This window comes from Brevundimonas sp. CEF1 (assembly GCF_051353055.1).
Classification (GTDB): domain Bacteria; phylum Pseudomonadota; class Alphaproteobacteria; order Caulobacterales; family Caulobacteraceae; genus Brevundimonas.
In genome coordinates, this window is sequence record NZ_CP195593.1 from 291257 (window position 1) to 403940 (window position 112684).

Below are 112684 nucleotides of genomic sequence, written 5' to 3' on the forward strand. Positions count from 1 at the left end.
TGGCGATCAAGTATGTGAAGCCGGCGCGGATCGACGACGCCCTGGTGGTGCGGACCCGCTATGAGGCGATCAAGGGGCCGCGCCTGATCATTCGTCAGACGGTCGAGCGCGACGGCGAGGTGCTGTGCCGGGCCGATGTGGTCGCGGTCTGCATCCATCTGGACGGACGGCCGAGGCGGCCGACGAAGCGGCTGGTGGAGTTGGTGACGTCCTGGTTGTCGGGGGAATGATCGAGGTTTCCTTCTCCCCTTGCGGGAGAAGGTGGCCCGCAAGGGCCGGATGAGGGGTCTCGCCGCATCTGATCCCGTCCGCGAGTTGAAGGTCGCGCAACCCCTCATCCGACCTCGCTTCGCTCGCCCACCTTCTCCCGCAAGGGGAGAAGGAAAGAATGCTTAAGCTTCGCAATAACGCGCTTGTCAGATCGGCCCCCCGTGACGCGGATCGCGGCGACGGCTAGACCCGCCGCCATGAAACCGCCACGTCCGCCCGCTCGATAAGGGCTGACGACACCGGACCCATCCAAGGACGCCGCATGACCCCGCCCGCCGACGCCTCGCTGCTGAATCCCATCGAGCTGTTCATGACCGCCGACTGGGTGGTGAAGACGGTCATGATCGGCCTGGCCGCGGCCTCGGTCTGGTCCTGGACCATCATCATCGACAAGGCCGTGCGCTTCGCCCGCATGAACGCCCGCGCCACCGAGTTCGAGAAACAGGTCGAGAGCGGCCGCTCGCTGGAAGACGTCGCCGCCCAGGCTGGGCCGCAGCCGGTCGATCCCTTGCCGCGCATGCTGGTGTCGACCCTGCAGGACTGGCGCGAGGCGCGTTCGCGCGGGGCCATGACGGACACTCAGGGCAACATGCTGATCGCCCGCATCGACCGGGCCCTGGACTCGGTCATCGCCCGCGAGAGCCAGAAGATCGAGAACGGCCTGGGCGTACTGTCGGTGGTGGCCACGGCCTCGCCCTTCATCGGCCTGTTCGGCACGGTCTGGGGCATCATGAACGCCTTCGACCGCATCGCCGCGGCCGGCAACACCAATCTGACGACCGTGGCCCCGGCCATCGCCGAGGCCCTGTTCGCCACGGCCATCGGTCTGGCGGCGGCCATTCCGGCCTATATCGCCTTCAACGCCTTTTCGGTGTCGGCGGGCAAGTTCACGGGCCGCCTGGAAGCCTTCGCCGACGACCTGCAGTCGGCCATCGCCCGTCGTCTGGGCGCGCCCTCGGCCCCCCCGCCGCCGCCGCCGCCTTCCGCTGACCTGAACCTGCGTCGGGGCGCCTGATCCATGGCCATGGGTGGAGGAGGCGGAAGCTCGGGCGGGCGCGGTCGTCGTCGCGCGCGCAAGCGCCCGCTGAGCGAGATCAACGTCACGCCGCTGGTCGACGTCATGCTGGTGCTGTTGATCATCTTCATGATTTCGGCGCCCCTGCTGACCGTCGGCGTGCCGGTGGAGCTGCCCAAGACCGAGGCCAGCGCCGTCGAGACGAGCGACAAGCCGATCGCGGTCTCGATCGACAAGGATGGAGCCATCTTCATCGGCGACAGCGAGGTCCGTTGGGAGCAGCTGGCGATCCGGGTAGCTGAAGAGGGCGGCGACAAGGCGCGCGACAAGGCCGTCTTCATCCGCGCTGACGGGCGCGCCCCCTATCAGGCCGTGGCGCGGGTGATGGCGCGCCTGTCGGCCTCGGGCTTCACCAAGCTGAACCTGATCACCGACACCGCCGCTGACGAGACGACGGAGGGCTGACGGCTTTGCGTCGACCCAGTCCCGCCATTGTCGGATCGCTCGCGCTGCACGCCGGCGTGGTCGCGCTCGCGCTTGTCTCGTGGTCGTCGAAGGACGAGCCCAAGCCGCTGGTGAACTCGGTGCCGGTGTCGATCGTCTCGGACATCGAGATCGCCGCCGCGCCCGCCGATAATCCGCAGCCCGAGCCCTCGCCCGAGGACGGGGCGACCGCGCCGGTCGAGACCCCGCCCGAGCCGGTCCCGCCGGCGCCTGAGCCCACGCCGCCGCCGCCTGCGCCGCGCCCGACGCCGCCGGCCCCGCGCCCTGCGCCCAGGCCGCCGGAGAAGGCCCCCGCGCCGCGCCCGACGCCGACGCCGCGCCCCACGCCGCCGCGTCCGGCTCCGACCCCGCCTGAAAAGGCGCGCCCTACCCCGCCGACGCCGGCGCGTCCCACGCCGCCCGCACCGGCCCGCCCGGCGCCCGCCAAGCCCGCGCCGGGTCTGGACCTGGACGCCCTGGCCGGCCCGCCGCGCCCGACGCCGAACCGGGGCCGTCCGGCCACGGGCCAGCAGGGCTCGGGTCAGGCCAGCCAGGCGACGGGGCCCCAGATCACCGCCATCTTCAATCAGGTCTATCCCAACTGGATTCTGCCCTGTGACATCCCCGGCGCTGATGAGTTGAGGATTCAGGTCGATCTGACCCTTTCGGCGGACGGGCGGATCACGCGCGGACCGACTCTGGTCAATCCGCAGTCCAGCGCCGTCTATCGCGCGGCGGCGGATGGAGCGCTGAGGGCCTTGCGCCAGACGGCGCCGTTTGACGTGCCGACGGGCTTCCCCGGCGGCCAGTATCGTCCAACCTTCAACACCGAGCGGGCCTGCGCCAATCGATAGAGAAGGCTGGTTCCCTCTCCCGGTGGGAGAGGGCTTGAGCCTCCAAGAGCGAAGCGATTGGGTCAGGCGAAAGGGTGAGGGGCTGCGGTCCAAGGTCGGCGTAAGCCGTAGCGCGACGGCTGTCGCCGACTTCGACGAACGACCCTCATCCGGCCCTTTGGGCCACCTTCTCCCATCGGGAGAAGGGAACAGGACGGCGAGGGCGCAGGAATGCTTGCCTTCAAAGTCTGAAAGTCGCCCCATTCCGGGGCAAGCTTGTCTTTCACAAGCTGGTTTTTGTCATACGGTCTGGCGATAAGGACCGACGAGCCGTCCAACTTCCGGGAGCCCTCTCATGCGTCTGCACCTTCTTCTCGCCTCGGCCGCTGCGGTCCTCATGGCGGGTCCGGCGACGGCCCAGACGCAACCCGCCGCCGCGCCGCAGCAAGCGGGGCCGGTCGAGGTCGAGATCGATCAGGGCGTGCTGCGTCCGCTGCAGATCGCAGTCGTGCCCTTCACCGGCCAGAACGGACCGCAGATTTCGAGCGTCATCAGCGGCAACCTGAAGCGGTCGGGCTTCTTTGATCCGCTGAACCCGGCCAGCTTCATCGAGACGGGGCTGACCCTGGCCAATGCGCCCAACTTCCCGCAGTGGACCTCGATCGGGGCGCAGGCGGTGCTTTACGGCGGGGTGACGCCGCGCGCCGATGGGCGGGTGGACGTGGGTTTCCGCCTGTATGACCCTTACCGCCAGTGCCAGCTGGTCAGCTATCAGTTCACCGCCACCTCAGAGCAGTGGCGCCGGATCGCGCACAAGATTTCCGACGTCATCTATCAGCGCATGACGGGCGAGGCGGGCTTCTTTGATTCGCGCGTCCTGTTCGTGTCGGAGAGCGGCACCCAGCTGAACAAGCTGTCGCGTCTGACCATTGTGGATCAGGACGGCTACAACCCTGTCTTCCTGACCCAGGGCGACGAGATCATCATGTCGCCGCGCTTCTCGGCGTCCAACCCCGACGAAGTGACCTATGTGGCCCTGGGCAAGGACTACAGCCGCATCTACCTCTACAACCTGTCGACGGGCCGCCGCGAAAGCCTGGGCGAGTTCGACGGCCAGGTGCTGGCGCCGCGCTTCTCGAACGACGGCAACAAGATCGCCTTCTCGATCATCCGCGGCGGCAACACCGACGTCTATGTGATGAATCTGCGCACACGCCAGCTGTCGCGTCTGACCAGCGACCCCGGCATCGACACCTCGCCCTCGTTCAGCCCGGACGGCAACCAGATCGTCTTCACCTCGGACCGCTCGGGTTCGGCGCGCCTCTATACGATGCGCTCGGACGGTTCGGGCCAGCGGCCGATCTCGCGCGGCGGCGGCATCTACACCGCCCCGGCCTGGAGCCCGCGCGGCGACATGATCGCCTTCACCAAGCAGTCGGGCGGCCGCTTCCACATCGGGGTGATGAAGTCGGACGGGACGGGCGAGCGCATCCTGTCGTCCTCCTATTTCGAGGAAGGTCCGTCCTGGGCGCCGAACGGTCGCTACATCGCCTTCGCGCGCCAGAGCCCCGGCGGCGATACGCGTCTGTGGACCGTGGACCTGTCGGGCCGGGTGGTGTCGCAGGCAGGTTATGACGGGCGCGGGTCGGACCCGGCCTGGTCGGGCCTGCTGGACGCCCCGCCGGTCAACCTGGGCATCGGCCAGGGCGCGGATTCCTGCCCGGCCTGATCCGCTTACGGCTTCGTGAGATCACGAGCGGAGCCATTCCCATAAACTGTGCGTTATCGCGTCTGGCGCGACGCGGCGCCGCAGTCTAGCTGACCTTCGATATAGCCAAGCTTGAGGCCGCCGTCCTCAGACCGAACCAAGGAGACGACCCGATGAACACTTCGACCCTGATCAAGCTGGCGACTGTCAGCGCCGCCGTCGCCGCCCTGGCGGCCTGCGCCCCCAAGCCCAAGGTCGAGCCGGCCGTGCCGGTCGAACCGACCCAGCCGACCGCGCCGCAATATCCGACCGCCCCGACCGGCCCCGTGACCGGCGGCAATGTCGGCGCGCCGGCGCCCGGCTCGGAGCAGGACTTCGTCGTCAACGTCGGCGACCGCGTCTACTTCGACCTGGATAGCTATTCGGTGCGCCCCGAAGCCCAGCCGCGTCTGGACGCGCAGGCCGCCTGGCTGGCCCGCTATCCGCAGGTCACGGTTCGCATCGAAGGCAATGCCGACGAACGCGGCACGCGTGAATACAACCTGGCCCTGGGCGCGCGCCGCGCCGAGGCCGTCCGCACCTATCTGATCCAGCGCGGCGTCCCCGCCGGCCGCATCGACACCATCAGCTTCGGCAAGGAGCGTCCGATCGCCGAGGGTTCGAACGAAGCCGCCTGGGCCCAGAACCGCAACGCCCACACCGCCATCGTGTCGGGCGCCCCGCGTTAAAAACCGCGCGCTGGCGATTGAATGAAGGGAGGCGTCGGCTTTGCAGCCGGCGCCTCTTTTCTTTTGCGGGGTTCATGTTGAGCGTTGGCGGCGGCCTTTCAATATCCGCTCATCCCCGCGGAGGCGGGGACCCAGTGAGAGCGCTGCCCCGAGCACATTGTGTTGATCGAAGCGCCTGAGAGCCAAAGCACTGGGTCCCCGCCTCCGCGGGGATGAGCGGGAAGGAAATGGTATGAATTCCAGCACCCAGGGTGAACAGAGCCTCTTTTCTTTGAGGGCGTAGCGGATCAAAGTCCGCGCCGAATCCGGGGGGAAGCAGCGTGATTGATCTGGAAGCAGCGGGCGGCGCCATGACGGGCGGCATCATCGCAGGGGCTATCGAGAAGCCGACCGGTCAGGCGGGGGATCATCACACGACCTGCGCCGACTGCGGGGCCGAGGTGACGGGCAATTTCTGCTCCAATTGCGGTCAGGCGGCGCATGTGCACCGGACCTTGCTACACCTGGGCGAGGAGCTGCTGCACGGGGTGATGCACTTCGACGGCCGTTTCTGGCGCACCCTGCCGCTGCTGATCATCAATCCGGGCCGGCTGACGCGCGAGTGGGTGCAGGGCAAGCGGACGCGCTACGTCTCGCCCCTGGCCATGTTCCTGTTCACCCTGTTCGTCATGTTCTTCGCGCTGAGCTTCATGCCGCATTCGGAGGTGAAGCTGCAGGGTCTGCCCGAGCAGATCGCCGCCCAGCGCGAGGCGATCACCGAGGCCGAGGTGGTTGTCGCCGCCGCCCAGAAGGAAGTCGATGCGGCGGTTGAGGCGATGGAGCCCGCCGACGGCGCGCCCCCTGCGCCCAACAGCGGCGCGCGGGCCGGCGTCGCCGCCGGGGTCCTGGCCGCCGCCCAGGCGGGGGTGATCAGCGAGAAGGCCAAGCTGGAGCGGCTGGAGCATGACGCGGTCGAGGGCCGCAAGGACGGCCTGACGCCCGGCAGCTGGCAGGCCCAGGTGGCCGACATCGCTTCGGACGTGGGCAAGGACGGCGAGGTCAACGGCCTGACCAAGACCGTGGCCAAGAAGCTGAAGAACCCGGACCTGGCCCTCTACAAGCTGCAGCAGACGGTCTACAAATTCGCCTTCCTGCTGGTGCCCCTGTCCATCCCCTTCGTGGCCTTGATGTTCCTGTGGAAGCGGGGGTTCACCCTGTATGACCACGGGGTCTTCGTCCTCTATTCGCTGACCTTCATGTCCCTGCTGCTGATGGCGGTGGTGATCGTGGCGACAACGATCAAGGGGGCGGGGGCCGCCGCGGGGCTGGTAGCCAGCCTGATCGTGCCGGTGCACATGTTCGCCCAGTTGAAGGGCGCCTATAGCCTGAAGATCTTCTCGACCCTGTGGCGGACGGCGGCCCTGGTGATCTTCTGCGAGATCGCGGCGACCCTGTTCATCGTGTCGATCATCTATCTGGGCCTGGGACACTGATCTCGGCCGTGATCTTGGCCTTGCGAGCGCCGCAAATCGGTGGGACGACTTGAGACATGCTGAAGCTGCCTTTTTCCAAATCCGCCGCCATGACGGCCATCGGCCTGACCCTGATCGGGGGCGCGGTCGTGGCCCAGACCGTGCCGATGGAGGCCGTCCAGTGGGACAAGCGCCGTCTGGACCAGTTGGATCGCAACGTGCGCCGTCTGGAACGCGCCCTGACCCAGAGGAACGCCGCCGGCCAGCCGGTTCTGGTCGAGCCTGACCCCGAGGTCGTGGCCATGCAGGGCCAACTGCAGATCATGGATCGGCGCCTGTCGGACCTGGAGCAGACCTTCCAGCGGGTGAACGCCGACAGCGAGCGCCTGACCTTCCAACTGGACGAGGCGACGCGCGACAACGCCGCCCTCAGCCGTCGCCTGCGCGACCTGGAGGGTCGGGTCGAGCGCGCGGAAAAGGCGGCGGAAGAAGAGGCTGAACTGAATGGACCGATCACGGCCAACTCGCCGACCGGCGACGCGGCCCAGGACCTGACGGCGGCGTTGCGTCTGCTGGGCACCGACGGCGCGCGCGGGCAGCGTGCGCTGGAGACGGTGATCGTGACCTGGCCCAATACGCCGCAGTCACGCGAGGCGAACTCGCGCCTGGGCGATCTGCATGTCGCCGCGCGCGACAACGCCGCCGCCGTGCCCGCCTACGCCGCCGCCCTGAACGGCTGGCCGCGCACGCCCTGGGCGCCGGAGACGACGCTGAAGCTGGCCGAGGCCCTGCGCGCCACCGACCGCGCCACCCAGGCCTGCGGCGCCCTGAACGAGTTCACCCGCCGCTACGCCGACACGGCCACGGCGGCGCAGAAGACCCGCGCCACGCAACTGCGCACGCGGGCGAGCTGCAGCTGACGCCAGACGACGCCGACGGCCTGACCGGCCGGGTCTTCGCCCGGCTGGACGCGCGGCTTGCCAGAAACGAGCGTGCGGGGCGGGCCGAGCCCGTGGTCCTGGCGCTGTCGGGCGGGGGCGACTCGGTCGCCCTGCTGCATCTGGCGGCGGAGTGGACCAGGGCGAACGGGCGGCGGCTGCTGGCCCTGACGGTGGATCACAACCTCAATCCGATGAGCGCGGACTGGACCCGGTTCGCGGGCGAGGCGGCGCGCGCGGTTGGGGCTGACTGGCGCGCCTTGAGCTGGACCGAGGCTGCGCCTGGACCGGGTCTGACGGCGCGGGCCCGGGCGGCGCGGCATGGGCTGATCGCCGAGGCGGCGCGGGTGGCGGGGGCGCGAGTGGTGCTGCTGGCTCATACGGCCGATGACGTGGCTGAGGCCGACTGGATGCGGGCGCGCGGCTCGACCCTGGGGCGGGTGCGCGACTGGTCGCCGTCGCCGGTCTGGCCGCAGGGGCGGGGGCTGATGCTGCTGCGGCCGCTGTTGAACGAGCGGCGCGAGGGGCTGCGGGTGTTTTTGAGGGCGCGTGGACTGGGCTGGATCGAGGACCCGGCCAATGCGGACGAGCGGTTCGGGCGCAGTCGGGCGCGGGCGGCGCTGATGGGTGTGGGCGATCTGGCCCGTTCAAGCGTCATCCTCGGCCCTGTGCCGAGGATCCAGACCCGCGACGTTGACGGATCAGGCGGTGGAGTCCCGACAGCGAACGGGTTGTTTCTGGACCCTCGGGACGAGCCCGAGGGTGACGTAGGGAAGAAGACACGGGTTGCTGGCGGGGCGCTCTGGGCCGGGGTGCTCGAGGTTTCCCGCGACGCCTCGGCGTCCACGCTGGCGGCGGCCTTGTTGTGCGCGGGGGGCGGGGCGACGCCGCCGCGCGGGGAACGGCTGGCGGCGTTGAAGGCGAGGCTTGCGGGGGGCGAGGACTTTACAGCGGGGCTGGCGGGCGCGCGGGTCGAGGCGAAAGGGGCGAGGGGGCTTCTGATGCGCGAGCCCGGCGAGATGAAAAGACACCCGCCTCGGCCGCTTGAACTGGAGCCCGGCGTCGCCGCCGCCTGGGACGGGCGGTTCGAGATTACGACCAGCGAGCCCGGCTGGCGGGTCGAGGCGGCGGCGGGGATGCTGGCGCGGCTGTCGGACGCCGACCGGCGCGTGGCGATGGGTCTGCCGGCGGCGGCGCGGGGCGGCCTGCCCGTGCTGGTTCGGGACGATGCGGAGGGCTCGCTTCCTGGCCCGATTCTGGCATGGCGGGCCGCGAGTGTGCGGGGATTGGGCGTGCGGCGTCTGGCGCTGGCGCTGGGCGAAACGACGCAGGAGACCGACCTCTTTCACCCCATGCATGGCGAAACGCCGCCGACTGACCTATTTTCCTAGAAAGACTGCTGATCGACGGGGCCTGACGGCGTCCGTCGAGAAACCGAGGATCGAATGAATCTGCGTAATCTAGCCATCTGGGGAGGCTTGCTGCTGGTCCTGGTCGCGGTCTATGCCGCGATCGGCACGAACGGCGGCGCGACCATGCCGGGCGCCAAGGGGGCGGCGGCCAGCCGTCCCGCGCCCATCACCTATTCGCAGCTGATCACGGCCATCAACGGCCAGGAGATCAAGACGGCGACGGTGCGCGGCGACACGATCAACGGCGTCTACAAGGACGACAGCAAGTTCACGACCGTCACGCCCCTGCCCAATGGCGACATCATCGACAAGATGCAGGCCGGCGGCGCCGCCGTGGACGTCAAGAGCACGCGCCAGCCCTGGTGGTCGGGCCTGCTGGGCCTGCTGCTGCCGGTGGCCCTGATCATCGCCTTCTGGTTTTTCATCATGAACCGGATGCAGGGCGGGGCGAAGGGCGCCATGGGCTTCGGCAAGTCCAAGGCCAAGCTGCTGACCGAGCACAAGGGCCGCAAGACCTTTGACGACGTCGCCGGCGTGGACGAGGCCAAGGAAGAGCTGCAGGAGGTCGTCGACTTCCTGAAGGACCCGTCGAAGTTCCAGCGTCTGGGCGGCAAGATCCCCAAGGGCGCTCTGCTGGTGGGCCCTCCGGGCACCGGCAAGACCCTGCTGGCGCGCGCGGTGGCGGGCGAGGCGGGCGTGCCCTTCTTCTCGATCTCGGGTTCGGACTTCGTCGAGATGTTCGTCGGCGTCGGCGCCAGCCGCGTGCGCGACATGTTCGAACAGTCCAAGAAGAACGCCCCCTGCATCATCTTCATCGATGAAATCGACGCCGTGGGTCGCCACCGCGGCGCCGGTCTGGGCGGCGGCAACGACGAGCGCGAGCAGACGCTGAACCAACTGCTGGTCGAGATGGACGGGTTCGAGGCCAACGAAGGCATCATCCTGATCGCGGCGACCAACCGTCCTGACGTTCTGGACCCGGCCCTGCTGCGCCCCGGCCGCTTCGACCGTCAGGTCGTGGTGCCGAACCCCGACGTTTCCGGCCGTGAGCGCATCCTGCGCGTCCACATGAAGGACGTGCCGCTGGCCGCCGACGTCAACGTCAAGACCATCGCGCGCGGCACGCCGGGCTTCTCGGGCGCCGACCTGGCCAACCTGGTCAACGAAGCCGCCCTGATGGCCGCCCGCAAGGACCGTCGCATGGTCACGCACCGCGACTTCGAGGACGCCAAGGACAAGGTCATGATGGGCGCCGAGCGCAAGTCCATGGCCATGAACGAGGAAGAGAAGCGCCTGACCGCCTATCACGAAGGCGGCCACGCCATCGTCGCCATCAACGTCAAGATGGCCGACCCGGTGCACAAGGCGACCATCGTCCCGCGCGGCCAGGCCCTGGGCATGGTGATGCAACTGCCGGAAGGCGACCGCTATTCCATGAAGTACCAGCAGATGGTCGACCGCATCGCCATCATGGCCGGCGGCCGCGTGGCCGAGGAGCTGATCTTCGGCAAGGAGAACATCACCTCGGGCGCCAGCTCCGACATCCAGCAGGCGACCAAGCTGGCCCGGCGCATGGTGACGCAGTGGGGCTTCTCGGACGTGCTGGGCACCGTGGCCTACGGCGAGAACGAGCAGGAGGTCTTCCTGGGCCACTCGGTCGCGCGCAGCCAGAACATCAGTGAGGAAACCGCGCGTCTGATCGACAGCGAGGTCAAGAAGCTGGTCACCTCCGGCTGGGACGAGGCGCGCCAGATCCTGACCGACAAGGCGGCGGACCTGGAGAAACTGGCCCAGGCCCTGCTGGAATACGAAACCCTGTCGGGCGCCGAGATCACCGATCTGCTGGAACGCGGCGTCACCCCGAACCGCGACGACGCCAACTCGCCCGTGCCCGGACCCTCGGTCTCGGTGCCGGTGACGCCGGTGTCGGACGGGACGGATGTGGAGACGCCGAAAGCCGAGCCGGCCGCCGCGCCGACGACCAGCGTGCCGACTGTCTGAGGCTTTCTGACAGGCTGAAATGAAGGAGGGGCGGGCCGCAGGGCTCGCCCCTTTTTCGTGTGCCCTTCCTCGTCTTCCGCTCATCCCCGCGGAGGCGGGGACCCAGTAAGAGCCTCGCAAACCATCGCTGACCGTCGTGCTTGTAGCCAAAGCACTGGGTCCCCGCCTCCGCGGGGATGAGCGGAATCGTGCAGACTAGTTTGTATTTTAGACAAGTCTGTGAGATTTGGCGTTATCCAAAACAGGAGGACGCCATGACGGCATCCGCATTCGACCAAGGCGAAAGACTGCACGGCCTCGACGGGCTGCGGGGCGCGGCCCTGCTGCTGGGGGTGGTGCTGCACGCGACCCTGTCCTTTTTCCCCAGCCAGATCTGGATCGTGGCCGACGACGAAAAGTCGGTCTGGGCCAGTGTTCTCTTCTTCATCATCCACCTGTTCCGGATGGCCAGCTTCTTCCTGATCGCCGGTCTGTTCGGCCACATGATGCTGAAGCGACGCGGCGCGATGGGCTTCATCAAAAACCGGCTGATCCGCATCGCCGGGCCGCTGGCGGCCTTCTGGGGGCCGGTGATGGGCGGGATCATTGCGGTGCTGGTGTGGAACGCTTCGTTGCACGGCATGACGGCGGCCGATGCGCCGCCGCCGCCGACCTATGACTGGACCAATATCCCGTTGACCCATCTGTGGTTCCTGTGGGTGCTGCTGTGGTTCTATGCGGCCCTGGTGATCGGGCGTGCCGTCGTCACGCGGCTGGACCGGGCGGGCGTTCTGGGGCGCGGGCTGGACCGGCTGGCGAGCGGTCTGATCGGGCCGTGGGGACCGTTGGCGCTGGGCGCGCCGCTGGCCCTGGCCCTGTGGCTGGAGCCGAACTGGATCGCCTATTTCGGCATTCCGACGCCGGACGCCGGACTGGTTCCAGAGGCGGCGGCCCTGGTGGGTTTCGGGCTGGCGTTTGGCATGGGGGCGCTGCTGGATCGGCGGCGGGATCTGCTGGCGCGCATCGCGGCCTGGACCCCCGTCTATCTGGGGCTGGCCCTGGGGGCGGGGACGACGGCGCTGATGCTGTCGGGCGGGCCGACGCCGGTGCTGACGCCGATGACCGATCCGGCGGCCAAGGCCATGACGGCGGCGGCCTTTGGCGTGGCGACCTATGCCGCCATGTTCGCCGTCGTCGGACTGGCGCTGAGGTTCTGGTCGGGACACAGCGCGATGCGGCGCTATCTCGCCGACGCCTCCTACTGGATCTACATCGTCCATCTGCCGCTGGTGATGGCGGCGCAGGTGGTGGTGCAGGACTGGACCCTGGTCTGGCCGGTCAAGCTGGCCATCGTGGTGGTCGGCGTCACCGCTGTGTCCCTGGCCAGCTATGAGCTGATGGTGCGCCACGGTTTCATGGGGCGCTGGCTGAACGGGCGGCGCGTGCCGTGGCGCAGGGCGCGCCTCGGCGCCCCCATCGCCGCCGAATAGCTTGCCAACCTTGGCGGCTGCGTCCATCCGAGGAGGCAGCCGCGTCGCGCCAGGAATCACCCGATGACCGACAAGTCCAGCACGCCCGAAGCCGACCTTGCCTTCATGCGCTCCATCGTGGAGGGGAGCGGGCGACCGCCGATGACCCTGGCGATCTGCTATCTGGCGGGCGGGCTGCTGTACGGTCTGCAGTGCCTGTTTCACGTCGGGCAGGTGATCGGCCTGATCCGCTGGCCCGATCTGGCCAATCTGGTCTTTGTCGTCGGGATCACCGTCGCCTTTCTGGCGGTCCTGACCTGGGCGATCCTGAAGGACCGCAAGGCCGGGCCGTCCAACCGGGGGCCGCTGGCGACGCGGGTGACGAACGCCGCCTTCAGCGCCACGGGCATGGCCAACGCCGCCGTCATCATCGTCTTCGGCGTGGGGGCGGTGCGGGATCAGGATTTCGCCGTCTGGCTGTATTACGCCGCCATCGTCTTCGCCCTGCAGGCGGCGGCCTGGTATGTGGCCTGGGTGCTGAAGAAGAAGGGCTGGATGCTGGCGGTGTCACTGGGCGGATGGGCGACGGCGGTGGCCCTGGGCGTGCTGGTGCGCCAGCCCGTGGCCTATCTGGGCGTCTGCACCCTGGCCCTCTTCCTGCTGTTCGCCCTGCCGGGATGGGCGATGTTCCGCGACGCCCGCGCGGGCGGAAAGGCCGCCTGACGCCATGGGTCTGGCGGACGACTTTGGACGGATCGACGAGGTCATCCACGGCCGCATGCGGCTGGGGATCATGGTCTATCTGGCCGATGTCGAGGCGGCGGACTTCACCGAGCTGAAGACGGTGCTGGAGGCGACCCAGGGCAATCTGTCGGTCCACCTGAAGAAGCTGGAGGAGGCGGGCTATGTCGCCATCAGCAAGAGCTTCGTGAACAACAAGCCCCTGACCCGGATCGCCATCACGCCGCAGGGGCGGGCGGCGTTCGCGGCCTATCTGGATGCGCTGGGCGGGTTGATCGGGCGAAAGGGGTAGCGGCTTTCCTCCCCATTTTATGGGGAGGTGGCGCGGAGCCGAAGGCGACGTGACGGAGGGAGCGACTCGGCGGGAGAGGGCGGCGTCGCCCCCTCCACCACTTCGTGGTCCCCCTCCCCATGAAATGGGGAGGAAAGATCAGAGCCGGCGCAGCAGCTTTCAGTGGGCGACGGCCGCGATGGGGTCTTCGTCCTCGATCAGGACGGCGGTCAGCTTGCGGGTTTCGCCGGAGGGGTCGGGCCAGTTGATGGACTCGCCTTCCTTGAGGCCGATCAGGCCGGCGCCGACGTGGGACAGGATGGAGACGCGGCCGGCGTCGATGTCGGCCTCGCGCGGCAGGACCAACTGGACGCGGCGCACCTCGGGATGGCGGTCGTCGGCATAGTGCAGCCAGCGGTTCAGGCCGACCACGTCGCGGGGCATGTCGACGTCGTCACAGACTTCGGCGCGGTCCAGTTCCTGTTGCAGCAGGCCGGCGGGGCCGGTTCCGGGCAGGTCGCCGACCAGGCGGTCGAGCGCGTCGAAGTCCGCGCGGCTGAGGAGGATGCCGGGCAGGGCCGGAGGGCGGCCGCGGGTCTTGGAGGCAGTCATGTCGTTTCTCGATGTGATGGAAAAAGGAAGAAGAGGTCAGGCGGCCGAGGGGCCGTCGTCGTCGCTGTCGTCCGCCGGGGGCGCAGGCGCGGGAGCCGGCGGCGTCGTGGGGCGGCGGCTCGGGAAGGGCAGGATGTCGGCGCCGCGCGCGGGCGGATCGTCTTGAGGTCGGGTCATGGCAGGCGTGTTCACGGACGACCGTCGGGCGGCGTGCGCGATCCTGATGTTAGGGAACTAGGAAAAAAGCGAAGCGACGCGCCCCGTAGCGGGCGACAGCAAGCTGGCCGCTACGGGTTAGATGCCTTCGACGCGGCGACCCGCGTGGGTGAGGCGTCGAGCCTGGCTGACGAAACGTTCCATAGTGGCTAGAGGCTGAGCCTCGGCGCGCGGAAAGTCAAACCGGCGCCTTGGGAGTTCTTGTCGCATGAGCCTTCAATCCCTCGTGAAACCGCCGCTGGTCCCCCCCTTGGTCATGGGAATCGTCAACGTCACGCCCGACAGCTTCTCGGACGGCGGGCGGCACGATACGCGCGAGGCGGCGCTGGCTCACGCCCTGCGGCTGATCGAGCAGGGGGCCCAGGTGCTGGACATCGGCGGCGAGAGCACGCGGCCGGGTTCGGACCCGGTCAGCGAAGAGGAGGAGACCGCGCGCACCGTGCCGTTGATCGCCGCCCTGCGCGCCCGCTGGGACGGGGTGATCAGCATCGACACCATGAAGCCGGGGGTGGCGCGGGCGGCGGTCGCCGCCGGGGCCGATATGTGGAACGACGTGACGGCCCTGATGCACGATCCCGACAGCCTGGCGACCGCCGCTGACCTGGGGTGCGCGGTGGTGCTGATGCACATGAAGGGCGAGCCCAAGACCATGCAGGACGACCCCCGCTATGACGACGTCGTGGCCGAGGTAGTCGCCCATCTGGCGGCGCGGGCCGAGGCGGCCATGCAGGCGGGGGTAGCGCGCGAGAAGATCTGGCTGGACCCTGGCATAGGCTTCGCCAAGACGACGGAACACAATCTGGCGCTGACGGCGCAGCTGGAAGCCCTGATCGATCTGGGCTTTCCGGTGCTCTACGCCGCCAGCCGCAAGCGGACCATTCAGGGGGTGGACGCCACGGCGGTCGAGGCCGGCGACCGGCTGGGCGGCTCGCTGGCCCTGGCGCTGGAGGGCGCACGTCGCGGGGCGCGGATGGTGCGCGTCCACGACGTGCGTGAGACGGTTCAGGCGCTGAAGCTTCAGGCCGCCGTGGCGGCTATGGCGCGACCCCGATCTGCTTCATGAAGGCCTGGTTGTCCCAGTAGAGCCATTCCTCGACCATGAGGCCGTTTTCCCATCGGCCGACGGTCAGCATGGGCAGTTTGAAGGCCTTGCCGGTCGGCTGGATCACCTTGCCGCCGCCCAGGTCCATCGGCTGGGTGAAGGTGCCCTCCATGATGCCTTGAACCGCGGTGAAATTGCCGTCGGCCAGTTTGACGGGGTGTTCCTTGATCCGGGTGTCAGGGGCGAAGACGAACTGGGGCTTCAGGCCCTCGATGTGGGCGGGCAAGCCTGTCGTGGTCGTGCCGTCAGGATAGTGGACGACGATGTTCTCGGCGTGGCTTCGGCCGAACTCGTCCCACTTCTGGCCGCTGTAGACGTTGAAATCCAGGTCGTCGAAGGTCGCCAGATTGCGGGCCTGTTCGGCAGTGTGGCCGGATGCGGCCGCAGCGGCGGGCGCCTTTTCGGCGGCCTTGTCGGCTGAGGGTGGCGAACAGGCGACCAGCGACAGACTGGTCGCGGCGATGATGACGGCGACGGAACCACGCATGTTTTCTCTCCCGATGAAGGCGGCATTGGAGCCACCTTCGTAAGGGCGTGGATGCGAACGCGGTTCCGCGAGGCGTCTGTTCCGGCGCGGCCGTCCTGCCTAGCGCTGCTTCCAGGTCTCGCGCACGCGATCGGGGAAGCGATCAAGGATGAAGCGGGGCTCGATCGCCTGTTCCAGCCAGAGCTTGGCGCCGGCCAAGACGAGGGTGAAGCCCTCCTTGGCGTCGAACGCTTCCGCCAGACCTTCGTCGGTATCCTCAAAGCCGCGATTGATGATCTCGACCCAGGTGAAGCCGCCGCGGCGCTCGAACAGGAATTCGACCTCGGACGGACGGTCTTCGAGGTTCCAGTCGAGCAGGATTCGACGATTGGGCTCGATCGCCTTGACCGCGACGCGGGTCGAGACGCCGTACATGCCCCAGGTCCAGGTCGCCTGAGCCCCGACGGTCAGACGACGATCACCATGGGTAAACCAAAACCAGGACGTCACTCCTGGTTCCGTAAATGCTTGAAAAACCTCGTCGATAGGACGGCGGATAAGCATTGCGGTGTTTACGAATGGCGTTTTCATATACCAACCTTGGCGGTAAACCTCCGCTGCAACGTGCAGCACCAAATAGTGTTGCACGACTGAGTAAAATTAGCCTTGAAATTTGAAATACCGATGTTTGTAAACATGGTAACGGATATTCTTGTTTCGTGAATACTGTTATTGGCGGGGCCTCGCGTCCTTAATCGCGACCAAAGCCTGTCCATTTCGCCCCGCCTTGTCTGGAGGCGCGTGATCGGTCATGCAGCCGTCATGTCCTGGCTTCAGTCTTTCAATCCGTGGGTGGTGCTCGTCGTGGCGGGCCTGTTCGAGGTCATGTGGGCCTCGGGCATCAAGTATGTGGGCGTGCAACGGCCGCTGATCTCGCTGGGCGTGGCCGCGGCCCTGGTCGCCAGCATGGTCGGGTTGTGGATCGCCACGCGGAAGCTGCCGGTGGGCACGGCCTATGCGGTGTGGACCGGCATCGGCGCCGTGGGCGCGGCGGCGGTGGGGATCGTGGTCTATGGCGAGCCGGCGACGGCGGTGCGGGCGGTCTGCATCCTGCTGATCGTGGCCGGCATCGTCGGGCTCAAGCTGTTTTCAGGAGCACACTGATGGGCGAGCAGGACCTCCCTCAAGCCGTCTCCGACCGCGTCGGAGACGATAGGGACCAAAAGAGAGGCCGGGTTCTCATTCTGGCGGGCTCGGATTCCGGCGGCGGGGCGGGCGTTCAGGCCGACATCAAGGCGGTGACCATGCTGGGCGGGTTCGCCGCCACGGCCATCACGGCCATCACCATTCAGAACACCCTGGGGGTTCACGGCGTCTATCCCCTGCCGATCGACGTGATCGAGGCCCAGGCGAAAGCCGTGCTGGACGACATCGGGGCCGACGCCCTGAAGACCGGCATGCTGGGTTCGATCGAGGTGGTCGAGGCGGTGGCGGGTCTGATCGACTATGCCGATGGCGTGCCGGCGGTGGTCGATCCGGTGATGATCGCCAAGGGCGGTTCGCCCCTGCTGGAGGATCGCGCGGTGGAGGCGGTGCGGCGGCTGATGGTCCCACGCGCGGCCCTGTTGACCCCCAATGCGCCCGAGGCCGAGGCCCTGACCGGGATCGCCGTGGCCGATCTGGACGGCCAGCGCCGGGCGGGCGAGGCCCTGTTGTCGATGGGCGCGCGGGCCGTGCTGATGAAAGGCGGCCACGTGCCGGGCGAGACGGTGATCGACCTGCTGCTGACCCGCGACGGCGAGACCGTGCTGGAGAGCGAACGCCTCGACACCCGCCACACCCACGGCACCGGCTGCACCTTGGCGAGTGCGTGCGCCGCCGGGATCGCCAAGGGCCTGCCGTTGCAGACCGCCGTGGCCGAGGCCTGGGCCTATGTCGCCGAGGCCATTCGCCGCGCGCCCGGCCTGGGGCAGGGGCATGGGCCGCTGGACCACGGCTGGCCGCTGCGGGATCGCTAGACCTTTCCTCCCCATTTCATGGGGAGATGGCGCGGCGCTGAAAGCGACGTGACGGAGGGGGCGACACCAGGCCAACCGATTGCGCCGCCCCCTCCACCGCTACGCGGTCCCCCTCCCCATGAAATGGGGAGGAAAGAGGTTGGCGGGGGTTCGGAATCGCCTTCAGACGGCGGCATGACCCTGGAAACCCGACTGATCGAGATCGTCCGCGCCGACCCGGCGCTGATGCATGTGCTGAGCGTGATGCGGGAACTGGACCTGCCGGACTGGCGGCTGTTTTCCGGCGCCGTCTATCAGGGGGTGTGGAACGACCGGACGGGGCGGGCGGTCGGCTATGGCGTCAAGGACTACGACATCGGCTATTTTGACCCCGACACCTCGTGGGACGCCGAGGACGTGATCATCAAGCGGGTCGCCGCCGCCTTCGAGGCGCCGTTCCGCGATCTGGTCGAGGTGCGCAACCAGGCGCGGGTCCGCCTCTGTCCGTAAGTATGAACCTTGCTCGGAAGGGACGTTGAGTCCCGGTTTGAGCCAGTTTCATCATGTCGATCAAAGCCTACGCCTACAGCCGTTTTTCCAGTGACGGCCAATCGGACGGTGATTCCATCGAGCGTCAGCTTGCTACGGCTGAAGCCTATGCAGCGGCGCACGGTCTGGAGATCGACACCAGCTACCGCGACGAAGGGGTCTCCAGCTTTCGAGGCGCGAACCGCAAGGACGGCGCGTTGGCCCGGTTCCTCCGCAATGTGGTGACCGGCGTCATCCCCTCGGATTCCTATCTGATCATCGAGGACTTCGACCGTCTGTCGCGTGAGCCGGTGACCACGGCTCTGGCCACGTTCACCGCCCTGATCAACGCCGGGATCACCGTCGTCACGACCATGGACGGTTCGATCTACAGCCGGTCCACCATCGACCGCGAATGGTCCAAGCTGATCGTCGGTCTGGCTCGCATGGCGGCGGCTCACGTCGAGAGCGAGAAGAAATCCGAACGCGCTCTTCGAAACTGGAAAGTCCGCCGCGAAAGTGGCCGGGTGGTGGACGCCCTGACCAAGCCCGCGTGGATTGATGTCGTGGACGGCGAGTTCAAGGTCAACGACGACAAGGCACCGATTATGCTCCGCATCTTCGAAGAGATCGCGGCGGGCGTCGGCGTGAACCGGGTGGCTCAACGCCTGAACGAAGACGGTGTGGAAGCGTGGGGCGTGGCCTACCGGGAGAACGGAAAGCGCGCTGGCCAAACCCGTAAGTGGCACGGCTCCTATATCCAAGTGATCCTGAACGGCCGGGCGGCTATCGGTGAACACCAGCATCACCAATATGAGGCCGGGTCGAAGAAACGTATCCCTATCGGCGAGCCGATCCCCGGCTACTTCCCGCCCGTTGTCTCACTCGACCTGTATCACCGCGCCAAGACCGCGTTTAAGGCCCGCAACGTCGGGGGAGGCCGCAAGTCCGTCTCGCTGGTGAACCTCTTCGGCGAGGCGATCAAATGCGCCGATTGTGGCTCGCGGATGCGTTGGGGAGGTCATCACGACCGCGCCCGTGATGGCGGCAACTTCGCCTATTATCGGTGTTCGTCGGTCGTCCAGCGGACGGGTTGCGACCACCCCTCGAAGCATCGGGTGATCTATCTCGAAAACGCGGTTCTCGATCTGGTGACCGAAATCCGTTTGGAGGGTCTGGCTGATGACGCCGAGGCCAAGGCCATGGTCGCCGAGGCTCAACACCAACTCCAGATCGCCAAGGATCGAGCGAGCAAGATCGCGGACCTTCTGATCGACCTCGACACGCCAGTCATGCGCGCCAAATTCTCCGATGCTCAAGCGGCGATCCCGGTGGCGGAAGCCGCCGTTCAGGACGCTCAATCTGAACTTGCTCTGGTCCGCACTCGCCTCGCACCGTCGAACCAACAAACAGCCATCACCCTCGCGACGTGGGGCAAGATCGCAATGTGGACCGCCATGAACGAGAATGCAGCGCGGGAGTAGCGGGGTTCTGACCGCGTAAGCACCGGAGCCGGGTCACCCCGACCGTGTTGGCTCCGGGCTAAATATCTCCGGCGGATCGTTGCCGCGATCCAGTCGGACCCTTCGGACGTGACGTGGCTTGGATTTTGGTCTCCGGCGTCTTCCCCGAAGGGTCCGCGCCAAGTTTCTTACGCCACCGTTCGATGATGCTTCGGCGATGATCATCGCAAGGGTGAGAGCGGCCCTCGGGGCTTAGTATCCGGGGGCCGTCGCGTCCGCCCAAATAAATATGGGATGGCCACGCTATCCCAACGCTCGCTGGACAACCTCAAGGGCGTCCACCCCAACATGGTTCGGGTCGTCAAACGGGCGATCCTGATCACCACCCAAGACTTCATGGTCACCGAAGGCGTCCGCACCCCGGAGCGTCAGCGCGAACTCTACGCCAAAGGTCGAACCAAGCCGGGGAAGAAGGTGACTTGGACCCTCAAGTCGAACCACTTCGTCCAAGCCTCCGGCTATGGTCACGCGGTCGATCTGTGTCCCTATCCGGTGGATTGGAACGACCTGACCAAGTTCGCCAAGATCGTGGACGCCATGAAGCGCGCGGCTCTCATGGAAGGCGTGAAGATCACCGCCGGAGCCGATTGGTCCACACCCGATCGGCCTCACTTCGAACTGGCCTAAACCTCCGGTTGGCGATTCGCTGGAATAGTCTGGTATCGTCGGTTCATGAACGCTGTCGCGCCGACCACCGATCATCTCTTCCTTGGCCTGAAACTCTTCGAGTGGCTGACACTACTTGGCGTCTTCGCCGGGCCGATGTTCGCGATCTTCATCACGCGATGGCTCGAAGAGAAAAGGCGAACTCACGATAGCCGCCTGCAAATCCTCCGGGCGGTGATGACGACCCGGCGCCTCGGCGGTGATGGCACCTACAACGCGGCGGTGAACCTGATCGAGATCGAGTTCAACGACTGTCCAGCCGTTATGACCGCACGGGAAGCCTATCTGAAAATGGTCTTCCAAAAACCCACGCCGGAGACCGAGGCCGATCACCTCCAGCGAACCGCCGTGAAACAAGCCGAGTTGATCCACGAAATGATGAAGGCGGTCGGTCTCAAGACGAAGATCGGCTCGATCATGACCGACGCCTATGTCTCCGAAGGCTTCATCAACCGCGACAACCTCTACCTCGGATCGCTTCAAGCGATGATGGATATCGCGGCGGCTCTCAAGGAATCGAACCGGATGATCGCCGGGCAGGTGGAAGAGCCGAAACCTTAAATGTCGATGATCTCGTTTGGACCGGGCGCATAGGCGCGAAGCCGCATCCTCCCGCCACAATGCAGCGCGGGACACTTCGCGCTCTTTCCCCACGGACTAAAATCCCGACCGCGCTCTCGGATGATCTTTTGAGTGTCGGCGTAGGTCGCGAAACGGCAACGACTACAGTGGAAGGTCAGGCTCCAGCCTCGGCGGTCCATGTCGTGGATCGTCGGGGCATAGCCATGCCAGTTCTCGCGCGTCCACATGCGATAGCGAGGGTTGTGACCCACGGGGAAACTCTGAACCTGAACGCCACCGACCCACGGCGATCATAACCGATTCGGCTTTGGCGACGTTCCACATCCGTTCTCATTCCTGTGGATGGCGGCGAGGCCCCATATCCCCGATCTTCGAGTTGCATTAGATCGGGAGCATGACGGTTCTCAAACCCTTCAAGGATCATATCACCGGCGAGATCGGGACCATCGGTCGGTGGGTGGTTCTGAACGTCCAGACGGGTATCTCTTGGCCGTATGAGGTCCAGAAAGTCCGGTGGAAGGATCGCGATCTCTTCATCCTTCCGGCGTCGGTGGACAAAGGGGCGGGTGTCGCTGTCAGCCTTGAAAAGCACGAGACCCATGAGGACGTTCAGCACCTATTGCTGACGTTCCTAAGCGCGTTGTGTTGGGTTGAGCGCGGGGGCGCAGAAGTGATCGGCTTCGGTGGTGGGTCGTATCCAACACCGTGGGGGCGCCAAGGTCACCAAGGGACGATTACCAAGCGTTTGGACCTGTCCTATTTGCCGGAGACGACGGACCCAAAAGCTCGGCTCGCGCTCGCGCTCTTCCGAGAGGGTAGCAGCCTCAACCACCCCGCTTTCGCGTTCTTGAGTTTCTTCCGCGTGATCGAGGTCAAACACGCCCATTCGAACCGGGACAAGATGGTGAAATGGATCAATCACCACTCCACGCTCTTGGTTGATCACGACGCCAACGAGATCATCAAAAGGCTGAAAGCCAAACACGCCGATCTTGGCGCATACCTCTACGAATCGGGTCGGTGCGCGATTGCTCACGCCAACAACGGGGTGATCGTAGACCCTGACGATTTCACCGACGTTCAGAGGCTCCAGAGCGAGCTTCCGTTGATGCGAGCTTTGGCGATCCGGCTGATCGAACTGACGCTGGGGGTGAAAACCAGTCATACGATCTGGCAAGAACACCTCTACGAACTGGAGGGCTTTCGAAAGATCGTCGGCGAGGAATTGATCGCGCGCCTCAAGAACCCGAACGACGACGTGACCGGCGTGACGGTCAACATTCCGGTGATCACCGTGGGGCTGGACGGCAAGGAACCCTACAAACCGTTTGCCCGCCTCTACCCCTACGAATTCCATAGAGGCGAGAACGGCCAGATGGTCGCCGCCTTCACGACCGAAGACGACTTGATCTGTTTTAGGTTCTGGTTCGATTGGCCGAACGAACGTCTTCGCTTCGATATTCAGCGGGACTTCAAAGCGGTTGATAGCGGCTCGCTTCCGTCCGCCGAGAACATGGCCGAAGTCGCTCGGTTCGTTTGGGACTACTGGCGCAATGGAAAGCTGGTCATTACGGACGCCGACACCGGCGAGCGGCTGTCGCGCAAGGACGCCTTCGTTCCGGTCAATGTGATCCTCCGGGGAGGCGAGAACGTGGAGCAACAAGGGGCCTTGGAACAAGCCGCCCGGCGTCGGGGATTGGTCGAACGACTGGTTTCGATTGTCCGCAACGACCCCGACCTCATGACCGTTTTGACGACCATTCGGGGTCTCGGTCTGAATGACTGGCTGGTGTTCTCGGGCGCGGTCTATCAGGCGGCTTGGAACGACGTGACCGGGCGCCCGCCCGGCTACGGCGTCAAGGATTTCGATGTTGGCTACTTCGATGAAGACGTGTCGTGGGACGCGGAAGACGTGGTGATCAAGCGCGTGGCCGAGGCATTCGAAGAGCCGCTTCGGAGCCGGGTCGAAGTTCGAAATCAGCGTCGAGTTTCAGAATGGTTCGAAGAGAAATTCGGTGAACCGTATGATCCAGTCGATAGCACGGCCGAAGCCCTCAACCGCTTCGTGGCTCCGGCTTTCGCGGTCGGCGTCAGGCTGGAGGATGACGGTCAGATCACGGTGGTCGAACCCTTTGGTCTGGATGACGTGTTCGACATGCGGATCAGAGCGAACCCGCTCCGACCGGTGGCCAAGGATTGGGACCGAGTGACCGCGAGAGCTTTGGAACGCTGGCCTGAACTGACCATTGTGACCCCGGAATGAAGGTCCGAATATACGAACAGAGTTGCGTGCATCTGTGGTTCGAGAGCAAGTTCGGCGAGGCCTATGAGGCCCTGACCTGCACCGACGACGCCCCGGCCCAGTTCGTGGCGCCGGCCTTCGCCCTGGCTGTGCGGCTGGAGAAGGACGACACCATCAGCGTGGCGGCGCCCTATGGCCTGCAGGACGTCTTCGACATGGTGATCCGGCCCAATCCCGTGCGGGGGCTGGCCAAGGGCTGGGACAAGGTGATCGCCAGCGCGCGCGGGCGGTGGCCGGAACTCACCGTGATCGAGCCCGCATAGGAAAAAGGGCGCGACCCTTGCGGATCGCGCCCCTTGGCCGGGCCTCGGACAGGGAGGGATGAGGCTCGGTTCTTGGTCAGCCGTCAGTGGCGACGGCCGTTGTAGTCGTTGCGCTCATAGCGGACCTTGGCGGACAGGCGGTCATAGCGACGGTCCAGGTCCTGGCGCTCCCAGCGGGTCAGGCCGCCGCGCATGTAGCTGCGCTCCAGACGGACCAGGCTGTTCAGCTCGTCTTGCAGACGCGAGGCCTCGCGGCGGCTGAGCTGGCGGGTCTGGACGCCGCGGTCGATACGACGATCGAGGTTGTGCTTGCGCTGGGAGATGGCGTTCCAGCCGTTGTAGTTCTGCTCATAGCCATGGCCGCGCGAGGGGGCGTGACGGTCGTAGGCCCCATTGTAGGATTGGGCGGCGGCGGGCAGGGCGGCCGAGGCGACAGCGACGGCCAGGGCGGGGATCAACAGCTTTTTCATGGTCTTGGCTCCTTCGGTTCGTCGCAACCGGATCGGCTGCGTTGATCCCAAAAGACCACCCGGCGGCTGAGCCGCATCTGAACGGCGCGTTTCAGACAGGGTTCATCTGCATGAGAAGTTCGTCATCTTGGACCGGTCAGGCAGGATTGCGGGCCACAGCGACGGAGAATCCGCGTCCACGCGTTCCTTGTCCGGATGAACGGCGATAGACTGCGCGTTCAGCCCCCGTTCAGAGGCCCCTGTCTAGAAGACAAACCATGATGCGTATTCGAGCCCTCCTGCTGGCCGGTCTGATCGCTGTCGTTCCCCTGACGGACGCGGCGGCTCAGTCGCGTGGCCGTGACCGGGATCGCGACGAGGCCCAGTCTCAGGATCGTCGGGAACAGCCGCGCGGCTATCCGGGCCAGGGGCTGCGTGATGCGCCTCGGTCGGCCCCGCGCGCGGACCCCGGCGACATCGCCCGCCGCGTCCAGTCTGGCCGACCCGGCCGGATGCTGGGCGTGCAGGAGCGGGGCGGCGACTATGTGGTGCGCTGGGAATATCCGGGCGGACGCGTGTCGGACATACAGGTTGACGGCCGGTCCGGCCGGGTTCGCGGAGACGACTGAATGCGGGTGCTGCTTGTCGAGGACGACGTCGATCTGTCGCGCCAGTTGAAGACCGCCCTGGCCGACGCCGGCTACGCCGTCGACCACGCCCCGGACGGCGAGGAAGCGTGGTTCCTGGGCGACACCGAACCCTATGACGTGGTGGTGCTGGATCTGGGCCTGCCCAAGATCGACGGGGTCTCGGTGCTGGAGCGCTGGCGCCGTGAAGGCAAGACCACGCCGGTCCTGATCCTGACGGCGCGCGGCGCCTGGTCGGACAAGGTGGCGGGCTTTGACGCCGGGGCCGACGACTATCTGACCAAGCCCTTCCACACCGAGGAGCTGCTGGCGCGTCTGCGCGCCCTGCTGCGCCGCTCGGCCGGGCATGCGGCGGCGACCCTGACCTGCGGCGGCCTGCGCCTGGACCCGCGCGCGGCGCGGGCGACGGTGAACGGCGAGCCGCTGCGGCTGACGTCGCTGGAATACCGGCTGCTGCACTACATGATGATGCATCAGGGCCGGGTCATCAGCCGCACCGAGCTGGTCGAGCACCTGTATGATCAGGATTTCGACCGCGACTCCAACACCATCGAGGTCTTCGTCGGTCGCCTGAGGAAGAAGATCGGTTCGGACCGGATCGAGACGGTGCGCGGTCTGGGCTATCGCCTGTCGCCGCTGGCCGGCGAGAGCGACGCGGCCTGATCCGTGACCGACGCCGGGGCGGCTGAAGCGCCCGCCAAGCCGCAGTCGAAGGAATGGGGGCGCTGGTTCGGGCGGCCCGGCCGGTCGCTGACGCGGCGGCTGATCTGGCTGGCCTCGGCCTGGATACTGGTGGCCCTGCTGGTCACCGGCGTGGTCCTGACCTCGGTGTTTCAGGAATCGGCGCTGCGGCGGCTCGGCAATATGCTGGGCGACACCATCGACGAGGCGGTGGTCGCCGCCTCCATCACCCCCGAGGGCGAGATCTTCATCGGCGAAATCCGCGACGCGCGCACCGAGCGCCTGCTGTCCGGCAAGTACTGGATGGTGGCCGAGCAGGGGCGGGACGGTCAGTTGCAGGTGGTGGCGCGTTCGGCCTCTCTGGGCCGGGCCGATCTGGAATACGCCCCTGATCTGGACGAGCGGCTGAGGGCCGCCTTCGGCCAGACCATCAGCTACAACGCCGAGGACGGGCCCAAGGGCGAGCCCCTGCGCATCGCCGCCAGCATGAAGCAACTGCCGGGGCGGACCGCGCCGGTGGTCTTCTTCGCCGGGGTGGACCGGTCCGACATCGACGCCGACACGCGCCAGTTCGCCACCGTGACCTGGGTGGCCATGCTGTTGCTGGGGGCCGGCCTGGTCTCGGCGGTCTTCATCCAGGTGCGGGTGGGTCTGCGCCCCCTGTTCGACCTGAGGGACGAGATTTCGGATGTCCGCAAGGGCCGCTCGCATCGGGTCGAGGGCGTCTATCCGCTGGAGATCCAGCCTCTGGCCGAACAGGTCAACCGGCTGCTGACCCACAATCAGGAGACGGTGGAGCGCCAGCGCACCCACGTCGGCAACCTGGCCCATGCGCTGAAGACGCCGCTGGCGGTCATGCTGGCCGAGGCGGGGACGAGCGAGGGCGTCCTGCCCGACATGGTGCGCAAGCAGACCAAGGTCATGCAGGATCAGGTGGACCACCATCTGCGCCGCGCCCGCGCCGCCGCCCGCGCCGCGCATGGTCTGGGCGAACGGACCCCGGTGGGCGAGGTTCTGGACGAACTGGCGGTCATGCTGGAGCGGGTGTTCGAGACCAAGAATGTCGAGATCGACTGGCGCGCGCCCGACGACCTGGCCTTCCTGGGCGAGCGGCAGGACCTGCAGGAAATCTTCGGCAACCTGATCGAGAACGCCGCCAAGTGGTGCAGGCGCCGGGTGCGGATTTCGGCGGGGCCTTCGGTGCCCGGCCAGATGGTGGTGGTGGTCGAGGACGACGGCCCCGGCCTGCCCGCCGATCAGCGCGACGCCGCCCTGAAACGCGGCACGCGCATGGACGAGGACACGCCGGGGACGGGGTTGGGCCTGTCTATCGTCGAGGACCTGACGCGCGCCTATGGCGGTCGCGTGACCCTGGCCGACAGCGACATGGGCGGGCTGAAGGTGCTGCTGGAGCTGCCTGCGGCGGAGGCGTGAGGGGGCGAAGGCGGACAGGGTGAAGTTCAGCTAGGGGTGGGAAGCTGCCGTTCAGCGGAAGCGCCGAAGGAACCTGTGGGCCGCATAAAAGACTCCGGCACTGAGGGCAAAAGCTGCCGCTCCGGCGAGGAACCAGAACGGACTCCCGCTAACTTCGGCACCTGGAAGAAAGCTGGCCAGAAATGCGATTAGGCAGACAATCGCGGCGAGCATGGACAGTCCGACAGGCAGCAAGGCAAGCGTGCTTGAACCGCGCAGCGGCCGAAAGCGCACCTTAAGTCTGGACTTAGGGTCGTTGTAATCTGGCGCTGACATCCACCGATGATGCTTTTCTGAATGGATGTCCGCAACGGGTCGAAAGCGGGTATCGCTTCCTCTGTCGCAAGCCGTCAGGCGCCGGCCAGGTCTTGCGGGTGACGCTGGCCAATCTGATCGCCGTCGAGGTCTAGTAGGGGTTCATGGCGCGGACGTCGCCCGAGGCGCTGACGGTGCAGCGTGAGCGATAGGAGCCGGTGGCCATGGTCAGTTCATACTCGCCGCGGCCCAGATCGCGCACGCCGATCGGCACGCTGGAGCCGTAGGGGCGGTTCTGGAATTCGTCGGCGCTGCGAGAACAGGCCTGTTGCGCCGCGGGCGGGGCGCCCTGCACCCAGCGGCTGTTCGAGTGGCGGCGATTGCGGGCCTCGTCTTCGCCGGCGAGGTAGCCTTCGTGATAGCCCTCGGTCTCATGGCGATCATCATAGTCGGCGCCGTAGAGGGCGGCCTGATAGCCGCGCTGATACTCGCGGTCATGGTTTTCGTCGGCGTCGTGATGGCGGTTGTTGTGGGCGGCGATGGCGGCGGCCAGGCCGACGATGGCCACGCCCGCCGCGACGGCGGCGGCGTTGTCGCCGGAGCTGGAATGGCGGTCGCCGCACTCGCTGCGTCCGGCGCGGTTGATCGAGGCGTAGCGGCCGTCGCGGGTCATGATGGCGACGCAGTCGTCGCCCTTGCGCCAGTAGGTCAGACGGCCGTCGCCGACCACTTCGGAACGGTCGGTGGCCTGATAGCCGCGCCGTTGCAATTCCCCCTCGGCCTGACCGGCGCGCGCATCGACCAGATCGCTGAGCGCGCCGGGCGTCTGGGCCCAGGTCGAGACGGGAGAGGTCAGAACGAAAACACTCGTAGCAAGGGCGACGACGGTTTTTTGGCCGAACGACATGACAGGCTCCGAAATGAGGTGCGCCGCCGATCGATCCGACGACCGCGCAGGGTGAACTTGAATCCGCGAAATGAACAACCCGAGGCCCTGCGTGGTGATCCCGATGCGGCGCTATCGCGACGATTTGTCATTGGAGAAATGCCCCCCGAAGGCGGGAGTGAGACCGGTCCGGCAGATCGGTAGCAGGTGCGTTGCGCGCCTCGGAATGAAGACGAGCGCGGGCCTCCCAATCCCCTGTTAACCCGAAGAGCGCACCCTCGGCCCCGTGGCCGGGAATCGGATCGGCCGAAGGAGAGTGCATGGCGGACCTGTCGGTCGCGCAAAGGGCCGCCCTGGCCCAGCTGATCGCCGCTTGCCCGGATCATCTGCTGTCCCAGCTGGAAACGCTGGCGGCGGCGATGACGGGGGATCGCGCGTGGGCGCTGCGCGACATGGTCGAGGTCGAGGCTCTGGACCGGCGGCGGCGGGACGCGGCCTTTGCGCCGCTGACGCCCCTGTTCCGGCCGCGCGAGGACGGGCTGGAGGGGCTGAGCTTTCCGGCGGGCGTGCCGGCGCGGTTGTGGAAGCTGGCCACGCGCAATGAGCCGGAGCTGTTGCCGCAACTGGATCGCGACGACGAGCTGTCGCGCATGGTGGCCGACCGCCTGTGCCTGAGCGCGGCCTCGGCGGTGCGAGATCAGGGCGAAGATCTGTGGGCCGGCGCGACGGCGGCGCAGGTGGCGGAATTGGCGGCCTGTTTCGACCTGGCCGGACTGGTGCGGCGCAGTCTGGCGTTCCTCGAGACCTGGCTGGGACGGCCGGGGCCGGAGGCGACGGCGGAGCTGAAGCTGGCGCTGAGGCAGGCGGCCTCGATCGCACCGGACGGGGCGGCGCGGCTGATGGAGATATTCTTCGCCAATTTGTCGGACGCGCGGATGATGCTGCGGCTTGTGGCCCTGGCCACGCCCGCCGCCGGGCGCGAGACGGTGGTGGGCGAGAGCGAACTGGCGGTCTTCGTCGACCGGGTGGTGACGGCCCTGGCCCATCGCGCGGCCGAGGCGGCGGCCTTTGACCCGACGGCGCCGGGGGCCGATGCGGCCCTGCTGAAGGCCGATCTGGACTGGTGCGCCGAGACCCTGGCCGAGATCGACATGACCCTGCCGCTGCGGGCCGACAGCGCCTGGGGCAAGGCGGTGCGGCAGGCGCGGGTCAAGATCGCGCTGAGGCTGTCCGAGCTGTTCAGCGCCGCCGAGAAGGCGACGGGCAAGGTCTTGCCGGTCGAGCGCACGACCATGGCGGGGCGGATGACGCGCCCGGCGCCGCGTCTGGACGAGGCGGTGGACGCGACGGCGGCGGATCGGGCCAAGGCCCTGGCGGCGGTGATCGGCCTGGTGCGCGGCCCTGCCACGGTGTTCGGCTGCGAGGCCGAGCGACGTCAGACGGCGGAGGGGCTGACCGGCAAGCTGGCGACCTGGGCCGACGAGGCGATCGAGCGGTTGAACGACGGCGAGGCGCCGAACGAGGGGATCGCGCGCAAGCGCATCGCCCTGACCGCCGAGCTTCTGGGCCTGATCGGGGCCAAGGATGCGCAACGGACGGTGCGGCGGCGGCTGACGGTGGCCGGGGCGCCGCCCAGCGTCGCGGTCGAGGCTGCGACCTCGGGAGCCTCGCGTCGGCGCGCCTGATCCGCTAGAGCGCAGGGCATGACGATCTTCTGGATCATGACGGGACTGGCCACGGCCCTGGCCGGGCTTCTGGTGCTGGCCGGGGCGCGGCGCGGGGCGGACGCGGAAGGCTTGGTGGATCGCGACGCCGCCGGGCGGGAGCTGGCCGAGCTGGACCGGCTGAAGACGCGCGGCCTGCTGGATGAGGCGGGCTGGACCGCCGCACGGGCCGAGGCGGGGCGGCGGCTGCTGGCGGCGCGTCGCGACGCGCGGGCGCCGACGGTCGGATCAAAGGACCGGGTCTGGGTTCTGGGCGGGATCGGCGTGACGGCGGCGGTGTCGCTGGCGCTCTATCTGGGGCTGGGCGCGCCGGGCATGGCGGATCAGGCCTATGAGACGCGGGTGCGCGACTGGGCGGCCTCGCCCGAGACCCTGGAGCCGGCCCAGGCGGCGGCGGTCATCGGCCGCATCGTCAAGGATCGGCCCGACGACCATCAGGCCCTGACCATGCTGGGCGCGGCCCGGTTCGAGGCGGGCGACCCGATCGGCGCGGCCTCGGCCTTCCGCCGGGCGCTGGCGATCCAGCCCGACGACGCCCAGAGCTGGGCGCGGCTGGGCGAGAGTCTGGTGCGGGCCAACGAAGGCGCGGTCGGCGGCGACGCCGAGGCGGCCTTCCGCGAGGCGCTGAAGCGCGACCCGAACCAGCTGGGGGCGCGCTACTTCCTGGGCGAAGCGGCGCTGAAGCGCGGCGACAAGGCGGGGGCGGCGGCGATCTGGGGGCCGCTGATCGCGGCGCTGGAACCGAACGATCCGCGCCGGGCTGACCTGCAAACTAGATTGGGCGGGGCTGGATGAGCTCTTGCTGCAACCCTTCTGTGATGTCCTGACATGAGCTGGCTTCCCAAATCGCCCAAGGCGCGGCGGCGTCTGTGGATCGTGGCCGCGGCGGCGCCGGTGCTGGCCCTGGCGGTCGGCCTGTCGCTGTGGGCCATGAAGGACAATGTCACCTACTTCTTCTCGCCGTCCGAAGTGACCGAGGAAGCCGCGCCGGCGGGCCGGGTCATCCGTCTGGGCGGGCTGGTCGAGGCCGGCAGCGTGGTCAAGGGCGCGGACGGGACGGTGGTCTTCGTCGTCACCGACAATGTGGGCTCGTCCAAGGTCAGCTACCATGGCGACCTGCCCGACCTGTTCCGCGAGGGGCAGGGGATCGTGGCCCAGGGGGCGTTCCGCCCCGACCGCGTGTTTGAAGCCAGTCAGGTGCTGGCCAAGCATGACGAGACCTATATGCCGCGCGAAGTCGCCGATCGCCTGAAGGCAAAGGGCGAGTGGCGTCCCGAAACGGGCGAAGCGCCGCCCGTCGGAGCGCAAAAGCTGTGATCGTCGAACTGGGTGCGTTTGCGCTGATCCTGGCCCTGGTCCTGTCGGCGCTGACCACGGGGCTGGCGACGGTCGGGCGGTTGAGGCTCAGTCCGGTGCTGGCGGGGGCCGGGGGCGGGGCGTTGATCGCGTCGGCGGCGGCGACATTGCTGGCCTTCGCGGCCCTGATCTACGCCTTTGCGGTGTCGGACTTCTCGGTGTCGAACGTGGCCCTGAACAGCCACACCGACAAGCCCATGCTCTACAAGGTGGCCGCCGCCTGGGGCAGCCATGAGGGCTCGCTGGTGCTGTGGTGCCTGGTCATGACCGGCTTCGGCGGGGCCCTGGCCCTGGCGCGCGGCCTGCCGTTCGGGCTGAAGACCTCGAGCGTGGCGGTGCAGGGCGCGCTGTCGACCCTGTTCCTGGCCTTCGCCGTATTCACCTCCAACCCCTTTGCGCGACTGGACCCGGCCCCGGTGCAGGGGGCGTCGCTGAACCCCCTGTTGCAGGACCCGGCGCTCGCCTTCCATCCGCCGCTGCTCTACGCGGGCTATGTCGGGTTTTCGGTCTGCTTCTCGCTGGCGGTCGCCGCCCTGATCGAGAAGCGGGTCGATCCGGCCTGGGGGCGCTGGGTGCGGCCGTGGGCGCTGGCGTCGTGGGCGTTTCTGACGGTCGGCATCACCCTGGGGTCCTTCTGGGCCTATTACGAACTGGGCTGGGGCGGCTGGTGGTTCTGGGACCCGGTCGAGAACGCCAGCTTCATGCCGTGGCTGGCGGGGGCGGCATTGCTGCACTCGGCCATCGTAACAGAGCGGCGCGGGGCGCTGGCGGGGTGGACGGTCTTCCTCGCCATCCTGGCCTTCACCTTCTCCATGCTGGGGGCGTTTCTGGTGCGCTCGGGCGTGCTGACCAGCGTCCACGCCTTCGCCGTCGATCCCGAGCGCGGGATGATGCTGCTGGCCATTCTGGGCGTGGCGGCGGGCGCGGCCTTCATCCTGTTTGCCTTCAGGGCGCCGGCGATCCGGTCGGGGGCGGCATTCGCGCCGATCAGCCGCGAAGGCGCCCTGGTGCTGAACAACCTCTTCCTGACGGCGGCGGCGGCGACGGTGCTGCTGGGGACCCTCTATCCGTTGATCCTCGAGGGGATTTCAGGGGCGACCATTTCGGTGGGGCCGCCCTATTTCGCCGCGACCTTCGTGCCCCTGCTGCTGGTGGCCTGTCTGATCCTGCCCGCCGGGCCTCTGCTGGCGTGGAAGCGCGGCGATCTGAAGGGGGCCTTGCAGCGTTTGTGGCTGGCGGCGGGTCTGGCGGTCGTGGCGGCCTTTGCGGCCTTCTTGCTGTTTGATCCGAAGAAGGCGTTGGCGGCGGCAGGGTTGGGCGTCGGGACCTGGCTGATTTTCGGCGCCCTGGCCGAACTGGCGACGCGGACCAAGGCGTTTCGCGCGCCGCTGGGCGAGACCCTGCGTCGCGCCAAGGGGCTGCCGCTGGGGGCCTGGGGCATGACCCTGGCCCACGCCGGTCTGGGCGTCTTCATTCTGGGGGCCGTGGTCGAGACCAGCTTCAAGGCCGAGGCGGCGGCGGCGGTGCCTCTGGGCGGCGTGGTGTCGTCGGGGCCGTGGCGGGCGAGGCTGGATGCGGTCGAGGTGATCGAGGGGCCGAACTATCTGGCCGAGCAGGGGCGGTTGACGATCATGCCGGTCGAGGGCCGCGCGGTCGAGCGCAGCATCACCGCCGAGCGCCGCTTCTTCCCGGCGGGGGGCCAGACGACGACCGAGGTCGGTCTCGACTTCCGGGGGCTGGACGATGTCTATGTGGTCATGGGCGAGCGGGCGCGTTCCGAGGACGGGCAGCAGGCCTGGACGGTGCGGGTCTATTACAATCCCTGGGCGCGGCTGATCTTCCTCGGGCCGATGATCATGGCCCTGGGCGGGGTGCTGTCCCTGCTGGACCGGCGGCTGCGGGTCGGGGCGGGTTCGCGTCGCAAGAGCTTGGAGGCCAGGGCGTGAGGCGGCTGGCGTCTCTGGTCGGGGCCTTGGGCCTGATGGCGGGCGCGGCGATCGCCGAACCGCCCCCGGCGCCGGATCGGCCCCTGCCCGACGCAGGCCAGGAGGCGCGGGCGCGGGCCCTGTTCACCGACATCCGCTGCGTCGTCTGCCAGCACGAATCCATCGCCGACAGCCCGGCCGGCATCGCCGCCGACATGCGCCGTCTGGTGCGCGAGGAGATCGCGGCCGGCAAGAGCGACGAGGCGGTGCGCGCCGACCTGGTGCGGCGCTACGGCGACTATGTGCTGTTCCAGCCGCCGGTGCGGGCGGGGACCTGGCTGCTGTGGTTCGGACCCTTTGCCCTGGTGCTGGGCGCGGGGGCGGTGTTTTTCTGGCGATCGCGTCGACGTCGGGTCGAAGAGCAACCCCTTTCCGAAGAGGAAGAGCGGGCGCTGGCGGAACTGACCGGTGAACCTGACGACATAGACCGCTGAAGTCGGCCTCCGCCCTATCTCCCGCTCATCCCGGCGGACGCCGGGATCCAGTCCTTTGGGGACAGGCTGAACATCAAACTCCGGTGCGCGCGGTTCTCACTGGATCCCGGCGTCCGCCGGGATGAGCGGGATTGGGGCGCCTCTCCAAAATGACAGGCTTCGCCGCGATCCTGACGCAAGCGCGCCTCACGGCGAACGCGGATCAGGAACAACCATCGCGAGGGCGTGCATTGGCTTTGGCCATAAGCCCCTATATCCATGGGCGAACGGAGCTTTTGGAGCTTCGACTTTCAGGACTGCAAGGACGACGATGCTGAAACGCAAGGAGTTCATTCTGGGGGCGGCCGTCGGCCTGTCCTTCGCTGCCGTCGCGACGGCGGGCGGGGTGATCAGTTGGCCGGGCGCGCACGCCGCGCCCGCCGCACAGGCCGCCGGAAAACTGGTGCCCTCGGCCGGTGCCGCCGGCCTGGCCTTTGCGCCGCCGCAGGGTGCGCCGCTCAGCTTCGCCGACATCTTCCAGCAGGTCGCGCCCGCCGTGGTGCAGATCGACGTCAAGACGCGGGTCCAGCGCCCGGCTGGCGTGCTGCAGATCCCCGGTTTCGGCGCCGTGCCCATCCCCGGTCGTCCGCGAGGCGGCTCGGGCGAAGAGGGTGAGGACGACAACTCGACCACCGCGCTGGGCGCCGGTTCGGGCTTCCTGATCTCGGCCGACGGCTTCATCGTGACCAACAACCACGTCGTCGAGAACGCCGAGGAGATCAAGGTCAAGTTCAGTGACGGACGCGAGCTGAAGGCGCGCCTGATCGGCCGCGACGAAGGCACGGACCTGGCGGTCATCAAGGTCGAGGGCGAGGCCTTCCCCTTCGTCAGCTTTGAAGAATCCGCTGCGCCGCGCGTCGGCGACTGGGTCATCGCCGTGGGCAACCCCTTCGGCCTGGGCGGCACGGCCACGGCTGGCATCGTCTCGGCCATGTCGCGCGACATCGATCCGGTCGGTTACAATGAATATCTGCAGATCGACGCGGCCATCAACCGGGGCAACTCGGGCGGGCCGACCTTCGACATCTATGGCCGGGTGATCGGCGTCAACACGGCGATCTTCTCGCCCACGGGCGGCTCGGTCGGCATCGGCTTCGCCATTCCGGCGGCGACCGCCAAGAGCGTGACCGACAAGCTGATGCGCGGCGAGACCGTCGAGCGCGGCTATCTGGGCGTGCAGATCGTCAGCCTGTCGAGCGAGGCGGCGGCGGCCCTGGGCCTGCCCGAGAACACCAAGGGCGCGCTGGTCGGCGACGTCACGGCCGATGGTCCCGCCGACAAGGCCGGGATGAAGATCGAAGACATCGTGGTCAGCGTGAACGGCGAGGCCATCGACAGCTCGACTGAGCTGACGCGCCGGGTGGCCCGCGCCAAGGTCGGCGACGCCCTGCGTCTGGAAGTGCTGCGCGACGGCCGTCGTCAGACGCTGAACGTCCGCGCCGGTCGCCGTCCGTCCGAGGCGGAGCTGCGCGCCGGTCTGGGCGAGGACGAGGGCGAACAGGCGACGCCGTCGGCGCCCGCCGGTCAGGCCGTCGAAGGCATGACCGTGACCGGGATCACCCCGGCCCTGCGTCAGCGCTATTCCATCCCCGAGAGCGTCAACGGCGTGGTCGTCACGGCGGTCGAGCCACGCTCCAAGGCCGGGCAGATGCAGATGCCGGCGGGGACGGTCATTCTGAGGGCCAACAACCGCAGCGTCTCTTCGGCTGCGGATCTGAAGGCGGCGGTTGATGCGGCCAAGGCGGCCGGACGGCCGGGCGTTCTGCTGCTGGTGCGCACGCCCAACGGCAACAGCTCGGTCGTGCTGGAGCTTTCCAAGTCTGAATAAGGCTTAACTCACGAGATCGGCGGCGATGCGCTAACATCGCCGCCGAATCTTTTTCTGGAGGGGCCCATGCGTATTCTGGTGGTCGAGGACGATGCCGAGGCGGCGACCGCGATGGTGCGAGGCCTGTCCGAGGCCGGGCACGAGGTCACGCACGCCGTGGACGGCGCCTTCGGTCTGCTGGAATCGCAAAAGGGCGGCTACGACGTCTATGTCGTGGACCGCATGATGCCGCGCCTGGACGGCGTCGGCATGGTCGAGACGGTGCGCAAGGGCGGCGATCAGACGCCGGTCCTGTTCCTGTCGGCGCTCGGCGAGGTCGAGGACCGGGTGACGGGCCTGAAGGCCGGCGCCGACGACTATCTGGTAAAGCCCTACGCCTTCGCCGAGCTGATCGCTCGGGTCGAGGCCCTGGCCCGTCGTCGCGAGACGGGCGGGGTTCAGACCGTGCTCAAGGTCGGCGACCTGGAAATGAACCTGATCGGCCGGACCGTGCATCGCGGAACGACCGAGATCGACCTGCAGCCGCGCGAGTTCCAACTGCTGGAATTCCTGATGCGCCACGCCGGCCAGTCGGTGACGCGCACCATGCTGCTGGAGAAGGTCTGGGAATACCACTTCGACCCCCAGACCAACGTCATCGACGTCCACATCAGCCGCCTGCGCTCCAAGATCGACAAGGGCTTCGACCGGGCCATGCTGCAGACCGTGCGCGGCGCGGGGTATCGGCTGGAGGCGTAAGGCCTCCGCATGAAGCTGCCCTCGCTCTTTCGGCGGACGCCGTTTCGGCTGACGTTGCTGTTTCTGGCGCTGTTCGTGACCACGGCCAGCGCGGTGCTGGCCTATGTCTATGTCGCCTCGGCGTCCGAGGCGCGGGCGCGGGCCGAGGCGGGGGTAAGGAGCGAAGTCGAGGCCCTGACGGCGGTTTACCGGACGCGCGGGGTCGACGCCCTGAACCAGGCCCTGGTGGAGCGGACGCTGCGGGGCGGGTCCTATCTCTATCTGCTGATGGACAAGGATCGGAAGACGATCACCGGCAATATCTCGACCTCGCCGCTGGACCCCGGCGCGGCGGTGCAGGGCGGGCGCTGGGATGACTTCCGCCTGACCGACACCGACGAGGAGGGGCGCGTCCGCAAGCGTCAGGCCATCGGCGTCGAGATGCCGCTGTCGGGCGGAGAACAGCTGTTCGTCGGCGAGGACATCGGCGACATCGAAGCCTATCTGTCGCGCCTGACCCAGGCCCTGTGGGGAGCCATGATCATGGTTCTGGTGCTGGGCGTCGGCGGCGGGCTGTGGATCAGCCGGGGCGTCGAGCGGGCCATGGGCGGGCTGAACCAGGTGGTGACGGCGGTGCAGGAGGGCGACCTGAAGGCGCGGGCGCCGATCCGCCATTCGGGCGACGAACTGGACGAGTTGGGCCAGGGGCTGAACACCATGCTGGACCGGCTGGAGGCCTCAATGGCCTCGATCCGCCACGCGGGGGACGCCATCGCCCACGACCTGCGCTCGCCCCTGACGCGGATGCGGGCCAAGCTGGAGGTGGCCTTGATGGACGCCGACGCCGGCAAGGTCTCGGGCGTGGACGCCCTGGGCGTCGCCCTGGACGAAGCGGACCTGCTGCTGAAGACCTTCAACACGGTTCTGGCCATCGCTCGGCTGCAGGCGGGCGGGGCGCCCGATCCCAAGGTGTTCGACGCCGCCGAACTGGCGACCGACATGGCCGAGCTCTACGAGCCGTCCGGCGAGGACAAGGGGCTGGAGTTCTCGGCCGAGATCGAGAAGGGGCTGATGATCGAGGGCAACCAGCCCTTCCTGGCCCAGGCCCTGGCCAACATCATCGACAACGCCATCAAATATACGCCGTCGGGCGGGGCGGTGAAGTTCCGCGCGCGGCGGCGCTCGTCGGGCGAGATCGAGTTTTCCGTCACCGACACCGGGCCGGGCGTGCCGGACGAAGACCGCGACCGGGTGCTGCAACGCTTCGTCCGGCTGGACAACAGCCGCACCGAGCCGGGCTCGGGGCTTGGGCTGTCGCTGGTGACGGCGGTGGCCGAGGCCCACGGCGGTCGGGTGCAACTGGATGAGGGGCCGGGGGCCTATGGCGGGCAGGGGCCGGGCCTGCGGGTGGCCCTGGTCCTGCCGGCGGCGAGCGGGGCGGCCTGATGAGCGACAAGCTGGGGGCTGTGCTGAAGCCGTGCGGCCCGGTGCGCCACGCCGAGGCGGCGGGCCGTATCCATGAACGGCTGGCCGAGGCGGCGGACGAAGGCGGCTGGCGGGCGACGCTGGACGGGGCCTGGGGCGCGCTGGAACCGGTGTTCGCGGCCTCGCCCTATCTGGCCGGGCTGGCGCGGCGTTGGCCGGAACGGTTGCGACAGATACTGGAGACGCCGCCCGAGACGCGGCTGGCCGAGATATTGGCGGCGACCGAGGCGATCGACGGTCCTGCGGACGAGGCGAAGGCGCCGTTGCGCTTGCTGAAGGCCGAACTGCATCTGCTGACGGCCCTGTCGGACCTCGGCGGGGTTTGGGGTCTGGATCAGGTGACGGGCGCGCTGTCGCGGTTCGCCGATGCGGCGGCCCAGGCGGCCCTGCGCTGTCTGGCTCACGACCAGAGGCGGCGTGGCAAGCTGATCTCGGCGGCGGATGACGCGCGCGGCCCGGTCCCCGGCCTGTTCGTCCTGGCCATGGGCAAAGGCGGGGCGTTCGAGCTCAACTATTCCTCGGACATCGACCTGTCGCTCTTCTTCGAGCCGGAGGCGCTGGAAAGCGCCCTGGGCGAAGGCGTGGAGGCGCAAGGCTTCGTCAACCGGCTGGCTCAGGGGCTGGCCAGTCTGCTGAGCGAGCGGACGGCGGACGGCTATGTCTTCCGCGTGGATCTGAGGCTGCGGCCCGATCCGTCCTCGACCCCGCCGGTGGTCGCCGCGCCCATGGCTCTGGCCTATTATGAATCCGTCGGACAGAACTGGGAACGGGCGGCCTTCATTAAGGCGCGGGTCTGCGCCGGGGATGCGGTCGAGGGGGCGGAGTTCCTGAAAGCCCTCGTCCCCTACATCTGGCGCCGCAGCCTGGACTATCAGGCGGTGCTCGACATCCAGTCGATCAAGAAACAGATCCATGTGCACAAGACCGGCGAGGGGCTGGAGGCGGCGGGCGCCAATCTGAAGCTGGGCCGCGGCGGCATCCGCGAGATCGAATTCTACGTCCAGACCCAGCAGCTGATCCTGGGCGGGCGCGACAAGGGCCTGCAGTCCTCGCGGACGCTGGAGGCGCTGGAGGCGCTGACCGCGCGCGGCCATGTGACGCCCGAGGCGCGCGACGAACTGACGGCGGCCTATCATGAGCTGCGGGCGCTGGAGCATCGGGTGCAGATGCTGGCCGACGAGCAGAGCCACGTCCTGCCGGCCGATCCGGAGCGCCGCGCCGACGTGGCGGCGCTGGCGGGGCAGGGTGATCTGGCGGCGTTCGACGCCGGGGTCGAGGCCGTGCTGGTCGGGGTCAACCAACGCTATGGCGAGCTGTTCGAGGGCGGCGAGGAGCTGTCTTCGCCCTACGGGAGCCTGGTCTTCACCGGGGTCGAGAACGATCCGGGCACGCTGGAAACCCTGAAACGAATGGGCTTTTCCGAGCCGGCGACCGTGTCAGACACGATCCGCAGCTGGCACCACGGCCGCATTCCGGCGACGCGGACGGCGCGGGGGCGCGAGCTGTTCACGCGGCTGGCCCCGCAACTGCTGACGGCGGTGGCGAAGACGGGGGCGCCCGATGCGGCCTTCCGCCGGTTCGCAGTCTTCTTCTCGGGTCTGAGCGCCGGGGTTCAGGTGCAGGCCCTGTTTCTGAACCAGCCCAGGCTGTTCGATCTGGTGGTCGGGGTCATGGCCTTTGCGCCCAGATTGGCCCGCGCGCTGGGGCGTCAGCCGCAGGCCCTGGACGGGGTGCTGGATGCGCGCTTCATGACGGCCCTGGGCACCGACACCGGCTTGGCCGATCAGGTGGTGCGCGAGGCGCATGAGGCGGGCGATTTCGAAGGGGCCATGAACGCCGTGCGCCGTCTGCATCGCGAACAGACCTTCCGCATCGGCATGCATGTCGTCACCGGCCGGACCACGGCCGAGCAGGCCGGGCTGACCAACACCTCCCTGGCCGACGCCTGCATGAAGGGCCTGGCGCCGGCGGCCCTGGCCGAGGCCGAGCGGATGGGCGGAGCCTTCGAGGGCGCGGTCGCCGTGGTGGCCCTGGGCAAGGCCGGATCGCGCGAGATGACGGCGGGGTCGGATCTGGACCTGATGACGGTCTATGCCGCGCCGCCCGAGGCGACCTCGGCGGGCAAGGGGTGGAGCGCGGACCTATTCTACGGCCGGTTCACCCAGCGGTTCATCGCCGCCCTGTCGGCCCACACCGCCGAGGGCGGCCTCTATGAGGTGGACATGCGGTTGCGGCCGACCGGGTCCAAGGGGCCGGTGTCGGTGCGGCTGGAGGCGCTGGACGCCTATTACGCCGAGGAGGCCGAGACCTGGGAGTTCATGGCCCTGACGCGCGGGCGGCTGGTCTGGGCCAGCGACGAGGCGTTCGGCGCGCGGGTCGAGGCGACGCTGGAGTCGGCGTTGCGGCGGCCGCGTCCGGGCGTGGACGTGGCGCGGGACGTGCGGGCCATGCGCGACCTGATGGACCGCGAGCGGCGACCCAAGGGGTTCTGGGACCTGAAGCTGTCGGCGGGGGCGCAGGTGGACGCCGAGTTCGTGGCCCAGTACCGCCAGCTGTGCGCGGCGGCGGCGGGCGAGGCGCTTACCGTCTCGACGCTGGAGGCGCTGAGGGACGATCCCATCCTGGCCGAGAGCTGGCGGACGCATCAGCAGCTGGGGCAGCTGATGGCCTGCGCCTTCGAGGACAAGGGCGATCCCGACGCCGAACCGGCGGGCTTCCAGCAGCGGCTGGCGGAAACGGCGGGGGCGCCGGACTTCGAGACCCTGAAGGCGCGGCTGATCGATCTGCGTCTGAGGGCGCGGCGGGCGTTTGAAGAGGCGCTGCCGCGCGGCTTGAACAAGGGGCGCGACGGAAACTGATCCGGGCGGCGTTCCATATCTCGACAGGGAGTTTTTCGGGCCTCGGCCCGTGGAGACCATCGAGATGAAGAAGACCATCAGCGGCGTCGCCGCCATCGCCTTTCTGACCGCTTTCAGCGGCGTGGCTGTCGCCCAGACGGCCGCCCCGCAGCGCCCGGCGCGCGCCACCATGGCCCAGCCGGTGTCGCAGGCCGACTTTGTCGCGCGTCGGGTCGAGCGCCTGCGCGCGGCTGACGCCAATCGCGACGGCACGGTCACGGCCGAGGAACTGCGCGCCGCCGGTCAGGCCAAGCGCGCCGAGCGCCGCACCGCCATGTTCGAGCGCCTGGACGCGAACAAGGACGGTTCGATCAGCCGCGCCGAGTTCGACGCGCCGCGCGCCGAAGGCCAGCGCGACGGCCAGCGGGCTGGACGTGGCGCACACGCCGGTCGCGGTCATCGCGGCGGGATGCATGGCGGGGCGCAGCGCATGGGGCGAAACGGCGAAGGCCGCACGCCCATCGTCATCACTGAAGCCGAACAGAAGGCGAGCGAGGCCTTCGCCCGTCTGGACGCCAATCGCGACGGGACGCTGACGCTTGAGGAGCGCCGCGCGGGCATGGAGGCGCGTCGCGCCGAGATGCGCGAGAAGCGTCAGGAACGTCGTCAAGCGGCCCCGGCGGCGTCGCCTTCGACGCCCGCTTCGGAGTAGGATGGATGTCGGGGAAGGCGGTCCGACCGTCGGCCCGTTTCGTGAATGGCGAAAGAGGCTGGATTGGCGAAGACCGCCGACCCCGACGAGGAACTGGTGCGGCGCGTGGGTCAGGGCGACCCCGCGGCGATCCAGGCCATGGTCGCTCGCAAGCTGCCGCGCATGCTGACGCTGGCGCAGCGGATGCTGGGCGATGCGACGGAGGCTGAGGACGTGGCCCAGGAAGCGATGCTGAGAGCCTGGCGACAGGCGCCCCGCTGGACGCCGGGTCAGGCCAAGTTCGACACCTGGCTGCACCGGGTGGGGCTGAACCTCTGCTACGACCGGCTGAGGCGACGGCGCGAGATCGCCACGGACGCGCCGCCGGATCGGCCCGACGAAGGGCCGGCGCCCGATCGCGGCCTGCTGGCCCTGGAGACCGGGGCGCGGGTCGAGGCGGCCCTGGCCAGGCTGCCCGAGCGGCAGCGCGAGGCCATCGTCCTGTGTCACTATCAGGAACTGGGAAACATCGAGGCGGCGGGGCTGATGAAAATCAGCGTCGAGGCCCTGGAGAGCCTGCTGTCACGCGGACGGCGGGCGTTGCGGACGGCGCTGGCCGATATGGCGCCGAATGCCGCGAGAGCGGCGAATGGGTAAGGCGGGGGCTGGAACCATGACGATGACCTACGAGCGTTTCGAGTATCTGGCGGACGCCTATGGCGGCGACCTGCGGCGCTGGCCTGAGGGCGAGCGCGAGGCGGCGCGCGCCCTGACGGCGAGCGATCCGCGCGCCGCGGTCCTGCTGCGGCAGGCCGACGGGCTGGACGCCCTGCTGGACGCCGCGCCGCGACCGGCGCCGTCGCACGCCCTGCGCGAACAGGTCATTGCTAGCGCGGCGGGGGCGGGCCTTGGAGCTGGTTTGCGGGCGCGTCGTCGCGGTCCTGGGCCCCTGGCCTGGCTGTCGGGCGCCGGGTGGGCGGCGGCGGCCTGCGCCGGGGTGGTGTTCGGGGTCAATCTGACCAGCCATCTGACCGCCGATGTCCAGGCCGACGCGGTCCTCTATCAAGCCAGTCTGACCAGCGCGGACGACACGGAGGTTCTGGGCGGATGACGTCGCGGAGTTTGAAGATCGCCCTGGCCGTTTCGGTCGCCCTCAACGTCTTCGGCCTGGCGGCGGTCGGCGCCGTCTGGGTGGCGCGCGACAAGATCGAGCACCGCATCGCCGAGGCGCACAAGCCGGGCCGCAGCGAGCCGGTCTGGGACGTGATCGAACGCATGGATCCGGCGGTGCGTGACAAGGTCAAGGCGCAGTTGCGAGCGGCGGCCATGCAGGCCCGGCCCGATTTTGACGAGGCGCGGGCGGCGCGGCGCGAGGCCATCGCCCTGACCGGCGGCGAGACCTTTGATCCGGTGGCGGTCGCGGCCCTGCTGGAACGCTCGCGGGCGTCCGAGGCGCGCGGCCGGTCGCGGCTGGAGACGGGGGCGGTCGAGACGCTGAACCAGCTCAGCCCGGCGGACCGCAAGGCCCTGGCCCCCATCCTGTCGCGCCACAAGGCGAAACGGGAGGCACGCAAGCCCGAGAAGGCGGAGAGTCCGGCCGCGCCGGCAGCCTCCGCACCGGCTGAGGCCCCGGTCCGCCCGTAGTCTCGCCCGTCATCCCGGACGGCCGTCAGGTCGATCCGGGATACAGGCGCCGGCAATAGGACTGACCGCCTAAACCGACTGTCGAAGCTGGCCTGACGAACGTCAGCTGAGGATGGGAAACGGACAAGCGATCACACTGTGAGGTCAGGGGCTGTCGTCAGTTTTCGACGGCGAGACCGGGGATGTATTGCGCAGCAATCTTGTCCGCAAATCTCTGGGGCCCAGCGCCCATCAGGTTCGTCAGAACGATCACTGTCAGATCATCCTCGGGGTAGATGAAGATGGCCGCGCGATCGCCGCCTGTGGGCGTGATCGCGGGATGTTCCGCGCGGCGGATGGACGGCCAGCCCAGTCCATAGCCATTGATGGTTCGGTTGAAGCCGCGATAGCTTCCGTCGGGCAGCTGCTGCGGCGCCCAGAGCTGTTCGAGGCCCTTTTCGCTGACCAGTTTGCGATCCTGCAGGGCGATCACCCATGCGGCCAGGTCTCGGGCCGTAGCCTGAACGCCTGCGGTGGGATGCATGTAGGCCGGCCACACCTCTTGGCGCGCCATCGGGGTCTCGCTGCGCTCGACGCCGACGGTCCTCATGCCCTCCAGCTTCAGCGTCAGATAGGTATAGAGCGAAGCCAGTTCGGGGACGGTGTCGGCAGTATTTCCAAAGCGGGCCTGCTCCATGCCCGCGGCGTTGAACTGCCCCTCGCGAACGAAATCGACGAAGGGCTTGCCCGAGATCTTCTCGATGATCTTGCCCATCAAGGCATAGCCGGTTTGATTGTAGGCATACTGCGTTCCGGGCGCATATCTCAGGGGAAGCTCCTGCACCTTGGCCCAGGCGGCGTCGGGCTCGGCGCCGTCGATCAGTCGGGTGTTGTCGTCGATGATCTCGGGCAGGCCGGACGTGTGCGTGAGGACCTGGCGGACCGTGATCGCCTCCCACGACGCCGGTAGCCCTTCGAGATACTGCGTCACCGAGGCGTCGAGATCGAGTTTTCCAGCCTCGACCAGCTGCATCGCCGCGACGCCGGTGAAGGCCTTGCTGATCGAATTGACGCCGAAGACAGTGCGGTCCGTCACAGGTTTGGCGGTCTCGAGGTCGGACTGGCCGTAGGCGCCCGTGAAGACGATTTCGCCGTTTCTCACGATCGCCAGTTGAAGCCCCGGAATACGGCGAGAAGCCATCTCGCCTTGAACCAGTTGCTCAATCGCGGCGATCTTGTCGCCCGTCTCCGCGACCTGTGTCACTTGAGCGTCGGCCTTATCGGCAAGACCGCCCATGATCGCAATCAGGCCGATTGCGGCAGAAATTTTGTTCAGCATTCTTTGGGTTATCCAGGGCTTGGGGCGCAACGACGCGTTGATTGAGTGACGGGCTGGTCACGCTCATCGGTTGACCCGTTCGCTGCAGGCTGGTCCACCTCGGCTCGGCCAATGGCGCCCCCTGATCGGTGAACGGCCGGGCGTCCCGGCGAACGGTCGCCTGAAGGGGGCTGTCAGGCTTGGGGTCGCCATGGTCGAAATGCGACCTTGGAGTGAAGTTGCAGGACGGACGCTCGGCGCGGATGATCCGCGCTTGTCCCTGACGATGTTCGGGCAAGCGCCGTTGCCTAGATCCTAGATCCTAGATCTTCGGCTCGCGGGAAGAGCGGCTCAGGCCGCCTGCGACTGAACCCGCTGGGCGGGGGCGCCGAGCGGGGCCATGGCGCCTTCGGGGGCGCGGATGGGCAGGTCGAACCAGACGGTGGTGCCGTGGCCGGGTTCGCTTTCGATGGTCATCTGGCCGCGATGCAGTTCGATCAGGGACTTGGTCAGGGCCAGGCCCAGGCCGGTGCCTTGCGTGGTCTTGGAGTGCTGGCCCTCGACCTGTTCGAAGGGCTGGGCCAGGCGGTCCAGGTCGGCGGCGGCGATGCCGATGCCGGTGTCGGCGACTGAAATCCGCACATGATCGGCGTCGTGCGCGGCGACGGTCACGGTGACGGCGCCGCCCTCGGGCGTGAATTTCACGGCGTTGGAGATCAGGTTCAGCATCACCTGTTTCAGTCCGCGATGATCGGCCTCGATCTGCACGGCGTCGGGGGCGACCAGGCCGAGGGTCAGGCCGGACTCCATCGCCTTGCCCCGCATCAGGCGGATGGCGTCGTTGCACAGGCCGTTCAGGGACACGGTCTCATAGTGCAGGGTCAGCTTGCCGGCCTCGATCTTGGCCATGTCGAGGATGTCGTTGATCAGGCTGAGCAGGTGCTGGCCCGACTGGTGGATGTCGGCGGCGTAACCCTTGTAGCGACGGTCGCCCAGGGCGCCGAACATCTCGCCGGCCATGATCTCGGAGAAGCCGTTGATGGCGTTCAGCGGGGTGCGCAGTTCGTGGCTCATATTGGCCAGGAACTCGGACTTGGCCTGGTTGGCGGCCTCGGCGCGGGTCATGGCGACCTCGTACTTGCGGGCCAGAAGCTGCAGCTTGACCTCGCGGTCCTCCAGCTCGACGACCATGGCGCGCAGTTCGTCGGCGGCGCGGCGGCGCTCGGCCTCCTGACGGCGGATGACGGTGATGTCGGCGGCGATGACCACGGTGCCGCCGTCGCCGGTGAAGCGTTCGGCCATCTGCAGCCAGCGACCGTCCTTCAACTCGACTTCGCGCACGCCGGCGCGACCGCTGGCGGAGGGGTGTTCGGCCTTGATGGCCTCGGCGGCGATCAGGTTGAGCGCGTCCTTCTGGGCGCCCTTGCGAACCACGCCGGCGGGGAAGGCGAAGGCGTCCTGGAAGGCCTGGTTCCACAGGATCAGACGGCCCTGACGGTCGAACAGGACGAAGGCGTCCGACACGCTTTCGATGCCGTCGCGCAGGCGGTTCTCGGCGGCCTGGGCCTGGGCCTTGGAGCGGCGGGCCTCGGTGATGTCCAGGGCCACGCCCAGCAGACTGGTGAAGCCGGCGTCGCGGCGGGCCTGGCGGGACTGGCCGCGGGCGTCGATCCAGCGGATGCCGCCGGACTTGAGCGGGACGGGGAAGGTGACGTCGAAGACGCCGTCGGCGGCGGCCCGGTCGAGGGCGTCGACCAGGGTCTCGCGGTAGCGCGGGTGGACCTTCTCGATCAGGGCCTGGGTGGTCAGGGCCTGACCGGGTTCGACCTCCAGCATGGCGGCCATGTAGTCGGACAGAACCACCTCGCCGCGCGCCAGATCCCATTCCCACACGCCGCAGCGGGCGGCCTCGACGGCGACGCGGAAGCGACGCTCGGTGTCGGCCCAATGGCGGCCGGCGCGGGTCTGACGCCAGTTCTGCACGGCCAGGACGGCCAGCATCAGCAGCACCAGCAGCAGGGGGCCGGCCAGCATCCAGGCGTCGTCGAGCCAGGCGGCGAGGCCGCCGGTCGCGGGCATGGCGGCGACGACGGCGTGGTCGGTCGCGTCCACGGGGGCGGAGGCGGTCAGGCGCACCTGGCCGTCGGCGCCCCTGACCGGACGACCGGCGTCGGCGGGCGCCTGACCGGCGGGAACGACGCTCAGACGAGCGCCCGGCAGGGCGGTCTTGAGCTCGGGCAGGGGCGTGCGGGCGGTGACCGTGCGACCGTCGGCCAGCGGGCGACGGGTCGTCAGGGCGCCGTCGTGAAGCGCATAGGCGGACGACGCGCGCCCGGCGGTCGCTGGGTCGGTCTTGCCGCCGACCGCGGCCAGAACCCGTCCGTCCTTGTCGGCGATGACGAAGGCGGCCTCGGGGGCGATGGCGCGGGCGCGGTCCAGGGCCTCGACCGCCTGGGTCGGACTTCTGGTCAGGTCATGGGCCGCCAGCTCGCGGGCCACGAGGGCTAGGGCGCTGTCGGTCAGGGCCAGGCGGGCGGTGATCTGGCTGGCGGCCAGGCGGGCTTCCAGCGTCAGGGCCTCGACCTTGATCGCCTGGGCTTCGCGGTCGGGACGTCCGTCGTCGCGGATGACCAGCAGGGCGTAGGCGGTGATGACCAGGGCGATGGCGAGCATGAGGACGCGCACCCAGGGCATGTGGCCGCGCGCGGTGCGATCCGAGGCCCGTCGGCCCGGCTGGTAGCTGCGGCGCTCAGTGCCCTGCAAGCCGTCCCCTCATCCTGAAACAGACGGGGAATCTAGGCTGCGTCGCGGATTCCTGTCGAGGCCCGGCGTGGAAGGCTTTTCACCTTGGAGGCGAACCGGTGCAGGAAAGACTCAGGCGGCGGTTTCGGCGGCCGCCGCCGGAGCGTGGGCCGCGTCGCCGGGGGCGGCTAGGACGTCGGTGATCTGACGCAGGACGTCGCGGGCGCGGCGAGCCAGATGCAGGCTCTCCGGCGGGGCGTCGTCGGGGGCTTCGGACACGGTCTCGACCAGTTCGCGGGCCAGATCCATCAGGTCGGGCGCGGCGGCGATCAGGCGCGACTGGAACTCGATGCGTTCGGGATCGCGATCGTATTCAGCGCCGGGCACGCGCCAGCCGCCCCAGTCGGCCTTGTCGGTGACGACGACCGGATAGGAGCCGGGGAAGGGATGGTGGGCGCAGTCGGCCGGTTCCTGCCACTTGTTGCGGGCGCGCAGGACGCGCCAGTCGCCCAGGACGGTGGCGGCGGCGTCTTCGGCGGGGAGTTGCAGTTCGGCGGCCTGGAACTCGCGGCCCAGGCCGACCTCGTAGGTGATGCGGACCGGCTCGTCGAAGCCCTTGGCCCAGACGGGCAGGACCTTCTCGACCTGGGCCCAGGCGCCGACGCTTTCAACCCAGACCTTCTGGCCCTTCTGGAACTGCGCGCGCGCCATGCGGATTCTCCCTGCGAAGGGCCAGCATGGCGCGACAGCCGTTATCGTCCGGTTCCGCGTCGTGGTTAGCGGGCGGTAAAGAGCGGGATCAGGCGGGGCGGGAAATCTCTTCCAGCGCCTCGCCGGCGTAGCGTTCCTTGACCCGGGTCGACAGGTCGCCCAGCGAGACCACGCCGACCAGGCGGCCGTCCTTATCGACCACCGGCAGGCGGCGGACCTGGCGCGAACTCATCAGGTCCAGGGCGGCCTTCAGGTCGTCGTCGGCGCGGACGACCAGGGCGTCGCGGCTGAGGAACTCGACCACCCGCGCGTTGGGCGCGGCGCCTGAGGCCACGGCGCGCACCGTGATGTCGCGGTCGGTGATGGCTCCCACCAGGTTCTCGCCGTCTGCCACGGGGATGAAGCCGAAATCACCCGCCGCCATGCGGGCGGCGACTTCCTGCAGGGTGTCGTTGGGACGGGCCACCTGCACGTCCTTGCTCATCACGTCGCGGATCTTCATGGGCGTTTCCTACCGTTGGCTGACTAGCGTGACGGTTAGAACCCCTCACGCACAAAGGGGGTTCCGACCGTCGCCGCCGTTAGGGCTCCCTTCGTTCGGGCAGGGTCTGGGCGGCGCGGACCAGTTGCACGAACTCGGCGCGGTCGCCGTAGGGGTCGTCGCCGCGCGCGCCTTGCGCCTGTTCGAGGATGGCGTCCCAGCCGTAGTCGGCGTTCATCCACGGATCGCCGCGCAGCTTTTGCGCGAAGGCGGCGACGGCGACGGCCCAGCGCATGGCCTCGGGCAGCTGTGCGCTGACGCGGTCGTCGGCGGGATTGGCCAGGGCTTGCTGGATCAACTCGGAACGGGCGGCGCCGGGCTGTTTGTAGCGGACCTGGATAAAGCCGATCTCGTCGTTCGGATCGCCGGCGCCGGCGGGCGTGCGATTGTCGGGGTAGCGGCGCTCAGGGATCTGGGTCGGGCCGCCGACGGGGGTGATCTCATAGAGGGCGGTGACGGAGGCGCCCGAGCCGACCTCGCCCGCGTCGATCGCGTCGTTGTTGAAGTCTTCCTCGTTCAGCAGGCGGGTTTCGTAGCCGATCAGCCGCCATTCGGCGACGCGGGCGGGGTTGAACTCGACCTGAATCTTGACGTCGTCGGCGATGGGGAAGGCGCCCTTGTCGAACTGGGGGCCGAACAGGCGGCGCGCCTCCTTCAGATCGCTGACATAGGCGGCGGTTCCGTTGCCGGCCTGGGCGATGGCCTGCATCCGGGCGTCCTGATAGTTGCCCCGTCCGAAGCCATAGACGGACAGGTAGATGCCGGTCTGGCGCTTGTCGGCGACATAGTCCTCCAGCCGCTTGTCGTCGGTGACGCCGACGTTGAAGTCGCCATCGGTGAACATCAGGATGCGGTTGACCTTGTCGCGGCCAAAGCCGGCCTGGGCCTGGTCATAGGCATTGGTCATGCCGGTGGCGCCGGCCGTGCCGCCCGACGCGCGCAAAGAGGCGACGGCGCAGCGCAGCTTCAGCTTCTCATTGCCCGAGGTGGGGGCCAGGGTCGTGCCCGCGCCCTCGGCGTAATAGGCCACAGCGACGCGGTCCTGGGGCCGCAGACGGTCGATGATCAGGTTCATCGCCTGCTTGGCCAACTCCAGCTTGTCGGGCCGGTTCATCGAGCCGGAGACGTCGACCAGGAAGGTCAGGTTCAGCGGACGGCGCTGGGCCTCGGGCAGTTCATAGCCCTGAAGCCCGACATGGACGATCTGGCGGCCCGGCGCCCAAGGGGAGGCGGCGACGGCGGTGGTGACGGCGAAGGGGCGCGCCGCCGAGGTCGGGCGGGCGTAACCGTAGTCGAAGTAGTTGATCATTTCCTCGACGCGGACGGCGTCGCGCGGCGGGGCGCTGCCGTTGTCGATGAAGCGGCGGACATTGGCGTAGGCGGCGGTATCCACGTCGATGGAGAAGGTCGAGACGGGTTGATCCACCGTGCGCTTCACCGGGTTCGGCGTGGCGTCGGGATAGCGTTCGGTGTCCGCGGACGGGGGAGCGGGGATGCCCGGCGGGCGATGCGCGATGCGCGAACCGCTGACGACCATCTCATTGGCGGCGCCGGGAGGAGGAGGAGGAGGAGGGGGCGGCGGCGGGGCTCCGACCGGAGGGGGCGGCGGTCCGGGGACGATGACCGGCGGGCCGGTGTACTCGACCCGGTCCTGCTTCATTGTCGGCGCGATCGGCACGGCGACGGGCGGCGGAGGGCGACGCGATATGGGCGGAGCAGGCGGCGTCAGGTTGAAGCCGAAGGCGCGACAGGCGGCGTCGGTCGGGGTTCCATCGCGCTGGGGCGGGGGGACGGGCGCGGCCACGACCGGCGCGGGCGCGGCGGTCATTAGGGCGGCGACGGCGGCCAGGGTCAGGCTGGTCGGGTGGCGTCGTGACGGGTCGCGGTTGGGCATTGAACAATCTCCTCCATCCCTGCTGCTCCCAGTAGGATGACGATGTTCGGCGGAACTGTGGCGATTATTTCGCGCTGATAGAATGGGGCGGCGAGGTGTGGCGCGGACGCCTCGGGCGCATGACCCCTCGCAATCGCGACGCTTCGCCCCCACAATGAAGGCTCAAACTGAAGGGTGAGCGATGGCCGAGGCTTCGACGGGACTGGATCTGGGCCATGTGGCCGCCTTGCTGGCGGCGGGGGTCGTGGCGGTGCCGATCTTCCGCAAGCTGGGGCTGGGCTCGGTGCTGGGCTATCTGGCGGCGGGCGTGGCCATCGGGCCGTTCGGCCTGGCCCTGTTCCGCGAGCCGGAGACCATCCTGCACGTCGCCGAGTTCGGCGTGGTCATCTTCCTGTTCATCATCGGTCTGGAGATGCGGCCCAAGCGGCTGTGGGGGATGAGGAACGAGATCTTCGGCCTGGGCGCGGCCCAGGTCGGGTTGGCGGGCCTGTGCCTTACCCTGGTCGCCATGGCGGCGGGGGTGTCGGCGCCGGTGGCCTTCGTGGGGGCCATGGGCTTCGTCATGTCCTCGACCGCCGTCATCGTTCAGATGCTGGAGGAGCGCGGCGACCTGCCGACGCCGGCCGGTCAGAGGGCCGTGTCCATCCTGCTGTTCGAAGACCTGGCCATCGTCCCCCTGTTGGCCATCGTCGCCCTGCTGGGCGCCTCGATGGGGCAGTCGGCCGAGAGCACGACGCCGCTGTGGCAGTCGATCGGCCTGGCGCTGGCGGCGCTGGCGGGCGTGCTGGCGGTCGGCGTCTACGCCATCAATCCGGTGTTCCGCTTCCTGGCCCGCAACGGCGGGCGCGAGGTGATGACGGCCGCCGCCCTGCTGGTGGTGGCGGGCACGGCCTGGATCATGGACGGGGTCGGCCTGTCGATGGCCATGGGCGCCTTCCTGGCCGGGGTGCTGCTGTCCGACTCGACCTTCCGGCATCAGCTGGAAGCGGACGTGGAGCCGTTCCGCGCCATTCTGCTGGGCCTGTTCTTCCTGTCGGTCGGCATGGCGCTGGACATCGGCGTGGTCATCAACGACTGGCGCATCGTCGTGGCGGGGCTGGCGGCCTTCATGGTGGTCAAGGCCCTGGTCATCTATGTCGTCGCCCGCGTGTTCAAGGCGCGCCACTATGAGGCGATCGAGCGCGCGGCGCTGTTCGCCCAGGGCGGCGAGTTCGCCTTCGTCCTCTATAGCGCGGCCGCGACGGCGGGGGTGATCGACGCCCAGGCGGGGGCGGCCCTGACGGCCATCGTCATCCTGTCCATGGCCCTGACGCCGCTGACCACCCTGGCCCTGAAGCGTTTCCTGCCCAAGGAGGCGGGCCTGTCGCCGGAAGACGCCGAGGGCGTGGACGCGGCCGAGGGCCTGCGGGGGCGGGTGCTGATCATCGGCTTCGGCCGCTTCGCCCAGGTGGTGTCGCAACCCCTGCTGGCGCGCGACGTGGACGTGTCGATCATCGAGAACGACGTGGAGATGATCCAGGCGGCCGGGAGTTTCGGCTTCAAGGTCTATTACGGCGACGGCACGCGCCTGGACACGCTCAGAGCCTCGGGCGCTGGCAAGGCCGAGGCGGTCCTGGTCTGCATCGACAAGCCGGAGGCGGCCGACAAGATCGTGCAACTGGTCAAGTCGGAGTTTCCGGGGGTCAAGCTGCTGGTCCGCGCCTTTGACCGGGGCCATTCGCTGCGTCTGATCCAGGCGGGCGTCGACTATCAGGTGCGCGAGACCTTTGAATCGGCGCTGAAGTTCGGCCAGGCCGTGCTGGAGGAACTGGGTCTGCCCGAGGACGAGGCCGCCGACGTTATCGCCGATGTGCGCCGTCGCGACGAGGCGCGTCTGGATCTGGACCTGACCGGCGGACTGAAGGCCGGTGCGGCCCTGATGCGCGGCAATATGCCGACGCCGCAGCCGACGCCCTACATCAAGCCGCATCGCGAGGGCCGTCTGGTCAACGAGGACGAGGCCCCGCCCGAAGCCGTCATCGAACCGGCGACGCAGAAGGCGGACTGACCGGGCATGGCGAGCGTTGATCTGGCCAAGCGGGCCTATGACCACGGCTGGCGGCTGGACCCCATCGTTCGCAGCCTTCTGGACACCGACTTCTACAAGCTGCTGATGCTGCAGCTGATCTGGCGCAAGCATCGGAACGTGCCAGTGACGTTCAGCGTCATCAACCGCACCACCAGCGTGCGGCTGGCCGAGGAAGTGGACGAGGCGGAACTGCGGGCGCAGCTGGATCATGCGCGGACGCTGCGCTTTTCCAACCGCGAGCTGATCTGGCTGGGCGGCAACACCTTCTATGGTGTGAAGTCGATCTTCAGCCCCGACTTCCTGGCCTGGCTGGCGGATTATCGTCTGCCCGAATACGACCTGTCGCGCGGGGCGGACGGGCAGTTCCGGCTGGAGTTCTCAGGATCGTGGGCGGACGTCACCCTGTGGGAGATCCCGGCGCTGTCGATCCTCAATGAGCTGCGCAGCCGTCGCGCCCTGCGGCGGCTGGGGCGGTTCGAGCTGGACGTCCTCTATGCGCGGGCCAAGACCAAGCTGTGGGGCAAGGTCGAGCGGCTGAGGAAGCTGGAGCCCCTGGCCATTTCCGACTTCGGCACGCGGCGGCGGCACGGCTTTCTGTGGCAGGGCTGGTGCGTCGAGGCGCTGAAGGAGGGGCTGGGGAGCGCCTTCATCGGCACGTCCAACGTCCTTCTGGCCATGAACAACGATCTGGAGGCGGTCGGCACCAATGGGCATGAACTGCCGATGGTGCTGGCGGCCCTGGCGGGGGACGACGACGCGGCCTTGCGGGCGGCGCCCTATCAGGTGCTGGAGGAATGGCGGGCGACCTATGACGGCAACCTGCTGATCGCCCTGCCGGATGCGTTCGGGACGCGGGCGTTTCTGGCCGATGCGCCGGACTGGCTGGCCGACTGGAAGGGCTTTCGGCCCGACTCCGCGCCGCCGATCGCGGGCGGGGAAGAGATCCTGGCCTGGTGGGCTGGGCAGGGCCGCGATCCGCGCGAGCGGCTGCTGGTCTTCGCCGACGGCATGGACGTGGACACGATCGAGGCGACCCACGCCCACTTCAAGGGGCGGGTGCGGACCAGTTTCGGCTGGGGCACCAACCTGACCAACGACTTCCGTGACTGCGCCCCGGCGTCCATGCCCGAGCTGACGCCCATCTCCCTGGTCTGCAAGGTGACGCGGGCGGGCGGACGCTCGGCGGTCAAGCTGTCGGACAATGTCGAAAAGGCCACCGGCGACCGGGCCGAGATCGACCGCTACATCCGCGTCTTCGGCGAGGCGGGACGAGGGCGACAGGCGGTCACGGTCTGAGGGAACCGCCAAGCTTGGTGAGGCATTTCGCCTGAGACGGCGGATGGCGTCGTCTCAACCCAGCGGGATGCGCGTCATGACCACCTACAACGTCGGCTATATCGTCGGTTCCCTGTCGAAGAATTCGATCAACCGGAAGCTGGCCAAGGCCCTGATCAAGGTCGCGCCCGAGAAGCTGAAGTTCCACGAAGTCTCCTTCGCCGACCTGCCGCTCTATTCCTATGATTACGACGCTGATTTTCCCGCCGCGGCCAACCAGTTCAAGGCGGATCTAAAACGCTCGGACGCCATCCTGATCGTGACGCCGGAATACAACCGCTCCATCCCCGGCGGGCTGAAAAACGCCATCGACTGGGCCAGCCGTCCCTATGGCACCAACAGCTTCGCGCGCAAGGCGACGGCGGTGATCGGGACCTCGCCGGGAGCCATCGGCACGGCGGTCGCTCAGCAGAGCCTGCGCAGCGTTTTGGGCTTCCTGCAGGCGCCGCAGATGAACGCGCCCGAGGCCTATATCCAGTTCAAGCCGGGCCTGATCGATGACGAGGGCAATGTCAGCGTGCCCGAGACGGAGCAGTTCCTGCGCGACTATATGGAGGAGTTCCATCAGTTCATGGCGCGTGTGCTGACCGTCTTGCCGCGCGACGCCTGATCGCGCACGGAGGGGTGGACCGTCGCCGCAACCCCAGGACGCCGCTTGCCCGCCTCACCGCCCGTCATCCTGTGGTTTCGCCGCGACCTGAGGCTGGCCGACAATCCGGCCCTGCACCACGCCCTGGCGACGGGGCGGCCGGTGCTGCCGGTCTATGTCTGGGACGAGCGGCTGGAGCGGCGGGCCATCGGCGGCGCCTCGCGCTGGTGGCTGGACAAGAGCTTGCGGGCGCTGGACGCGGACCTGAGGGCGCGCGGCGGGCGGTTGATCCTGCGACGCGGCGATGCGGAAAGTGAACTGCGTCGCCTGATCGCGGAGACGGGCGCCGAGCAGGTCTTCATGAACCGCCTGTTCGAGCCGGAGGCCTATGCTCGTGACGCCGACATCGCCCATGGGCTGAAGGCGGAGGGCGTTGAGTGTCGGGGCTTCAACGCGACCTTGATGCGCCGACCGGGCGCGGTGCTGAACGGATCGGGGCAGGCCTATAAGGTGTTCACGCCCTTTCTGAAGGCCCTGCTGGCGACGGCCGAGGCCCCGGCGGGGCTGGCGGCGCCCGAGGCCATCGCGGTCCCCGACGGCGTGGTCAGCGAGGCGGTCGAGGACTGGGGTCTGCATCCGACCCGGCCCGACTGGTCGACCGGCTTTGTCGGCACGCCGGGCGAGGCGGGGGCGAGGGCGGCGCTGGACGCCTTTGTCGCCGGAGGCCTGAAGACCTACGCCACCGACCGCGACCGCCCGGATCGGGCAGGGACCAGCGGCCTGGCGGCCCATCTGCACTGGGGCGAGATCAGCCCGTGGCGGGCCGTCCAGACGGCGCGGGCGACGGCGGCCGAGGGCCGGGTCCCGGCGGCGGAAGCCGAGAAGTTCGTCGCCGAGATCGGCTGGCGCGAGTTTTCGGCCCACCTGCTGCACCACTTCCCCTATCTGCCCGAGCGCGCCTTCCGGCCCGAGTATGACGCCATGCCGTGGCGGGGCGATCCCGAGGGCCTGGCCGCGTGGAAGGCGGGGCGGACGGGCTATCCCCTGGTGGACGCCGGGATGCGCCAGCTGTGGGCGACGGGGACCATGCACAACCGGGTGCGGATGGTGGTCGCCTCCTTCCTGGTCAAGCATCTGCTGATCGATTGGCGCGAGGGCGAGGCCTGGTTCTGGGACTGCCTGACCGACGCCGACCTGGCCAGCAATGTGCAGAACTGGCAGTGGGTGGCCGGGTCAGGGGCGGACGCCGCGCCCTATTTCCGCATCTTCAACCCGACAGCTCAGGGCGAGAAGTTTGATCCGCAGGGGCGCTATGTGCGGCGCTGGGTTCCCGAGGTGGCGGGCCTGCCGGATCGCTGGCTGCACGAGCCCTGGACGGCGCCGGCCATGGTTCTGGCCGAGGCGGGGGTGAGGCTGGGCGCGACCTATCCCCGGCCCATCGTGGATCACAATGATGGCCGCGAGCGGGCGCTGGCGGCGCTGAAGGCGGTCAGCGCCAGTCGGGGCGACTAGTCCAGCGACCAGACGCGCGAACGTTTGACCTCCTGATCCTCCAGCTCGCGGGTGGTGGGGACGGTGTATTCGGCCAGCAGGGTCAGGCCGGACTTGGGGAAGTAGGTGCGGCCCGGATCGCCGACGATGACGCGGGTGCCGTTGGCCTGAGCCTGTTTCAGCCAGATCATGACCGCCTCGGCCATGGGCTTTTCATAGAAGACGTCGCCGGCGCAGATCAGGTCGGCGGGCGGCGGCGGGGCGTCCAGCAGGTTGGCGTCGGTGAAGGCGATCTCGACGCCGTTGGAGGCCGCGTTGGCGGCCACGGCGGCGGCGCAGAAGGGGTCAATGTCGGCGGCCAGAACGGAGGCGGCGCCCGCCTTCATCGCGGCGACGGCGACCAGGCCAGAGCCGGTGGCCAGATCGATGACGCGCTTGCCCGCGACCTGATCCGGGTGGTCTAGCAGCCAGCGCGCCAGGGCCTGCCCGCCCGCCCAGGCGAAGGCCCAGAAGGGCGGGGGCAGGCCCATGGCGCCCAGCTCTTCCTCGGTCAGTCGCCACAGGGGCGTGATCTCGTCCGCCAGCCACAGCGAGATTTCCGGCGCGTGTGGCACGGCCTGCAGACGAGTGTTGGCCGCGATGAAGTCGGGGGCATTGGCGGGGGTCAGGCGCATGGGCGGTGTCTAGGGCGCGGGCAATTGTTTGTCATCCCGGAAGCCTGGAGGGCGGTCTGCGACCGCAGCACAGGCAAGCGGCGGCGTTTGGGGCGATCCCGGCTCTTCGCCTCGCAGTGAGAGCCTGGGCCGGGATGACAGTGGGGTCAGGCGCGCCTGACGAAAAGTCAGGTTGACGTGACATGAAAGTGATGTAAGGTAGTCCTTACATTCAGTCAGGAGCGCCTTCCATGTTGACGCTGTCCAAACAGACCGCCCCCGCCGGTCGCCGCTATGTGATCCGCACCATGGCCTTCATGGGCGGCTATGTCGCCGTCATGCTGGCGACCATCGGCGGGGCCTTCGACGCCATCCAGAACACGCCCGCCGCCTGGGCTTTGGCCCTGACGGTCGCGGCCCCCATCGCCGGTCAGATCTGGGCCACCCTCAGCTTCATGCGCGACAGCGACGAGTTTGTCCGCGCCGTCACGGCCAAGCAGTTCATCGTCGCCGCGGGCGTGGCCATGGCCGCCTTCAGCGCCTGGGGCTTCGGCGAGAGCTTTGCCGGAGCGCCGCACGCGGAGGGCTGGATGATCTATCCGCTGTTCTGGGCGGTGTTTGGCTGCGTCTCGCCCTTCATCCGGTCGTCGAACTGATGAAGAACAAACTGAAACTGCTGCGCGTCGAGCGCAACTGGACCCAGGAGCAGCTGGGTCAGGCGCTGGGGGTCTCGCGTCAGGCCGTCAACGCCCTGGAGACCGAGAAGCACGACCCCTCGCTGGACCTCGCCTACCGCATCGCCGCCCTGTTCGCGCGGCCGGTGGAAGAGGTGTTCGAGAACCCCCACGCCTGACGCTTTTGTCAGCTTAACCTGACTTTTTCGCCTCGCTTTTCCGCCGTCATCCTCGGGCTTGACCCGAGGATCGAGCCTGGCTGCGCGCTCTGTACTGATGGGGTCGCGTGGACCGACAACCCGATCCTCGGGTCAAGCCCGAGGATGACGGCGGGGAAGGGGCTTTTCTCAAAACCGAAAGGAAACGCCATGAGCAAGATCACCGCCCCCGCCAGGACCCTGCGCGCCTTCATGCTGGCCGCCGCCGTCGGTTGGGCTGTCGGCGCCATCTGCTCGCCGACCCAGGCCGCACCGGTGGAGGCCGCCGCGACGCAGGCCGCGTCCGCCTTCGCTTCGGACCGCCTGTCGATCGAGGTGATGGGCCAGGGTCCAGATGTCATCCTGATCCCCGGTTTCGCCTCGTCGCGGGACGTGTGGCGTCCGCAGGCCCAGCGACTGTCGGCCACCCACCGGGTGCATCTGGTGCAACTTTCGGGCTTCGCCGGGGAGGCCTGGAGCCACGGCGACGGCGCCTTCGTTCAGCCGGCGGTCGATGAGGTGGCGCGCTATGCCAGGACGCTGAACAGGCCCGCGATCATCGGCCATTCCATGGGGGCGCTGGTCGGGCTTCTGGCGGTGCAGCAGCACCCCGAGGTCGTCGGCAAGCTTATGAGCGTCGACAGTCTGCCCTTCTTCAGCGCCCTCTATGGCCCGACCGCGACGGCCGAGAGCGCCAAGCCCTTCGCCGAACAGGCGGCGGCGGGCATCCTGAACGCCGACGCGGCCGGTTACCGCGCTCAGCAACAAGCCACCGCCGCGGGGATGATGCGCAGCGAGGCCGGGCGGGCCGCCATGGTCGAGTGGTCGATGGCGTCCGACCGTCACGCCATGGCCTCGGCCATACGCGACGTCATGACCACCGACGCTCGTCCGGGCCTGGCCGCCATGACCACCCCGGTCTGGGCCGTCTATGCCGCCGATGCGAATGGCGGCGTCCCGAGCGCCATGGCCGACGCCATGTGGAGCCGCGAATACGCCGCCCTGCCGAGCGCCAAGCTGGTGCGGGTGGACGACAGCCGCCACTTCATCATGAGCGACCAGCCCGAGCGGCTGAACACCCTGGTGGATCAGTTTCTGGCGGATTGACCATACCCGCTCATCCCCGCCTCCGCGGGGATGAGCGGATGAGAGGGGCGCGCCCGATGGGATCGGGCGCGCCCTGAACCCTTACTTCGGGCGCAGGTCGTTGGTGACGTCGCCGGTCTTCAGCGGCTGTCCGCCGAACTCGGCGGCGTAGGCCGGGGCCAGCAGGCTCTGGAAGGTCGAGGCGGGCAGGGTGATGTAGTAGGCGCCCTCGACGTAGGGGCCGACCGCATAGGCGTCGAGCAGGAAGGTCAGGCCGCCGGCCTTGCCCGCCGTCGCGCCTGGGGCCAGGACCACGGCCAGGTCTTTCAGTTTGGGGCAGGACCAGGTGTCGCCGCCGACCTTGACCGGGGTCGCGCCGGGGCGGGCCTTCTTGGCGGTGTTGACGGCGTCGCACAGGGCGCGTTCCAGCGACGACAGGTCGGCGCCCTTGGCGAACAGATCAGCCGGGCTGATGCGGCGCTTCTCGGTCTTGTCCCACAGCAGGGCGGTGGCCACCGTGTTCGGGTGGGCGCCGCCCGAGTAGTCGAAGTCGGTGCGCATGGCGCTGAACAGGCGGCCGGTCTGGACCGGATCGCCATAGACGATGGTCTTTTCATAGGGGCCCATGGCGCTGTCGCCGCCGGCCTCGGTGCGGTCGGCCTGGGCGCCTTCGGCGTATTTGGCCAGGTCAGCGACCTCCTGACGATAGAGGGCGGTATAGAGCTCGGGCTGGGTCTTGATGGCCTCTGGCAGGGTCAGGCTGGTCTTGGCGTAGGGCGTGGCGCTTTCGTACTTGAGCGGGCCGTCGGCGGCGACGGCGGTCGCGGCCTTCGACGCCTCGGGCGCCTTCTGCTCGTTGCGCTGGCAGGCGGCGAGAGAGGCCGCGACGGCGACGGTGACGAGAAGAATGCGAGCGGTACGCGAGGGGATCATGCCGGACTCCTAAGGCGAGATCAGAAAGCTAGGCCGTTGAACGCAATCGCGGCCAGAAGGATCAATCCAGCCTCACGATTTGATTTGAACAGGCGCAGGGCCAGGGCGCCGTCCTCGGGTTTCAGGCGTTTGACCTGCCAGGCCAGATGCAGGGCATAGGCGGCCAGACCGACGTAGAAGATCGGGCCGAGACCGGCGGCGAAACCGGCGGCGCCCGCCAGCAGGACGGCCAGGGCGTAGAAGACGGCCACGCCGGGTTTGACCTGCGCGCCGAGCCGGCGGGCCGAGGACTTGATCCCGGCCATGGCGTCGTCCTCGATGTCCTGGAGCGCGTAGATGGTGTCGTAGCCGAGGGTCCAGAACAGGCCGCCGGCGTAGAGCAGCCCCGCCGAAAGGGCGAGGTGGCCCATCTGGTTCAGGCCCTCGGCCATCCAGTAGGCGTCGCCGCTGGCGCGCACTTCCAGCACATAGAGCCAGCCGAGCGAGAACAGGCCGCCGGTCGCCGCCGCGAAGCCGAGCAGGGCGCCCCAGTTGAAGGTCAGGCCCAGCCAGGCCTGGGGCCACCAGGTGATGCGCTTCATGAACGGATAGGCCGCGACCAGACCCAACGACAGGGCGCCGAGCAGGACGGCTGTCGCATTCATGGTCAGCAGGATGCACAGGCTGACCAGGCTGAGACCGGCGACGAAGGCCCAGGCCTGTTTGACGCTGATCTGACCCGCCGGAATGGGGCGCTGGGCGGTGCGGGCGACCTGGGCGTCGAAGTCGCGGTCGACGATGTCGTTCACGGCGCAGCCGGCGCCGCGCATCAGGCAGGCCCCGATGGCGAAGCCGAGGATCAGCCACAGCTCATAGGCGCCGAAGGGGCGGTCATATTGGTTCAGGGCCAGCATGATGCCCTGCCAGCCGGGCAGCAGCAGCAGCCAGGTGCCGATGGGGCGGTCGAAGCGGCCCAGCTTCAACCACGGCTTCAGCCCCTCGGGGGCGTAGCGGTCCACCCAGTTCTGGCGGGCGGCGTCGGGAAGCGGGGCTGTGCTCATGCAGGGGTCTTAGACCCTGAGGCGGGCGCGGGTGAAGGCCTTGCATCCGATCGTCGTGATGCGAGGCCATTGCGCGAGACGGTCAGGCTGCGCTTAGTGTCGCTTCAACTGGAGGGAAGCGCCGATGACTGACGAGCCGATCAAGGGCCCCGCGTCCTATTTTCCCTCCATCGAGAAGAAGTACGGACGACCCATCGCCGAGTGGAAGGCCGAGGTCCGCGCCCGCTATCCCGCCAAGCACATGGAACTGGTGACCATGCTCAAGGACGACCACGACATGGGCCACGGCCACGCCAACGCCATCGTCGCGCATACCCTGGCGGAAGACGGGCTGAGGTAGGCCGCGCGCTCGGTCGCGACATCGCGGCCGAGCATGAAGTTTCAGCGACGGGCTGGACACAGGGGCGCCCGTCCGCCACCTGGTTGCGAATGTCTCGCAATTCGATTCCGCGCAGCGTCTGGGTTTTGGGCGTGGTCAGCCTGCTGATGGATGTCTCGTCGGAGATGATCCAGACGCTTCTGCCCATCTATCTGGTGGTCGGTCTGGGCGCGTCGGCGGTGATGATCGGCCTGGTCGAGGGTTTTTCCGTCGTTGTGGCGACGGCGGTGAAGTTTCTGGCGGGTTTCTGGTCCGACCGCATCGCGCGGCCCAAGTGGCTGGCGGTCGCGGGCTATGGGCTGGCGGCCCTGTCCAAACCGATCTTTCCCCTGGCGGCCTCGGTCGAAGGGGTGCTGCTGGCCAAGGGCGTGGACCGGATCGGCAAGGGCATCCGCACCGCCCCGCGCGACGCCCTGGTCGCGGCGGTGACGCCGCCGGACATTCGCGGGCGCGCCTTTGGTCTGAGAAAGTCGCTGGATACGGTGGGCGGCTTCGTCGGCCCCCTGCTGGCCATCGGGCTGATGGTGCTGCTGGCGAACGACATCAAGGCGGTGTTCTGGCTGGCCTCCATCCCCGCCTTCCTGGCCGTGGCCCTGCTGGTCGGCGGGGTGTCCGATCCGCCCCGGCCCGACGGGGCCGCCAAGACGCCGCCCAGCCTGAAGGGGGCGCTGCGGCTGGACGCAGCCACCTGGACCATGATCGCCCTGACGGCGGTGATCGGTTTGGCGCGGTTCAGCGAGTCCTTCCTGCTGATGAAGGGGCTGGACGTGGGGGTGCCGGCCGCCTTTGCGCCCGCGGCCATCGTCCTGCTGCATCTGGTGTTCGGCCTGGCCGCCTTTCCGGTGGGGGCGCTGTCGGACCGTATCGGGCGCACCTCGCTGCTGTTGCTCAGCCTGGTCTTCCTGGCCGGCGCCGACATCGCGCTGGCCCTGGCTGGAAACCAGGTTGTCTATTACCTGGGCGTGGCCTTGTGGGGGCTGCACATGGGCTTTTCGCAGGGCCTGCTGATGACCCTGATCGCCGATGCGGCGCCCGCGCATCTGCGCGGCTCGGCCTTTGGTCTGTTCGCCCTGATCTCAGGCCTGATCGCCTTGCTGGGCAATGTGGCGGCGGGGGTGTTGTGGGACGGGTTCGGGCCGCAGGCGACCTTTGCGGTCGGGGCGGGGGTGAGCCTTGTCTGCGCGCTGGGCGTCGCGGCGTGGATGCGGCGTCAGGCCGCGCGCAGCCGCTCCAGCGCCTCGGCGTAGCGGCGTGAAAGGGGCGCCTCAAGCGCCCCCAGTTCGACGGTCCAGTCGCCAGAGCCTTCGGGACGCAGACCGGTCATCCGCGCGGCGTTGACCAGCCAGGAGCGGTGGGTGCGCACGAAGCCGCAGCGTTCCAGCTCGACCTCGACGGCGGCCAGGGTGGCGCGCATCAACGGGCGGCGGCCGTCGGCCAGGATGAACTCGACGTAGTTGCCGGCCGAGGCGACGGCGAGAATGTCGTCCAGCGGCGCGCGGATCAGGCGGGCGCCGTCGCGGATGTCGAAGCTGACGGGGCGGACGGGGCTCTCGCGCGCCTCACGCAGGCTGCGCACGGACCAGAAGACCCCGACGAACAGGCCGTAACTGAGCAGGTCCTTGCGGAACTCATAGATGAAGCGCTCGACCGGATGGCCGTAGTCATAGGTTTCGCCGAGCGCCGCATAGACGCCGTGGCGCATAGCCACCATCAGGCCGACATGCAGCAGACTGTAGAGAAAGGCTGCGCCCAGGTGCAGGGCGAGGAAACGGCCCCGCGCGCGCCAGCCGTCGTTCAGCAGGCCAGTCGGCGCGAAGACCCCGGCCAGCCAGGGCAGCCAGATCAGCAGGGCGAGGGAGAGCGCGCTGGTCCCCTCCCATACCCAGGGCGCCCAGAAGCGCAGGGAGGGGGAATCGGTCAGGACGGTCAGGGAATTGACCACCATGAAGGCGGCGGTGATGCCCAGGATGATGGTCCAGCCGAGGATCAGGTCGCGCCGGTCCGCCTCGGCCAGACGTAGGCGCCAGCCGCTCGTCCCCGAGGCCGCGCCTTTCGTCCCAGACATCGGCGGATTGGCCCCTGGACGCCGCCGCACGGCCCGCGCCGGTTGCGGCGCCGCGAGGGGCGGTGAGACCTGAGGGTCTGTATTGTCACTCATCAAGGCCGCCCATGTCCGCCCCACCTATCGCCGCCGCGACCCGCCGCCATGACCTCGACTGGATCCGTGTCGGGGCCTTTCTGCTGCTGATTCTTTATCACGTCGGCATGTTCTACGTGCCGTGGGACTGGCATGTGAACAGCCCGCGTCCGGTCGAGGCGCTGGAGCCGGTGATGCAGTTGACCAACCCCTGGCGGCTGACCCTGCTGTTCCTGGTGTCCGGGGCGGCGACGCGGTTCCTGTTCGAGCGGTTCGAGGCCGAGGGGAAGGGCGGGGCGCGTCGCTTCGCCGGGTCGCGGACGCTGCGTCTGTTGCCGCCGCTGCTGTTCGCCATGTTCGTGATCGTGCCGCCGCAGAGCTATTACGAGGTGGTCGAGGCGGCGCGGGGGCTGGGCGTGGTCGATCCGGCGCATTCGCCGTGGCTGGCCGACTTCTGGATGAAGTATGCGACGGGGACTGGCGGCTGGTGCGACGCCGATGGTTGCCTGACGACGCCGACCTGGAACCATATGTGGTTCGTGGTCTATCTACTGGTCTACAGCCTGTTGCTGGCCATCCTGCTGCCGGTGCTGCGGCGCTTTCTGCCCGTCGTGCAGGTCGGGTTGGAGCGTGGGCTGGCGGGATGGGGCCTGGTGGTTTGGCCGGTGGTCTGGCTGCTGCTGATCCGCTGGACGCTGGCGCCGGTCTTTCCCATCACCCACGACCTGACCGGGGACTGGTATAACCACGCTCTGTCGTTCAGCGCCTTTCTGTTCGGCTTCGTCAGCGTGCGTTCGGAGGTTCTGAAGGCGGGCTATGAACGTCTGCGCCGTCCGGCCCTGTGGCTGGCCCTACTGGCCTGGGCGGGATGGGCGACCTACGCCTGGAGCTATCGCGCCAGCGACGTCGCGCCGCCCGAGGCGTTGAGGGCGGGGATGCGGCTGGTCTATGCCATTGACCAGTGGGCCTTCATCGTCGCCATCCTGGGCTACGGCGCGCGCTATCTGAACCGAGGCGGGCCGCTGCTGCGCTATCTGACGCTTGGGGTCTTTCCCTTCTACATCGTGCATCAGACGGTCATCGTGGTCGTGGCCCACCATCTGGCGGCTCTGAGCCTGCCGCAGCCGGTCGAGGCGGGGCTGGTGATCGCAGCGACCTTCGCGGGCTGTCTGGCGGCCTATGAAGTGGCGCGGCGTCTGGGCTGGCTGGGTCTGTTGCTGGGCGTGCGGCCTGTGTCGCGACGGCGAGCCGGGCAGCGTCGCCTTGAAGAAGAACCTCGCCAGGCTCTAGGCTGCGCCGAACCCTGACGGCAGGAGCCCGCAGCATGACCGCCCCACGGCCCAAGGCGCGACCGCCCATCATCCTCTACCTGACCTGGCTCATCCTGATCGGGGCTGCGGTGGTGGGCTTCGTCACCGACGAGTTCAGCGTCACCTTCGTCGGGATCGGGACCCTGCTGCTGTCGCTGGTTCCGATCTGGCTGGGCGAGCGGGTGGGGGTGAGGCTGCCGACGGTCTTTGTCAGCGCCATCGCCGCCTTCCTGTGCGCCACCCTGCTGCTGGGCGAGGTCGGGGACTTCTATGAGCGTTACTGGTGGTGGGACGTGGTGCTGCACGGCGGCTCGGCCGTTGGATTCGGCCTGGTCGGGTCACTGTTGATGTTGATGCTGGTCAAGGGCGAGCGGCTGAAGGCGGCGCCTCTGACGGTGGCCTTCTTCGCCTTCTGCTTCGCCGTGATGATCGGCGCCCTGTGGGAGATCTGGGAGTTCACGCTGGATCAACTGTTCGGCCTGAACACCCAGAAATCCGGTCTGGTCGACACCATGTGGGACCTGATCGTCGACGCCATCGGCGCCCTGATCGGAGCCGGCGCGGGCTGGGCCTATCTGAAGGGACGGCACGGCCCGCTGGTGGGCGCGCTGCGCGCCTTTGTCGACAAGAACCGCCGCCTGTTCGGCGACGACTGAGGCGTCACTTTGCCAGCCGGCCCTTGGCCTTGTCGGCGGAGAAGACGATGTCGGAATCCGGCTTTTTCGCCTCCAGCGTCGGGCAGTTCAACTGGCGCAGCACGTGGCGGATGATGTTCAGCCGCGCCTTCTTCTTGTTGTCGGTGGCGACGACGGTCCAGGGCGCATAGTCGGTGTGGGTGCGCTCCAGCATCTGGTCGCGGGCGGCGGAATAGGCGGACCAGCGGGCCTGGGCCTCGGCGTCCAGGGGAGAGACCTTGAAGCGTTTCAGCGGGTGGGTGGTGCGCTCCTCCAGCCGTCGCGACTGCTCCTCCTGGCTGATGTCGAGCCACAGCTTGATCAGGGTCGTGCCTGACTGGGTCAGCATCCGCTCAAAGTGCGGGGCGTCGTGCAAGAAGCGCTCGTGCTGCTCGGGCGTGCAGAAGCCCATGACCGGCTCGACCCCCGCCCGGTTGTACCAGGAGCGGTTGAAGAAGACGATTTCTCCGGCGGCGGGCAGGTGGGGCGAATAGCGCTGGAAATACCACTGGGTCAGTTCGCGGTCGTTGGGCTTGGGCAGGGCGACGACGCGGGTCTGGCGAGGGGCCATGAACTCGGTCATCCGCTTGATCGCGCCGTCCTTGCCGGCGGCGTCACGGCCCTCGAAGACGATGACGACCTTCAATCCCTGTTCGATGGCCCAGGCCTGGGTCTCGACCAACTGGATCTGCAGGGCTTCCAGGGTGTCGTCGTAGTCGTTCTTGGCCATGAGCGCAGCGTCCTGTTGTCGCGATGGGCGAAGCTTGCGGCGAATTCACTGGCGCCGCCAGCCTTGCTGTTGTGGGTGGAACGCAAAAGGAGCCTGAAATGATCAATCGCCGTCATGTCATGGCCGCCGGCGCCGCCGCCTCTGTGCTGCCGTCCGCCGCCGCCGCCGAGCCGGCGACCGCCTTCGACGCGGCCCTGGGCGCCGCCTTTGACGGGGTGAAGCCGGTCGCCCTGGCGGGCGGACTGGTCACGCCGCAGGGGCTGGAATGGTCGGGCGTGCGGGGCGTGCGGCGGACGGGTCAGGACGCCTCGGCCCTGGCGGGCGACCGCTGGCATCTGGGCTCCAACACCAAGGCGATGACGGCGGCGGTGTTCGCGCGGCTGGTCGAGCAGGGACGGGCGCGCTGGGCCATGCCGGTGGCCGAGGCCTTCCCCGGCTTGAGCCTCGACGCAGGCTGGGACGGGGCGACGCTGGACGATTTCATGAGCCATAGCGCGGGTCTGAAGGACGACCCGGTCATGGGCATGGCCTGGCTGATGACGGCGCGGGCCGATCCAAAGTCCTTGCCCGAACAGCGTCGCGTCATCGTTGAGAAGGCCTTGGCCGCGCCGCCGTCGGGGACCCGAGGGGCGTTTGAATACGGCAACGCCAACTATGTCCTGGTCGGCGCCGCCATTGAGGCCATCACCGGAGGATCGTGGGAAGAGGCGATGCAGGCCGAGCTGTTCACGCCTCTGGGCCTGACTTCGGCCGGTTTCGGGGCGCCGAAGGGCGACAACGCCTGGGGCCATCGCCGCATGGGCGAGACAGCGCTCGCCATGGACCCGAACGATGACGGCTCCGACAATCCGCTGGCCCTGGGCCCGGCGGGGACGGTGCATATGACGGCGGCGGACTATGGCCGCTTCCTGCAGGTCTTTCTGACCGAGGGCGGCGGCTGGCTGAAGCCGGAGACGATCCAGCGACTGGTCACACCGGCGCCGGGGCAGGGCTACGCTCATGGCTGGATCGCCCTGCCGCCGCAGCCCTGGGCCAAGGGACCGGCGATCGCGCACGAGGGGTCGAACACCATGTGGCACGCCATCGCCATCCTTGATCCGGCGGGCGGGCGCGCCCTGTTCGGCCTGTCCAACGACGGAGGACGCGGCGGTCCGGCCTGCCAGGCCCTGACCATGGGCCTGTTGCGGGCGCTTTGACAGAGGCGTGGATGAGCGGCCGTTAACCCAGACGCCGTGCGGGGGGATTCGCTTTACAGTTGACGGACTGTGGATAGTCGGGTGACAACATCGCCGCAGTCCGGATTTCACGTGGGGTCCAAACCCGCGTCTCGCTCCTTCGCCTGAACGAGCTTGTCCCAGATGGGCTGACGGGTGCTCCCGCGTGGACGCCCGCCTGGCAAAGCGCGTTTACGGAGACGCAGATATGGCGACCGGCACGGTCAAGTGGTTCAACCCCACCAAGGGCTATGGTTTCATCCAGCCCGATAACGGCGGCTCGGACGTTTTCGTCCACGTCACCGCCGTCCAGAAGGCTGGCCTGCAAGGCCTCGATGAAAACGCCAAGGTCGAATACGAGCTGGAAAACCAGCGCGGCAAGACCTCGGCTGTGGACCTCAAGGTTCTCTAAGGCCGACGAACCCGACCAGGGTTCAGACGATTGAAGGGCGCGGGACCAACTGGTTCCGCGCCTTTCTTTGTTTTAGGGCGCTATGCTCGGGTCGCGGACCCTCGCGACTTGAGCGCGTCGTCATCAGCACCAGCCGTCATCCTCGGGCTTGACCCGAGGATCGAACGTAGGGCGCCCTCGTCTTTGCCAATGTCGCGCAGGCGGACAACCCGATCCTCGGGTCAAGCCCGAGGATGACGGCGTGGGCAGGGAGCGGCGGGCGGCGCGCGCTAAAACCCCAGTTCTGTCCGCAGGGCTTCGGGCGTCAGGCCGCCGGCGCGCAGTTCGGCCAGGGTCACAGACTGGTCGCGCTTGGCGTAGCGGCGGCCGTCGGGGCCGGTCAGCAGGCGGTGGTGGCGATAGGTCGGCGCGGGCCAGCCCATCAGGGTCTGGATCAGCCTCTGGATGTGGGTGGCCTCGAACAGGTCCAGGCCGCGCACGACGTGGGTGACGCCTTGCAGGGCGTCGTCGTGGGTCACGGCCAGATGATAGGCGGTCCCGGCGTCCTTGCGCGCCAGCACCACGTCGCCGGCCGTTTCAGGTTTGGCGCGGATCAGGTCGCTCTCGCCGTCGGCGCCTTCGCCCTCCTCGACAAAGGACAGTGCATTCCAGGCCTGTTCGCCCAGGGCTTCGCGCGCCCGGTCCAGCGACAGCCGCCAGGCGTAGGGGCGGCTCTCGGCCAGCAGGCGGGCTTCGTCTTCGGGCGCGTGGGGACCGGGCCGGACGGCTTCGGCGGGACCGTGCGGGGCGTCGCCGATGGCGTCGAGGATTTCCTTCCGTGTGCGGAAGCAACGATAGAGCAGGCCGTGCGCGTTCAGGGCCTCGACGACAGCGGCGTAGTCGGCCAGGTGATCCGATTGGCGGCGCACCGGCGTCTCCCAGTCGAGACCGAGCCAGGCGAGGTCCTCAAGAATGGCCGCCTCGAACTCCGGCTTGCAGCGGGTCGGGTCGATGTCCTCGATACGCAGGATGAAGCGCCCGCCCACGTCGCGCGCCGCCGTCCAGGCGGTCAGGGCCGAAAAGGCGTGGCCCTTGTGCAGGCGGCCGGTGGGCGAGGGGGCGAAGCGGGTGGCGAACATGGGGGCAGCCTAGAGCCTGATCGGTTGAGGTGGAATCGCTTTGCGATTCCGCCGACGCCGTGAATCAGGCTCCAGGATTGATGCTGGAGCGAATATCTGGGTTCAGATGCGATCGCATCTGAACCGATTTCGCTCTAGCGGTTTCCGGCTGTGGTCAGAATGGGGGGCGGACGCCCTCTTTCCCAACGGCGACCCCTCGGCCTAGCATGAGGCATGGCCACAGCCCCGACCGCACCCTCCATCGCCGCCGCCCGCGAGGCCCTGGCCGCCGCCGATCCGGCGCTGGCGCGGGCGCACGTCTCGACCCCCGTGTTCGAGTGGCGGCTGCGGCCCGGCGGATACGAGGGCCTGTTCCGCATGATCGTGGAGCAGCAGGTCTCGGTCGCCGCCGCCGCCTCGATCTGGAAGCGGACGGTCGAGGGCCTGGGCGGAACAGTGACGCCGGATGCGGTTCTGGCGCTGGATGTAGAGACGCTGCGCACCTTTGGCCTGTCGGGCCAGAAGGCGAAATACGGCCATGAGATCGCCCGCGCCCAGACCGAGGGCCGCGTCGACTTCGATCATCTGGAGCGGCTGGACGACGCTGAGGCCATCGCGGCGCTCGTGGCCATCAAGGGGGTCGGCAAGTGGACGGCCGAGACCTTCCTGATGTTCTGCGAGGGTCGGCTGGACGTCTTTCCCGGCGGGGACGTGGCCCTGCAGGAGGCGATGCGCTGGGCGGACGCGGCGGATGACCGGCCCAATGAGAAACAGGCCTATGCGCGGGCCGAAATCTGGCGGCCGCATCGCGGGGTGGCGGCGCATCTGCTCTGGGGATGGTATGGAGGGGTCAAGCGTGGCGATATCACGCTGGAGGACCCGCCGCTTGACCCCGCTGATTGACGCCGACCTGACCCGGCCCGAGACCGTTCTGCCGCTGCTGGACTTTGCGGGCGTGGCCGTCTTCGCCGCGACCGGGGCCCTGGCCGCCGCGCGCGAGAAGCATGATCTGGTGACCTTCGCCTTCTTCGGCGCCATCACCGGGGTCGGCGGCGGGACTCTGCGCGATCTGTTGATCGGCGCGCCGGTCTTCTGGGTTCAGGACTGGCGCTATATCGCCGTCTGCCTGCTGTCGGCGGCGGGGTTCTGGATGTTGGGGGCGCGGACCTGGCGTTTCCGGGCCTTGCTGTGGCTGGATGCGGTGGGCCTGGCGGCCTATGGCGTCATGGGGGCGGCCAAGGCGGCGTCTTACGGCGTCGCGCCCCTGATCTGCGTCGTCATGGGGGTGCTGACGGCCTGCTTCGGCGGGGTGGTGCGCGACGTCCTGGCGGGCCAGCCGTCGATCCTGTTGCGGCGCGAGCTGAACATCACCGCGGCCCTGTTGTCGGCGGGCCTGTTCGTCAGCCTGAAGGCCCTGAGCGTGCCGACCTGGCCGGCGGTGGGCGTGGCGGTCGCGGCGGGTTTCGCCCTGCGCGCCGGCGCCCTGAAGTGGGGGTGGAGCCTGCCGGCCTTCCCCAGCGCGCCGACAAGACACTGAGGATTGAGATCCATGACTGACGTTCCCGCCGGCTATCGTGACGCGCCGCGCTGGCCCTTTGGCGACAGCCCCGAGATGGCCGACGAACTGCTGGCCTTGGTCATCGCGGGCGGCAAGAAGGCCACCTGTTCGGCTCTGGCGGCGTGCGAGGCCGACATCATGCCAAGCGTCGGCGAGATCAGCGTCATCCTGGACGGCGCCGGGGTCCCGCGCTGCGCCATCCGCACCACCGAGGTCGAGATCATGCCCTTCGAGGACGTCAGCGAGGACTTCGCCCGCGCCGAGGGAGAGGGCGACCTGACCTATGAGTGGTGGCGCGACGCGCACGAGGCCTACTACCGCCGCGAGGGGACCTGGGCGCCGGGCATGAAGGTGGTCTGCGAGCGCTTCGAGCTGGTCGAGGTCTTCTGAAAGCGGCGTCACGAAAACGCTGCATCTCGGTCATGGCGATGAGGGAGAATCGGGCGTAGGCTCTTTCCGTCAGACTAGGCCAAGACCAGGGAAGGAGACGTGTCCTCACTCCTGTCGCCTCGAGATCCCCCCGTATGAGCGGGAGGGCCTGATGCAGGTCCTGACCCGCCCCCCGTCCGGCTTTCCCGCCCTGGTGCTGAACGCCGATTTCCGTCCTCTATCCTACTATCCCCTGTCGATCTGGCCCTGGGAAGAAGTGGTCAAGGCCGTCTGGCAGGAGCGCGTCGACGTGGTCGCCACCTATGACAAGGTGGTGCGCAGTCCGTCGATGGAAATGCAGCTGCCCAGCGTCATCTCGCTGAAGTCCTATGTCGACCAGGACAGAAAACCCGCCTTCACCCGCTTCAACGTCTTCCTGCGCGATGGTTTCGCCTGCCAGTATTGCGGGCAGGGCGGCTTGGCCCAGGACCTGACCTTCGACCACGTCATCCCGCGCTCGCGCGGCGGCCGCACCACCTGGCAAAACATCGTCGCCGCCTGCGGCCCCTGCAACCTGAGGAAGGGCGGGCGCACGCCGCAACAGGCCGGAATGCCCCTGCTGCGCCGCACGGCCCATCAGCCGAACTCTTGGGAACTGCAGGAAGCCGGCCGTCGCTTCCCGCCGCACTATCTGCACCAGAGCTGGCTGGACTACCTCTACTGGGACATCGAGCTGGAACCCTAGGGTTTACCGGCGTTGCCTTTTGTTACCCAAGCGCCTGAATATTAGGCGTTTTGTGGGCGAGAGGTGGTTGCCCGTAGTTACCGCTTTATCCTCCGATTTGCTCCCGACTGGTGACCATGTGGTGACCAGAATGGGCACTCAAAACCCGCTGTGGCGGGACGGAGGCGAAATGTCTGGTGACCATACGGTGACCATGCGTCTGACCAAAAGGGCCGTGGATGCCCTGGTGGTGGGCACGAAGCGGTATTTTGCGTGGGATATCGAGTTGAAGGGTTTCGGCGTGCGGGTCTCTCCGCAAGGTCGAAAAACCTACATCGTTCGATATCGCACGATCGGCGGTGCCCGACGGATGCTGACGCTGGCGACCAATGAGGTTCTGACGACAGAGGAGGCGCGCGAGGAAGCGCGCCGCGCGCTCGCGCGCGCCGCAATGGGCGGCGACCCGCAAGGCGTGAAAGCCGAGCGGCGGGCCGAGATGACCGTCCGGGACTTGTGTGAGCTCTACATGGCCGAAGGAACGGCGACCAAGAAGGAGTCGACGCTTCACATCGACCGCATACGGATCAAGCGGCATATCAATCCAAGGATTGGGAACATGAAGGTCACGGATGTCACCAGGGCCGATATCCAGCGGCTGATGATCGACGTGGGCAACGGCAATATCCGCAAGGATGCGACGCCTCACACGCGAGGCGGTAAGGGCGCAGCCGCGCGAACGGTCGGCCTTTTGGGCGGCATTTTCAACTTCGCCGTCGAGTATGGCTTTATCGAGCAGAGCCCCGTCCGAGGCGTGAAGCGTTACAAGGACAATCGGCGTGAACGTTTCCTGTCCGCCGCAGAGATGGCGAGACTTGGCGATGTTCTGGCGCGCCTAGGAAAAGATGGCGGCGATCCTCGACACGTCGCGATCATTCGCCTGTTGACCCTCACCGGCGCGCGCAAGAATGAGATCACGCACCTTCGCTGGCGGGAGGTGGATCTTGAAGGCGGGCTGCTGCGGCTGAAGGACTCGAAGACGGGGCCGAAAGTGATCCGGCTGGGCAAGGCTGCGCGGGCGCTAGTGGGGTCTCTGCCGGTTCATGATCGCGAGTGGGTCTTTCCGGATCGTCGTCATGCGGGGAAGCCGGTGGCCAATCTGGACTGGGCCTGGGTGAACATTCGCAATCAGGCCGGTCTGCCGGATGTGCGCATCCATGATCTCCGTCATAGCTTCGCCAGCGTCGGGGTCGCGGGCGGCGAAGGTCTCACGCTGATCGGCAAGCTCCTGGGGCACCAGCATGTGGTTACGACAAGCCGGTATGCCCATCTCTCCGACGATCCCCTGCAAGCTGCAGCAGACCGGATCAGCGATCGGTTGGCGTCAATGATCCTGCCGGCCCCGGCGGATGATGCAGGCAAGTCAGAAAGCCCTGATGGTGGCTCTGGTCGGCCTAATGAACTGACCGGATTTAACATGTCGAGTTAGACATGTTAAAAGAACCAAAAATAACGAACACGTCCGGCTGGTCATGTTAAAACCCACCTATTCCATTCCTCGCCTTCCGCCGAAGGGGGATCTTGAAACGGCGGCGGTGCTTCGCGAAGCGGCTCGCGCGCACCGCCATCTGGCGGAATTGAAGGGGCGCGCCCGGAGTATTCCGAACCAGGCCATCCTCATCGACACGCTCGCGCTTCAGGAGGCGAAGGCGAGTTCGGAAGTCGAGAATATCGTCACGACCCAGGACGAGCTGTTTCAGGCGAGCCTGCACTGGGATGGCGCCGGCTCCGCCGCGGCCAAGGAGGTCGCCAGTTATCGTGACGCCCTCAAGAGGGGGTGGGACCAGCTCCACGTGAACCAGGGGCTGCTGACCAACAATGTCATCGTCGAGATGTTTCAGGTGCTCAAGCGGACGGATGAAGGTTTCCGCGCGACGCCCGGGACGGCTCTGCGTCATCAGGCGACGGGCGAGCTCGTTTACGTGCCGCCACAGGATCGCCGGGAGATCGAGGCCCAGATGACGGCTCTCGAAGCCTTCATCAATGAGGACGCGGCGAGCGATCTGGACCCTCTCGTGAAGATGGCGCTCATCCATCACCAGTTCGAGAGCATCCACCCCTTCTCGGACGGCAACGGCAGGATCGGCCGGATCCTGAACGTCCTCTACCTGACGCGAACAGGGCTACTGGACATCCCGGTGCTCTATCTCAGCCGCTATGTGACGGCCAACAAGGCGGACTATTACCAGATGCTGCAGAGCGTTCGGGACAACGGCGACTGGGAGCCCTGGTTGCTCTACATGCTCCGCGCCGTATCCACGACGTCCCGCCAGACGCTGGCTCTGATCGACGGCATGAGCGCCTTGATGGCGGACTATAAGCAACGGCTGCGGGCGCACGCGACGATCCGCTATTCGCAGGATTTGCTGAACAACCTGTTCCGGCACCCCTACACGCGGATCGAGTTTCTCCAGAATGATCTCGACGTCACCCGGCAAACCGCTGCCAAGTATCTCGACCAACTCGCCATTGCGGGGTTTGTCGAGAAGCATCAGGCCGGCCGGAATAACTATTACATCAACCGTCCCTTGGTGGACCTGCTGATGCGAGTGTCGGACTGATCGGAAAAACACGGTCGGTCTGTCGGTCATCAGCATCCATCAGCGGTAAGCAGACGCAGAGTGAGAGGGGCGGGAGTGCCGGTGTAATCGGGCCGGCTCGTCTCTCGCCTGAAGCCTCGCCCAGACACCGCATCCCGTCCGTGGACGTTGTCGCCGTTGCGGGCGCACCGCCGCGACCCGCTCAACGGCGGAGAGGGACGATGACGGAACACTATGCGGGCCTGGACGTGGGCGTGGCCGAGACGGCGATCTGCATCGTCGATCTGAAAGGCGAGGTGCGGCTGGAGACGACGGTGGCGACCGAGCCGGACGTCATCGCTCAGGCTCTGGCGCCGTGGCGCGCCACGCTGCGACGGGCCGGGCACGAGGCCGGGGCGCTGTCGCCGTGGCTGCAGCCGGCGCTGAAAGACCTGGGCGTGCCGGCGACCTGCCTGGAGACCCGCCATGTGCGGGCGGCGTTGGCGGCCCAGCGCAACAAGACCGACGCGACCGACGCCCTGGGGCTGGCCCACCTGATGCGCACCGGCTGGTACCGGACCGCCCATGTGAAAACCGAGGCGGCCTACCGGCTGCGGCTGCTGCTGATCCAGCGCCGCAACCTGAAGCGCAAATTCCTCGACCTGGAAAACAGCATCCGTCACTCGCTCAAGAGCTTCGGCGTCAAGCTCGCCAAGGTCGGCCGGGGCGCGTTCGACCAAGCCGTTCGCGACGCTTGCGCCGACGATCCGCTGACCGCCGAGCTGATGGACTGCATGCTGATCGCGCGCGCGGCCCTGTGGACCCAGTACCTCAAGCTGCACGCCCTGACGGTGCGGGTCGTAGCCCAGGACGAGGTGTGCCGGCGCTTCATGGCCATCCCCGGGGTGGGGCCGATCGCGGCGCTGACTTTCCGCACGGCGGTCGATGATCCGATGCGGTTCAAACGATCCCGCGACGTCGGCGCCTACTTCGGCCTGACCTCCAAGCGCTGGCAGTCGGGCACGTCGATCGACATCCAGGGCCGCATCAGTAAGGCGGGCGATCCTGATGTCCGACGCGCCCTCTACGAGGCGGCCTCGGCGATGCTGACCCGCTACAAAGGGCGCAGCGCGCTCAAGAGCTGGGGCGAGACCATCGCCAAACGCTGCCATAAGAAGGCGGTCGTCGCCGTGGCCCGCAAGCTCGCCGTGATCATGCACGCCATGTGGCGCGACGGCACGGTCTACGCTGATGCGGTCGAGACCGGCGTCGCCGACGGCGGGGCGACCGCCAAGGAATGCAAACTGCTGGGCGTCTACGCATGATGCGGCGCCCTGACTGAAACCCCGCCGCCAGGTCCGCCTGACCGCGATTGAGATCCGCCCCGGCGGATGAGGACTGATGCAGACCAGGAAAGCGGGAAGCACGATATCTTGCCTGTGGCCGGAGCAATCCGGACCACGCCGGAGTGCCTGTGATGCTGCCCCGCGAGACCGATGCCGACATGCGCCGCGACGGATCCAGAACCGCTCAGTCGGTCGAGACCCCGCCGTCGATGAGCGCGGAAGAGTGCACGGCGCATCAGGACTCGATGTCCGGACCGATCTCCCCGCAGGCCGCGCGGACCCGATCTCGCCGGGGGCGGGCGCGTCTTCACCTCGGTCCATCAAGGGAATACAATATCCATCAGGAGAACGTCATGAAAACGAGCCCCAGAATGTCCCCGATTAAGAGGGCAAGATAAAAGCGGGGTGTGTTCGCTTCGCTTTTGTCCTTTCGTTTCCACTCGCTAGCGAGCGCTCCCGACCGGTTCTGCGACTTGTGACGACTTGCGGCGGTTGAGGGCGTTTTCGCTCCCCCTGGGAGGCGTCGTCATTACTGTCCGCAGCATCCTCGAAGACCGTATGTCCGCCCTGTCCGCCTTGGACGATGGCGAGCTTCAAGTACGCCTTGCGACGAGCCTGAAGCGAGACGGCTCTGTCCGCACGTCGATGCTGAAGCGGCTCTCGTCGTCGATGCGGTTCAGCTATGGCGCCAGGGCGGGCGCGCTGAAGACGGCCGCGAAGCGATCCGGCAGCGCCTTCCGCGTGGACGTGCGCCAGCGGGTCATCGTCAAGGCGCTGGTGTCGCGACACATGGGAAAAGGCATGGCGCGCGCCGGGGCGCTGGCCGCCCATGTCCGCTATCTCGGTCGTGAGGGCGCCGGCCACGAAGGGGAGGCGGGGACCTTCTTCGACCGGAACGAGGAGGCGGTGGACGGCGCGGAGCGCATCAAGGACTGGGCCGAGCATCGGCACCATTTCCGCTTCATCATCTCGCCTGAGCATGGCGACCGGATCGCCGACCTTCAGGACTACGTGCGCGATGTCATGGGGCGGGTGTGCGCCGATCTGGGCGAGCCCGAACTGCCTTGGATGGCGGTATGCCATTACGACACGGACCAGCCCCACGCCCATGTCCTGATGCCGGGGCGTCGGGCGAGCGGACGGGACCTGGTTATTCCCCGCGACTATGTCGCCTATGGCTTCCGGGCGCGGGCCCAGGAGGCGGCGCAGGAGCGGCTGGGCGACCTGTCACGGCTCGAAGCCGAGCGCCGCGTTTGGCGCGAGACGCAAAGAGACGGCTTCACCAGCTTCGACCGGCGACTGCTGGCGTCGATGGACGGGGAGGGTGGCGTCGGTGACGCAATGGGCGGCAAAAGCGCCTGGGCGGCGCTGACCCGGGGTCGGTTGGCCCATCTGGAGGCCCTGGGTCTCGCGGAGCGTCAGGGGCGGCGCTTCAGGCTCGACGAAGATCTGGAGGGCGAACTGCGGCGGCTGCAGATTTCGAAGGACGTCATCCGCACTCTCAACCAACGTCGGCTGGAGACAGGCAAGACCGCCGAGGTCTTCCGGCAGGGCAGGGTGACCGGAAAGGTGATGAAGGCGGGCTTCCACGACGAGCTCGGCGTTTCGCCGTTTGCGGTTGTCAGGGATGCCCAAGGCGTCGAGCACTACGCGCGGCTGGCGGTAGGGGCGGCCTTGCCGGCGGTCGGCGCCCCGGCGACGCTGGGCATGGACGCGCGCGGCGTGGCGCAGGTCATCCCGGGCGTGGGGCGAGGCGGGGAGGGCCTGGGGCTGTAAGCCGAAGCCGCCTCCAGTCAGGGGCGGGCTTCTTCTCCATGGCGTGGCGCGCTCCAGTCGCCGGAGCGCCGGGGCTGGCTGGAGGACGAGCGAAGGGCCGTCAGTTGGCTGCGCGCCCATTCATGCAGCTTCTGGCGCGGATAGTAGGGCGTGCGGCCCAGATGCATGCATGGCGGGCCGTCGGATCGCGTGCTGAAGACCTTGGCCAGGGTGGCCGGCGAGCGGCGGATGCCCATGCGCAGCAGTTCGGTCGACGCCTCCTTGCGGTTCAGCAGGATGTCTTCAGTCTCTCCAAGGTAAAGGCCAGTCATTGCGGGTGCTCCTCTGTGAGGGCGCTATCCGGCGACGATTATCCACAGGCGGTCAATGCGGGCGCTGGAGGGCGATCACGGACAGGATCGTTTCAGGAATGTTCAGGCGGTTTCAGGCGGTTTCAACAGGTCCGATCCGTTCACGCGGTCTCTCGCGAACGTGATGGGAGGCAGCCGTTTGCGTCCACAGATTAGGCGGTCTCGGCCTTCGCTTTCAGCTCGGCGATCCTGGATTGGCAGTGGTCGGCGACGAGGTCGCGCAGGATGCGGGCGCGGGCCGTCAGCCAGTCCAGGTCCTCGGCCGAGGCGTCGTACTGGTCGCTATAGCGGGCCTCGACATAGGCGCGCTTGAGCAGTTCGAAGCGGCGGCGGTCGGCGCGCTGTTCGCGGGGCCACGCCTCGACCAGGCGCGTGTCCACGTCCTCGGCGAGCGAGCGCAGGAACTTGATGTTGTGCGAGCGCGGGAAATAGAAGGTGTGGACCAGCAGGAAGCAGGCATAGGCCGCTTCGACAGCCTGGTGGAGATTGAAGGCGGCTTTTCGCCTCCAGTTTGCGTCCGTTGGCCCTTCATTCAGCGCGAGTTCCGAAAGTCGAAGCCAATCGTTGGTGTCCTGTAGCTTGACCCTCAGGTGAGCTTCGGCGGTCGCCAGCGCGTCATTCGCTGTCATCGGCTGTGGCGTCGCCAGCGCATGGCCGGGCACGCTGTAGAGCGAGACGCCGTCGCGCACGATGTCAGTCCAGAAGTACTCGCCGCGCTTCAGCGCGTCGTTCACCTCATGGAGGTCGTGGACGATGATGTTGACGGTCCGACTGATGGCGGGATCGCGCAGGATGGCGTCCTCGGAGTTCCACCAGTAGTCGGCGATGTTGGTCATCTTCTCATTGTTGACCACGATCAGCAGATCGAAATCCGACAGGTAGCCGTTCTCGGGCTCGTCGACCCAGTCGCCGCGCGCATAGGATCCGAAGAGGATGATCTTCAGCACCATCCCGCCGCGACGCCATTCCTGCGTGCCGCCACCGCCGCCGTTCTTGGCCGCTTCGAACCCGGCCAGCAGCGTGTCCCGCACGCGCTCAAGCTCGCGCTGCTGCCGCTCCGGTAGATGGTGCAAATCAGACCGCATGGGATGAGTCTAACCGAAACGCCTAGGCTGCACCAACCAACGGCCAAGGTCGCGACGCTTTTGGCCTGCGACGACCGCTTAGCGCCACTAGCTGACATTGGCTTTGCTCCCAAAACCGGACATTTCGACATGGCCCTGAGGTCCGAGCGGACGCTGCGAGTATCCGTGAACGGCACTAAGCCGGTCAGGGCGAGCCGACCCATTGGGAAAGCTGGATGATCGAGCGGAAAGCAAACGTCCGCGGCCTCTATCTCGTCCAGGCGCAGCTTCTCCGGTGCTCGCCTTAGTCCCGCCGACCAAGCGTTAGGGGCCAAAGTCGAAGCTTTCCTCCGTTCGATGCCGCGGCCCGAAAGCCAGCGCTTGCAGATGGCGCACGAACTGCGGGCGGCCGCCCGGATCATTTCCGACGCCAGATCGATGAAGGGCGCTAGCGTGACCCATAGCGGCACGGACAATGGTTCCCCTTTCTCAAGCATGGTGCCATTTTCGGCACGATCACGGCGGTGATCGGATCGTCCGACACCTGCGCTGACCGCGAGCCGAAATCCTCAGACATGCCGCTCTTCTGTCCAATGTGCTTCGACGACCGCGGCCTCCGGCACCGGATTGAGGAAATCCGCCCGCAGTTCGATGAGGGGCGCTGCAGCAAGCATCCAAGGCGCAAGGGCATCCCGATGGAGGCGATCGCCGCCATCGTGGACGAGGTCTTCCGAGGCAACTTCAATTTCGGTGGCGTGGACTATTACGACGACCCTGATGACCCTGGAGCACACGGCCCCCAGCGTGGCCACTATCTCATCGACGCGATCTGGGGACTGGCCCGTCCGCTCGATGATGACGTCGCCAACGCCCTGGTCGAGCAGCTTGTCGAGGATGACTTCTATCTGCCCCAGGACGGCGAGGAGCCGTTCTACATGGACGACGTCCGCTACGAGCGCGTGGACGCCGAGGGAGGGCATGACCGGCTTTGGGAGACCTTCTGCCAGACGGTCACCCACGAGCAGCGGTTCCTCAATCCGAAAGCCGCAGATCTTCTCAGCGAAATCTTCAAGCACATCCACCTGCAGCGTGACACGTCACGGCGCTGCCCCGTCTACCGCGTCGGACCCAAGGACGGCCTGAAGCTGCATCGCGCACGCATCGCCACGGCCGAGACACGCGACGACATTCGAGCCGATCCAGCCCGACAGCTTGGGCCTCCGCCTGGGCGCCTTGGCAAACCCAACCGCATGAATCCGTCAGGGGTGTTGGCGCTCTACGCCTCCTACGACTTAGCGACCTGCGTCTCCGAACTGCGGCCGCTTGTTGGATCGGAGATCATCGCCGCTGAGTTCGAGCTGGTCCGAGACATCGTGGTGCTAGACACGACGCGGTTCGCCGCGCCGGTCAAGGAGCCGAATCTGTTCGCGAAGGACCATATCCGGCGCGTTAGCCAGTGGCGTTTCATGCAACGGCTCATGAGCGAGATCGCCAAGCCCATCTCGCCGGATGACCAGCACTTGGACTACGTGCCGACCCAGTTTGTCGCCGAATACCTTAGCAAGGTCCACGAGGTTCGCATTGGTCGAGACCGCGTCCACCTCGACGCCATCGTCTACCGATCAGCCCAGCGGCCAGCAGGGACCAATATCGTACTCTTGAGCGAAGCGGCCCAGGTCAAGGGGGCGTCCGAGCAACGAACGCCGCTCTTGCCGACATGGGCGGTCAGCTATACCGAGTTCGACCCGCCCACCCCCGGCGTCGCCTACGTTGCGGGTTCGCTGAGAGCCATGACTGTCGAGGCTGCCGACTTCCCGACGGACCAGCCTGTCCGCCTCTACGACCGGCCCAATCCAAAACTGCAGCGCAAGCCGCCGGACGACCTGGGCTTCTAGCCTACCGCTCCAGCTTCACCCTCAGGCGCCTTGCGCGCTCCTTGAAGGCGCGTTCACCGCCTTCGAGGAGCGCGCAGACCTGGTTGCGCATGTTCTCGTCCTCGAGCCCGCCTGAGACGTAGCGGATGGGGGAGTTGGCCCGGGGTGTGGGCGCCCGCAAAGGCGACGATCACCTGATCCGCGTCAGTGTTGACGACCAAGTTGGCGTTGTGGGTCACCATGATCACCTGGCGCGTCTGCTTTGCGCATCAGGGGTTAATCCAGTCGAGCGGCACCAACGTGCGGCCGGACCGCCAGCGTTCAACCACGGCGGCTTCAAACCAGTCCTCATTGAGATCGGCATGGTCGAGCAAGATCACCTGGAGCGAGGGCGCAATTTCGCGGGCGACCTCGGAGATCAGCGAAAAGAGCTTCTGGACCGCCGTCTTGTCCTCGTCCGCGAGCGATGCGATCGAGCCGTCGCCAGAGTCCTTTTCAGGCGGATAATGCGCCTGGGACGGCTGGTCGAGAATGAGGAAGCCGGGCACAGGCCGCGATTTCTGGCGGAACCATTTGTGGAGCGCGAGATGGGTGAGGACGTGATAGCCGACCCAGTTCTCACCGCTGCCCATCCGTTGCAGCGGCACCGGCCCGTCGATCGTGTCGGCTATTACCGTCAGCTTGCGGATGTCTAGCCGGAGTTGGCTGCCGCGATGCTCAAGGTCGAGCGCGTCCGAGTAGTCTGTCATCATCCGACCGATGATGTTGAGATAGGTCTCAAGCCGCTCTTGGGCGTTGTCGTCGCCGACCTCGGCTGCGAGCATGGCGACACGGGCGCGCGCCTCTTCGACCTGCCGCACCAGCGCCGAGTTGTCGGCGCTGCGGGCTGAGGCGCTAAGATATTGCGTGATCTTGCCGACCGTTCGGGCCTGGACGACAAAATCGTCGCGTTGCTTGGCGAGGAGTTCGTTCTCTCGGATGCGAGTGGCCATGCGCTGACCGTTTTCGCGCAAATGGGCTTCTAGTCCGGTCTCGCGCTCCTGAAGCGAGGCGAGCTTCGCCTGGATCTTCGGGTTCTCGGTTTCAACAGCCTGAAGCTCTTGGTGCATCCCAGCGAGCGCGCCTGCGATTTCCTCGACCGCGGGTAATGGCGTCTCGAGCGCGCTCTCGCACAAGGGACAATGGGCATGATCCGCCTCGACGTCGCGAAACAGACCGATAGAGCTTAGTCGGGCGCGCTGCTCACCGGCTTCGCGTCGATAGCTGCCATTCTCGGTGCGGAAGAGTCGCGTCGCGCGCAGCTCCGACTTGACCTTCTCCAGCTCTTTTCGCAGCTCGGCGCGTTCGGCGCGCAGCCTCGCCAGCGCATCGTCGGCGCTGCCGACAACAAAGTTGCCGCCGACGAAATCGGCACCCGCCAAAGGAGCGAGGGCATCGATGACGGCCTCGGGTGTCGACGCAGTGACGCGCTCATCGACCAGGCCGACGGACTTCGCTTCTTCGAGTAATGCCCGGGCCTCGAGTAGCTCGTCAGAACTGGTATTCGAAATCTCCCGGAGCTGCCGCTCGAGGCGCCGCAACTCGCGCTTGGCGGCATCGAGAAGCGAGAGCTTAAGAAGGCGATCTTCGTCGATTGCGCCGAGGAAGTACGGCAGACTGTCCTTTACGGCTTGAGCGATGAAATTGTCGCCCGTGCGGTGGAACAGGATCTTCTTGCTGTCGATCTCGTCCTGATCCTGGAATGAGAATGTCAGCGCGTGGCGGATGTTGGCGGTGAGCGGATCGCGGGTCTGACCGGCGGGAGGCCGATGCTGGTTCTCATTAATGCCGACGGCAGCGGCCAGCGTTTCGCCCAGCGCATCGAGAGTGATATTCTTAAATAACATCGACACTGCAGGCAACTCAATCGACGTGCCGCGCTGAACGTATATGTCCGGACTCGTCTTATTTCCGGGGCCGGGATTGCGACGTGCCACGAAGATCTGGCTATCGCCTGCCTGGAACAGCACGGCGAACCACGATACGTATCGCCGTATAACGCCCTCGGCGACGTAACAGTCGCCGCGACCGGTACAGTAGTCCACGATATCGATCAGTGCCGACTTTCCGGTTTTTGACGCGCCGGTAATGACGTTTAACTCGCCAATCCTGAAAGGCAGCTCTCGGATGCGACCGTCGTGGCTGTAGAGGACGATATTGGCAATCTGGAAGGTCATGGCGCCACTCCCCATGCGGCGAAGATGGTATGATCGGTTCCGGCACCGGCGAGCCACCGGCCGACAAAGGCCGCCCGGTCGACGCACTCGCGCGTCTCATCGGTGTGATTGGGGTCGTTTGGATAGGAGGCCGGTATGCGGCGGCGGCCAACCGCTAGTGCGGCGCCATCAACGGCGAGATAGGCGTGCGCCATCGCGAACATCAGCGCTTCCTGTGTGACCGCCCGGGTGACACGCATGCGGCCAGCGAAGGTTACATGTACGTCCTTATGTTCCTGCAGCCAGGGCAGAACGCCGGTGACGGTTGATTTTGGCAATGCTTCGCGGGTGCGGCGATGAAGGACGATCGGGGCAAGGAGGAAGGCCAATGCGATTGGCATCGGACGGCCCGCCTTGCGCGTATAGTCGGCCACCATGCGGCACAAAAGCATCCCGACAAAGGCTGGGTTCAGGAGATGGGCTTCTTCGCGCGGCTTGTCGCTCCAGGCTGGCCGGATGCTGTAACTTTCGTCACTCATCGCCGCCTCCCTTCACACGGAAGTCGGGGTGCCATCCTAGGGCTAGGCGGTTGGCGAGGATATGGAAGCTCCCGTGCGTCAGGAACCGCTGCCGCACCGAGCGGAGTGGGAAATCAGCGTCGCGCTCTACCCATTGATAGATCTGCCTTCCCGCCGCGATCCGGTCGTCATCGTCTTGTATGTCGCATTCCTCGCAGGCGGATTCGAAGCGGGGTTGCCATGCTTCGATCAGGCCACGCTCGTAGCGTTGCAGCTCATTGTCGACGAGCAGGTCGTCGCGTGTCCATCGCGATCGCTGCTCAAAGGCGCGATAATAATCGCGGATCGCCCATTCGATACGCTTCGGCGCGACCTCGATATCGCGTAGTTGGCGCACGAACAAACGCCCGTCATGTTCATCTAGTATTTCCTGAGTTACGTCGAGTTCGGCGAAATCGACCGGCAAGGCGTCACGCTGGAAACTCTCGCGAAGCTCCTCGATCTTGGCGTCGACGGTAACGACAGGGATCGGCGGAGCGCCCGCAACCGAGAGCGAGGCGATAACCTGGCGGAACCACCATCCTTCCAGACGCTCGACAAGCGCCGGGACGTGCTGGTTTTTCGCTGCATGGTGCAGCTCGGCCTCGATATCTGCTTGCAGGTCGAGCGCGTCGGGTGCCGCGTCAAGCACCGTCATGGCTTTGAGGAGCCCCACGCGCAGCGTTGGATTGAGCGCTACAAATGCTCGATAGGCGGGTGCGTTGGTCACGCTCGTCGATGCAGCAGCAGAGGCTTCGAGTATCGCCAGGGCTTCGGTCTCGTCACGGCCATCCGCCCTAAGTAGCGATGCGGCCGAGCCGGCGGGCGCAGTCGCGGTGGTGATGAGGAAGAAGCGGGAGGAAAGTACCGTCGCGGGGTCGGCCGCAATTCGCTCAGCCCAGACGCGGAGCGTCTTCCACAAGTCTGTGCTAGCGTCGGAAAGGCTGCCTTTGCCGGCAAGATGATGCTTGGTCTGTATCAGCTCGACGGGATCGCCATTCTGCTGGAATGCGACGTCATCGAACCGCTCGATCGAGATGTCTACACCGGGCGCATCGCGCGTCGCTTCAATCGCTTTGAACAGCGCGAAACGGCATTGATACAGATACCCGACCATCGATGCCGTAGCATCGAACTTGTTGCCGCCCACCATAGCTTGGAGCCAATCCCCCGCCTAAACCCCGAACAATACTACGTTCTTGCTAGACTTGTTCAAGCACAACCACCCAAACGCGTGCGACTATCGTGTGCCACACGGCGGCTGACCCGTTCGCGGATCGCTTTCGCTTCCCGCGTCAAAGAGCGGCGCGCCATTCAGCGGGCTATCCATCGACTTTTACACGTTCTTCCAAGCTCATTGGCTCATCACGACCTGGTGTGAGAGCGCAGCGCTGGAAGTGGAAGAAAGCCGCCGGTTGGACTGAACACTGGGAGCATCGCGTCGACCTTTATCGGCACCTCTACCGATGGCGAGCATTCTCTTGATGCAGTCGATCACGTCGTGCCTCGCCCTTCTAAAGGTTCACGTGGGCGGCTATCTCAGCTTCGCAAAGCAGACCTTCCTAACCGCTGCAATGAGTCAGCTTCAGTCTTCCGCGAAGAATTTGCAGGCAATGGCCGTTCCTGACTCAAAGCGGCGGTCGGCAAATTCCGCTCTCGGTCAGGTCCTTGGCGTTAAGGTGCGATGGGGGAACGCAGGTGGCGGTCGAGGAAGTTCAGATAGGCTTCCTGCGCGGCAATCCGCTTCTCGCGCCGCCGGAAGCCATGCACTTCGTGGGGGAAGGGGCGCCGTCGATGAGACGGAGTCCCTGCTTGTTCCATCGCGTAGGCGGAACTGGAACGCTGAACACCACGAGATCCCAAGTTTAGGGTCCGGTGAGGCGTCGGACGCCGAGGTGCGACTTCGACCGGGCAGGGCGCATCCATGGCTATCGCATCGGTTCATCCCAGCTTGCAGGGCATCCTTTCCCGCGGCGCCGCCTCTGCGGCTCGCGTGGCCATGCAAGAGACGCACGTTCCGTCTCGGTGGGTGCCCGACCGATTTCCTGTCCGCCATAGCCCTTGCCGCTCCTGTCCTGGCTATGCGTCCTTAGCCTGGGCACGGAGCTGTCGCGACGGCGAGATACCGGTGGTCGGTGGGCGGCGGCCTCCGGGATTGCCCTGATAACTCTCCGTAGAATGCGCTGATAGCCTGCTCCCCTCTCACAAGAGGATCGCTTCTATGTTGACGCAGAAAGCCACGCCGGACCTGAACCGCTATGTTCTGCCCATCCCCGAACGGGTCCCCCCGCACGACACGCCGATGAATGCGAAGGAAGCCAGGCCGCCCGCACCCAAGTCGTTCCTTCGCCCCCCGACCGGCGCGCCCAATGTGCTAATCATCCTGATCGACGATATGGGCTTCGGTGCCAGCAGCGCCTTCGGTGGCCCCTGCGAGATGCCGACGGCGGAGCGGGTGGCCAAAGAAGGCATCCGCTTCACCCGCTTCCACACCACGGCCCTGTGTTCGCCCTCGCGGCAGGCGCTGCTGTGCGGACGAAACCACCACACGGTCAACATGGGCGGCATCACCGAGGTGGCGACCGCGATGCCCGGCAATACCGGCCTGCGCCCGGACACCTGCGCCACGATCGCCCAAATTCTGAAGTACAACGGCTACAACACTGGCGCCTTCGGCAAGATGCACCAGACGCCGACTTGGGAGACCAGCTCCTCCGGCCCCTTCGACCACTGGCCGACCGGCGACGGATTCGAGAAATTCTACGGCTTCCTCGGCGGCGACACCAACCAGTACGCCCCGCCGCTGGTCGATGGCGTCACCCCCATCGAACAGCCGAAATCGATCGAGGACGGCTATCACCTGACAGAGGACCTGGTTGACCAGGTCATCAACTGGACGGGATCGCTGCAGACCTTCACGCCGGACAAACCCTGGTTCGCCTATCTCGCGTTCGGCGCCACCCACGCGCCGCACCACGTGCCGAAGGACTGGATCGACAAGTACAAAGGCAGGTTCGACCACGGCTACAACAGGCAGCGTGAGATCACCTTCGAGAAGCAGAAGAACCTCGGTGTCATCCCGGCCGACGCTGAACTGACCGTCTCGACCGAATGGCTGCCCGAATGGGACGAGCTGACTGACGACGACCGTAAGGTGTCCTGCCGTCTGGCCGAGACCTATGCGGCCTTCGCGAGCCACACCGACCACCATGTCGGCCGTCTGCTGGACACGCTGGAGACGCGCGGGGCGCTAGACAACACTCTGGTGATCTACATCCTGGGCGACAACGGCTCCTCGGCCGAGGCGGGCCCGTACGGCACCTTCAACGAGATGGCGTTCCAGAACAGCATCGGCATGACGACCGCTGACATCCTGCCGCGACTGGACGAGATCGGCGGGCCCAACGCCTTCAACCACATGCCCTCGGGCTGGGCGCACGCGATGAACACACCCTATCAATGGAGCAAGATCGTCGCCTCGCACTGGGGCGGCACGCGGGTGGGCATGACGATGCGCTGGCCGGAACGCATCAAGGCCAAGGGCGAAATGCGTCACCAGTTCCACCACCTGATAGACATCGCCCCGACCATTCTGGAACTGGCCGGCATCCCCGAGCCGGACTTCGTCAACGGCATCCAGCAGAAACCGATGGAAGGCACGAGCCTGGCCTATCTGTTCGAAGAGGCTGAAGCAGAGGACCGGCGCACGACCCAGTATTTCGAGATCGGCTGCAACCGCGGCATCTATCACGAAGGCTGGACCGCGATGACGATGCACCGCCTGCCCTGGCCCGATAAACGCGAGACGGTCGGCGAGATCGAGGATGATACCTGGGAACTGTACGGCCCCGACGATTGGACCCAGGCGCACAATATCGCCGACAAGAACCCGGAGATGCTACGCAGGCTGCAGGACCGATTCCTGATCGAGGCGGCGAAGTACAACGTCCTGCCGTTGGACCCGCGCCAGCGCGAACGCTTCGATGCCCGGGTCGCCGGGCGGCCCGACCTACTGAACGGCCGGACCTCCATGACCTTCCAGCCGGGCATGACCCGGATGAACGAGAACACCGTCCCCAACATCAAGAACACCGACTTCACCGTCGTCGCGAAGATCGAGCCGGGGACCGAACCGGCCAACGGCGCCCTCATCGCCCAGGGCGGCAAGTTCGGCGGCTGGAGCCTGTATGCGAAGGATGGCGTGCTGGCCTACGCCCACAATTGGGTCGGGCTGGAGACCTTCATCGTCCGCGCCTCCGCCCCGCTGCCGAAGGACGCCCGGGAGATCGTGCTGGAGTTCAAGTACGACGGCGGCGGTGCCGGCAAGGGTGGCGAGGTAACCTTCCGGGCCGACGGCAAGGCGCTGGGGTCGGGTCGGGTCGAGAAGACGGTGCCCGCCATCTTCTCGTTCGACGACTTCATGGACATCGGTCAGGACAATGGCGAACCGGTGATCGAGGACTACGGTCCGGCCGGCAGCCGCTTCAGCGGCGTCATCGACTCGGTGAGCATCACCATCGGCGCTGAGTCCCATCATGACCATGACCTGCTGCTGAAGGCGAAATACGCCAAGCAGTGACGGCCAGGCTCGCGAAGGCACCGAACTTGTTAGACGACGAGAAGCCGGTGGTGAATGTCTAGTTCCTGGAAACAGGCCAATGTCTGTTCGTGGCGCGTTGCAGCCATTAGCGACGACTTTTCGGCTGGTTTCTGGTAGCCTCTGTCGCGTGCTGGAAATCGCTGCGATTTCCGTCGCCGTGGTGACCATATGGTGACCATGGGCATCGGTCGGATTGGCTGGTGTCGATTTTTATCAATGCTCTCAGGAGCTTATCGGCGCGGATAGGGCGGTTTCAGCTACCTCTACTGGGACATCGAGCTGGAGCCCTAGGGTTTGTGGAGGTCGGCGGTTTGGCGGGCAGGCGACGCCCGACCTTTTGCGGATCGGCGGACACTTGCTATTCGTGCCGGGCGAGCGCTGTGGAAGCGCGGGAGGCGCGCTCATGTCCGGCAGTAAACCCGCCGTCGCCAGGATCGATGACGTCGCACGCATGGCGGGCGTATCGCCCATGACCGTGTCGCGGGTGATGAACAACGCCTCGGGCGTCCGGGCCAGCACGCGTGAGGCGGTGCTGAAGGCCGTGGCGGCTCTGGACTATACGCCCAATGCGGCGGCGCGGAGTCTGGCCAGCGCGGGGGCGGGTCGGGTGGGGCTGCTCTATTCCAACCCCAGCGCGGGCTATCTGACCGAGTTTCTGCTGGGGGCGCTGGAGGGCGCGCACAAGGCCGGGGCGCAACTTCTGATCGAGAAGTGCGATGTCGATCCGGACAGCGAACGCAAGGCGATCGGGCGGCTGGCGGCCTCTGGGGTCAAGGGCGTCCTGCTGCCGCCTCCGCATGGAGAATCATGGGCGGTGCTGGATGAGGTCCAGGCGCACGGACTGGAAGCGGTGGCGGTCGCGGCGGGACGTTTTCGTTCGGACGCCGCCAGCGTCCGTATCGACGACATGGCGGCTGCGGCGGAGATGACGCGCTATCTTCTGGATCTGGGTCATCGTCGCATCGGCTTCATCAAGGGCGCTCCCAATCAGACGGCCAGCGCCGAGCGTCTTATCGGATTCGAGACCGAGATGCGTGCCGCCACGCCCGCCGCGGAGGGGCTGATCGAGGCCGGTGATTTCACCTATCGCTCGGGGTTCGAGGCGGCGGAGCGGCTGCTTTCAGCGGCGACCCCGCCCAGCGCCATCTTCGCCAGCAATGATGAGATGGCGGCCGCCGCCATCGCGGCCGCCCATCGGCGCGGCCTGAACATTCCGTCGGAACTGACGATCGTGGGCTTCGACGACACCCAGATCGCCACGACCCTGTGGCCCGCGCTGACAACGATCCGCCAGCCTATCGCCGACATGGCCGAGGCCGCCGTGGCGGCGCTGGGCGGGCTTCAACTGGACGATGAAGCGGGAGCGAGCGGGGAGCGTCTGATGGAGCATCTCCTGGTGGTGCGTGAATCGAGTGGGCCTCCCTCAGGCGCAGTTTAAGTTCACCTGTAAAAATACTTGACGGACGATCGATCCTCGGTTGATGTTAGCGCTAACACGACGTCAGATCGTGTGGGAGACACACCTTGGACATGACCGCCATCCTGCCGCGCGACTGGCGTGCGGCTGTCCTTCTGGGCCGGATCGAGACCGCCGACGGACCGACGCCTGTGCTGTTGCGGGGCGGTCGGCTGATTGATGTTTCCGCCTATGCGCCCACCTCGGCGCAGGCCTTGGCGCGGCCTGATCTGGCCGCCGCCGCAGGGCGCGATCTGGGCGCGGTCGAGGATCTGACGGTGGCGACGGCCTGGGGCGACGAGGGGCTGACCCTGCTGTCGCCGCTGGATCTGCAATGCATCAAGGCCTCGGGCGTGACCTTCGCGGTCTCGGCGTTGGAGCGGGTGATCGAGGAGCGGGCGCGCGGCGACGCCGCCGCCGCCGCCGCCATTCGTCAGGGGCTGCTGGATCGGATCGGCGGGGACCTGAAGGACCTGCGTCCCGGCTCGACCCAGGCCGAGGCCGTCAAGGCGCAGTTGATCGCCGACGGCCTGTGGTCGCAGTATCTGGAGGTCGCCATCGGCCCCTATGCCGAGATCTTCACCAAGGCGCCGGTCCTGGCCTCGGTCGGCGCGGGCGCGGCGGTCGGGGTGCGGGCGGACTCCGACTGGAACAACCCCGAGCCTGAGGTGGTGATCGTCTGCGATCCCGCCGGGCGGCCGGTCGGCGCGAGCCTGGGCAATGACGTCAACCTGCGTGACATCGAAGGGCGCTCGGCCCTGCTGCTGGGCAAGGCCAAGGACAACAACGCCTCGGCGGCGATCGGCCCCTTTATCCGCCTGTTCGACGAGGGCTTCAGCATGGACGACGTGCGCGCCGCAACGGTGCGGCTGGAGGTCGAGGGGCGGGACGGCTTCGTCATGACGGGCGAAAGCTCGATGCGGCTGATCAGCCGCGATCCCGAGGACCTGGCGGCCCAGACCCTGAGCGCCCACCAGTACCCCGACGGTTTCGCCCTCTATCTCGGCACCATGTTCGCGCCCGTCGAGGATCGTGGCGAGGCGGGCAAGGGCTTCACGCACAAGGTCGGCGACCGGGTGCGGGTGTCGTCCGACAAGCTGGGCGTCCTCGAAAACATCGTCGCGACCTGCGATCAGGCGCCGCCCTGGACCATAGGCGTCGGCGCCCTGATGCGGAACCTGGCCGGGCGCGGTCTGCTGGGCGGTGCGGCATGAGCGGCGCGGTCTATCCCTCGCTGAAGGGGCGTCTGGTGGTCGTCACCGGCGGCGGCTCGGGCATCGGGGCGGGCGTGGTCGAGGCCTTCGCCCGACAGGGCGCGCGGGTGGTCTTCTTCGACATCGCCGAGGCGGACGCCAGGGCTCTGGAGGCGTCGCTGGCGCAGTTGGACCCGACGCCGGTCTTCCAGGTCTGCGACCTGACGCAGGTTGAGGCCCTGCAGGCGGCCCTGGGCGAGGTCATCGCCCGCTTCGGCCCGATCGACGTCCTGATCAACAACGCCGCCAGCGACGACCGCCACGCCCTGGCCGAGGTTACGCCCGCCTATTGGGACGATCGGATCGCGGTCAATCTGCGCCACCTCTATTTTGCGGCTCAGACGGCGGCGCCGGCCATGCGTGAGCAGGGCCGGGGGGTGATCCTGAATCTGGGCTCGATCAGCTGGCATCTGGGCCTGCCAGACCTGTCGATCTACGAGACGGCCAAGGCGGGCATCGAAGGCATGACGCGGGCCCTGGCGCGCGAACTGGGCGCCGACGGGGTGCGGGTCGCCTGCATCGTGCCGGGCAATGTCAAAACCCCGCGCCAGATGAAGTGGTACACGCCCGAGGGCGAGGCCGAGATCGTCGCCGCCCAGTGCCTGAAGGGCCGCATCGAGCCGCGCGACGTGGCGGCTCTGGCCCTGTTCCTGGCCTCCGACGACGCGCGCTTCATCACCGGGCACGCGTATTTCGTGGACGCGGGCTGGCGCTGACGCAAATCTGATTTCATCACCGCCCGCGATCAACGACGGGCGGTCAACACCAAGGACCTGGGGAGGGACGAACATGGCGGGACCGACAGGGGCTTCAGGCCCGGACATCGCGGGGAGCGATCGCGTCAACATGGCCTTCATCGCCCTGATCGTGGCGGTCGCCACCATCGGCGGCTTCATGTTCGGCTATGATTCCGGCGTCATCAACGGCACCCAGGACGGGCTGGAGGCGGCCTTCAACCTGTCGGCCCTGGGCACGGGGTTCAACGTCGGCGCCATCCTGCTGGGCTGCGCCTTCGGGGCCTTCGCGGCGGGACGATTGGCGGACGCCATCGGTCGCCGCACGGTGATGCAGATCGCCGCCGTCATGTTCATCATTTCGGCCGTCTGGGCCGGAGCGGCCGACACCTCGGCCCACTTCATCATCGCTCGCTTCATCGGCGGCCTGGGGGTCGGCGCGGCCTCGGTCCTGTCGCCGGCCTATATTTCCGAAGTGACCCCGGCCTCGATCCGGGGGCGGCTGTCGTCGGTGCAGCAGATCATGATCATCACCGGCCTGACCGGGGCCTTTGTCGCCAACTACGCCCTGGCCAAGACGGCGGGCGGTTCGACGGCGGAGTTCTGGCTGGGCTATCCGGCCTGGCGCTGGATGTTCTGGCTGCAGGTCGTGCCCGCCGGGGTCTATTTCCTGGCCCTGCTGGCCATTCCCGAGAGCCCGCGCTTCCTGGTGGTCAAGAAGAAGGACGTCCAGGCCGAGGCCGTGCTGTCCAAGCTGTTCGGCCACGGGGCGGGCGCCCGCAAGGTCGCCGAAATCCGCGCCTCGCTGGCGGCGGACCACAAGCCGCGCTTCGCCGACCTGTTGGACCCGGCCACGCGCAAGGTGCGCCCCATCGTCTGGGCCGGTCTGATTCTGGCCGTCTTCCAGCAACTGGTCGGCATCAACATCGTCTTCTACTACGGCGCGGTGCTGTGGCAGTCGGTCGGCTTTTCCGAGAATGACGCCCTGCAGATCAACATCCTGTCCGGCGTCCTGTCGATCGCGGCCTGCCTCGGCGCCGTGGCGGTGATCGACAAGATCGGCCGCAAGCCCCTGCTGCTGATCGGCTCGGCGGGCATGTTCGTGACGCTCGGTGTTCTGGCCTGGTGCTTCTCGCGCGCCGTCATGGTCGACGGTTCTCTGCATCTGGACGATCAGACGGGTCTGACCGCGCTGATTTCGGCCAACGCCTATGTGGTCTTCTTCAACCTCAGCTGGGGCCCGGTGATGTGGGTCATGCTGGGCGAGATGTTCCCCAACCAGATGCGCGGCTCGGCCCTGGCCGTGGCCGGCTTCGCCCAGTGGATCGCCAACTTCGCCATCTCGGTCAGCTTTCCGTGGATGGCGGCGTCGCTGGGCCTGGTCGTGACCTATGGCTTCTATGCGGTCAGCGCCCTGATCTCCTTCTTCCTGGTCCAGGCCTGGGTGAAGGAAACGCGGGGTCGTGAACTGGAAGACATGGGCTGACGACGGCTCGTTCTGCTACTGACCTCCCCGAAGGCGGGGCGGCGCTCCCCCGCCGCCCCGCTGCTTTCTGAAAGGACTTTCCCATGACGGACACGCTTGAGCTTTCGCACTGGATCGGCGGCGAGAAGGTAGGCGGGGATCTGTCGGGCGAGAGCCTGAACCCGTCCGACGTTCGCGAGGTCGTGGCCCGCACGCCCAAGGGGGGGGCGGCCGAGGTGGATCAGGCGGTGCAGGCGGCGCGGGCCGCCTTTCCCGGCTGGGCCGACGCCTCGCCGGAGGTGCGTTTCGACGTGCTGGACCGGGCCGGGTCGCTGCTGATGGAGCGCGCACCGCAGATCGGCCGCCTGCTGTCGCGTGAAGAGGGCAAGACCCTGCCCGAGGGCATGGGCGAGACGATGCGCGCCGCCCGCATCCTGAAATATTTCGCCGGCGAGGCCCTGCGGGTCCACGGCCAGAACCTGACCTCGACGCGTCCGGGCGTCGAGATCCAGACCTATCGCCAGCCGGTCGGGGTGTTCGGCCTGATCACGCCGTGGAACTTCCCCATCGCCATTCCGGCGTGGAAGATCGCCCCGGCCATCGCCTTCGGCAACACCGTCGTCATCAAGCCCGCCGGGCCGACCCCGGCCACGGCCGAGGCCCTGATCGCCATCCTGCATGAGGCGGGCCTGCCCAAGGGCGTGGTCAACATGGTCATCGGCGACGGCGATGTCGGCCGCGCGATCGTCGCCCACCCCGGCGTGGACGGCATCAGCTTCACCGGCTCGCAGGGCGTGGGCGCCGGTGTGGCCGAGGGCGCGATGAAGCGCCAGGCGCGGGTGCAGCTGGAGATGGGCGGCAAGAACCCGCTGATCGTGCTGGACGACGCCGATCTGGAGCGGGCGGTGGCCATCGCCCTGGACGGCAGCTTCTTCGCCACGGGCCAACGCTGCACCGCCTCCAGCCGCCTGATCGTGCAGGACGGCGTCCACGACCGCTTCGTCGCCCTGCTGGCCGAGAAGGTGGCGAGCTTGCGCGTCGGCGACGCCCTCGATCCCCAGACCCAGATGGGCCCGGCGGTGACCGAGGCTCAGCGCGACGTCTCCTACAGCTATATCGACATCGCCAGGGACGGCGGCGGACGCGTGGTCACGGGCGGCGAGCGGCTGACGCTCGACAAGCCCGGCTGGTACGTCCAGCCGACCCTGATCGCCGACACCCTGCCGGACGCGCGCATCAACACCGAGGAGGTCTTTGGCCCCGTCGCCTCGACCATCCGCGTGGCCAGCTATGAAGAGGCCCTGGCCGTCGCCAACGGCGTCGAGTTCGGCCTGTCGGCGGGCATCGTCACCCAGTCGCTGAAACACGCCCGCGACTTCCAGAGGAACGCCAAGGCGGGCATGACCATGGTCAACCTGGCGACGGCGGGCGTCGACTATCACGTGCCGTTCGGCGGCACGAAGAAGTCCTCCTACGGCCCCCGCGAACAGGGCTTCGCCGCCGTCGAATTCTACACCCAGATCAAGACCAGCTACTCGGCGGGCTGACGGACATGACCACGCCGACCCTCGTCTGGGACGTCCAGGCCGAACTGGGCGAGGGGCCGGTGTGGGACGCCGACCGCGCCTGTCTGTGGTTCGTCGACATCAAGGGGCGACGGCTGCATCGCTATACGCCCGCGACCGGCGACCCCACGACGGGCGACCGGGCGTCATGGGCGGCGCCGGATCAGATTGGCTTCGCCCTTCCGGCGGACGATGGTTCGCTGATCTGCGGCATACGCGGCGGTCTCTATCGCTTTGATGTGGAGCAGGGCGACTTCTCCCTGTTCCAGCCGGTCGAGGCGGACCGTCCGCAGAACCGGCTCAACGACGGCTTCGTGTCGCCGGACGGCGCCCTGTGGTTCGGCTCGATGGACGACAGCGAAGAAGGCCGGACGGGCGCCCTCTATCGCTGGTTCAAGGGTGACCTGACGCGGCATGACGACGGCTATGGCGTCACCAACGGTCCCTGCCTCAGCCCCGACGGCGCGACCCTCTATCACCACGACACGCTGGAGAAGACGGTTCTGGCCTTTGATCATGAGGCGGGCGTGCTGTCGAACCGGCGGGTCTTCGCGACGACCGAGGACGGCTATTGCGACGGGCCGAGCATGGACGCCGAGGGCGTGCTGCACGTCGGTCTATTCAACGGCTGGGGCGTGGCGCGGTTTTCACCGGAAGGCGAGCGGTTGGGCACGATCGGCTTTCCGGTCCAGACGGTGACCAAGGCGGCCTTTGGCGGGGCGGACGGCCGCGACCTCTATTGCACCACGGCCTGGCTGGGCAACGCCGACAAGCGCGAGGCGCAGCCGACGCTGGGCGGTCTCTATCACGTGCGGGTCGAGACGCCGGGCCTGTCGCAACACAAGATTGCGCTGTGAGCCCTTCTGCGATCCGACTGACGGCGGGCGATTGGGTCTGCGATCTTCGGCCTGAGCTGGGCGGCGCGATCACGAGCCTCAGCCTTGCGGGGCGGCCTGTCCTGCGTCCGACGCCCGAGGCGGCGACCATCCTGGAGACGGCCTGCTTTCCCCTGGTCCCCTACGCCAACCGCATCGCCGACGCCCGGTTCGCGTTTCAGGGGCGTGCGGCGTCATTGCCGGTGCTGGACCAGTTCGCGCCGCACGCCCTGCATGGCGACGGCTGGCTTAACTCCTGGGGCGTGACGGCCGAGGGCGAGGACCATGTGACCATGCGGCTGGACTGGGCAGGGGATGTCGAAGGCTGGCCCTGGTCATGGTCGGCGCAGCAGGCCGTGCGCCTGAGCGAGGCGGGGCTGCACATCGAGTTGACGGTGACCAATACGGATCGGACGGCCCAGCCGATGGGCCTGGGGCTGCATCCCTATTTCATGCGAGCTGACAATGCGCGGCTGAGACTGGCGGCGACCGGGGTCTGGCTGACGGACGAACGTGAAATCCCGCATCGCCTGGCGATGCCTGAGGACCTCATCGACTGGAGCGAGGGCGTGGCCTTGGCCGAAGCGCCCTTCGTCGACCACGCCTATGCCGGCTGGACCGGGCCGGCGCGGCTGGAGGGGGGCGGGCGCACGGTGCTGATTGATGCGAGCTCGAACGCGGGCTGGGCCCAGATCTACGCCCCGCGCGGTGAGTCCTTCGTCTGTATCGAGCCGGTGACGCATCGCCCGGACGCCATCCACGCGCCGTTCGACGAGGCGACGGGCCTGGTCGTTCTGGAGCCGGGCCAGTCCCTGACGATGTCGATGACGGTCGCCGTCGAGGGCTGAGCGCCGCCCGCAGGGATGCGGACGGCGCGCCTGTCAGTGATTGTCGCGGGGCAGGCCCAAGGTGTCGACGATGCGGTGATATTTGACCGCCGGCTCCAGCACGGCGCCCGTTTCAAGCTCTCCGACCATCGAGCGCTGGAACTCCTGCCAGGGGGTCTGCGACGCGGGGTATTGGTAGCCGCCCGCCGCCTCGAAGGCGGCGCGCCGTTCGGCCATTTCCGCGTCGTCGATCAGGACGTCCACGCGGCGGCTGTTGAGGTCGATCCGCATCCGGTCGCCGGTCTGCAGCAGGGCGATGTTTCCGCCCGTCGCCGCCTCGGGCGAGGCGTTCAGGATCGAGGGGCTGCCCGAGGTGCCTGACTGGCGACCGTCGCCGATACAGGGCAGGGCGTGGACCCCTTGTTTGATCAGGTAGGCGGGTGGCCGCATGTTGACGACCTCGGCCGCGCCAGGGTGGCCGACGGGACCCGCGCCCCGCATCACCAGGATGCTGTCGGGGGTGATCGCCTCCGCCGGATCGTCGATGCGCCGGTGGTAGTCCTCAGGCCCGTCGAAGACGACGACGTCGCCGGTGAAGGCGTCGGGGCTGGCCGGATCGGACAGGTAGCGGTCGCGGAACTCGGCGCTGATGACGCTGGTCTTCATGATGGCGCGGTCGAAGACATTGCCCGACAGGACCAGGAAGCCCGCATCGTTCACCAGAGCCGTATCAAAGTCGCGGATGACGTCGGGCAGGACCACGCTTGCCCCTCGGCAGTTGTCGCCGATGGACCGGCCGTTGACGGTCAGGGCGTCCTCGTGGATCTGGCCGCGCCGCATCAACTCGGCGACTACGGCGGGGACGCCGCCGGCCTGATGGAAGTCCTCGCCCAGATAGGTCCCGGCGGGCTGCAGGTTGACCAGCAGGGGCGTCCGGTGCCCGACCTCTTCCCAGGTCTGCAGCGGCAGGTCGACGCCCGCGTGGCGCGCCAGGGCCGTTAGATGGATGGGGGCGTTGGTCGAGCCGCCGATGGCCGAGTTGACGACGATGGCGTTTTCGAACGCCTCGCGGGTCAGGATGTCCGACGGCTTCAGGTCCTCGCGGACCATGTCGACGATGCGCTTGCCGGTCAGATAGGCGACCTGGGGCCGCTCGCGATAGGGGGCGGGGATGGCGGCCGAACCGGGCAGGGACATGCCCAGGGCCTCGGCCAGCGAGTTCATCGTGGTCGCCGTGCCCATGGTGTTGCAGTAGCCGACCGAGGGCGCCGAGGTGGCCACCAGGTCAATGAATTCCTCATAGCCGATTTCGCCTGCGGCCATCATCTCGCGGGCCTTCCAGATGATGGTGCCGGAGCCGACGCGCTCGCCCTTGTGCCAGCCGTTCAGCATGGGGCCGACCGACAGGGCGATGGCGGGAATGTCCACGGTCGCCGCCGCCATCAGGCAGGCGGGCGTGGTCTTGTCGCAGCCGATGGTCAGGACCACCCCGTCCAGCGGATAGCCGTAGAGCAACTCGACCAGACCCATGTAGGCCAGGTTGCGATCCAGGCCGGCGGTCGGGCGCTTGCCGGTCTCCTGGATGGGGTGGACCGGGAATTCCAGGGCCACGCCGCCCGCCTCACGGATGCCCTCGCGCACCCGCTTGGCCAGTTCGATGTGGTGGCGGTTGCAGGGGCTGAGGTCCGACCCCGTCTGGGCGATGCCGATGATCGGCTTGCCCGAGCGCAGTTCCTCCAGGGTCAGCCCGTAGTTCAGATACCGCTCCAGATAGAGGGCGGTCATGTCGGGGTTCGACGGATTGTCGAACCAGGCGCGGCTGCGCAGGCGTTTGTCGGATTGGTCGCTCATCAGTTCCAGCCGCCGTCGACGATGTGGTGTTGATTGGTGATGGCCCCGGCTTCGTCGGAGCTCATGAAGACGACGACGCGGGCGATGTCGTCGGGGACCAGGCGGCGCTTCAGGCACTGGTTTTCGTAGATGCTCTGCTCGGTCTCCGGCGTGACCCACAGCTCCAACTGGCGCTCGGTCATGATCCAGCCGGGGGCGATGGCGTTCACGCGGACGCCGAACGCGCCGAAGTCGCGCGCCAGGGAGCGGGTCAGGCCCAGGACCGCCGACTTGGACGCCGTATAGGCCGCCATCCCGCCCTGTCCGATGACCCACGAACAGGAGCCGAGGTTGACGATGGCCCCCTTGCCGGTCGCCTTCATGTCGGGAAGGACGGCCTGGGCGGCGAAGAACTGGTGCTTCAGATTCACCGCCATGCGGTTGTCCCAGTAGGCCTCGGTCACTGACAGGGTGTCGTGCCGTTCGTCATGGGCGGCGTTGTTGATCAGCACGTCGATGGGACCGAACCGATCGCGAACCGACTGGATGGCGGATTGAAGCGCCGGGATGTCGGTCACGTCGCACGGGAAGAACAGGGCGCTGTCGCCGAGGGCGGTTTGCAGCGCCTGTCCGCGCGTCTGGTCGATGTCGAGGACGCCGACGCGGGCGCCCTGGGCCGCGAAGGCGCGGCTGATGGATTCGCCTATGCCGCCGGCGCCGCCGGTGACGACGACGACCTTGCCGGCAAGGTCAGGATAGATGGCGGCCATGCGTTTCCCTGCATCATGGCGGGCCGACGCCCGCATCGATCTCTAGGGACCGATCTTTCACTGTTGAAAGCAATCTTGCAGACGAAAATGATATGACGGGTGGCGCAAGTCAACGCGCCGCATGGGCCGCGCTCGATTTTCAGGGTTGGGCCACCGCCGACATGTCTTCCGAGATGGAGGCGGCGGCGGCGCGAAGATGCTCCAGCGCCGTGTCGATGTCGCAGACGGGCGGGGTCCGCTGGATGTAGGGGGTGATCAGGGTGGCGATGATGCTGTCGGCCCCCATGATCGGGGCGACCAGATCGGTCACGCCGGCCACGAAGTCGCTCTCGCGTCGGACATAGCCCTGGGCGCCGGCCGCCTCGGCGGCGGTGATGTAGCGGGCGACCCGATCGACGCCGTATTGCGGTTCGAGACGCGCCTTCAGATCCGCCTGGGCGGCTTCGGACGCCCGGCCGTAGAACATCAGGCCCGAACTGGCGTCGATGATGTTGCGACGGTAGCCCAGCCGGACCGAGTAGCCGAGGTCGCCGGGGCCTTCGATCCGGGCGATCACGACGATCTGGTCGTCGGTCGGCACGACCAGGTGGCAGGACTGGACGGTCGCGGTGGCCAGGGCGCGCATGACGGGCAGGGCCGCTTCGACCAGGGACTTCACCGGCGCCTGGGCCATGCCCAGGGTGAACAGGCGGTTGGTCAGGCGATAACCGTCGGTCGTGGCCTCGATGTATCGACGGAACTCCAGCACCTGGATCATGCGGAACAGTTCGCTGACCGAACGGCCCAGGACGACCGACATCTGCGACGGGGTCATCGGCTCGCCGTGCGTGGACAGCAGTTCCAGCACGTCCAGGCCCTTTTCCAGGGCCGGCGCGCGGTATTTGCGGTCTTCGGTTTCGTCCTGAAGCGTCATTGTTTGGTGTCCTGCGCGGCGGTCCGGGCCGTTCCTTCGTGCGGCGCTCGGGACGCCGCAAATCCACTCTTAAAATACGTAGCCAGATATGAAAACTATTGGACGATCATAAACCGCTCGCCTAAGCCTTGGTCAAAGCCCGTGGAGGGGCAGGGGGAGGGAGCGCTTCATGTCGCTTGCGACGGTCGATCTGGTCATTCTGGCGATCTATGGAATCGCCATCTTCGGTCTGGCCCAGTGGGTCTCTCGAGACAAGGGCGGGGGACGCAAGACCTCCACCGACTATTTCATGGCGTCCAAGAGCCTGCCGTGGTGGGCCATCGGCGCCTCGCTGATCGCCGCCAATATTTCGGCCGAGCAGATCATCGGCATGAGCGGGTCGGGCTATGTGATCGGTCTGGGCATCGCCTCCTATGAGTGGATGGCGGCGCTGACCCTGCTGATCGTGGGCAAGTTCTTCCTGCCCATCTTCCTGCGCAACGACATCGTCACCATGCCGCAGTTCCTGCAGCAAAGGTATGGGCCGACGATCCGCAACGTCATGGCGGTCTTCTGGCTGCTGCTCTACGTCTTCGTCAATGTGACCTCCATCCTGTGGCTGGGGTCGATCGCGGTGAATACGGTCACGGGCTTCAATCAGGACTACGCGATCGTCGCCATCGGCGTCTTCGCCCTGGCCTATCAGTTGTGGGGCGGGCTGAAGGCGGTCGCGCTGACGGACATTGTCCAGGTGGCGCTGCTGGTCTGCGGCGGCCTGATCATCGGCTTCATCGCCCTGTCGACCATCGGCGGCGACGGCGGGGCCGTGGCCGGCTTCCAGACCCTGCTGACCCAGTTCCCCGAGAAGTTCGACATGATCCTGTCGAAGGACAATCCTCACTATCAGGAACTGCCGGGCATCGCCGTCCTGCTGGGCGGGCTGTGGGTGATGAACATCAGCTACTGGGGCTTCAACCAATACATCATCCAGCGCGCCCTGGCGGCCAGGTCGGTCGCCGAGGCCCAGAAGGGCATCGCCTTCGCCGCCTATTTGAAGCTGCTGATGCCGGTCATCGTGGTCCTGCCGGGCATGGCGGCTCTGGTTCTGGCGCCGAACCTGACCGCGCCGGATCAGGCCTATCCGACGATGATGAACCTGCTGCCGGTCGGTCTGAAGGGGCTGGTCTTCGCCGCCCTGATCGCGGCCATCATCGCCTCGCTGGCGTCCAAGGTGAACTCGATCTCGACCATCTTCACCCTGGATCTCTACGCCAAGGTGAGGCCCGGTGCGTCCGAGACCCATCTGGTGGCCGTGGGGCGTCTGGCCGCGGTGGGCGCCGTGATCATCGGCATCCTGACGGCGCGACCCCTGCTGGGCGGCTTCAGCCAGGCCTTCCAGTTCATTCAAGATTTCACCGGCTTCTTCACCCCGTCGATCGTGGTCATCTTCATCCTGGGCCTGTTCTGGAAGCGGGCGTCGGAGGCCGGGGCTCTGACCGCGGCCGTGGGCGGCGTCGCCCTGTCGGGTCTGCTGTGGCAACTGGATCGGATGGATCTGTTCACCCTGCCGTTCATGAACCGGGTGGGGCTGGTCTTCGTCGTCGCCCTGATCGCGGCGGTGGTGGTGTCGCTGCTGGTTCCGCCCAAGCCCGGCACGTTGAAGATCAGACTGGACGGCGTCAGCTACAGGACATCCCTGGGCTTCAATATCGCCGCCGTCGGCGTGATCATCGTCCTGATCGCGGTCTATTCGATCTGGTGGTGATCTCGGCCCGGGCCTGAGGGCGGAGGCTAGGGGCGTCGCTGGCAGCAGCGACGCCCCTTACTTTTTCGGAAGGCGGATCAAGTTTCGCGGACCGTGGACCTCGCGGAAATCCTTAACGCAAATGATAGCGCTATCAAAAATCGCTTTTCAACGCGTGAAACTTTGTGCATCCTTGAAATGTGAGCCGCGTCTCCGGAGTGTGGGAGGGTCACATAGGGAGGGATGTCGTTCCACGGACGCTTAAGCGCCGGGTGCGACCAGCAGGAAGGAAAGAGACTGGTGTCTCGATATAATCGCGCGCGTCGTGTGGCCCTGTTGTGCGGGGCGTCCATGGTGGCGGTGGCGGCTTTGACGCCGACGCTCTCCCTGGCCCAGGAAGCTCAAACCCAGCCGTCCGACGGCGCGACCACGGTCGACGAAGTCGTCGTGACGGGCATCCGCGCCCAGCTCCGTTCGGCCCAGGCCATCAAGCAGAATTCGGAAGTCATCGTCGACTCGATCACGGCGGTGGACATCGGCGCCCTGCCGGATCGTTCGGTGTCGGAGGCGCTGCAACGCATTTCCGGCATCACCCTTCAGCGCACCAACGAGGCGCGCGACCCGGCCCGTCTGGCGGCCGAAGGCGGCGGCGTCTTCATTCGCGGCCTGTCATGGGTGCGCTCGGAAACCAATGGGCGCGACATCTTCTCGGCGCGCAACGGCCGGGGCCTCTCGTTCGAAGACATCTCGGCCGACCTGCTGGCCGGCGTGGACGTGTTCAAGAACCCGGCGGCCAATCAGATCGAGGGCGGCATCGGCGGCACGGTCAATCTGAAGACCCGTCTGCCGTTCGACCAGTCGGGTCGTCTGGCCGCGATTTCGGCCGACTACAACTACGGCGACCTGATCGAGGAAGGCTACTGGTCGGGCAGCGCCATCTTCTCGGATCGCTGGCAGACCAAGATCGGCGAGATCGGCCTGCTGGCCAACTTCAGCCTGTCCAATGTCGGCAATCGCACCAACTCGATCACGACCGACCGCTTCGATCCCGTCACGACGCTGGAGGGCGACACCGTCTATCAGCCCAAGTATCTGGGCTGGCGCGACGGGCGCTGGGAGCAGGAGCGCACGGCCTACGCCCTGGCGGTCCAGTGGCGTCCGACCGAAGATCTGACCTTCACGGCCCAGGGTTTCTACAGCAAGGCTGACCCGACCAATATCGAACGCGTCGCCGGTCTGCAGGACGGCACGACCCTGTGCCCCAGCACCGGCCTGATCTACGACAACGGCGTCCTGACCGGCGGCACCATGACCGGCGTGCATGCGGGCGGCTGGGGTTGCTATCCGACCGGGGCGGCTGTCGGCGATCTGGGCTCGCTGGAAGGCATCACCTATGACGGCAACATTCGTTACGGCGAAGACCACAAGACGACCGGCGACTACTCGCTGAACGTTCGCTACACGCCGGGCAACTGGGAGTTCAGCGGCGACATCCAGTATGTGAAGTCCACGGCCGAGCTGATGAGCCTGACCGTCGGCACGCAGCGTTCGATGCTGAACACCGATCCCCTCAGCGCCATCGTGAACATCGGCGGATCGTCGCCGTCGCTGAACATCACCGGCGGCGACCTGAACCGACCCCAGGACTATTATTGGGGTTACGCCATGGACCACGTCGAGGACAATGAGGGCGACTCGCTCGCCTGGCGCGGCGACGCCACCTACAACTTCGACAATGACGGTTTCATTCGCAGCGTCAGCGTCGGCTATCGCGGCACGGACAAGACCTTCACGACGCGCCAGACCAACTGGAACTGGAGCATCCTGTCCGCCCAGTACTGGGGCATGGCCAACAACAATGGCGGCGTCTTCAGCTATCCGGCGGTCTATCTGAACGACGGCACGCTGAACGCGGCCCTGCCGTCGCATACCGAGTTCTACGCGTTCGACAACTTCTTCCGCGGAGACATCGCGGCGCCGGGCGGCTTCTGGCTGCCGACCGCCTCGACCGTGAACCAGGGGCGCGAATACGCCAACAGCCTGTTCTCGGCCATCACGGGCCGTCCGTGGCCGCAAGGTCAGGGCTGGGGCTGGTCGCCGGTTTCGACCGATTTCGCCAACTTCAATCCGGGCGGCGACAACCCGACCGCCGGCGTGACCGAGCAGGACGAGAAGACCCACGCCATCTATACCCACATCCGGTTCGGCAGCGACACGCTCCTGCCCTGGCCAGTTGACGGCAATATCGGCGTGCGCGTGGTGAAGACGGAAGCCTCGACCCAGGCGCGGGTGCAACTGCCCAGCCTGTCCAGCCCCGTCTGTCCGGGGCCGGACGCGACGGCCTGCGCCGCCTTCAATCAGGCCCTGGCCTTCTCGCAAGGCGGAGTGATCCAGGGCGTCGACACCTCCAACGACTACACCGAGGCCCTGCCCAGCCTGAACGTGCGTTTGCATCTGCGCGACGACCTGCAACTGCGCTTCGCGGCCTCGCGCGCCATGGTGCGGCCGGACTTCAACCAGATGCAGCCCTATACGACCCTGGCGGTGAACTTCGGCCCGGACGGCTACACGCCCAATCCGACCGCGGGCTACACCGGCACCGGCGGCAATCCGAACCTGAAGCCGATCATGGCCGATCAGTTCGACGCCAGCCTGGAGTGGTATTTCGCGCCGCAGGGCAGCCTGACCGCCGCCGTCTTCCGCAAGAAGATCAAGGACTACATCTATTCGGGCGTCAGCCGCGAGAGCTTCACCAACAACGGCGTGACGCTGGACTTCGACGTGACCCGTCAGATGAACGGCGAAGAAGGCACGGTTCAGGGCTTCGAGATCGCCTACCAGCAGTTCTTCGACTTCCTGCCCGGTCCGTTCGCGGGCTTCGGGGTGCAGGCCAACTATACCTACATCGACAGCGACGGCGGCCGGAACACGGCGGTCAACGTCTTCGATCCGAACCAGAACGCCGGCGGCGGCAATCTGGACCTGCCGCTCGAGGGGATGTCGCCGACCAGCTACAACCTGGCCGGCCTGTATGAGCGCGGCCGCATCTCGGCTCGCCTGGCCTGGAACTGGCGCGAGAAATACCTGCTGACCACCTCTGCGGCGAACATCAACGCCCCGGTCTGGTCGGAAGACTACGGCCAGTTGGACGGTTCGGTCTTCTTCACGGTCAATGATCGCGTGAAACTGGGCGTGCAGGCGACCAACCTGACGCAGGAGCGCACCATCCTGCGCGTGGGTTACGGCGATCGCATGCCGCGTTACAGCTGGGTCGACACCGACCGTCGCGTCGCCGTGGTGCTGCGCGCCCGGTTCTGATCCGGGGCGAGCAAGACGGGGCGCCGGTCCGCCGACGCCCCGTTTGTTTTCTGTAGTCGACGTTGGGGAGAGACGCCGATGAAGCTGTTTGTATCCGGTCTGGGCGGGGTTCTGGCCGCGGCCCTGGTTCTTTCGGCGGGGGCTGCGACGGCGCAGTCGCCCATCCCGCAACTGGTCGAGCAGAACGGGCGTCACGCCCTGATGGTCGATGGCGCGCCCTTCACCATGCTGGCCGCTCAGGTCAACAACTCCACCAACTATCCCGCGCCCCTGGCCGAAGCCTGGCCGGCGGTGCGCTATGTCGGCGCCAATACGGTTCAGGTCCCCATCGCCTGGGAGCAGATCGAGCCGGAGGAGGGGCGGTTCGACTTCTCCTTCGTCGACCATCTGATCGAGGAGGCGCGTCGCAACGACGTGCGCCTGGTCATCCTGTGGTTCGCCACCTGGAAGAACACCTCGCCGAAATACGCCCCCGCCTGGGTCAAGCTGAACCCCGCGCGTTTCCCGCACCTGATCCAGAAGGACGGAGCGGAATCCTACGCCATGTCGCCCTATGGCCAGGAGACGCTGGCCGCCGATGCGCGGGCCTTCGCCGCCCTGATGAAGCACATTCGTCAGGTCGATGAGCGCCAGCGCACTGTCATCATGGCCCAGCCTGAAAACGAGGTCGGCACCTACGGGTCGGTGCGGGACTATTCGCCCGCCGCCCAGGCCGCCTTCGACGGGCCCGTGCCGCAAGCCCTGCTGGACCGCACCGGCAAGGCGCAGGGCAACTGGTCGGCGGTGTTCGGCGAGGAGGCCGAAGAATTCTTCCACGCCTGGTCGATCGCCGCCTACGTCAACACGGTCGCCGAAGCGGGCGCGCGCGAGTATCCGCTGCCCATGTACGTCAATGCGGCCCTGCCGGACCCGCATGAGCGCACCGCGCCGACCAACTACGCCTCGGGCGGTCCGGTCTGGCCGGTGTTCGACGTCTGGAAGGCGGCGGCGCCGTCGATCGCCATGCTCAGCCCCGACATCTACAATCGCGACTCGCACACCTATGAGGGGCATCTGGATCGTTACGCCCGGCCGGACAACGCCCTGTTCGTCGCCGAGACCGGCAATGACACCCCCTACGCCCGCTATCTCTTCTCCGTGCTGGGACGGGGCGGGATCGGCTTCTCGCCGTTCGGGATCGATTACACCGGCTATTCCAACTATCCGCTCGGCGCGCCCGTGGTGGACGAGAAGGCGCTGACGCCGTTCCGCGACGCCTATCGTCTGATCGCGCCGTGGCACAGGGTCTGGGCCCGCGCCGCCTTCGCGGGCAAGGTCTGGGGCGTGGCCGAGCCGGACGACCGGGCTTCGCAGACGCTGGATCTGGGCGACTGGACCGCCACGGTCGGCTATCGCCGCTGGCAGTTCGGTCAGCCTGACTGGACCTGGCTGGGGCCGCTGGCGGACGTGCCAGGCACGGACAAGCCCAACGGCGGCGCCCTGATCGCCGAGGTCGCCCCCGGCGAGTTCATCGTCACCGGCTATCGCGCCCGGATCGACTTCGCCGCCAAGCCTGCGAGCGACGGTCGGCGCCGCATGGTCGTCCGCTATGAGGAAGGCCGTTTCGACGAGGCCGGACAATGGGTGTTCGAGCGCATCTGGAACGGCGACCAGACCGACTACGGCCTGAATTTCACTGACCGACCGCGCCTGCTGCGCGTCGTCACCGCCACCTATTGATCCTGAGTAAGAAGCGAGCGCCCGCCATGATTCCGACCCTCGCCCGCCGCCTGTTCCTGGCCGCCCTGATGACCGCTCCGCTGGGGGCCTGCGCCACGGCGATGAACTCGGCCTCGCCCGCCGCCATCGAGGCCGCCGCCTTCGAGCGCATTCCCGCCGGCGTCATCGTCACCCCCGCAGAGGGCGCGGCGCGGCGCGTGCGTCTGGAGGTCTATGGCCCCGAAACCATCCGCGTCACGGCCACCGAAAACGCCTCGATGGACCTGCCGCCCAGCCTGATGGTGACGGCGGAGCCCTCGACCTCCACGCCTTTCCAGGTCGAGACGCACGGCGATCTGGTGGTGCTGAAAACGGCTGAAGCCTCGGCCGAGGTGTCGCGTCGCACCGGGGCGGTCCGCTTCCTCGATGAAAACGGGCAGGAAGTTCTGAAGGAGCGCGCGGGCAGCCGCGAACTGAGCCCCGTCACGGTCGAGGACCAGAAGGGCGATCACCGCTTCCTCGCCACGCGCCAGGTCTGGGAGAGCCCGGACGACGAGGCCTTCTACGGTCTGGGCCAGCACCAGCAGGGGGTGATGAACCACAAGGGCCACGACGTTCAGCTGGCCCAGCACAATATCGACGTCGGCATTCCTCTGGTGGTGTCCAGCCGCAACTACGGCGTCCTGTGGGACAACAACTCGATCACCCGTTTCGGCGACCCGCGCCCCTACGGCATGATCGCCGACCAGTTCATTGTCCGCGACGCCACCGGTCGTTTCGGGGGGCTGACCGCCAGCTATTACCAGAACGACGAACTGAAGGTTCAGCGCCAGGAAACCGAGGTCAACTACGAATTCATCCGCGAATGGTCGCGCTGGCCCGAGGGCTTCAAGTCACAGCCCGGACAGCCGGTCCAGACCGGCGACATGGGCAAGCCGGGACAGGCGGGCGTCAAGGTCGTCTGGGAGGGCACGCTGGAAACGCCGGCCGCCGGCCTGCACAAGTTCCGTCTCTATTCGTCCGGCTATGTGAAGGTCTGGGTCGACGGCAAGCTGGTCGAGGACAACTGGCGTCAGAACTGGAACCCCTTTGATCACGACTTCCAGGTTCAGATGGCCGCCGACGTCCGCGTGCCGATCCGCATCGAGTGGATACCTGAGGACGGCTATATCTCGCTGCGCCACATGGACCCGCTGCCCGCCGCCGATCAGGGGGCGCTGAGCCTGGCGTCGGAAGTCGGCACGGCCATCGACTACTACTATATCGGCGGCGACGATCTGGACGGCGTCATCGCCAATTATCGCGGTCTGACCGGCAAGTCGGTCATGCTGCCGCGCTGGGCCTATGGCTTCTGGCAGAGCCGCCAGCGCTACAATACCCAGGCCGAGGTGACGGACACTGTGCGTCGCTATCGCGAGCTGGGTCTGCCGATCGACAATGTGGTGCAGGACTGGTTCTACTGGCCCGAGAACGCCTGGGGTTCGCACCAGTTCGACCCGGCGCGTTTCCCGGACCCGACCCAGATGGTCAAGGACGTTCACGACATGAACGCCAACATCATCATCTCGGTCTGGCCGAAATTCTATCCGACGACCGATCACTACAAGCAGTTGGACGCCATCGGCGGCATGTACACGCGCAACGTCGATGTCGGCGCGCGCGACTGGGTCGGACCGGGCTACGCCAACAGCTTCTACGACCCCTATCTGCCGGCCGCGCGCGACCTCTACTGGAAGCAGATGTCCGATAGCTTCAAGGGCATGGGCTTTGACGGCTGGTGGCTGGATTCGGTCGAGCCGGACATGCACTCCAACCTCGACATCCCCGAGCGGACCCTGCGCATGGGGCCGACGGCGATCGGGCCGGGAGCCTATGTCTTCAACTCCTATCCGCTGATCAACGCCGAGAACGTCTACAAGAACTTCCGCCGCGAACAGGGCGACCAGCGGACCTATATCCTGACCCGCTCGGCCTGGGGCGGTCTGCAGCGCACCGGCTCGACCCTGTGGTCGGGCGACGTGGTGGCGCGCTGGGACAATCTGCGCGATCAGATTTCGGCGGGCGTGAACACCGGCCTGTCCGGTCTGGCCAACTGGACCCACGACATCGGCGGCTTCTCGGTCGAGGCGCGCTATTCCAATCCCGCCGGCATGAAGCCCGAGGATCAGGCCGAATGGGACGAGCTGAACCTGCGCTGGTTCCAGTTCGGGGCCTTCTCGCCCATCTTCCGTTCGCACGGCGAGTTCCCGTTGCGGGAGGTCTATAATCTGGCCCAGCCGGGCACGGCGATGTACGACGCCTATGCCCAGCAGATGCGTACCCGCTACCGGCTGATGCCCTACATCTACAGCCTGGCCGGGGACGTCTATCACCGTGACGCCACCATCATGCGCGGCCTGGTCATGGACTTCCCGAACGACGTGCAGGCGCGCGACATCAATGACCAGTACCTATTCGGCCATGCCCTTCTGGTCGCGCCGGTCACCGACTACAGGGCGCGCAGCCGCTCGGTCTATTTCCCGCAAGGCGCCGACTGGTACGACCTGCTGACCGGCCAGAAGTTCGGCGGCGGACGCTCCGTCACGGTCGAGGCGGGCGTGGACAAGATCCCGGTCTATGTCCGCGCGGGTTCGATCCTGCCGACCGGCCCGGCGATCCAGTATACGGCCGAGAAGCTGGACGGGCCGCTGACCCTGATCGTCTATACCGGCGCGGACGGCGTCTTCTCGCTCTATGAGGATCAGGGCGTGAACTACGCCTACGAGCGCGGCGAGTTCTCGAACATCCCTATGCGCTGGAACGACGCGACGGGCGTCCTGACCATCGGCGCGCGGACCGGCGCATATCCGGGCATGCCGGGCGATCGCACGATCCATGTGCGCTTCGTCAGCGGGCCGGGCGCGGACGTGGGCGACTTCGACGCCGCGCCGGCCAAGACGATCCGCTACTCGGGCCAGCCGGTCGAAATCCGACGCTAACACCGACCGCCCGTCCCGGCGGTTCGGGACGGGCCAACGCCGTCAGGAGGCGCGGATGCGCTCATTCTTGCTCACCGCCGCCGCCGTCGCCGCCTTCCTGTCCATCGGCGGCGAAGCGGCTCAGGCCCAGACCTCCGCGCCCCTGCTGGACGCCATGTTCCAGGACCATGCGGTGGTGCAGCGTGACCGCCCCATCGCGGTCTGGGGCCGGGCGGCGCCCGGCGCGCGGGTCTCCGTCGCCCTGGCGGAGACGAAGGCCGAGGCCACGGCGGGCGCTGACGGGGTCTGGCGCGCCAATCTGGCCTCGCTGCCCGCCGGTGGCCCCCACAGGCTGACCGCCCGGGTCGAAGGCGGCGCGGCCCAGACCGTCAGCGACGTCATGGTCGGCGACGTCTGGCTGTGCTCGGGTCAGTCCAACATGGAGTTCGCGGTCCGTCAGGCCACGAACGCCGAAAGCGAGATCGGCGCCGCCCATGACGACCGGATGCGGCTGTTCCTCGTCGAACGCTCCAGCCGGCCAGCGCCGTCGGATACACATGCGGCGGTCGGCCAATGGCGCACGACCAGCCCGGACAGCGTGCGCGACTTCTCGGCCGCCTGCTACTTCATGGGACGCGATCTGCGCCGCACGAGCGACGTGCCGATCGGTTTGATCGCCGCCTCCTGGGGCGGATCGGTCATCGAGGACTGGTTGAGCCGCGAGGCGCTGGTCGATCTGGGCGGCCATGATCAGGCGCTGCAAGCCCTTGAGACCTATGCGCGCGATCCTCAGCGCGGCGAAACCCAGTGGCGCGAGATCACGCAGGCCTGGTGGGCGGCTCATGATCCGGGCACGCAGCAGGGCTGGAACCTGCCGCAGACCCGCGACGCCGACTGGGCGCCGATCCCCGCCGAAGGATTCTGGGAGAGCACGGTCGAGGGCTTGCAGACCTTCGACGGCATCATCTGGCTGCGCAAGGAGGTCGAGCTGACAGCGGCCCAGGCGCGCCAGGCCGCGACCCTGGAGCTGGGCCCGGTCGATGACGCGGACGTCACCTGGGTCAACGGCCGCTACGTCGGCGGTCAGCAGGGCTGGGACACGCCGCGCGTCTATGCGCTTCCTGCGGGAACGTTGAAGCCGGGCCGCAATCTGATCGCGGTGGGGGTGCTGGACACCAACGGCGGCGGCGGGGCCTGGGGCGCGGCGCAGAACAAGCGGCTGCGGCTCGCGGACGGAAACAGCATAGCCCTGTCGTCGGGCTGGCGTCATCGGATCGCCGCGTCGCTGGGCGATCTGCCCAATCCGCCACGCACGCCCTGGATCGGCGGCAGCGGCGTGACCACCCTCTATAACGGCATGATCGCCCCCCTGGGACCGTGGGGCTTGAAGGGCATGGCCTGGTATCAGGGCGAGTCCAATATCGGCGACCCGGCGGGCTATCGCCGTCTTCTGCCCGCCCTGTTCGCGGACTGGCGCCGGCGGTTCGAGAGCCCCGACATGGGGGCGCTGGTGGTGCAGTTGGCCAATTTCGGTCCGGCGGCCGAGCAGCCGACGAATTCCTACTGGGCGGCCTTGCGCGAGAGCCAGCGCGCGGTGGTCGGGGGCGATCCCCGTGCGGGGCTGGCCGTCGCCATCGACATCGGCGACCGCTACGACATCCACCCGACCAACAAGCTGGAGGTCGGCCGCCGCCTGGCGCTGGAGGCGCGGCGTCTCGACGGCGAGCTCCAGCCTGTGTCGCCCCAGCCGCTGTCGGTGGTCCGCACGGCCGAGGGCGTTCAGATAGACTATGCGCCGGGCACGCGTTTGGTGGCCTATGGCGCGCAACGGCCTATCGGATTCGAACTCTGTGACGCGAACGGCGACTGCCGCTTTGTCGACGCCGTTCGGTCGGGCGAAGTGGTCGTTCTGGCCTCGGCGAGGCCGTCCGACGTCAAGGTGCGCTTCTGCTGGGCCGACAGTCCGGTGTGCAACCTCTACGGACCCACCGGATTGCCGGCGGTCCCGTTCGAGGCCCCGATCCCCTAGCCTTCGGGATTGCGGGGCAGGCGCGCCCGGTCGTAGTCGGGACCGAAGTTGAACAGCAGGGCCGGACCCAGCTCCAGTCTGTGCCGCGCCTGTCCCATCTGCATGATGATGCTGGTCTGGCCGGGGGCGAAGTCGGCCTCGGCCACGCCTGAGGCGTAGATCATCGTCCATTCCGGCCCCACGGCGACGTTGGTCGCGCGCGCCAGAACGGGCTTGGGCTCGGTTGCGCCCTCCAGCAGCAACAGGGGGACGTGCGTGCGCGTCTGATTGTCCGGCAAGGCTGCCGCGCGCACCCAGACGCCGAGCAACAGGACGTCGCCGGACTTGACGGCACCGGTATTGGTCATGACGGCGCCGACCGACCAGGGATCGCCCGCGCGGCGCACGTCGATGCTCAGGGCCTTGCCGCCGGTCACGCCCTGCGCGGGCTGGGGCGTCGGCGGCGAGGCGAGGCCCCAGGTGTTCCAGTTCTGCACGAAGGGCGTGTTGATCAGCCGCTCGATCAGGGGGCGCTCGGTCGCACCCGTGGCCGCGCCGCTCGCCGCCGGCGGCGTCTGGGCCAGAGCCGGCGCGCCGCTGAGCAGGCTGAGTGCGAGGGCGATGGCGGATGTGGTCTTCATGGCGTGTGTCCTCCCCAGGCGCCGCCTTTGTTGAAACATCTCAGACCAGACCCGCGCCCCGCAGTCGCAGGGCGGGCGCGACCGTCACTGGGCGAGCGGCGGGCAGGTCGATGACCAGGGCCTCGTCCGTCTGCCGGAACGACAGGGCGCCGCCGCCCAACATGTCGATCCGCTCCACGCGCCCGCCCGCCCCGGCGCGCAGCGACCGGATGCTGAGTTGGGCGCTTTCAGGCCAGTCGAGGGCGAAGGCGTAGAGGGCGTCGCCCTTGGTCGTGAAGCGGATGTCCTGGCCCGTCCAGGGGCGCGCCGCGCCCTCGCCGTGCATCCCGCCCTGCACCTCGGTCGGCCCCTCGCCATAGATGCGCCAGGGGCGGGTGTCGAAGACGGCCTCGCCGTTGATCTTCATCCAGGCGGCGATGTCGGTCAGGATCTGACGCTCGTCGCTGTCGATCGTGCCATCGCCGCGCTGGGGGATGCTGAGCAGCAGGTTGCCGTTCTTGGACACCACGTCCACCAGCCGCTGCAGCACGCTGTGGGCGGGGACGTAGGAGTGGCCGGTGAAACGGGCGCGGTTGTAGTGCCAGTCGCCGATGCAGGTGTCCGTCTGCCAGGGCTCGGCCCGCAGACTGTCAGAGAAGCCGCGCTCGACCGTCTCGGTGATCCCCTTGCGCTGGCGCTCGTCCAGGCGCTTGCCGTTGACGACGGGCAGTTCGCCGCGCCAGCCGAGCGAGGCGTTGTAATATTCCGCCGTCGCCTCCAGCCCATGGCGGCCCAGCGGCAGCTGATAGTTGTCGAAATAGACCATGTCCGGCCGATACTTGGTCATCAGGTCCCGCTGGCGCGCGACCCAGGACCGGACGAAGGCGGGATTGTTCGGAGGCGGGGTCTCGATCCACTGGCCGTCGCGGGCGTCGTGCCAGGCGTTCATCTCGGCGATGGAGGCGATGCCGTCGGGCGGCGCGAAGCTGGGGCCGGTGTAGAGCTCCTGCGGGTCCAGCCCGTCCCACCACTTGCCTGCACCGTCCGCTCTGGTCAGGCGCGCGGCGTCGTAGCGGACCCCTTTCATCGGCCCTTCGGCGTCATAGCCATAGGCCGTCTGCCACCAGTGCCAGGCGTGGGCGGCGTGGTTGGAGACGCCGAAGCGAAGGCCGCGCGCCCGCACCGCCTTCTCCCAGGCGCCGACGATGTCGCGCTTCGGCCCGACCCGCATCACGTTCCAGTCGTGATGGGTGCTGTCGAACAGGTCCAGATTGTCGTGGTGGTTCGCCATCGACATGATGTAGCGGGCGCCTGCCGCCTGATAGAGGTCCAGCAGACCCTCGGGGTCCCACTGATCGCCCTTCCACATGTCGATGAAGTCCATGAAGCCGAACCGGCTGGGATGGCCGTAGGTCGCGACATGGTGCTCGTAGAAGGGGTTGCCCTGAATATACATCTGGCGGCCGTACCAGTCGCCGAACTCGGGCACGCATTGGGGACCCCAGTGGGACCAGATGCCTAACTTGGCGTCGCGGAACCAGTCAGGCGTCCGGTAGCCGTCGATCAGGCTGTCCCATGTGGGCTTGAACGGACCGGCCGCGCCGCCGGGCGTCGTGGCGCATCCGCTGAGCAGGGAGGCTGAGGCGCCGGCGCCCAGAAGGCCGCGTCGGGACAGGTTCATGCCGGTTCTCCATAGACGACGCCGCGTCCGTCGGTGGCCACATAGACACGGCCGAACTGGCGCGGATCGCCGGCGATGGCGCGATAGCGGCGGCCGTATTCATGCCGGTCG

The 112684-nt window shown here is 67.4% G+C and carries 99 protein-coding genes and 4 pseudogenes (2 of these 103 cut by a window edge); 75 read left to right on the forward strand and 28 right to left on the reverse strand.

Going from position 1 to position 112684, the window contains the following annotated elements:
• From ybgC to ACR9FL_RS01570, 13 genes are all read left to right on the forward strand, one after another.
• On the forward strand, positions 1 to 230 hold the 3' portion of the coding sequence (gene ybgC, locus ACR9FL_RS01510) for a tol-pal system-associated acyl-CoA thioesterase (RefSeq protein WP_436356833.1). Its footprint begins 217 nt before the window's first position; the window shows 230 of its 447 coding nt (coding positions 218-447); its start codon lies beyond the left edge, outside the window; its stop codon occupies positions 228 to 230.
• 302 nt (positions 231 to 532) lie between these two features.
• Positions 533 to 1285, forward strand: a complete 753-nt coding sequence (gene tolQ / locus ACR9FL_RS01515; protein ID WP_296175796.1) for a protein TolQ — start codon at positions 533 to 535, stop codon at positions 1283 to 1285.
• 3 nt (positions 1286 to 1288) lie between these two features.
• Positions 1289 to 1750: an ExbD/TolR family protein gene (locus ACR9FL_RS01520; protein ID WP_296175794.1), complete on the forward strand. Its 462-nt coding sequence runs from the start codon at positions 1289 to 1291 to the stop codon at positions 1748 to 1750.
• 5 nt (positions 1751 to 1755) lie between these two features.
• A complete protein-coding gene (locus ACR9FL_RS01525) occupies positions 1756 to 2622 on the forward strand; it encodes a hypothetical protein (protein ID WP_436356834.1) in 867 nt (288 codons plus the stop codon).
• Between the two features lie 334 nt (positions 2623 to 2956).
• Positions 2957 to 4330, forward strand: a complete 1374-nt coding sequence (tolB, locus tag ACR9FL_RS01530) for a Tol-Pal system beta propeller repeat protein TolB (RefSeq protein WP_296177701.1) — start codon at positions 2957 to 2959, stop codon at positions 4328 to 4330.
• A 152-nt stretch (positions 4331 to 4482) separates the two neighbouring features.
• Positions 4483 to 5037 carry a peptidoglycan-associated lipoprotein Pal gene (gene pal / locus ACR9FL_RS01535; RefSeq protein ID WP_296177700.1) on the forward strand — a complete coding sequence of 185 codons (555 nt, stop codon included), beginning with the start codon at positions 4483 to 4485 and terminating at the stop codon, positions 5035 to 5037.
• A 320-nt stretch (positions 5038 to 5357) separates the two neighbouring features.
• Entirely contained in the window at positions 5358 to 6509 is a 1152-nt protein-coding gene (locus ACR9FL_RS01540; RefSeq protein ID WP_296177699.1) for a DUF3667 domain-containing protein, read from the forward strand.
• Positions 6510 to 6565: 56 nt separating this feature from the next.
• The gene (locus tag ACR9FL_RS01545) at positions 6566 to 7408 is read left to right on the forward strand and encodes a tetratricopeptide repeat protein (RefSeq protein ID WP_296177698.1); all 843 of its coding nucleotides are present in this window, start codon (positions 6566 to 6568) and stop codon (positions 7406 to 7408) included.
• A 92-nt stretch (positions 7409 to 7500) separates the two neighbouring features.
• Entirely contained in the window at positions 7501 to 8817 is a 1317-nt protein-coding gene (gene tilS / locus ACR9FL_RS01550) for a tRNA lysidine(34) synthetase TilS (protein ID WP_436356835.1), read from the forward strand.
• Positions 8818 to 8871: 54 nt separating this feature from the next.
• Positions 8872 to 10839: an ATP-dependent zinc metalloprotease FtsH gene (ftsH, locus tag ACR9FL_RS01555; protein WP_296177697.1), complete on the forward strand. Its 1968-nt coding sequence runs from the start codon at positions 8872 to 8874 to the stop codon at positions 10837 to 10839.
• 254 nt (positions 10840 to 11093) lie between these two features.
• Entirely contained in the window at positions 11094 to 12308 is a 1215-nt protein-coding gene (locus tag ACR9FL_RS01560; protein WP_436356836.1) for an acyltransferase family protein, read from the forward strand.
• A 63-nt stretch (positions 12309 to 12371) separates the two neighbouring features.
• On the forward strand, positions 12372 to 13010 hold the full coding sequence (locus ACR9FL_RS01565) for a hypothetical protein (RefSeq protein WP_436356837.1): 639 nt from the start codon (positions 12372 to 12374) through the stop codon (positions 13008 to 13010).
• 4 nt (positions 13011 to 13014) lie between these two features.
• A complete protein-coding gene (locus ACR9FL_RS01570; protein WP_296177692.1) occupies positions 13015 to 13320 on the forward strand; it encodes a winged helix-turn-helix domain-containing protein in 306 nt (101 codons plus the stop codon).
• A gap of 159 nt (positions 13321 to 13479) precedes the next feature.
• Here the strand turns inward: ACR9FL_RS01570 and ACR9FL_RS01575 are convergent, their stop codons facing one another.
• Together ACR9FL_RS01575 and ACR9FL_RS01580 are read right to left on the reverse strand one after the other, a co-directional pair.
• Positions 13480 to 13911, reverse strand: coding sequence for a GreA/GreB family elongation factor (locus ACR9FL_RS01575; RefSeq protein ID WP_296178571.1), 432 nt, complete (start codon positions 13909 to 13911; stop codon positions 13480 to 13482).
• Positions 13912 to 13947: 36 nt separating this feature from the next.
• Complete coding sequence (locus ACR9FL_RS01580; RefSeq protein ID WP_436356838.1) at positions 13948 to 14088, reverse strand: hypothetical protein; 141 nt, start codon at positions 14086 to 14088, stop codon at positions 13948 to 13950.
• 247 nt (positions 14089 to 14335) lie between these two features.
• On the opposite strand from ACR9FL_RS01580, the gene folP reads away from it, so the two are divergent.
• The gene (gene folP, locus ACR9FL_RS01585) at positions 14336 to 15190 is read left to right on the forward strand and encodes a dihydropteroate synthase (RefSeq protein WP_436356839.1); all 855 of its coding nucleotides are present in this window, start codon (positions 14336 to 14338) and stop codon (positions 15188 to 15190) included.
• Here folP and ACR9FL_RS01590 read toward each other — a convergent pair.
• Together ACR9FL_RS01590 and ACR9FL_RS01595 are read right to left on the reverse strand one after the other, a co-directional pair.
• Positions 15162 to 15716: an ester cyclase gene (locus ACR9FL_RS01590; protein WP_436356840.1), complete on the reverse strand. Its 555-nt coding sequence runs from the start codon at positions 15714 to 15716 to the stop codon at positions 15162 to 15164. The genes folP and ACR9FL_RS01590 overlap by 29 nt on opposite strands.
• Positions 15717 to 15815: 99 nt before the next feature.
• Complete coding sequence (locus ACR9FL_RS01595; RefSeq protein WP_436356841.1) at positions 15816 to 16205, reverse strand: SRPBCC domain-containing protein; 390 nt, start codon at positions 16203 to 16205, stop codon at positions 15816 to 15818.
• A 312-nt stretch (positions 16206 to 16517) separates the two neighbouring features.
• On the opposite strand from ACR9FL_RS01595, the gene ACR9FL_RS01600 reads away from it, so the two are divergent.
• The 9 genes and pseudogenes from ACR9FL_RS01600 to ACR9FL_RS01640 all read left to right on the forward strand — a co-directional run bounded on the left by ACR9FL_RS01600 (position 16518) and on the right by ACR9FL_RS01640 (position 23556).
• Positions 16518 to 16859, forward strand: coding sequence for a DMT family transporter (locus ACR9FL_RS01600; RefSeq protein ID WP_436356842.1), 342 nt, complete (start codon positions 16518 to 16520; stop codon positions 16857 to 16859).
• Positions 16859 to 17713, forward strand: coding sequence for a bifunctional hydroxymethylpyrimidine kinase/phosphomethylpyrimidine kinase (gene thiD / locus ACR9FL_RS01605; protein ID WP_436356843.1), 855 nt, complete (start codon positions 16859 to 16861; stop codon positions 17711 to 17713). The genes ACR9FL_RS01600 and thiD overlap by 1 nt, the downstream gene beginning before the upstream one ends.
• Before the next feature lie 174 nt (positions 17714 to 17887).
• A pseudogene (locus tag ACR9FL_RS01610) lies at positions 17888 to 18193 on the forward strand (nucleotidyltransferase family protein); the annotation flags it as partial.
• A 62-nt stretch (positions 18194 to 18255) separates the two neighbouring features.
• Positions 18256 to 19704 carry a recombinase family protein gene (locus tag ACR9FL_RS01615; protein ID WP_436356844.1) on the forward strand — a complete coding sequence of 483 codons (1449 nt, stop codon included), beginning with the start codon at positions 18256 to 18258 and terminating at the stop codon, positions 19702 to 19704.
• Between the two features lie 273 nt (positions 19705 to 19977).
• Positions 19978 to 20370, forward strand: coding sequence for a M15 family metallopeptidase (locus ACR9FL_RS01620; RefSeq protein ID WP_436356845.1), 393 nt, complete (start codon positions 19978 to 19980; stop codon positions 20368 to 20370).
• 45 nt (positions 20371 to 20415) lie between these two features.
• Positions 20416 to 20970 carry a DUF6680 family protein gene (locus ACR9FL_RS01625; RefSeq protein ID WP_436356846.1) on the forward strand — a complete coding sequence of 185 codons (555 nt, stop codon included), beginning with the start codon at positions 20416 to 20418 and terminating at the stop codon, positions 20968 to 20970.
• A 415-nt stretch (positions 20971 to 21385) separates the two neighbouring features.
• Positions 21386 to 22069 (forward strand): annotated as a pseudogene (gene mauJ / locus ACR9FL_RS01630) (methylamine utilization protein MauJ); the annotation flags it as partial.
• A 663-nt stretch (positions 22070 to 22732) separates the two neighbouring features.
• The gene (locus ACR9FL_RS01635; protein ID WP_436358105.1) at positions 22733 to 23254 is read left to right on the forward strand and encodes a nucleotidyltransferase family protein; all 522 of its coding nucleotides are present in this window, start codon (positions 22733 to 22735) and stop codon (positions 23252 to 23254) included.
• Entirely contained in the window at positions 23251 to 23556 is a 306-nt protein-coding gene (locus tag ACR9FL_RS01640; protein WP_436356847.1) for a nucleotidyltransferase family protein, read from the forward strand. The genes ACR9FL_RS01635 and ACR9FL_RS01640 overlap by 4 nt, the downstream gene beginning before the upstream one ends.
• Positions 23557 to 23639: 83 nt before the next feature.
• On the opposite strand, the gene ACR9FL_RS01645 is transcribed toward ACR9FL_RS01640, so the two are convergent.
• A complete protein-coding gene (locus tag ACR9FL_RS01645; protein ID WP_296177879.1) occupies positions 23640 to 24026 on the reverse strand; it encodes a hypothetical protein in 387 nt (128 codons plus the stop codon).
• A 257-nt stretch (positions 24027 to 24283) separates the two neighbouring features.
• On the opposite strand from ACR9FL_RS01645, the gene ACR9FL_RS01650 reads away from it, so the two are divergent.
• From ACR9FL_RS01650 to ACR9FL_RS01660, 3 genes are read left to right on the forward strand one after another with little or no spacing between them, the layout of a single operon-like run.
• Complete coding sequence (locus ACR9FL_RS01650; RefSeq protein WP_297934760.1) at positions 24284 to 24634, forward strand: hypothetical protein; 351 nt, start codon at positions 24284 to 24286, stop codon at positions 24632 to 24634.
• Positions 24635 to 25315: a response regulator transcription factor gene (locus tag ACR9FL_RS01655; RefSeq protein ID WP_296177883.1), complete on the forward strand. Its 681-nt coding sequence runs from the start codon at positions 24635 to 24637 to the stop codon at positions 25313 to 25315.
• 3 nt (positions 25316 to 25318) lie between these two features.
• Positions 25319 to 26767, forward strand: coding sequence for a sensor histidine kinase (locus tag ACR9FL_RS01660; protein ID WP_436356848.1), 1449 nt, complete (start codon positions 25319 to 25321; stop codon positions 26765 to 26767).
• 445 nt (positions 26768 to 27212) lie between these two features.
• Here the strand turns inward: ACR9FL_RS01660 and ACR9FL_RS01665 are convergent, their stop codons facing one another.
• The gene (locus ACR9FL_RS01665) at positions 27213 to 27968 is read right to left on the reverse strand and encodes a hypothetical protein (protein ID WP_436356849.1); all 756 of its coding nucleotides are present in this window, start codon (positions 27966 to 27968) and stop codon (positions 27213 to 27215) included.
• 299 nt (positions 27969 to 28267) lie between these two features.
• On the opposite strand from ACR9FL_RS01665, the gene ACR9FL_RS01670 reads away from it, so the two are divergent.
• From ACR9FL_RS01670 to ACR9FL_RS01730, 13 genes are all read left to right on the forward strand, one after another.
• A complete protein-coding gene (locus ACR9FL_RS01670; RefSeq protein WP_436356850.1) occupies positions 28268 to 29632 on the forward strand; it encodes a hypothetical protein in 1365 nt (454 codons plus the stop codon).
• 18 nt (positions 29633 to 29650) lie between these two features.
• Entirely contained in the window at positions 29651 to 30466 is an 816-nt protein-coding gene (gene ccmI / locus ACR9FL_RS01675; RefSeq protein ID WP_436356851.1) for a c-type cytochrome biogenesis protein CcmI, read from the forward strand.
• Between the two features lie 33 nt (positions 30467 to 30499).
• Positions 30500 to 30988, forward strand: coding sequence for a cytochrome c maturation protein CcmE (gene ccmE / locus ACR9FL_RS01680; RefSeq protein WP_436356852.1), 489 nt, complete (start codon positions 30500 to 30502; stop codon positions 30986 to 30988).
• Positions 30985 to 32973, forward strand: coding sequence for a heme lyase CcmF/NrfE family subunit (locus ACR9FL_RS01685; RefSeq protein WP_436356853.1), 1989 nt, complete (start codon positions 30985 to 30987; stop codon positions 32971 to 32973). Before ccmE ends, ACR9FL_RS01685 begins: the two co-directional genes overlap by 4 nt.
• Entirely contained in the window at positions 32970 to 33446 is a 477-nt protein-coding gene (locus ACR9FL_RS01690; RefSeq protein ID WP_436356854.1) for a cytochrome c-type biogenesis protein, read from the forward strand. The genes ACR9FL_RS01685 and ACR9FL_RS01690 overlap by 4 nt, the downstream gene beginning before the upstream one ends.
• A gap of 310 nt (positions 33447 to 33756) precedes the next feature.
• A complete protein-coding gene (locus ACR9FL_RS01695) occupies positions 33757 to 35313 on the forward strand; it encodes a Do family serine endopeptidase (RefSeq protein ID WP_436356855.1) in 1557 nt (518 codons plus the stop codon).
• A gap of 66 nt (positions 35314 to 35379) precedes the next feature.
• Positions 35380 to 36051, forward strand: a complete 672-nt coding sequence (locus tag ACR9FL_RS01700) for a response regulator transcription factor (RefSeq protein WP_017504381.1) — start codon at positions 35380 to 35382, stop codon at positions 36049 to 36051.
• Between the two features lie 9 nt (positions 36052 to 36060).
• The gene (locus ACR9FL_RS01705) at positions 36061 to 37476 is read left to right on the forward strand and encodes a sensor histidine kinase (RefSeq protein ID WP_296176022.1); all 1416 of its coding nucleotides are present in this window, start codon (positions 36061 to 36063) and stop codon (positions 37474 to 37476) included.
• Positions 37476 to 40373 carry a bifunctional [glutamine synthetase] adenylyltransferase/[glutamine synthetase]-adenylyl-L-tyrosine phosphorylase gene (locus tag ACR9FL_RS01710; RefSeq protein WP_436356856.1) on the forward strand — a complete coding sequence of 966 codons (2898 nt, stop codon included), beginning with the start codon at positions 37476 to 37478 and terminating at the stop codon, positions 40371 to 40373. The genes ACR9FL_RS01705 and ACR9FL_RS01710 overlap by 1 nt, the downstream gene beginning before the upstream one ends.
• A gap of 64 nt (positions 40374 to 40437) precedes the next feature.
• The gene (locus ACR9FL_RS01715) at positions 40438 to 41064 is read left to right on the forward strand and encodes an EF-hand domain-containing protein (protein WP_436356857.1); all 627 of its coding nucleotides are present in this window, start codon (positions 40438 to 40440) and stop codon (positions 41062 to 41064) included.
• Positions 41065 to 41127: 63 nt separating this feature from the next.
• On the forward strand, positions 41128 to 41700 hold the full coding sequence (locus ACR9FL_RS01720; protein ID WP_436356858.1) for an RNA polymerase sigma factor: 573 nt from the start codon (positions 41128 to 41130) through the stop codon (positions 41698 to 41700).
• 16 nt (positions 41701 to 41716) lie between these two features.
• Entirely contained in the window at positions 41717 to 42154 is a 438-nt protein-coding gene (locus ACR9FL_RS01725; protein WP_436356859.1) for a hypothetical protein, read from the forward strand.
• Positions 42151 to 42687 carry a periplasmic heavy metal sensor gene (locus tag ACR9FL_RS01730; RefSeq protein ID WP_296176030.1) on the forward strand — a complete coding sequence of 179 codons (537 nt, stop codon included), beginning with the start codon at positions 42151 to 42153 and terminating at the stop codon, positions 42685 to 42687. Before ACR9FL_RS01725 ends, ACR9FL_RS01730 begins: the two co-directional genes overlap by 4 nt.
• Before the next feature lie 157 nt (positions 42688 to 42844).
• Here ACR9FL_RS01730 and ACR9FL_RS01735 read toward each other — a convergent pair whose 3' ends face one another.
• The 5 genes from ACR9FL_RS01735 to ACR9FL_RS01755 form a co-directional block, all read right to left on the reverse strand.
• Positions 42845 to 44035 carry a serine hydrolase domain-containing protein gene (locus ACR9FL_RS01735; RefSeq protein WP_436356860.1) on the reverse strand — a complete coding sequence of 397 codons (1191 nt, stop codon included), beginning with the start codon at positions 44033 to 44035 and terminating at the stop codon, positions 42845 to 42847.
• 300 nt (positions 44036 to 44335) lie between these two features.
• Entirely contained in the window at positions 44336 to 46747 is a 2412-nt protein-coding gene (locus ACR9FL_RS01740; protein WP_436356861.1) for a PAS domain-containing sensor histidine kinase, read from the reverse strand.
• Between the two features lie 111 nt (positions 46748 to 46858).
• Positions 46859 to 47437, reverse strand: a complete 579-nt coding sequence (locus ACR9FL_RS01745; protein ID WP_296176039.1) for a hypothetical protein — start codon at positions 47435 to 47437, stop codon at positions 46859 to 46861.
• A gap of 88 nt (positions 47438 to 47525) precedes the next feature.
• Positions 47526 to 47939, reverse strand: a complete 414-nt coding sequence (locus tag ACR9FL_RS01750) for a CBS domain-containing protein (protein ID WP_296176041.1) — start codon at positions 47937 to 47939, stop codon at positions 47526 to 47528.
• Between the two features lie 79 nt (positions 47940 to 48018).
• Positions 48019 to 49872, reverse strand: coding sequence for a vWA domain-containing protein (locus ACR9FL_RS01755; RefSeq protein ID WP_436356862.1), 1854 nt, complete (start codon positions 49870 to 49872; stop codon positions 48019 to 48021).
• A 181-nt stretch (positions 49873 to 50053) separates the two neighbouring features.
• Here ACR9FL_RS01755 and ACR9FL_RS01760 point away from each other — a divergent pair, with 181 nt between their 5' ends.
• From ACR9FL_RS01760 to ACR9FL_RS01775, 4 genes are all read left to right on the forward strand, one after another.
• Positions 50054 to 51919, forward strand: a complete 1866-nt coding sequence (locus ACR9FL_RS01760; protein WP_436356863.1) for a monovalent cation:proton antiporter-2 (CPA2) family protein — start codon at positions 50054 to 50056, stop codon at positions 51917 to 51919.
• A gap of 6 nt (positions 51920 to 51925) precedes the next feature.
• Positions 51926 to 53236, forward strand: a complete 1311-nt coding sequence (locus ACR9FL_RS01765; protein ID WP_436356864.1) for a nicotinate phosphoribosyltransferase — start codon at positions 51926 to 51928, stop codon at positions 53234 to 53236.
• Positions 53237 to 53312: 76 nt separating this feature from the next.
• Positions 53313 to 53885, forward strand: coding sequence for an NADPH-dependent FMN reductase (locus ACR9FL_RS01770; protein WP_436356865.1), 573 nt, complete (start codon positions 53313 to 53315; stop codon positions 53883 to 53885).
• Positions 53886 to 53930: 45 nt separating this feature from the next.
• Positions 53931 to 55376, forward strand: coding sequence for a cryptochrome/photolyase family protein (locus ACR9FL_RS01775; RefSeq protein ID WP_436356866.1), 1446 nt, complete (start codon positions 53931 to 53933; stop codon positions 55374 to 55376).
• Here the strand turns inward: ACR9FL_RS01775 and ACR9FL_RS01780 are convergent.
• Positions 55373 to 56029 (reverse strand): class I SAM-dependent methyltransferase, encoded by a 657-nt coding sequence (locus ACR9FL_RS01780; protein ID WP_436356867.1) that lies wholly within the window; start codon positions 56027 to 56029, stop codon positions 55373 to 55375. The two genes, ACR9FL_RS01775 and ACR9FL_RS01780, sit on opposite strands and share 4 nt — an antisense overlap.
• A 230-nt stretch (positions 56030 to 56259) precedes the next feature.
• Here ACR9FL_RS01780 and ACR9FL_RS01785 point away from each other — a divergent pair, with 230 nt between their 5' ends.
• The 3 genes from ACR9FL_RS01785 to ACR9FL_RS01795 all read left to right on the forward strand — a co-directional run bounded on the left by ACR9FL_RS01785 (position 56260) and on the right by ACR9FL_RS01795 (position 57986).
• Positions 56260 to 56664: a hypothetical protein gene (locus ACR9FL_RS01785; protein ID WP_436356868.1), complete on the forward strand. Its 405-nt coding sequence runs from the start codon at positions 56260 to 56262 to the stop codon at positions 56662 to 56664.
• Entirely contained in the window at positions 56664 to 56861 is a 198-nt protein-coding gene (locus ACR9FL_RS01790) for a helix-turn-helix transcriptional regulator (RefSeq protein ID WP_184270605.1), read from the forward strand. Before ACR9FL_RS01785 ends, ACR9FL_RS01790 begins: the two co-directional genes overlap by 1 nt.
• A 189-nt stretch (positions 56862 to 57050) precedes the next feature.
• On the forward strand, positions 57051 to 57986 hold the full coding sequence (locus ACR9FL_RS01795; protein ID WP_436356869.1) for an alpha/beta fold hydrolase: 936 nt from the start codon (positions 57051 to 57053) through the stop codon (positions 57984 to 57986).
• An 81-nt stretch (positions 57987 to 58067) separates the two neighbouring features.
• Here ACR9FL_RS01795 and ACR9FL_RS01800 read toward each other — a convergent pair whose 3' ends face one another.
• Both ACR9FL_RS01800 and ACR9FL_RS01805 read right to left on the reverse strand, forming a co-directional pair.
• Entirely contained in the window at positions 58068 to 58898 is an 831-nt protein-coding gene (locus ACR9FL_RS01800; protein WP_436356870.1) for a DUF3298 and DUF4163 domain-containing protein, read from the reverse strand.
• 20 nt (positions 58899 to 58918) lie between these two features.
• The gene (locus ACR9FL_RS01805) at positions 58919 to 59938 is read right to left on the reverse strand and encodes a UbiA family prenyltransferase (protein WP_436356871.1); all 1020 of its coding nucleotides are present in this window, start codon (positions 59936 to 59938) and stop codon (positions 58919 to 58921) included.
• 124 nt (positions 59939 to 60062) lie between these two features.
• Between ACR9FL_RS01805 and ACR9FL_RS01810 the strand changes: the two genes are divergently transcribed.
• Positions 60063 to 60278: a DUF4287 domain-containing protein gene (locus ACR9FL_RS01810; protein WP_296177995.1), complete on the forward strand. Its 216-nt coding sequence runs from the start codon at positions 60063 to 60065 to the stop codon at positions 60276 to 60278.
• Positions 60279 to 60367: 89 nt separating this feature from the next.
• The gene (locus ACR9FL_RS01815; protein ID WP_436356872.1) at positions 60368 to 61564 is read left to right on the forward strand and encodes an MFS transporter; all 1197 of its coding nucleotides are present in this window, start codon (positions 60368 to 60370) and stop codon (positions 61562 to 61564) included.
• Here the strand turns inward: ACR9FL_RS01815 and ACR9FL_RS01820 are convergent.
• A complete protein-coding gene (locus ACR9FL_RS01820) occupies positions 61528 to 62382 on the reverse strand; it encodes a LytTR family DNA-binding domain-containing protein (RefSeq protein ID WP_436356873.1) in 855 nt (284 codons plus the stop codon). The two genes, ACR9FL_RS01815 and ACR9FL_RS01820, sit on opposite strands and share 37 nt — an antisense overlap.
• A gap of 104 nt (positions 62383 to 62486) precedes the next feature.
• On the opposite strand from ACR9FL_RS01820, the gene ACR9FL_RS01825 reads away from it, so the two are divergent.
• A complete protein-coding gene (locus ACR9FL_RS01825) occupies positions 62487 to 63761 on the forward strand; it encodes an acyltransferase family protein (protein WP_436356874.1) in 1275 nt (424 codons plus the stop codon).
• Between the two features lie 17 nt (positions 63762 to 63778).
• Positions 63779 to 64420: a hypothetical protein gene (locus tag ACR9FL_RS01830; RefSeq protein ID WP_296178002.1), complete on the forward strand. Its 642-nt coding sequence runs from the start codon at positions 63779 to 63781 to the stop codon at positions 64418 to 64420.
• 4 nt (positions 64421 to 64424) lie between these two features.
• On the opposite strand, the gene ppk2 is transcribed toward ACR9FL_RS01830, so the two are convergent.
• A complete protein-coding gene (ppk2, locus tag ACR9FL_RS01835) occupies positions 64425 to 65168 on the reverse strand; it encodes a polyphosphate kinase 2 (protein WP_436356875.1) in 744 nt (247 codons plus the stop codon).
• A gap of 98 nt (positions 65169 to 65266) precedes the next feature.
• Between ppk2 and ACR9FL_RS01840 the strand changes: the two genes are divergently transcribed.
• Together ACR9FL_RS01840 and ACR9FL_RS01845 are read left to right on the forward strand one after the other, a co-directional pair.
• Positions 65267 to 66364 (forward strand): serine hydrolase domain-containing protein, encoded by a 1098-nt coding sequence (locus tag ACR9FL_RS01840; protein ID WP_436356876.1) that lies wholly within the window; start codon positions 65267 to 65269, stop codon positions 66362 to 66364.
• A gap of 226 nt (positions 66365 to 66590) precedes the next feature.
• A complete protein-coding gene (locus ACR9FL_RS01845) occupies positions 66591 to 66794 on the forward strand; it encodes a cold-shock protein (RefSeq protein ID WP_105564392.1) in 204 nt (67 codons plus the stop codon).
• Positions 66795 to 67063: 269 nt separating this feature from the next.
• On the opposite strand, the gene gluQRS is transcribed toward ACR9FL_RS01845, so the two are convergent.
• Positions 67064 to 67912: a tRNA glutamyl-Q(34) synthetase GluQRS gene (gene gluQRS, locus ACR9FL_RS01850; RefSeq protein ID WP_296173515.1), complete on the reverse strand. Its 849-nt coding sequence runs from the start codon at positions 67910 to 67912 to the stop codon at positions 67064 to 67066.
• A 213-nt stretch (positions 67913 to 68125) separates the two neighbouring features.
• Here gluQRS and ACR9FL_RS01855 point away from each other — a divergent pair, with 213 nt between their 5' ends.
• The 8 genes from ACR9FL_RS01855 (at position 68126) to ACR9FL_RS01890 (ending at position 76240) form a co-directional block, all read left to right on the forward strand.
• Entirely contained in the window at positions 68126 to 68794 is a 669-nt protein-coding gene (locus ACR9FL_RS01855) for a DNA-3-methyladenine glycosylase family protein (protein ID WP_296173518.1), read from the forward strand.
• Positions 68733 to 69428: a trimeric intracellular cation channel family protein gene (locus ACR9FL_RS01860; protein ID WP_436356877.1), complete on the forward strand. Its 696-nt coding sequence runs from the start codon at positions 68733 to 68735 to the stop codon at positions 69426 to 69428. The genes ACR9FL_RS01855 and ACR9FL_RS01860 overlap by 62 nt, the downstream gene beginning before the upstream one ends.
• A gap of 12 nt (positions 69429 to 69440) precedes the next feature.
• Positions 69441 to 69839, forward strand: coding sequence for an ASCH domain-containing protein (locus ACR9FL_RS01865; RefSeq protein WP_436356878.1), 399 nt, complete (start codon positions 69441 to 69443; stop codon positions 69837 to 69839).
• 148 nt (positions 69840 to 69987) lie between these two features.
• Entirely contained in the window at positions 69988 to 70563 is a 576-nt protein-coding gene (locus ACR9FL_RS01870; protein ID WP_296173595.1) for an HNH endonuclease, read from the forward strand.
• A gap of 130 nt (positions 70564 to 70693) precedes the next feature.
• The gene (locus ACR9FL_RS01875) at positions 70694 to 72028 is read left to right on the forward strand and encodes a tyrosine-type recombinase/integrase (RefSeq protein WP_436356879.1); all 1335 of its coding nucleotides are present in this window, start codon (positions 70694 to 70696) and stop codon (positions 72026 to 72028) included.
• Positions 72029 to 72071: 43 nt separating this feature from the next.
• On the forward strand, positions 72072 to 73160 hold the full coding sequence (locus tag ACR9FL_RS01880; protein ID WP_436356880.1) for a Fic family protein: 1089 nt from the start codon (positions 72072 to 72074) through the stop codon (positions 73158 to 73160).
• A gap of 200 nt (positions 73161 to 73360) precedes the next feature.
• Entirely contained in the window at positions 73361 to 74443 is a 1083-nt protein-coding gene (locus ACR9FL_RS01885; protein WP_436356235.1) for an IS110 family transposase, read from the forward strand.
• A 579-nt stretch (positions 74444 to 75022) separates the two neighbouring features.
• Entirely contained in the window at positions 75023 to 76240 is a 1218-nt protein-coding gene (locus ACR9FL_RS01890; protein ID WP_436356881.1) for a DUF3363 domain-containing protein, read from the forward strand.
• A gap of 17 nt (positions 76241 to 76257) precedes the next feature.
• On the opposite strand, the gene ACR9FL_RS01895 is transcribed toward ACR9FL_RS01890, so the two are convergent.
• The gene (locus ACR9FL_RS01895; protein ID WP_412876152.1) at positions 76258 to 76551 is read right to left on the reverse strand and encodes a hypothetical protein; all 294 of its coding nucleotides are present in this window, start codon (positions 76549 to 76551) and stop codon (positions 76258 to 76260) included.
• 191 nt (positions 76552 to 76742) lie between these two features.
• Positions 76743 to 77621 carry a HEPN domain-containing protein gene (locus ACR9FL_RS01900; protein WP_436356882.1) on the reverse strand — a complete coding sequence of 293 codons (879 nt, stop codon included), beginning with the start codon at positions 77619 to 77621 and terminating at the stop codon, positions 76743 to 76745.
• Positions 77622 to 78178: 557 nt separating this feature from the next.
• Between ACR9FL_RS01900 and ACR9FL_RS01905 the strand changes: the two genes are divergently transcribed.
• Positions 78179 to 79549 carry an RES family NAD+ phosphorylase gene (locus ACR9FL_RS01905; protein ID WP_436356883.1) on the forward strand — a complete coding sequence of 457 codons (1371 nt, stop codon included), beginning with the start codon at positions 78179 to 78181 and terminating at the stop codon, positions 79547 to 79549.
• A 248-nt stretch (positions 79550 to 79797) separates the two neighbouring features.
• On the opposite strand, the gene ACR9FL_RS01910 is transcribed toward ACR9FL_RS01905, so the two are convergent.
• From ACR9FL_RS01910 to ACR9FL_RS01920, 3 genes are read right to left on the reverse strand one after another with little or no spacing between them, the layout of a single operon-like run.
• Entirely contained in the window at positions 79798 to 81744 is a 1947-nt protein-coding gene (locus ACR9FL_RS01910) for a DUF3732 domain-containing protein (protein ID WP_436356884.1), read from the reverse strand.
• Positions 81741 to 82262 carry a three component ABC system middle component gene (locus tag ACR9FL_RS01915; RefSeq protein ID WP_436356885.1) on the reverse strand — a complete coding sequence of 174 codons (522 nt, stop codon included), beginning with the start codon at positions 82260 to 82262 and terminating at the stop codon, positions 81741 to 81743. Before ACR9FL_RS01915 ends, ACR9FL_RS01910 begins: the two co-directional genes overlap by 4 nt.
• The gene (locus ACR9FL_RS01920) at positions 82255 to 83433 is read right to left on the reverse strand and encodes an ABC-three component system protein (protein WP_436356886.1); all 1179 of its coding nucleotides are present in this window, start codon (positions 83431 to 83433) and stop codon (positions 82255 to 82257) included. The genes ACR9FL_RS01915 and ACR9FL_RS01920 overlap by 8 nt, the downstream gene beginning before the upstream one ends.
• 1068 nt (positions 83434 to 84501) lie before the next feature.
• On the opposite strand from ACR9FL_RS01920, the gene ACR9FL_RS01925 reads away from it, so the two are divergent.
• The 8 genes from ACR9FL_RS01925 (at position 84502) to ACR9FL_RS01960 (ending at position 95076) form a co-directional block, all read left to right on the forward strand.
• Complete coding sequence (locus tag ACR9FL_RS01925) at positions 84502 to 86859, forward strand: arylsulfatase (RefSeq protein ID WP_436356887.1); 2358 nt, start codon at positions 84502 to 84504, stop codon at positions 86857 to 86859.
• Positions 86860 to 87283: 424 nt separating this feature from the next.
• Positions 87284 to 88318 carry a LacI family DNA-binding transcriptional regulator gene (locus tag ACR9FL_RS01930; protein ID WP_436356888.1) on the forward strand — a complete coding sequence of 345 codons (1035 nt, stop codon included), beginning with the start codon at positions 87284 to 87286 and terminating at the stop codon, positions 88316 to 88318.
• A 92-nt stretch (positions 88319 to 88410) separates the two neighbouring features.
• Positions 88411 to 89550, forward strand: coding sequence for a fumarylacetoacetate hydrolase family protein (locus ACR9FL_RS01935; protein ID WP_436358106.1), 1140 nt, complete (start codon positions 88411 to 88413; stop codon positions 89548 to 89550).
• A complete protein-coding gene (locus tag ACR9FL_RS01940; RefSeq protein WP_436356889.1) occupies positions 89547 to 90305 on the forward strand; it encodes an SDR family NAD(P)-dependent oxidoreductase in 759 nt (252 codons plus the stop codon). The genes ACR9FL_RS01935 and ACR9FL_RS01940 overlap by 4 nt, the downstream gene beginning before the upstream one ends.
• Positions 90306 to 90378: 73 nt before the next feature.
• Positions 90379 to 91809 (forward strand): sugar porter family MFS transporter, encoded by a 1431-nt coding sequence (locus ACR9FL_RS01945; protein WP_296173076.1) that lies wholly within the window; start codon positions 90379 to 90381, stop codon positions 91807 to 91809.
• An 83-nt stretch (positions 91810 to 91892) separates the two neighbouring features.
• Complete coding sequence (locus ACR9FL_RS01950; protein ID WP_436356890.1) at positions 91893 to 93335, forward strand: aldehyde dehydrogenase family protein; 1443 nt, start codon at positions 91893 to 91895, stop codon at positions 93333 to 93335.
• Positions 93336 to 93340: 5 nt separating this feature from the next.
• Positions 93341 to 94210 carry an SMP-30/gluconolactonase/LRE family protein gene (locus tag ACR9FL_RS01955; protein WP_436356891.1) on the forward strand — a complete coding sequence of 290 codons (870 nt, stop codon included), beginning with the start codon at positions 93341 to 93343 and terminating at the stop codon, positions 94208 to 94210.
• Positions 94207 to 95076, forward strand: a complete 870-nt coding sequence (locus ACR9FL_RS01960; RefSeq protein ID WP_436356892.1) for an aldose 1-epimerase — start codon at positions 94207 to 94209, stop codon at positions 95074 to 95076. Before ACR9FL_RS01955 ends, ACR9FL_RS01960 begins: the two co-directional genes overlap by 4 nt.
• A gap of 33 nt (positions 95077 to 95109) precedes the next feature.
• Here the strand turns inward: ACR9FL_RS01960 and ACR9FL_RS01965 are convergent, their stop codons facing one another.
• From ACR9FL_RS01965 to ACR9FL_RS01975, 3 genes are all read right to left on the reverse strand, one after another.
• Positions 95110 to 96906: an IlvD/Edd family dehydratase gene (locus ACR9FL_RS01965; protein WP_436356893.1), complete on the reverse strand. Its 1797-nt coding sequence runs from the start codon at positions 96904 to 96906 to the stop codon at positions 95110 to 95112.
• A complete protein-coding gene (locus ACR9FL_RS01970; protein WP_436356894.1) occupies positions 96906 to 97655 on the reverse strand; it encodes an SDR family NAD(P)-dependent oxidoreductase in 750 nt (249 codons plus the stop codon). Before ACR9FL_RS01970 ends, ACR9FL_RS01965 begins: the two co-directional genes overlap by 1 nt.
• 139 nt (positions 97656 to 97794) lie before the next feature.
• The gene (locus ACR9FL_RS01975; protein ID WP_436356895.1) at positions 97795 to 98568 is read right to left on the reverse strand and encodes an IclR family transcriptional regulator; all 774 of its coding nucleotides are present in this window, start codon (positions 98566 to 98568) and stop codon (positions 97795 to 97797) included.
• 169 nt (positions 98569 to 98737) lie between these two features.
• Here ACR9FL_RS01975 and ACR9FL_RS01980 point away from each other — a divergent pair, with 169 nt between their 5' ends.
• The 6 genes and pseudogenes from ACR9FL_RS01980 to ACR9FL_RS02005 form a co-directional block, all read left to right on the forward strand.
• Complete coding sequence (locus ACR9FL_RS01980; protein ID WP_296175169.1) at positions 98738 to 100312, forward strand: sodium/sugar symporter; 1575 nt, start codon at positions 98738 to 98740, stop codon at positions 100310 to 100312.
• 279 nt (positions 100313 to 100591) lie between these two features.
• Entirely contained in the window at positions 100592 to 103609 is a 3018-nt protein-coding gene (locus ACR9FL_RS01985; RefSeq protein ID WP_296175171.1) for a TonB-dependent receptor, read from the forward strand.
• Positions 103610 to 103687: 78 nt separating this feature from the next.
• Positions 103688 to 105328, forward strand: coding sequence for a DUF5597 domain-containing protein (locus tag ACR9FL_RS01990; protein WP_296175173.1), 1641 nt, complete (start codon positions 103688 to 103690; stop codon positions 105326 to 105328).
• 26 nt (positions 105329 to 105354) lie between these two features.
• Entirely contained in the window at positions 105355 to 108285 is a 2931-nt protein-coding gene (locus ACR9FL_RS01995) for a glycoside hydrolase family 31 protein (protein WP_296175174.1), read from the forward strand.
• Positions 108286 to 108703: 418 nt separating this feature from the next.
• Positions 108704 to 108925 (forward strand): annotated as a pseudogene (locus ACR9FL_RS02000) (sialate O-acetylesterase); the annotation flags it as partial.
• Positions 108926 to 109666: 741 nt separating this feature from the next.
• Positions 109667 to 110293, forward strand: a pseudogene (locus tag ACR9FL_RS02005) (sialate O-acetylesterase); the annotation flags it as partial.
• Here ACR9FL_RS02005 and ACR9FL_RS02010 read toward each other — a convergent pair.
• The 3 genes in view from ACR9FL_RS02010 to ACR9FL_RS02020 are tightly spaced (at most 40 nt apart) and all read right to left on the reverse strand, a layout consistent with a single transcriptional unit that may run on beyond the window.
• Positions 110290 to 110913: a hypothetical protein gene (locus tag ACR9FL_RS02010; RefSeq protein WP_436356896.1), complete on the reverse strand. Its 624-nt coding sequence runs from the start codon at positions 110911 to 110913 to the stop codon at positions 110290 to 110292. The pseudogene ACR9FL_RS02005 and the gene ACR9FL_RS02010 sit on opposite strands and share 4 nt — an antisense overlap.
• A gap of 40 nt (positions 110914 to 110953) precedes the next feature.
• Positions 110954 to 112573, reverse strand: a complete 1620-nt coding sequence (locus ACR9FL_RS02015; protein ID WP_436356897.1) for an alpha-L-fucosidase — start codon at positions 112571 to 112573, stop codon at positions 110954 to 110956.
• A protein-coding gene (locus ACR9FL_RS02020) for a WD40/YVTN/BNR-like repeat-containing protein (protein ID WP_436356898.1) crosses the window boundary here: on the reverse strand, positions 112570 to 112684 show its final stretch. Its footprint extends 2162 nt past the window's final position; the window shows 115 of its 2277 coding nt (coding positions 2163-2277); its start codon lies beyond the right edge, outside the window; it ends in the stop codon at positions 112570 to 112572. The genes ACR9FL_RS02015 and ACR9FL_RS02020 overlap by 4 nt, the downstream gene beginning before the upstream one ends.

What these genes read in the sequence shown, in the direction of transcription:
- ACR9FL_RS01650 (WP_297934760.1), top strand. Translation starts at nt 24,284, where the DNA reads ATGATGCGTATTCGAGCCCTCCTGCTGGCCGGTCTGATCGCTGTCGTT.
- ACR9FL_RS01815 (WP_436356872.1), top strand. Translation starts at nt 60,368, where the DNA reads ATGTCTCGCAATTCGATTCCGCGCAGCGTCTGGGTTTTGGGCGTGGTC.
- ACR9FL_RS01625 (WP_436356846.1), top strand. Translation starts at nt 20,416, where the DNA reads ATGAACGCTGTCGCGCCGACCACCGATCATCTCTTCCTTGGCCTGAAA.
- ACR9FL_RS01765 (WP_436356864.1), top strand. Translation starts at nt 51,926, where the DNA reads ATGGCGAGCGTTGATCTGGCCAAGCGGGCCTATGACCACGGCTGGCGG.
- ACR9FL_RS01980 (WP_296175169.1), top strand. Translation starts at nt 98,738, where the DNA reads ATGTCGCTTGCGACGGTCGATCTGGTCATTCTGGCGATCTATGGAATC.
- ACR9FL_RS01860 (WP_436356877.1), top strand. Translation starts at nt 68,733, where the DNA reads ATGGAGGGGTCAAGCGTGGCGATATCACGCTGGAGGACCCGCCGCTTG.
- ACR9FL_RS01865 (WP_436356878.1), top strand. Translation starts at nt 69,441, where the DNA reads ATGACTGACGTTCCCGCCGGCTATCGTGACGCGCCGCGCTGGCCCTTT.
- ACR9FL_RS01805 (WP_436356871.1), bottom strand. Translation starts at nt 59,938, where the DNA reads ATGAGCACAGCCCCGCTTCCCGACGCCGCCCGCCAGAACTGGGTGGAC.
- ACR9FL_RS01940 (WP_436356889.1), top strand. Translation starts at nt 89,547, where the DNA reads ATGAGCGGCGCGGTCTATCCCTCGCTGAAGGGGCGTCTGGTGGTCGTC.
- ACR9FL_RS01975 (WP_436356895.1), bottom strand. Translation starts at nt 98,568, where the DNA reads ATGACGCTTCAGGACGAAACCGAAGACCGCAAATACCGCGCGCCGGCC.
- ACR9FL_RS01800 (WP_436356870.1), bottom strand. Translation starts at nt 58,898, where the DNA reads ATGATCCCCTCGCGTACCGCTCGCATTCTTCTCGTCACCGTCGCCGTC.
- ACR9FL_RS01785 (WP_436356868.1), top strand. Translation starts at nt 56,260, where the DNA reads ATGTTGACGCTGTCCAAACAGACCGCCCCCGCCGGTCGCCGCTATGTG.
- ACR9FL_RS01560 (WP_436356836.1), top strand. Translation starts at nt 11,094, where the DNA reads ATGACGGCATCCGCATTCGACCAAGGCGAAAGACTGCACGGCCTCGAC.
- ACR9FL_RS01570 (WP_296177692.1), top strand. Translation starts at nt 13,015, where the DNA reads ATGGGTCTGGCGGACGACTTTGGACGGATCGACGAGGTCATCCACGGC.
- ACR9FL_RS01875 (WP_436356879.1), top strand. Translation starts at nt 70,694, where the DNA reads ATGGGCACTCAAAACCCGCTGTGGCGGGACGGAGGCGAAATGTCTGGT.
- ACR9FL_RS01600 (WP_436356842.1), top strand. Translation starts at nt 16,518, where the DNA reads ATGTCCTGGCTTCAGTCTTTCAATCCGTGGGTGGTGCTCGTCGTGGCG.
- ACR9FL_RS01590 (WP_436356840.1), bottom strand. Translation starts at nt 15,716, where the DNA reads ATGCGTGGTTCCGTCGCCGTCATCATCGCCGCGACCAGTCTGTCGCTG.
- ACR9FL_RS02010 (WP_436356896.1), bottom strand. Translation starts at nt 110,913, where the DNA reads ATGAAGACCACATCCGCCATCGCCCTCGCACTCAGCCTGCTCAGCGGC.
- ACR9FL_RS01885 (WP_436356235.1), top strand. Translation starts at nt 73,361, where the DNA reads ATGACGGAACACTATGCGGGCCTGGACGTGGGCGTGGCCGAGACGGCG.
- ACR9FL_RS01820 (WP_436356873.1), bottom strand. Translation starts at nt 62,382, where the DNA reads ATGTCTGGGACGAAAGGCGCGGCCTCGGGGACGAGCGGCTGGCGCCTA.
- ACR9FL_RS01620 (WP_436356845.1), top strand. Translation starts at nt 19,978, where the DNA reads ATGGCCACGCTATCCCAACGCTCGCTGGACAACCTCAAGGGCGTCCAC.
- ACR9FL_RS01580 (WP_436356838.1), bottom strand. Translation starts at nt 14,088, where the DNA reads ATGACCCGACCTCAAGACGATCCGCCCGCGCGCGGCGCCGACATCCTG.
- ACR9FL_RS01725 (WP_436356859.1), top strand. Translation starts at nt 41,717, where the DNA reads ATGACGATGACCTACGAGCGTTTCGAGTATCTGGCGGACGCCTATGGC.
- ACR9FL_RS01760 (WP_436356863.1), top strand. Translation starts at nt 50,054, where the DNA reads ATGGCCGAGGCTTCGACGGGACTGGATCTGGGCCATGTGGCCGCCTTG.
- ACR9FL_RS02015 (WP_436356897.1), bottom strand. Translation starts at nt 112,573, where the DNA reads ATGAACCTGTCCCGACGCGGCCTTCTGGGCGCCGGCGCCTCAGCCTCC.
- ACR9FL_RS01945 (WP_296173076.1), top strand. Translation starts at nt 90,379, where the DNA reads ATGGCGGGACCGACAGGGGCTTCAGGCCCGGACATCGCGGGGAGCGAT.
- ACR9FL_RS01730 (WP_296176030.1), top strand. Translation starts at nt 42,151, where the DNA reads ATGACGTCGCGGAGTTTGAAGATCGCCCTGGCCGTTTCGGTCGCCCTC.
- pal (WP_296177700.1), top strand. Translation starts at nt 4,483, where the DNA reads ATGAACACTTCGACCCTGATCAAGCTGGCGACTGTCAGCGCCGCCGTC.
- ACR9FL_RS01545 (WP_296177698.1), top strand. Translation starts at nt 6,566, where the DNA reads ATGCTGAAGCTGCCTTTTTCCAAATCCGCCGCCATGACGGCCATCGGC.
- ACR9FL_RS01840 (WP_436356876.1), top strand. Translation starts at nt 65,267, where the DNA reads ATGATCAATCGCCGTCATGTCATGGCCGCCGGCGCCGCCGCCTCTGTG.
- ACR9FL_RS01655 (WP_296177883.1), top strand. Translation starts at nt 24,635, where the DNA reads ATGCGGGTGCTGCTTGTCGAGGACGACGTCGATCTGTCGCGCCAGTTG.
- ACR9FL_RS01635 (WP_436358105.1), top strand. Translation starts at nt 22,733, where the DNA reads ATGACCGTTTTGACGACCATTCGGGGTCTCGGTCTGAATGACTGGCTG.
- ACR9FL_RS01925 (WP_436356887.1), top strand. Translation starts at nt 84,502, where the DNA reads ATGTTGACGCAGAAAGCCACGCCGGACCTGAACCGCTATGTTCTGCCC.
- ACR9FL_RS01915 (WP_436356885.1), bottom strand. Translation starts at nt 82,262, where the DNA reads ATGAGTGACGAAAGTTACAGCATCCGGCCAGCCTGGAGCGACAAGCCG.
- ACR9FL_RS01950 (WP_436356890.1), top strand. Translation starts at nt 91,893, where the DNA reads ATGACGGACACGCTTGAGCTTTCGCACTGGATCGGCGGCGAGAAGGTA.
- ACR9FL_RS01640 (WP_436356847.1), top strand. Translation starts at nt 23,251, where the DNA reads ATGAAGGTCCGAATATACGAACAGAGTTGCGTGCATCTGTGGTTCGAG.
- ACR9FL_RS01700 (WP_017504381.1), top strand. Translation starts at nt 35,380, where the DNA reads ATGCGTATTCTGGTGGTCGAGGACGATGCCGAGGCGGCGACCGCGATG.
- ACR9FL_RS01705 (WP_296176022.1), top strand. Translation starts at nt 36,061, where the DNA reads ATGAAGCTGCCCTCGCTCTTTCGGCGGACGCCGTTTCGGCTGACGTTG.
- tolB (WP_296177701.1), top strand. Translation starts at nt 2,957, where the DNA reads ATGCGTCTGCACCTTCTTCTCGCCTCGGCCGCTGCGGTCCTCATGGCG.
- ACR9FL_RS01965 (WP_436356893.1), bottom strand. Translation starts at nt 96,906, where the DNA reads ATGAGCGACCAATCCGACAAACGCCTGCGCAGCCGCGCCTGGTTCGAC.
- ACR9FL_RS01565 (WP_436356837.1), top strand. Translation starts at nt 12,372, where the DNA reads ATGACCGACAAGTCCAGCACGCCCGAAGCCGACCTTGCCTTCATGCGC.
- ACR9FL_RS01780 (WP_436356867.1), bottom strand. Translation starts at nt 56,029, where the DNA reads ATGCGCCTGACCCCCGCCAATGCCCCCGACTTCATCGCGGCCAACACT.
- ACR9FL_RS01845 (WP_105564392.1), top strand. Translation starts at nt 66,591, where the DNA reads ATGGCGACCGGCACGGTCAAGTGGTTCAACCCCACCAAGGGCTATGGT.
- gluQRS (WP_296173515.1), bottom strand. Translation starts at nt 67,912, where the DNA reads ATGTTCGCCACCCGCTTCGCCCCCTCGCCCACCGGCCGCCTGCACAAG.
- ppk2 (WP_436356875.1), bottom strand. Translation starts at nt 65,168, where the DNA reads ATGGCCAAGAACGACTACGACGACACCCTGGAAGCCCTGCAGATCCAG.
- ACR9FL_RS01930 (WP_436356888.1), top strand. Translation starts at nt 87,284, where the DNA reads ATGTCCGGCAGTAAACCCGCCGTCGCCAGGATCGATGACGTCGCACGC.
- ACR9FL_RS01575 (WP_296178571.1), bottom strand. Translation starts at nt 13,911, where the DNA reads ATGACTGCCTCCAAGACCCGCGGCCGCCCTCCGGCCCTGCCCGGCATC.
- ACR9FL_RS01645 (WP_296177879.1), bottom strand. Translation starts at nt 24,026, where the DNA reads ATGAAAAAGCTGTTGATCCCCGCCCTGGCCGTCGCTGTCGCCTCGGCC.
- ACR9FL_RS01750 (WP_296176041.1), bottom strand. Translation starts at nt 47,939, where the DNA reads ATGAAGATCCGCGACGTGATGAGCAAGGACGTGCAGGTGGCCCGTCCC.
- ACR9FL_RS01895 (WP_412876152.1), bottom strand. Translation starts at nt 76,551, where the DNA reads ATGACTGGCCTTTACCTTGGAGAGACTGAAGACATCCTGCTGAACCGC.
- ACR9FL_RS01910 (WP_436356884.1), bottom strand. Translation starts at nt 81,744, where the DNA reads ATGACCTTCCAGATTGCCAATATCGTCCTCTACAGCCACGACGGTCGC.
- ACR9FL_RS01795 (WP_436356869.1), top strand. Translation starts at nt 57,051, where the DNA reads ATGAGCAAGATCACCGCCCCCGCCAGGACCCTGCGCGCCTTCATGCTG.
- ftsH (WP_296177697.1), top strand. Translation starts at nt 8,872, where the DNA reads ATGAATCTGCGTAATCTAGCCATCTGGGGAGGCTTGCTGCTGGTCCTG.
- ACR9FL_RS01770 (WP_436356865.1), top strand. Translation starts at nt 53,313, where the DNA reads ATGACCACCTACAACGTCGGCTATATCGTCGGTTCCCTGTCGAAGAAT.
- ACR9FL_RS01830 (WP_296178002.1), top strand. Translation starts at nt 63,779, where the DNA reads ATGACCGCCCCACGGCCCAAGGCGCGACCGCCCATCATCCTCTACCTG.
- ACR9FL_RS01710 (WP_436356856.1), top strand. Translation starts at nt 37,476, where the DNA reads ATGAGCGACAAGCTGGGGGCTGTGCTGAAGCCGTGCGGCCCGGTGCGC.
- ACR9FL_RS01880 (WP_436356880.1), top strand. Translation starts at nt 72,072, where the DNA reads ATGTTAAAACCCACCTATTCCATTCCTCGCCTTCCGCCGAAGGGGGAT.
- ACR9FL_RS01890 (WP_436356881.1), top strand. Translation starts at nt 75,023, where the DNA reads ATGTCCGCCCTGTCCGCCTTGGACGATGGCGAGCTTCAAGTACGCCTT.
- ACR9FL_RS01790 (WP_184270605.1), top strand. Translation starts at nt 56,664, where the DNA reads ATGAAGAACAAACTGAAACTGCTGCGCGTCGAGCGCAACTGGACCCAG.
- ACR9FL_RS01745 (WP_296176039.1), bottom strand. Translation starts at nt 47,437, where the DNA reads ATGGCGCGCGCGCAGTTCCAGAAGGGCCAGAAGGTCTGGGTTGAAAGC.
- ACR9FL_RS01855 (WP_296173518.1), top strand. Translation starts at nt 68,126, where the DNA reads ATGGCCACAGCCCCGACCGCACCCTCCATCGCCGCCGCCCGCGAGGCC.
- folP (WP_436356839.1), top strand. Translation starts at nt 14,336, where the DNA reads ATGAGCCTTCAATCCCTCGTGAAACCGCCGCTGGTCCCCCCCTTGGTC.
- ccmI (WP_436356851.1), top strand. Translation starts at nt 29,651, where the DNA reads ATGACGATCTTCTGGATCATGACGGGACTGGCCACGGCCCTGGCCGGG.
- ACR9FL_RS01970 (WP_436356894.1), bottom strand. Translation starts at nt 97,655, where the DNA reads ATGGCCGCCATCTATCCTGACCTTGCCGGCAAGGTCGTCGTCGTCACC.
- ACR9FL_RS01715 (WP_436356857.1), top strand. Translation starts at nt 40,438, where the DNA reads ATGAAGAAGACCATCAGCGGCGTCGCCGCCATCGCCTTTCTGACCGCT.
- ACR9FL_RS01990 (WP_296175173.1), top strand. Translation starts at nt 103,688, where the DNA reads ATGAAGCTGTTTGTATCCGGTCTGGGCGGGGTTCTGGCCGCGGCCCTG.
- ACR9FL_RS01825 (WP_436356874.1), top strand. Translation starts at nt 62,487, where the DNA reads ATGTCCGCCCCACCTATCGCCGCCGCGACCCGCCGCCATGACCTCGAC.
- ccmE (WP_436356852.1), top strand. Translation starts at nt 30,500, where the DNA reads ATGAGCTGGCTTCCCAAATCGCCCAAGGCGCGGCGGCGTCTGTGGATC.
- ACR9FL_RS01520 (WP_296175794.1), top strand. Translation starts at nt 1,289, where the DNA reads ATGGCCATGGGTGGAGGAGGCGGAAGCTCGGGCGGGCGCGGTCGTCGT.
- tolQ (WP_296175796.1), top strand. Translation starts at nt 533, where the DNA reads ATGACCCCGCCCGCCGACGCCTCGCTGCTGAATCCCATCGAGCTGTTC.
- ACR9FL_RS01665 (WP_436356849.1), bottom strand. Translation starts at nt 27,968, where the DNA reads ATGTCGTTCGGCCAAAAAACCGTCGTCGCCCTTGCTACGAGTGTTTTC.
- ACR9FL_RS01615 (WP_436356844.1), top strand. Translation starts at nt 18,256, where the DNA reads ATGTCGATCAAAGCCTACGCCTACAGCCGTTTTTCCAGTGACGGCCAA.
- ACR9FL_RS01935 (WP_436358106.1), top strand. Translation starts at nt 88,411, where the DNA reads ATGACCGCCATCCTGCCGCGCGACTGGCGTGCGGCTGTCCTTCTGGGC.
- ACR9FL_RS01670 (WP_436356850.1), top strand. Translation starts at nt 28,268, where the DNA reads ATGGCGGACCTGTCGGTCGCGCAAAGGGCCGCCCTGGCCCAGCTGATC.
- ACR9FL_RS01955 (WP_436356891.1), top strand. Translation starts at nt 93,341, where the DNA reads ATGACCACGCCGACCCTCGTCTGGGACGTCCAGGCCGAACTGGGCGAG.
- ACR9FL_RS01695 (WP_436356855.1), top strand. Translation starts at nt 33,757, where the DNA reads ATGCTGAAACGCAAGGAGTTCATTCTGGGGGCGGCCGTCGGCCTGTCC.
- ACR9FL_RS01995 (WP_296175174.1), top strand. Translation starts at nt 105,355, where the DNA reads ATGATTCCGACCCTCGCCCGCCGCCTGTTCCTGGCCGCCCTGATGACC.
- ACR9FL_RS01920 (WP_436356886.1), bottom strand. Translation starts at nt 83,433, where the DNA reads ATGGTGGGCGGCAACAAGTTCGATGCTACGGCATCGATGGTCGGGTAT.
- ACR9FL_RS01755 (WP_436356862.1), bottom strand. Translation starts at nt 49,872, where the DNA reads ATGCCCAACCGCGACCCGTCACGACGCCACCCGACCAGCCTGACCCTG.
- thiD (WP_436356843.1), top strand. Translation starts at nt 16,859, where the DNA reads ATGGGCGAGCAGGACCTCCCTCAAGCCGTCTCCGACCGCGTCGGAGAC.
- ACR9FL_RS01810 (WP_296177995.1), top strand. Translation starts at nt 60,063, where the DNA reads ATGACTGACGAGCCGATCAAGGGCCCCGCGTCCTATTTTCCCTCCATC.